Origin of the sequence: Symbiopectobacterium purcellii (assembly GCF_019797845.1) — a bacterium.
Lineage (GTDB): Bacteria > Pseudomonadota > Gammaproteobacteria > Enterobacterales > Enterobacteriaceae > Symbiopectobacterium > Symbiopectobacterium purcellii.
The window spans coordinates 978,740-1,094,082 of the sequence record NZ_CP081864.1 but is presented as its reverse complement, the minus strand read 5'-3'; the positions used below and the strand labels follow the sequence as shown (position 1 = coordinate 1,094,082).

The following is a 115,343-nucleotide window of genomic DNA, read 5'->3' as shown; positions in this document are numbered from 1 at the left end:
CTCACCCTTCGGCCAGTGTCGCGTCAACGCATTCGCCAACGTGGACGAGGCCAGTCCCGCCTCTCTGGAAACCGCCGACAATGTTGTTCCCCGCTTTCTTAAACTCGCAATGATATCAGCAGGATGCCAGTCATTTTTACTCATCTCTCTAACTCCCTCGTATAACAAACACAATCAATTATCCCGTTTTGGGATAATTCAATAAATGATTGATATTCGATTTTGGGATATCGATCAAGGTTAGCGAGATGACATAAATTTATTCAGAAGAATATAAGTTAGTTACCAGAACGCTTCGCGAGGCTAGAATCAGTAAAGGTATCAGCCAGCAAAAACTGGCCGATATGTTAGGTCGACCACAATCATTTATCGCTAAAGTCGAGAGTGGTGAGCGCAAGCTAGATGTCGTGGAGTTTGCTTTGCTGGCGCATTTATTGTCTGTCGATCCAGCTCCGGTTCTGGAAAAAATCATCACTCAAAAAATGGCCAAATAAACAGAATCATTTAAGCGACAAATGCCAATATCCTTTTTTGGGATAAAGCTAACTATCATTGATAGTCAACCCGGTATTTCTACCGGGATTAACGACAATGGCTTCTATTTACTCCGATGAATATCAACGCGTTATCAAGGCGCTGCGCGAGGCGCGTATAGCGAAAGGGATCACACAGGAAAATTTGGCACGGGCACTGGATCGCCCTCAATCGTTTATCGCAAAGGTCGAGAACGGAGAACGTCGGTTAGATATTGTCGAGTTCATCCATCTTTCCCGTTTACTCTCTCTCGACCCGATTAACATCATCAACAAAATCCCAACGAAACATAAGCCACTCAGCGCAAAATAACCTCGCGCAACAACGGCGCTCCCTCAGCAGGCCATATCCGACTGTTCGCCGCCATGCCAAACGCGTCGATGCCCCGCGTCGCAGCGCTTTTCGTCACCGCTTCCCCACCTTCCCACCGATCCAAGCGGTCGGCCCATTCCTGCATCATCATCCGCCGCTGTTCGACGTAAGACGCATGGTTATAAGCGGCGCGGATCTTGTTGGGATCGGCGTGCGATAGCTGCACCTCGATCCACTCTTTCGGATAGCCGAGTTCGTTTAACGCCGTCGAGATCGTCGCCCGAATACCGTGACCGGTTAGTCGATCCGCATAACCCATACGTTTCAGCGCGCTATTAAGCGTATTTTCGCTGATGCGCTTTTGCAGGTTGTTGCAATTGGGAAGCAGGTAGCGTTGCGCCGGTCGTCGCTTCTGCAACGTTAAAAGCGCTTTCACGATGTCGATGGCCTGTCGCGGCAGCGGCACCACATAAGCCGGCACGCTGTTACCTTCCCGGCGCATCCTGACCTGCAACTGCTTGACCGACGCGGGCGGAATAATCCACAACCCACGCTTAAGATCGAACTGGTCAGGTTCAGCAAGACGCAACTCTCCAGTACGCACGCCCGTCAACAGCAGCAGCCGTAACCCCTGTTTGGTCGTCTCCTGCCCGCCGTAGTCGCGCAGCGTGCACAGAAACGCAGGCAGTTCATCCATGCGTAAAAAGGGATTGTGCGTCACCGGCGGTCGAGGCGCGGCCACGATATCCAGATCGCTGGCCGGATTGTAATGCACGCCCTTTTCCACTTTAGCGTAGCGGAATAACTGATTCAGCCAGGTGCGCACCTTTTCAGCAGTGGTAAACGCCTTGTGGCGTTCTATCCGACGCAGAACCGCCAGAATATACGATGGCTCCACGTCGAAAATCGACAGACCGCCCAGCGACGGCAACACATCCTTAGCGAAAATGCGATCGATCTGCGACAGAGTGCTTTGCCGTCCGCTCTCCAGACTCAGCGCCTTGAAGTCGCGCCACTGGCGGAACACCGCGTCAAAGGTACTCTGCGCCGCAGTGTTGGACTGCTGGCGGTAATTGCGCGGATCGATGCCCCCGGCCAACTGCATGCGCAATTCATCACGCTGCTGGCGCGCCTGTTTAAGGGAAAATTCAGGATAAGAGCCTAAGGAAATTCGCTGCTGTTTGCCCTGCAACGAAAAACGGAAGTGCCATTTCTTCGCGCCGTTTGCGGTCACGAACAGCGACAGCCCGTCGCTATCGTTCAGGGTATAGGCTTTGCCGGTAGTGCGGGCCTGCCGGGCGACGGCATCGGTTAACGCCATAGGGGTTGCCTCCTTCAAGGTTGAAGAGAGGTGTACCGCGCACAGGAAAGCGACTCAGCAAACAATCCGCATCCGTAACGCACCCGATTTTCGTGTACTAATTTGTGTACTACTTCGGCGTGGTTGACGGTGGTTTTCAGTGGATTTAGCTGGATGCTCAACAGAGCGATTAGCTTGTTAAATCAGGGAGCTACAGATCGTAGTGAACGTCTATAGAACAAGAATTGGAGCGGGAAACGAGACTCGAACTCGCGACCCCGACCTTGGCAAGGTCGTGCTCTACCAACTGAGCTATTCCCGCTTAGGAAGTGTATTTCAACCAACGGTAACACATTGAATACATTAAAATTATTCAACACTTCGTGTTAGCGGTGAGCATTATGTACCAATCATTTCAGGCTGGCAAGCCCTTTTCAGTGAAAATGCGCGCAAGTGGTCATTCCCTGCGCGCTGGTGCTCAATACTTTGCGAACTCAGTACTCGCGCGAAAAATCAACCTCGCCGCGCAACGCCGCCCCCTGAGAGTAACGTTGCAAGTTATCCAAGAACAGATCAGCCATCAGCGCGGGCACCATTGGACCGGCAATATGCGGCGTCAAGGTCAGTTGAGGCGTGAGCCAAAAAGGGTGTTCCGGCGGCAGCGGCTCCTGACGAAAAACATCCAGCACCGCTCTCGCCAGTTTTCCTTCACGTAACGCCGCCACCAGATCGTCATCCACCACAGACGTGCCGCGCCCCACGTTGATAAATACCGTGGCGGGCTTCATGCAGGCAAACAAATCTGCGTTATACAGATTCGGCGTATCCGGCAGCAGGTTCACTACATAGTCGGCCTGCGCCACGTCGTGCGCCAGCGCGTCAATTCCCGACACGCGTGCAAAACCGGGCAACGCCCGCGGTGTATTAACGATCCCATGTAGCGTTACTCCAAATGACCGCAACATGGCGGCCACCTCGGCGCCAATATCGCCCGCACCAACGATCAATAAGGTTTTGCCCGTCAACAGCCCGGACAGTTGGCGATCCCATTCCTGACGTTGCTGCTGTGCCTGCAATGCGAATAAACGCTGCTCGTGCGCCAACAGATGCGCCAGGATATATTGTGCAATCGGTTGGCCAAACACCCCTACGGCGCGACTCAAACGGTAATCTTGCGGGAGACCCGCTGCAAGCAGCGGCTTGAAACCAGCCCAGGTAGATTGCAGCCATGCCGGGCGATGCCCAGCAGCCAGCAACGAAACCGCCCGGTCCGGCTCACCAAGCCAAATATCACAGCGCGCGACGGCGTCTTCTCCGTCATCAGGAAGGCAATAGGCCAACCCCGATGCTTTCGTGCTTAACAGCGCACGCAGTTCCTCTGCCCGAGATTCCAATAAAAGAATCGCCCCCATGTCTCCCCCTCGCGTTATCAACGGTAGCCGTAAAAAAACCACAACTACCCTACTCGTAGCGAGAAGCCTGTGGCAACCCCTTCAGCATGCAGGACCGTTTTCTAACAGGCGTCACTCTTCTTCTTCTTGTGACTCGCCAATGTGGTTCACCATGTCCAGCAACATGGTGGTGACGTGGTGATCCGCCACGGTATAAAAAATCTGCCGTGATCGGCGCTCCCGCTTCACCAAACGCGCGCCGCGTAGCAGACGTAAATGATGGCTCACCAGTGACGGTGAAAGCGCCAGGTTTTGCGCAATATCACCGACAGCATGTGGCCCCGTCAGGCAGAAATGCAAAATGCGCAAACGGGTAGGATCGCCCATCAGACGAAACGTTTCTGACAGGATGGTAGTTTCATGCAGAGAAAGCATGGCATGACGACTCAATGTGCGTGCCCTCGCGTAACAGATATGTCCGTATCATGATGAGAATGATCGTCATGATGTTGATGTATTTCCTTCAAAGGTGACAGGCTGCACCTACAGGCCGCCTCATCTTCATCACCCCAGTCAATGGCAACCGTTGCGTGTTCTACGTGAAAACGGTCATAAAGCTCACGCTCTACCTGCCGAACCACCTGACGCACGTCCGCCCCCTCGTTGGCGCGTACATGCAATGTGGCCAGGGTGCGCCCCGACGTGATCATCCACACATGCACATGGTGGATGTCTGCCACTCCCGCTACGCTGCCTTTAAGGTAGCGTTCAATCTCTTGCGGCATGGCATTGGCGGGTGCCCCTTCCAAGAGTATGTGCAGCGATTTTTTCAATAACGCCAACGCGCTGCGCAAAATCAGCACAGACACCACCAGCGACAGAGTAGGATCGATGGGAGTCCAGCCGGTAAAATAGACCACAATAGCCGCCGCGATAGCACCGATGGAACCGAGCAGATCGCCCATCACATGCAGTGCTGCGCCTTTGATATTGACATGCTCGCTGTCGCCGCGCGTCAATATCCAGAACACCACAATATTCACCAGCAGCCCGATCGCCGCCACAACCAGCATCGGCCCCGCCAACACCTCGTGCGGCTGGCGAAAACGCAACCACGCCTCGTAGGCTATCCAGATGACAATAGCAAACAGCGTCAGCGCATTGATAAACCCGGCAATGACTTCGAAACGCAAATAGCCAAAAGTGCGCTTGGTGTCAGCATGACGACGGCCAAAACGAAAGGCGGCATAGGACAACGCCAGCGCCGCGGCATCCGTCAGCATATGTCCCGCATCCGCCAGCAGCGCCAACGAACCGGAGAGCACACCGCCCACGACTTCTACCAACATAAAGGTAAAAGTAATCACAAAGGCGATCAGGACCTTACGCTCATTCGATCGCGTTACCGTCGGCGCATGGTCGTGAGCATGATCGTGGTGAGAATGGGACATCGTACCTCTCCTGCCTTTAGATAATTTAATATATTAATAGCTATTAATATATTAAAATTCAAGTAATGCAAACAGGTTACCGGCCGCAATGATCACCGTACTCAACCGCGCTGTTCTCATGCCGGGCAGGCATCAAGATCTCATTTCAAGGCGTGTAGCTGTTGATGGATCTCCGCCAACACGCCGTTGGCGCGCTGATACTCTGCCCGTTTTTTACTAGCAACGTCGTCGAGACTTTTGCGTGCAATACTCAGCGGCAACTGACACACGCCATCGGGTCGCAATTGCCCCCCGACGGAGAGCCAAAAGCTTTCATAATCGGCATGAAAACTGGTTTTCTTTTTACGCCAGTAGCGCCAATTCTGATAAACATGGGTATGATTTCCCACAGCTATCATGCGCTCAATCCCTAACAATTCGCCCAGTACACAGGCCGTTTCCAGCACCAGCCGTTTAGGGAACAATCCATGGCAGTCACGCGTCACCTGCGAGATGCGCGCCTTCTGCTGTTGCAAGTGCCGCGTCGGCCCTTGTAATCCGCCGATAAATAACGCGCTTTGTCCTTCGAACTGCACTACGGTCATGGTCATTCGCGCCAGCGGCATCCCCTCAGAACAGAACTGAAGCGTTATCTCTCCCTCTTTATCCAGTGAGGAGTGGGACCCCAATAGCAACGCATAAGCCGCACCACTTTTGCCCTGAAAATTGGCGATCGGTATACCGCCAGGTGTCAACATCAGGCGACGTAACCTTGGATTGGCACAAGCCACGGCATCATAGTGATAACAAAGTGCAGCCAAGGCGTCGCGCGCAGAAAAATGGCTGGAGAGGTACGGCCGTTGAAGTTTATCGGGCAGCGCCATTTGGGCATACAACATCTGCGCCCGCTGCGGGTGACTGGCAATATAGTGCAGCCAGTTCAGCGTCAAAACAGGGTGAAGGAGCGAGCGCGCCAGAAATTTAAGACGGTAGGCGGGCTTTAGCCAAACGCTCTTCTCATCAGGGTGAATATCCCCGCGCAGCAGATGGCTCAGTAACTGCCAGCGGCTCATCGGGGATGATATTTCATCAAAGGTTGCAAGTGCCATAAGAGATAACAATATTGATTCGGAAACAGACCCCTATCTCTATCAGCCGTTGACTAAACCGTTATGCAATCATCTTTCAGGAAGCAACCCAACCCCAGCTTTGTTTATTATTGGTTTATTAAAAAGCCAATCCCGAAACGGTTAACGTCGGGATCGGCCTTTTTACAGAATCTGATGCGATATACCAATGATAGCGTTTCTCGGTTAATCCAGATCCTGGCCGTTGCTGGCGATCACTTTCTGGTACCAGGCAAAGGATTTTTTCTTGCGCCGCTCCAACGTGCCGTTGCCAAGATCGTCACGATCGACATACACAAAACCGTAGCGTTTGCTCATTTCACCGGTCGATGCCGCGACCAGATCGATGCAACCCCAAGTGGTGTAACCGATGACCGGGATACCGTCATCGATCGCATCGCCCATGGCGCGGATGTGTTCACGTAAATAGCTGATGCGGTAATCATCGTCGATCTCACCGTTGGCATTGATCTCATCGCGTGCACCCAGACCGTTTTCCACCAAAAAGAGCGGCTTCTGGTAACGGTCGTACATCATGTTCATGGTGATACGCAGGCCGAGTGGATCGATGCCCCAGCCCCATTCACTACGGGTAATATGTGGGTTGGTAAGGGATTTAACGATATTGGCTGCGCTGCTGTTGTGTTCATTCATCTCCGCCGAGGCACAGCGTGAGGCGTAGTAACTGAAAGAGACAAAATCGACGGTATTTTTCAGGATTTCCGCATCGCCATCCTGCATCTCGATATGGACGCCTTTCTCACGGAACACCCGCGCAGAATAGGACGGGTAAGCCCCGCGCGCCTGCACATCGATAAAGAACAGGTTTTCCCGATCTTTTTCCAGTGCCGCCCACACATCTTCTGGCTTACAAGACCATGGATAAAAGTTTCCACCCGCCAGCATGCAGCCCACCTGATTGTCAGGATTCACCTCGTGCGCGATCCGGGTCGCCAGCGCACTGGCAATCAGCTCATGGTGCGTAGCCTGATACTTCACCTGATCCTGATTTTCACCCGGTTCAAACACCAGACCGGCACCGGAGAATGGGCTGTGCAGCAGGATATTGATCTCGTTGAACGTCAGCCAGTATTTCACCAGTCCGTCGAACGCTTCAAAGCAGGTGCGCGCATAGCGGGTGAAAAACTCCACCATCTTGCGGTTGCGCCATGAGCCATACTCAGTGACCAGATGCATCGGTACATCGAAATGGCACAGCGTCACCAGTGGTTCGATACCGTATTTGCGGCATTCACTGAACACCGCATGATAAAAGGCGATCCCTTCCGGATTCGGCGTCAGTTCATCGCCCTTCGGGTAGAGACGACTCCAGGCGATCGAGGTGCGGAACACGCTAAACCCCATCTCGGCCATCAACGCGATGTCTTCTTTGTAGCGATGATAGAAATCGATCGCCTGATGGCTGGGATAGAACTCGTCGTCACGCAGCGTAAAACGCTTCTCTTGCCCCAGCTTTACCGGCAAACGGGCGGGACCGTGCGGGATCATATCCACGGTGGTCAGCCCTTTGCCACCTTCCCGATAAGCGCCTTCTGACTGGTTTGCCGCCAGGGCGCCCCCCCATAAAAATCCGTCTGGAAATGTCGCTGCTGACATGCATCACCTTCTTCTTGTAACAAAATCAATTAACTGACGCTGGTAGCCTGCACGGGTTCGCTTGTTTTGGCTTTGGTTGGCTGCGATTCCTCTTCGGCTTCAGGAATATCCTCAAAGCCGAGGATAAGTGTCAGTACAAACGACAACACCACCGCCAAAATCATCACCGCCACTACCCACACAATGCTCATCGGGTTAGCCGGATCGAAAAACTGCACGCTGGTAAATAACCCCGGCGACGCCATGGAGTGGCTGGCAAGGCCGCCAATGCCGGCTACCGCGCCGCAAATAAAACCGCTGATCAGGCTGGCAATCAGCGGACGTTTCAACCGCACCGCCACGCCGTACAACGCCGGTTCAGAGATCCCAGCCACAATCGCGGATGCCGCTGCCGCCAACGCCGTCTGACGCAACTCGCGGTTTTTGGTACGGAACGCCACCGCCAGCGAGGAGCCACCGAGCGACAGGTTGGCACCGATTTCTGAGGGCATTACCATGCCCTCTTTACCGGTTTCCGCAATGGTTTGAATGATGGTCGGGGTAAATACGCGGTGCATACCGGTCATTACCAACAGCGGCCACAGCGCCCCCATGATCGCCACCGATAACCAGCCCAGATAGCCGTGGATGGTGTAAACGATGGAAGAGATGCCACTACCGATCCAGATGCCCAACGGGCCAATAATCACAATGGCAATCGGCGCAGAAACCAGCACGATCAGCATCGGTTTCAGGAAGTTTTTCGTCACTGCCGGCGTAATGCGATCGATGCCCTTTTCGATGTACGACAAGATCCAGGTCATGCACAGCGCCGGGATAACCGTGTAGGTATATTTCACCGCCGTGACAGGGATAAACGCCAGCTCGACCACCTGCCCTTGCGCCGCTTTTGCCATCAGATCGATAAAGTTGGGATGCACCAGCACGCCCGCAATGGCGATAGCCAGCGACATGTTGGTTTTGAATTTAAGTGCCGCCGAGGCCGCCACCATGATAGGCAGGAAGAAGAACGCACCGTCGCCGATCACATTCAGGATTACGAGCGTTGAGGAGCCCTTCTCGAACACGCCGAACATGTCGAGGATCATCGCCAGCAGTTTCACCATCGAGCCGCCGATAATCGCTGGGATCAGCGGCGACATGGTGCCAATCAGCGCGTCCAGAATGCCTGCACCAATGCTTTTTAAGGTGATTTTCCGTTTGGCATCGGGCAGCGTACCCGCAGCACCCGCCGGGCCGAGTTTCAACACTTCCTGATAGGCTTTCGCCACGTTGTTGCCAATAATGACCTGACACTGCGTTTCCGTGTTTACCACGCCCATCACGCCGCTGATGGCTTTGAGTGTCGGGTTGTCTACCTGCGTTTTATCTTTTACCACGAAGCGCAAACGCGTCATGCAATGCGTCACCGCTTCAATGTTTTCCAGTCCCCCCAGCGCATCCACAATAGCGCGAGAGACAGTTTCATAATTCTTGGACATAAGTGGGTTATCTCTTGGTGTCGGTGCGGAAAAAATCGCCATAGGGAACCGGTTCCACAAAATCATGAAACGTTTCACAGCGCCAAACAAGAGAGGAAAACCATTAATTTTCCTTTTCGTGATAACGATCACCTGTCGTTAGCATGACCACTTCAACGAAGCTACTGAAAAGCAACGGCAAAATGGGTAGACTGTCGCAAGATGACTATTTAGCGGATAACAGTACATGACAACCATTCTTGAGGTGGCAAAGAAGGCCGGGGTCGCCAAATCGACGGTATCGCGCGTGTTATCAGGTAATGGTTACGTCAGTCAGGAAACAAAAGATCGTGTATTCAAAGCGATAGAAGAGAGCGGCTATCGCCCGAATCTGTTGGCGCGTAACCTCGCCGCGCAAAAATCACAAACCATTGGGTTGGTGATCACCAATACCCTGTATCACGGCACTTACTTCAGCGAGTTGTTGTTTCAAGCGGCAAAAATGACCGAGGCGCACGGCCGCCAGCTGCTGCTGGTGGATGGTAAACACAGCGCTGAAGAAGAGCGCGCCGCGATTCAATTCCTGATCGATTTACGCTGCGATGCCATCATCATCTATCCGCGTTTTCTCACCATTGATGAGATGGATCAGATCATCAGCCAGCATAAACAGCCCATCATGGTGCTGAACCGTCGGTTACGGGTGAATGACAGTTACTGCATCTACTCCGATCAGCATGAATCCAGCCGCAATGCCGTCAACCACTTGATCGAGCAAGGGCATCGTGAAATTGCCTTCATCACCGGCGCGCTGGATTCGCCCACCGGCATGGAACGCCTCGCAGGCTACAAAGCCGCACTGGAACAGCACGCAATTCCCGTGGATGAACGCCGTATCGTTCTTGGTAAGTGGGCACTCACCAATGGTGTTGAGGCCGTCAACACCCTGCTCGACCATCAGGTCAGCTTCTCTGCGTTAGTCGCCAGCAATGACGACATGGCCATCGGCGCGCTCAAACAACTCTATACGCGCGGTATTGGTGTACCCGAGCAGGTGTCAGTAATTGGTTTTGATGACTTACCCACGGCAGCATTTACCATCCCTTCGCTCTCCAGCGTAAAAATGCCGTTGGGTGAGATGATTCAAGAGATTATCAACCGACTGCTGTCCATGCTGGATGGTGGCACGTTGCGCCAACGCAAGGCCTATCCGGCCTCACTGATCCTGCGCAATTCGGTGACGACGGGACCGTTTTATCGCTAGTTTTTTCACCGATGCGGTGTCAACGATGTCGTGATATCATACGGCTACGTAAGGATACGCGAAATCAAATCGATGTTTTTCAGCCGCCCCAAGACCCTCGGCGACCTGATCAAATCAGGCAGCCTCAGAAAGATTCAGCAGCGTATCGACGCTGCCAACTGCAATCAACCTGATGAGCACGGCTATGCGCCGCTGCACTATGCCGTCACCTACCGCGAAGCAACGATTGCACGCTACCTGCTGTCGCAGGGGAGCGAACCCGTGATCGGTGAACAGGGCAGACACCTCCCCGCGATAAATGAGGTCGTCAATTCCCTCTGTTTGCCGCTGATTGAAGCGTTTCTCGATTCCGGAATCTTCCTGCCGGACTATATCGATGGCTTACCGCTGCTGCACCATATGGTGCGACGTAAAGATCTGAAAGAGAAACACGTCGCGTTCTTTCTGCAACAGGGGTTGGATCTGAACACGATCGATACCCTGGCCAGCGGTAAAACGGTGCTGGCCTACTACCTGAGTCAGGAAGAAATCACCATGATACCCTGCGTCTGCGTTGGCTTATTCGCCTGGGCGCTGACGTCAACCGGGCAGAACAGCCGTGGGCAACACCGCTCTATTGCGCGCTGACCAACGGAACGCTGTACAACACTCAGGACAAACTCAGCATTACGACCTTCACCAGCGTGCTGGATGCGTTGGAAAAAGACGGGCTGCAACACGACCTGGACTTGGACAGTTGCCATTATGCCAGTATCGGGCTGGAAGCGCTCAAACGCGGGCATTTCGCCGGTTTTATCCGGCTGCTGCAAGCCGGGATCAGCATTCCTGCTGATGAGAAAGGGGAAATCATCAATTATCTCACCAGCAAAAACTTCCGGCCCAAGCAGGTAAAACTGATTTTCGAGTTGAACCAAAGCCAAGGGTATGAGCTTCCCCTCAGTATCCTAATCCATGATTCGCGAACCATCCGGCAGATCATTGACGAATTGCCGCATGATGCCCCCGATATCAACACCCTATTTATCGATATCGTTACCGCAACCGGTCTTCAGCGGGATGAAAAACTCGCCCTGTTGGGCACCCTGCTGGACAAAGGCGCTGACATTAATACGTCGGGTGCCTGGTCCCATTTCGAGATCAGCGCCCTGCACACCGTGGTCGGTTGGCCCGACGACGTGGAACACAGTCAGGCTCTGCTGCCCTGGTTGCTGGAGCGCGGTGCAGCCATTGAATGTCATGGTCTGTCAGCGTTTTATCTGGCGGTGTGGTTCGGTCACATGGAGACCGCCAATTTACTGGCAACACGCGGCGCTAACCTCACCTGGATCGATTGTAAACAGGGTACAGTGTTCTCGTACCTTTTTACCCAGAACCCCCACGGAGAACGGATGCGCCTAAGCAAAGTATCCGCCGTGCTGCGCCGTTTACAGGGTATCTACCGCAGCAAAGGGCAGTCCTTGCCCCTCGCAGAGCCGTTTAATTATAACTCGTATGACTACGCGCCACTGAGCACCACCCACACGCTTGCGGCATGTGTCGCGTTGTACGATGCAGAGTATTTTATTCCATTGGCTCGCACCTTGTTGGATATCGGTTGGCCGCTGAATGCGGAGATCAACGACGAACATTTCAACGGCAATATGATCGCCTATCACTTGAACTATGCCAAAGCCGGAGAGGATATCAGTCCGCTGCTCGATAGCCTGCCAGAACCCCTCGATCTCACCAGTGAGATCTCAGGCGATCCGCTACTGTGCGCCATCGGTTCCCGCGTGGCGCTGGAAACCGTCAAACGACTGATCGTCGGCAACGATCCGAATCGCATTATCGGTAGGAAGATCAAGAACAATAGCATCGTTTATGCTGAACAACCGCTACTGATCTACTCGATGGATCATGTGAGTGGTGACAGCGATAAGATTACACCGGAATACGCGTATGCCGTGTGCAACATGCTGCTGGCCGCGGGTGCCGACCCCAACTGTACCGCGACACGCCGCTTCACGCCTGAGTTCGATCACCGCAACGGGGTGACGCGGTTAGAAAACAGCGCGCCAGAGTGGGCCATTATGCAGGAGTACTTCGACATCTTTACCCTGCTGCTGGATCACGGTGCCGATCCGGCTCGCCGCACCTGTATCAAGCAGGAGCAGTTTGTCCATTTTGCCTGCACCCGTCTGAGCGGCAGACCGGAATCGACCGTGACCCCGTACTTTGATGAGCTGGAACGACGTGGGCTGCTGGACCTTGAAGCGAGAAGCGGCACCGAGGCGACGCCGCTGCTGATGGCAGTGTCCAAATGCCAAACGCCGTTGGTGCGTTACTTCCTCGATCGTGGCGCAAACCCCAATGCCGTCGGTGGGTTCGATAATTCCGCCGCCTTGCATCGCGCCCTGAGCAATTGGGGGTGGGTCGATAAAATCTCGCGCCGTGAAACCGTAGAACTACTGCTAGCGGCCGGAGCCGACTGCCACTGGATCGATCCCGATGGTGACTATCCGTTGATGTGCGCCGCCGGGTACGGGAGCCTCGCCGGACTAGAGGCACTGTTAGCACACGGCGTTGACACCCGTCAGGCGAATGCACAAGGGCGTACCGCGTTGCATGAGGCGATAATCCGCGCCTACAGTTATGACACCTACCCCGATGACGAAGAGACGGAAGCAGAGCACAGCTTCGATCCGCAACTCAAAGGCGAGATCGTCAAACGCCTGCTCGATCATGGTGCGGATATCCATGCCGCCGATGAGGATGGCGATACACCGTTGATCTTTGCACTACGCGCCAACCGGGAATCGATTGTCCACCTGTTGCTGGAGCGTGGCGCCGACGCGCAGCAGCCTGATAAACGTGGTCGAACGCCGTTGATGTTGGCGGCACAATATTGCGCCGCACCTTATTTCGACCTGCTGTGGGCACGCCAATCCACGTCACAAATCCGTCACCAGTGCGCCAATAACGGCGACAACCTGCTGCACGCCATCTGCCTGCGGCGTCATAGCGATACTGCGGAAGCCCAGTTCAGAACGGCGCTGCTACATGGAGAGGTTACCTATCAGGCTAACGATCGGCGTATCACGCCGCTGCACTATGCCTGCTATCTGGGGCATCAGGCCATCGTGACACTCTGCTGTGAGCAAGGGTTTGACGTCAATGCGCCAGATGACGGTGAGAATACGCCACTGCATACCGCGTTATTTTTCGATGAAGACGAGGTCGAAGAGGATGAGGTCATCCAGATGGTTACCAGCCTGCTCACCGCGGGGGCTGACCCTAATCGGGCCAATGCCGCCGGGGAAACCCCGCTGATGATCGCCTCACGCCGCACTCTAACCGATTGCGTCTCGCTGATGAGCATGATGACGGCAACCACTCACGGGTTCGGTGCGGCTGGGCAGCGGTTATCGTGACGTCAACGGTTAACAGATAATAAAATAACGGCAATATCAGCGCTTATGTGCGCTGATATTGCCGATGGGAACATTATTTATAATTATTATCGAAATATTATATATTCACAATTAAAGATACATTTAAAATAACGCACAGCCAATCAAAAAACAAAACAACACATCAATAAAGCCTAAAATAAAACCAATGGGAGTTGACGAAAACCAAATCAACTTTAAAGTGGTGATTGCACACTGTGGTGATATGCAATTTGTCATATCCACTTTAATCATGCCGTATGAAAAAACCGGAGTTTTTATGCATGCAATCGCTGATGAAAGAGCAATAACGCCATCCATACAGTTACATGAAAATTTAATGGCGTTAAGCAAAAGTGTAAAAGGAATAATCCCTGATATCTCGACGACACACGTCAATGATATATTACAATTAACTATTTCCCCCTTGGCACTTGCGTGGAATTGGTCGAAAGGATTCAACTACAAACCACAATAATACGCTGATGCTTTACGCTTTACGGTAAAATAGTTGAATACCCTCTTGGGGTTATAACGTGAACCTCACGGATGAGGTTCATTCATTTTTCTGGGCACACACGATTCAGTAATTGAAATAATAAACAGGCCGAATAACGCTTTAACGCTCACTTAGCGTGCATTATTTTCCATACACCAATACCTTAACACATCAATTTTACGCTGGAATCCGTTGCCGATGATCTTAAATGCATTCACCAACGATATAAAGCAAAAACCAGCAGCGGCACTGTTAGCCATTATTATTACGGCCATGAGTTTGGTGACGACATTTCTTATCGTTATGCTCTATATTACAGAACGTGATATTGAACGGTGATTGCCGGAACATCAGCGTCTATATCGCATTGAAAGCCAATTTAACCTCCCTAATGGCAATATTGTTCGCTCAGCGCAGGTCCCATTTCCGCTGGTGGAAGCATTGCAAAAACAACCCAACATCGAAAATGTTGGATACGCCTACCGATTATCGACGCGCCTGCGTCGTCAAGGCAGCATTATTCCTCGCGTGCCAATCTTTGCCGTCACTCCAACATTCATGGAACAACTGCACCCTTTTCGTGAAGATTTACCAGCCCCCGGCCCCCATGACATCTACATCACAGCCGATTTTAATCGCCACTATCTTGGATTGGATGACCCACTTGGCAAAATAGTGGATTTAGGGGAAAGCGGTCAGTTCACCATCAAGGCTATCGTGGAACCTCACCCTGACAGCAGTCTGCTCCTACCCGCCACGATCGCCTTCACGCCAGAGCGGATAGCCGGATACCCCGATAAACGGCTGGACTGGTATGATAGCCATGTCTATGCCTTCGCTCGCCTCCCCCCTGCGCACCCGCATTTTGATCAACAACTGCTGGCTAGCATCGTCGCCAATGATGCGCCACAGATACCCGGAGCACCTTTTACACCGTCCTCGTTTCTGACGTTCAGCGCCAAAAATATCCTTGATATGCACTATAGCGATGGCTATGCCGATGAATTCGTCAAGACGCGTGAAAAGTCATTGCTTCATACGCTGTACACCGCCGCACTGTTTGTTCTGTTCACCACCGCGGTCAATTTTTTCAACATCAACGGTATTCTCAATGCTGCCAGACGCCCCAGCCTGCATATCAAGCGCAGTCTCGGGGCTTCAACTGCGCAAATGCTGGCAGAATCACTGAGCGTATTCTTACCACAGTTCCTGACAACGGTAACGTTGGCGACCTTACTGCTTTGCGCCCTGATCCCTCTGTCGGCGGACGTGAGCGAATTGCTCCTCCGCCAGCCGATGACGCGCCTGCTGACGGTATTTTTGGGTGTCACTCTGTTCATTGGCTTGATGATGTTACTCTCGCACCTGCTGAGCCTCTCTTTTTTCTTGTTTGGCAACAGCGCTTCACAGACCCCACATCGCTACGAAAAGCAGCGGGTTTATTACTTCAACCGCATGGTAATGGTGGTGCAACTCCTGGTCGCCGGTACGACCGTTTATCTGTGGGCCGGTGTGATGACGCAACACCACAGGGCGATGCATGCAGAGGTGGGTTACCAGAAAGCGCACCGCCTGACATTCGCGCTTGATGAAGGGTTTTATACACTCAGTAGCGTGCGCGAATTACAACATCGGCTTCAGGAAACCGCAGGCACGTCGGCTTTCAGTTTGAGCAGTTGGCAACCGTTTGACATGTCGCGCCACATCCTCACTGTGCAGCACGCGCAACAACAGGTACAAGACCAATTTACCCTTATCAATACTCTCTCTGCCGACCACTACTTTGCGGAGGTCTGGGGATTAAAAACAGTGGCAGGCCAAGAGAATACGCTGAGGGCCAGCACGGATGATGGCGTATGCCACGCTATCGTCACCCGCGCCTTCATGGATGCCATGGGGCAGAAAACCGTCGATGAAGTGCTGAATACCCGCTATTACATTCCACTGCCGGAAGGACAAAAAACCCTTCGGGTGTTACGGGTAGTGGAGAATATCGATCTTGGAGAACACCTCTCGCCGCCCCAACCTTTGATCATCTTTATCAATGACCGCCTGGAAAAATTCGCGACCGTCGCGTATTCGAACGATCAACAGGAGGCCTCTATTGCCGCACAGATTAAACGTCATGGTCCGCCTGACTTAGCGCTGCAAACGGTACAGGAGCTTCATAACCGTCATTTTCATAACGATTCTCAGATGCTCAACGTCATTACCTTCACCGCGAGTTTGGCGTTGATATTAATGGTTATCAGCACCTTGGTGACCAGCCTGTCAGACGCTCAGCGGTTAGACAGCACACTGAAAATCATGGAAGCGGTGGGGGGGTCTCTTGCGACAAACACGGTGTTTTTCCTGCAACAACATGTGCTGCCCATGTTGTTCTCTTTACTGGCGTCACTGGCCCTGGGAGGTTTACTGTTAAGGCGCTGGCTACAGCAGTATGACACCGTTGCCGGACTGGTGTATGTGAATGCGTTTGCGGCACTGCTGTTGCTGGGACTGATGGCGGTAGCCATTATGGCACTGTCACTGGTGCTGCACGATGGCAGGGTAGCTCGCCCGTGGTTCAGGCGAGGGTAAGCCGCTATGGACATTCAATTAGATCCGAAATCCACTGAACATCGCGTTGCCAAACGGATAGCCGGCCTGGCACTGGTGATGTTCGGACTGCTGTGCCTGTGGCTTATTAAGCTGGCCACCGCAGAAAAAGTAACGCACATGCCGTTTACTCAGGTGACAGTGCACGTTGCCCAGCGTGGCACATTTACCGATACGCTGGTAACACGGGCGGTGGCGATCCCGAATGAAAGCGTGATAATCGCCTCTGAACGCGGCGGGACGGTCATTGAGGTACGCCAGAGTGCAGCCAACGATGTTAAAAAGGGAGATGTCATTGCCCGATTGTCGAACGACGACTTCGTTTTGCAGGTCACCTCGCGTATTGCCGATGTGACTGAACAGACCAACAACCTGCGCAATATGCGCAGATCACTCGAGAAGGATGATCTCGATACGCGTCTGGCACGGCAAGATTCACGTTTTCATCTGGAGAAAATCGATAAAGAAGCCGCGCGTAAAAAGACATTATACGAGCGCGGCATTCTGGAAAAAGCCACCTATGAACAACTGCTGGATGAATTGGCGCATTGGAAAACGCGCTACGCGATTTTAACGACGTATCAGGAACGACAAGACAGTATGCTACCGAGCGAGCTTGCTGACATCGCAGCCTCGGTAAAGCATCTGGACACCTTGACCCGTTTAATTGAGAGTGGTCTGGACAAGCTGGTTATTACCGCCCCGATTGACGGCATCCTGTCACCGCTGACAATCAAGATTGGCCAACAAATTAAACCCGGCGAAAAAGTTGCCAACGTAGACAATCCGCATTCCTACTATTTTGAAGCCTCATTTAGCAAATATTATCTGGATAAAATCCGGCCACACGATCGTGTCACGGCACACTATGCGGGCATGGATATCCCACTGATCATTGCCTCTGTCTCTTCCGTGGTGGAAAACGGTAAGTTCCTTGCCAAATTAACACTCGCTCGACCACAACAACTCTCGTTGAAACGCGGCCAATCCCTCGATCTGCGTGTTTTACTCGGAACCCAGTCAGATGCATTACTCATTCCCACGAAAGCAGTCTTTTTCGAAACCGATGAGGCGTGGGTGTACCGATATGATGAAAAACATCATCGCGCGGTTAAAACACCCGTGGTGATTAAACGTCAGGGGGAAACGCAATCGGAAGTCCTAAATGGGCTGTCTGTCGGGCAACAGGTTGTGGTGCTTACAGGCGGCAACGTTGAAAAATCCAACATTATCGAGTTTGAATAAGATGATCCAACTGGAAAGCGCAGAAAAATTTTACACCACTCGAACCGTGAAAACGCTGGCGCTGCGTGACATCAACCTTCAGATAGCAGCGGGGGAATTTGTCTCCATTATGGGGCCATCAGGTTCGGGAAAAACCACGCTGCTCAACGTACTCGGCATGTTCGAAACGCTTGATGCCGGTCGATTGCAACTGGCACAGCACGACATTACACCAATGCGCCATAGCCAAAAAATAGCGCTGCGTCGCCAACTGCTCGGCTACATATTTCAGTCATTCAATCTGATCGATTTTATGTCGGTCTATGAAAATATCGAGCTCCCGCTCAAGTACCGCAATGTCCCCCAATCTGAACGAAAAGCTCGCGTAAAACAACCCCTTGAACAGTTTGGATTATCCGGCAGAAGCGCTCACTACCCCGCCCAGCTTTCAGGCGGTCAGCAGCAGCGGGTTGCCATCGCTCGCGCCATGATTTCGCGGCCAACCTTGATTTTGGCCGATGAACCGACGGGCAATCTAGACAGTAGTAACAGCAAAACCGTATTGCAGCAGCTGGAAGACATTAATCAGGCCGGTACCACCGTTGTCATGGTTACGCATTCCCCCGAGGCATCAGAGTATGCCAAACGACACTTAATGATGAAGGACGGTTATCTCACATGACATAGAAAGGAGAGAAATCATGAATGAAATCATACCCATTGTTCAGATTGATACCGATATAACATCAGCACTGAGCACCAACGATCTCGAAAAAATCGCTACGCAAGACTACCGACAGATGAGCGCCTATCTGATTGGCAAAATTCCAGCACACGCCTTACTCAGCACCGAAGAGTTGCATATTTTCCACGCCGAGCAACAGCAAGCCGTCACCGCCCAACCCGTGGCAGCCAAAAAGTTGGTGGTGGTATTGAAAGCCACTCGACTGTGTAACTTGCGTTGCACGTATTGCCACTCCTGGGCAGAGGGGCCAAACCAAACGATGCGGTTTGATATCCTGGTTCGAACTATTCGTAAAATATTAGCGATCCCCAACATTAAACGCTTTGAATTCGTGTGGCACGGTGGCGAGGTGACGCTACTTAAACCTGTTTTTTTTCAAAAGCTACTCTGGCTACAGCAACAATTCAAACAGCCAGAACAGCATATTACCAACTCAATGCAATCAAACGCGGTAAATATCTCGGATGAATGGTTAACCTTTATTAAAGGGATCGGAATGCATGTTGGTATTAGTCTGGACGGCATTCCTGCCGTGCATGACTCACGTCGCGTCGATTACCGAGGTCGAGGAACAGCGCAACGCGTCGCTGAGGGACGCACAAGGCTTAAACAACATGCTATCCCCTACGGGGCACTCATCGTTGTTGACCGCCATGTCTATCAAACGGACCTCCGAGAAATGTTCGATTATTTCGATAAGATAGGTCTCAATGACATCGAATTTCTCAATATTGTTCCTGATAATCGCATCCCTGCCGGCGGAAAGGTCGACGGAAATTACATCACTTATGCCGAGTTTATCGCGTTTCTAAATCGGGCATTCATGCTTTGGTGGGATGAATATCAGGCTGTTTTACATATTCCACAATTCAGCGATTTTATTCGAGCCATCAACAACCCTGGCACTCGACTGGCCGCCTGCTATTGGTCAGAAAACTGTTCCCAGGAGGTCATTACCCTCGAACCCAATGGAGACGTTTCACCGTGCGACAAATATGTAGGCGATGCGGGTAGTCATTACGGCTCGTTGATGAAAACGGATTTGGCAGAACTATTGGCCTATTCGGCACATAACCAGGCGGCAAAGCGTGAGGAGCAGGAAGCCTTCAATAAAATGCGTCAGTGTCGTTGGTTTTCCCTCTGTCATGGGGGATGCCCACACGATCGTGTGATTAATCGCCGACACGTGGCGGGTTATCAGGATAATTGCTGCGGTACGGGTAAACTGTTGGAAACCATCGAAGGCTGCCTGAATAAAGAACGTCGTGCTACCCCCAGCAACGGGGGATAATCCGCTCTCACTTTAGGGTTTCACATAATCATAACGCCCTCAGCGAATAGCGGAAGGCAAACAGCCAAAACGGGTGCGAAAGCGTTCTGAAAAGCGCGCCCGCGATTGGTATCCACAGGCTTCAGCAATACGCGGAATGCTCCAGGCGGTGGTTTGCAACAGCATCATGCCGTGGTGCATACGAATATCACTTAGGATCGTTTCAAAGCGCTCTTGCTCTGCGGCAAGGCGTCGGCGTAGGGGGGCTTCGCTCATCGCCAACTCTCGACCTGCTTCGCGTGCGGTCCAGTGACGATGCGGTGCACGCCCCATCAGCGCGTGCAAACGCGCTACCGTGTCAGTGTGTCGTGGTGGGCAGAATACATGACCACGCTCAGCCAGGGCGCTCAGCAATTCCAGTAACCGGTAGGTGAGCCGCTCATCGCTCACGGGCCTAATCTCGACGCTTTCAATCAGATGCCATAACGTTGATGCCATATCGTCATCCAATGGCATCACCTGAACAGGCCCAGCAGCGGTACGTTCAACGCCTCCCACAAGAGAAGAGGTCGCCGAGTAATTTTCCAACAGCGCGCTCGCGATTGTCATGAAAACCGAACGGAAACAGCGCTCAGCCCCTCCCGGGGTTTTCACGATATCCACACAGGAGCCTGCGTCGACCAGCACCAACGCAGGCCGCGTGGCATCGACCACGATCTCATGCCCCGCGAACGCTAAACGCATCTGCCCTGAGACTACCAGTAACACGGTTGCCTCATGAAACTGGAAACGTGCAGTTTGCTGCGGTTGTCGCAGGCAAGGCTGAGCCAGTGCGCACAAGCCATGTCGCACCACGGGCGAGGACGAGGGCAACCGCCAGCGCGCCTCCCCCTCAACCGGAAACACCGGCACGGTCAACGCTTGCCCGACGTGGTTCACGCCACAGGCACCGCGGGATTCAAACTGTAAAGCCCGGTCAGGCTGGCTTTCGCCAATACCGGTGCCGTTGCCAGCGCCGCGCGCACGTTCGCCCCATCCAGCGGTCCGTTCACAGCCAACGCAGGAACCGCCAGCGCATAAACAGTGAAAATATAGTGATGCACTAGCGCATCATTCCACGGCGGGCACGGGCCGTCATAACCGTAATAGTCGCCGTTCATCTGCTCATCTCCGACAAACCAGGCCGTGTAATCATTAATACCGTGGCGGCTGTCACCGGGAGCGGCAGGGCCCGATTTTCCACGCGGCGTGACGCCGTTTGAATGAGCCCCCGCCGCAATCTCCGTCACGGTGGGCGGAACATCAAGCAGTAACCAGTGGAAAAAATCGACGCGCGGCAAGGACGCTGGCACTTCCCGACCTTCCTGATTCACATCATCGCCTTTGCTCGGCACATCAGGATCGTGACACACAATCACGAAAGATTGCGTGCCCGGAGGAACATCGCGCCAGGCGAGATGCGGGTTACGATTCGATGACAGCGCAACGTGTGCAGCACGGTCTGGCACAGCAAACGCGAATTCACCCGGTATCGCCTGACCATCCTGAAAGCTTTGACTGATGAGTTGCATGGAAAACCTCGTCCTGTGGAGTAATGAAATGTTGGCCCGGCCACTCTACCGGCGCGCAGTAAGTTCATAATAGTGGATTTGGTTGCCCCCGAGGTGCCCTATCCAATCAAAAGACTGCCGAAACCAATCAAGATGATTGGTTTCGGATTATTATTTAATGGATCTGCTTAATTCCTCCACGACTAACAGGGCGTAATGAGAAAAGGATCGCGCCAAAGATGAGCGTCATCGGTTAATGAGAGCCCATCTGAACGCGTTCCCGCTCCAATCGCTTCACCGCCCCAGCACGCAGTGCATCCAACTGTTCGAGAAGGCTTTCAGCATCCACAAGCGGGTTTACCTGACCAGGCTGACGCGTTTTGAGCCGCTCGCTCGCTTCAATCAGCCCATTACTGAAGGGATGCGCGGTCAGGTGCACACTGATGGGGTGTTGAGCATCATTCACCAGTCTCTTGATGCGATCGACGCTACGAAGGTAAGCCTCAACCTGTTCCGGACCATCGATGGCATTTAATCCCAAACCGCCAATGGTAATCGCGCGATAAGTGTTTTTATCTTCTTTCACGTCCATCACATAAGACGTGGTTCCCCATGTATGGCCCGGAGTGATGTAGGCGTAAAAAGTCGTGTCGCCCATGGAAATCGCTTCGCCATCGTTGACAATCAAGTCATTCGGCGCAGGAGCGGGCATTACCCATGCATTGGGTTTTCCCTGCGTTTTTTTTGCATCCTCCTGCTCTTCTTTCCACCCTTGCTCCGCCATCACAAAACGGGCATTGGTTAACACCTTTTTCAGTTTGGCGAAGCCCCCCACATGATCGAAATGTCCATGCGTCAACAACACCATTTTGATATCTGCCGGGTCTACGCCAACGTGCTTGATATTCTCAATGAGTCGATCGGTAAATTCGCCATATAACGAATCAATAAGCACTGCCCCATCGCTGGTTTTGATAAGCCATGCCGAGACCCAGCAAAGCCCCACATAGTAGACGTTATCAAACGCCTGATAGGGCTCAACCGTTTGAGCCTTGGCATCATTCAGCCAACGCCCGAGTTCGGTAGGCATCTTGCCACTATTCCCGAACTGGTCGAAATACGCGTTAATGGTTGATGAAGGACCGCATCCGGTTAATGGAACAGAAGGCGCACTATTCAATGGAGCAGCACCGGCAGTGCCGGCAAGCAACATACAGAGGGCGGAAGCCGTCAGGCGTTTAATGTGCATTTTTCGTCTCTTTATTTAACGTTGTTGGGCAAACTGTAATTGCTCAAACAGAACGAATAAATACGGTAGACTGCAAACCATTGTTGCACATTCCGTACATTAGGAGCGCCATGATGGATCGCTTTATTGCCATGCGCGTCTTTGTTGATGTGGTTGATCTGGGAAGCCTTACGGCCGCAGCGAACAAACTGGATATCTCTCGGGCCATGGCGACACGCTATATTGCCTCACTGGAAAAAGCGTTTGGTACTCGACTCCTGCAACGAACCAGTCGCAGTTTGGGGCTGACGGGCACAGGCAGCGAAATTCTGTCCTATTGCCGCCAGATTCTGGCGTTGAATGAGGATATTGGGGCCGTGATCGGCAGTAAACGTACTGAACCGCACGGCCTGATCCGCATAGCAAGTAGCCTCTCATTTGGTCAATCCTATCTGGCTGAGGCAATGAGACGCTATGCAGCATTGCATCCTGGCGTTTGCGTTGAAATGGTACTGAAAGACCAGTCAGTCAATCTGGTGGAACAACGGCTCGATCTTGCCATCCAGGTAGGCGATAAATTGGAGCCGGGAGTTATCTCACGGCAACTTTCTCGCTGTACGTCGGTGGTATGTGCCGCTCCCGATTACCTGGCACGCAGGGGGGTTCCCCAGCGGCCGGAAGCGCTGAGTGAACATAATTGCTTAAACCATACCCGCTTTGGCAAAAACTGGCATTTTCGCCCCACTTCGACCAATGGCACAAAAACGACGTTTGATGCGGTTGAGGTGAGCGGGAATTTTGCCGCCAATGACAGTATGGTGCTGCTGCATGCCGCATTGGCGGGCGATGGCATCGTCCATTTACCGGCGTTTACAACGCAAGCCTATCTTCGTTCCGGTGCATTGGTGCGTTTATTTGCCGACTACACGTTGCCCACATTGGGTGTTTATGCGTTATACAGTTCACGCAAATACTTACCGACGAACACACGGACCCTGTTGGACTTTTTAGTGGATGACATGTCGGAAAAGCAGTGAGGGGAGGATCCGTCATAGCGGCGGCACCTGATGCCCCCCTGACACGACAATCCGATACTAAAGGCCGGTTATCCTCAACGTGTTTAAGAGCGCATCAGCGCGCGTACTCACGCAGGCTTTGGGCAGCAGTGACACCCTATACCCCAATGTCGGGTAGACCTCTTGTAATCGCTCAAATTCAGCGACAGCGGCATCCATACTGTGGCGCCGCTCGCTGTTCTGCTGATAGATCTCAGGCCAAGGGGGAACAAGGAACACGCGTGAGTGATAACGATAGCGTGACGCGAGCGCAGTAAGCACCGGCTCACCCGTTACTGCTTCAAGTGCTGTCGCCGCATCGATGACTCCGCGATCAAAAAATACCCATGACTGACCATGACCTCTCGCCTGAGCATGGTCATTCACTGAAAGCGTTATCGCCCGACGTAAAAACGCTTCCATGTTCTTCCACGGCACAGCATCACCGCCCGAAGACATTGCTTCACGCACAAGGCGTTGACCAGGTTCCTCCACAACGGTATAGCCACGCTGGTGTAACTCTGCCAGCAGCGTGGTTTTGCCACCGCCTGAACACCCGGAAAGGATAACGAAACGATCCATAGCGTGCCTCATCGGCATGATGAAATATAAGAAAATAATGAAGAAAAACCGAAGATAAAAATAATGAGAGAAACAGAAGAAAAACTTGGAGCGGGAAACGAGACTCGAACTCGCGACCCCGACCTTGGCAAGGTCGTGCTCTACCAACTGAGCTATTCCCGCTTAGGAAGGCCACATCAGCCAGCGCTGCTGTGAAAACCGATCGTGAAGCTGGTTACCTAAACTTTTACGTTGGAAAGTTTGGAGCGGGAAACGAGACTCGAACTCGCGACCCCGACCTTGGCAAGGTCGTGCTCTACCAACTGAGCTATTCCCGCAGGAATAACCATCTTCACTCGTACCACAAATTCTGCTGCGGTACGGGGTGCGAATTATACGAGAAATCGTTGCCGCCGCAAGCCCCTTACCGCGAAAAAATGACTGACTGCCGATAAAAACAGCAATTTCGCCATCGGTCGGGCAAAAAAACGCCCATAACGACTACAGACGGATAAAATGCTCGCGGTAGTAGGCCAGTTCTGCCACAGAATCACGAATGTCGTCCATCGCCTGATGTGTACCCTGTTTTTTCAGCCCAGCCATAATCTCGGGTTTCCAACGGCGCGCCAGCTCTTTCAGCGTACTGACGTCCAGATAGCGGTAGTGAAAATAGGCTTCAAGCGCAGGCATATAACGGAACAGGAAACGGCGATCCTGACCTATGCTGTTACCGCAAATCGGAGATTTCCCGGCAGGTACCCACTGCTGCAAAAAAGCAATGGTCTCTGCTTCAGCCGCACGCTCATCATAAGCACTGGCTTTAACCCGCTCGGTCAGGCCACTGGCACCGTGGGTACGCACGTTCCAGTCATCCATCAACGCTAACTGGGCATCGGATTGGTGTACCGCGATTGTCGGCCCCTCGGCCAACACATTAAGCTGGGCATCGGTGACCAGCGTCGCGATTTCAATAATGCGATCCTGCTCTGGGTCCAGCCCCGTCATTTCCAGGTCGATCCAAATAAGATTTTTGTCACTTACCTGACTATTTTCAACGGACATACATTTACTTCCTTTTCCAACCATCCCCAGCGAAGCGGGAATAACAGGCATCAGTTAATTAAAATCAAATAGCGTGTATTATAGTCTCTTCAGCCATTGTGGGCGATAACCACAGTTCAAGCGAGGCTCAGTGAGCAAAAATAAACTGTCCAAAGGACAGCAACGTCGAGTTACAGCGAACCACCAACGTCGTCTCAAGCACAGAGAAAGCAAAATCGAGTGGGATGACAACCAGTTGGAAGAGCCGCAAGAAGGTATCATTATCAGCCGTTTTGGTATGCATGCGGATGTGGAAGCCCAGGATGGTATTATCCACCGGTGTAATATTCGTCGTACCATCAAATCACTGGTCACCGGCGATCGCGTGGTGTGGCGTGCCGGTAAAGAGACGCAGGCTGGGATCAGCGGTATCGTTGAGGCAGTGCACCCGCGCGAGTCGGTGCTGACTCGCCCGGATTTTTATGACGGCGTTAAACCTATCGCCGCCAATATTGATCAGGTGGTGATCGTTTCCGCAATTTTGCCCGAGCTGTCACTGAACATCATTGACCGCTATCTGGTGGCCTGCGAAACCCTGGAGGTCGCCCCCCTGATTGTGCTGAACAAAATCGACCTGCTGGATGATGAGCGCCGCGCGTTTGTCGATAAACTGATGGATATCTACCGGGCACTGCACTATCCCGTCATCATGTTATCAAGCCACACGCAGCAAGGAATGGAAACGTTGGAGCACGCCCTAACAGACAGGATCAGCATTTTTGCCGGTCAATCCGGGGTGGGGAAATCCAGCCTGCTGAACGCATTACTCTATCCTGACGCCGCCAAGATTCTGGTCAACGACGTGTCCGATGTGTCCGGGTTGGGTCAACACACCACCACCGCAGCCCGGTTGTATCACTTCCCGCACGGCGGCCATGTGATTGACTCCCCCGGCGTGCGCGAATTTGGTCTGTGGCATCTGGAGCCAGAGCAGGTCACACAGGGCTTTATCGATTTCCGTCCTTACCTTGGCAACTGTAAATTCCGCGATTGCCGCCACGATAACGATCCCGGTTGCGCGCTACGCGCTGCCGTGGAGCGTGGCGACATAGCCGAAGAGCGTTTCGATAACTATCACCGTATTCTGGAGAGCATGGCGCAGGTAAAAACGCGTAAAACCTTCTCTGATTCTGATACGGACCGCTGACTTTTACCGCATCCATCGCTACAATGCGCCCCTTTTTAGATGGGCGCATAAAAACCTAAGGGGCTCACTGTGCTGGATAAACTGAAAATCGCCTTACAATACTGGCTACCGAAAATCGCACTGACGCGGTTAGCAGGCTGGGGTGCAGACAAGCAGGCTGGCAGGCTGACCAAAGGGGTTATCGATCTTTTCGTTCGCTATTACAAGGTGAACATGCAGGAAGCACAACACCCGGATACCGCGGCCTACCGGACCTTCAATGACTTTTTCGTACGCCCGCTACGTCCGGACGTGCGTCCGATTGATCCCCATGCACACCGCGTGGTGCAACCGGCTGATGGGGTGTTATCGCAAATGGGCACCATTGTCGACGGCAAGTTGATTCAGGCCAAAGGCCACGACTACTCGCTGGAAGCGCTGCTGGCAGGCAACTACGTGATGGCCGATCGCTTTCGCGATGGCCTGTTCGCCACCACTTATCTCTCGCCGCGCGATTATCACCGAGTGCATATGCCCTGTGACGGCGTGCTGCGTGAAATGATCTATGTGCCGGGCGAGCTGTTTTCCGTCAATCTGTTTACCGCTGACAACGTGCCCAATCTTTTTGCCCGCAACGAGCGCGTTATCTGCCTGTTCGATACCGATTTTGGCCCGATGGTGCAAATTCTGGTGGGTGCGACCATTGTCGGCAGCATTGAGACTGTCTGGTCTGGCACCGTGACGCCACCGCGTGAAGGTATCATCAAACGTTGGACCTACCCGGCTGCGGATGAGCAAGGTGCTATCGCCTTGCAAAAAGGCGAGGAAATGGGCCGTTTCAAACTGGGCTCTACGGTTATCAACCTGTTTGCACCTGACTCGCTGCAATTTGCCACGCACCTTAATCCTATGAGCGTGACCCGTGTGGGCGAGCCCTTTGCCGAAGCAAAACGGGTGGACTCCGCAGAAGAAGCCCCCATTGCCGCAGAATCTGTGCCGGATGTGGCGGACCATGGCGATGACGCAATGCACCACACGCCTTAAGTAACCTGTATGCCAGCGAACCTGCGTGAGAGAGGGGGAACCATCGTGCGTCAACTCGTGATTTTCTTTGCTGCTGTTCTGCTCTCTGTCACCGCGCTGGCGGCGCCTGTGCCTAACGAGGCGCTGGTGCGCCAACAGTTAGAACAGGCAGAAGCCAATAAAAATACCCCCGATCAAGCGGATATTGTCGAGCAGTTTCGCCTGGCGTTAAACATCTTGCAGGAACGCAAAGAGTCGCTGGCACGCACAGAGCAATATCAACACGTTATTGACGATTTCCCCAAACTGACGCAGGAACTGCGCCGTCTGCTGGCGGCGGAAGAAAATAAAACCACCGCCGTTAACGACAAGCTTTCGGTTGTCGATCTGGAGCAAAAAGTGGTGCAAACCAGCAGCCAACTGCTGGATCAATCGCGCCAACTGCAACAGGAACGCGAGCGGCTGCGTGAAGTGATCGATTCTCTGGCCCAACTGCCGCAACAGCAAACCGAAGCCAGCCGGGTATTAAATGAAATCGATCGTCAAATCCAATCGTTAGGCAACCCGGTCACACCGCTGGTCCAGGCGCAGTTAGTGTTATTGCAAGCCCAGCAGGCGCTGCGCCAAAGCCGGGTTGATGAGCTGGAACTGGCCCAGCTTTCCGCCAGTAATCGCCAGGAGCTCTCGCGCTTGCGCGTGGAACTCTATCAATTGCGCCACGATAAGCTGGACCAGCAACTACAAACATTACGTTCCAGCATCAACAGTTTACGCCAGCGTGAAGCGGAGAAAGTGCTCGAACGCACTGAGCAGTTGGTGGAACGCGGTGATGATTTACCCGCAGTCATCAGCGAACAGCTACAGCTCAACCGCGAATTGTCGCAGGAACTGAATCAGCAGGCACAACATCTCGATTTGATCGCCTCACAGCAGCGTCAGGCAACCACCCAAACGCAGCAAGTGCGGCAAGCGCTCAGCACGTTGCGCGAGCAGGCTCAGTGGATTGGGGCATCCACCGTACTGGGTGAAGCACTGCGTGCGCAGGTGGCGCGCCTGCCGGACATGCCGCAACCGCAACGGCTGGACACCGACATGGCCCAGTTACGCGTACAACGGTTACGCTATGAAAACCTGCTCAGCGCCGCTCGCACCGCAGAACGTCCGAGACAAGAAAACTGCACGCCCAACAGCAACAGTCAGCAATGTGTACTTGGCGATCAAATTCGTACCCAGCGTGATTTACTCACATCACTGATTTCCGGCACCGATGCGCAGATCCTTGAACTGACCAAGCTAAAAGTAGCGACCAGCCAACTGGAAGAAGCGCTGCTGGAAATCCGCGAGGCGGTGCACCGCTATCTGTTCTGGGTTGCCGATGTGAACCCTATTTCCTTTGCCTTCCCGGTACAGGTGGTGCAGGCACTTTACCATCTGCTCTCGCTCGATACCTTCACGCAGCTCAGCAGAGCCGTTATCATGGTGGTGACCAGTCGGGAAACCGCGTTCCCACTGATGGGCGCGCTGATTTTGGTCGGCTTCGGTATCAGTTCACGTCGTCACTACAACGCCTTTTTAGAACGCGCCGGCAGCCGTATCGGCAAAGTCACCCTCGATCATTTTTCGCTAACGCTGCGTACGCTGTTCTACTCGCTACTGATTGCACTCCCGCTGCCCGTGCTGTGGGCGGCATTGGGGTACGGCTTGCAAAACGCCTGGCCCTACCCCATCGCCGTTGCGATTGGTGACAGCGTGACCGCCACCGTCCCGCTGATGTGGCTGGTGATGGTCAGCGCCTCCTTCGCCCATTCGAATGGGCTGTTCATTGCTCACTTACGCTGGTCACCCGAGCGCGTCGCGCGCGCCATGCGCTACTACCGATTGTCGATCGCTTTTATTGTTCCGCTGATCATGGCGATCATCACGTTTGAAAACCTCAACGAACGCGAGTTTTCCAGCACGCTGGGGAGATTGTGCTTTATTTTACTGTGTCTGGCGTTGAGCCTGGTGACCACCAGCCTGAAACGGGCCGGTATTCCGCTCTACCTGAACAAGGAAGGTTCAGGAGAAAACACCATCAACCGTGCGCTGTGGAACCTGATGATCAGTGCCCCCCTGATTGCGGCGCTGGCATCGGGTGTTGGCTATCTGGCCACGTCGAAAGCCTTGCTGGTGCGCTTGGAAACCTCGGTCGCTATCTGGTTTTTCCTGCTGGTGGTGTACCACGTAATACGGCGCTGGATGCTGATCCAACGCCGACGCATCGCGTTTGACAGAGCCAAACAGCGGCGTGCCGAAATATTGGCGCAGCGTGCCCGCGGTGAAGAAGAATCGGGGATCTTAGTGGAAACCACCTCAGACACCATCGAAGAGCCGGTGGTCGATCTGGATACCATCAGCGCCAAATCGCTGCAACTGGTGCGATCCATTCTGACACTGATCGCACTGGTGTCGGTGATTGTCCTGTGGTCAGAAATCCACTCCGCGTTCAGCTTTTTGGAAAACATCAATCTGTGGGAAGTCACCAGTACGGTGAAAGGGGTCGATAAGCTACAGCCGATTACCCTCGGGGCGGTGTTAATCTCGATTCTGATTTTCAGTATCACGACGCAGGTGGTGCGTAACCTGCCCGCGCTGCTTGAGCTGGCATTGCTTCAGCACCTCGATCTCTCCCCCGGTTCTGGCTATGCCATTATTACCGTTAGCAAATACATGCTAATGCTGATTGGCTGCCTGGTGGGGTTCTCATTTATCGGGATTGAATGGTCACAGCTCCAATGGCTGGTTGCCGCCCTGACCGTAGGTCTGGGCTTTGGTTTGCAGGAGATCTTCGCCAACTTTATCTCCGGCCTGATCATTCTGTTTGAAAAACCGATCCGCATTGGCGACACCGTGACCATTCGCGATCTCACTGGCAGCATTATGCGCATCAATACCCGAGCGACCACCATTACCGATTGGGACAGAAAAGAGATCATCGTGCCCAACAAGGCCTTTATCACCGAACAGTTTATCAACTGGTCACTGTCCGATTCGGTGACGCGCGTGGTGCTGACCATTCCAGCACCGGTCGATGCCGATAGCCAGAAAGTGACTGAACTGTTGCTCAATGCGGTGAAACGCTGTCCGTTGGTATTGGAAAACCCGCCGCCAGAAGCCTTTCTGGTGGATTTACGTCAGGGTATCCAGATTTTCGAATTGCGTATCTTTGCCGCAGAAATGGGGCATCGTATGCCGCTGCGTCATGAGATTCACCAACTGATTCTGGAAGCCTACCGCGAGAACAACATGGAGATGCCGTTCCCGCCGTTCCAGGTGCAGATGAGTTCTGTGCGGATTGATGGGCGCAGCCCGAGTTCAGCCAATCGGCCGGAAGGTGGGTTGTAACAGGCAGAGAGCCTCAGAGGGAACCACATCACCGTTCCTCCGCACGCGAAGGAACGGTGTGTTTGGTGATTACGAACGCCCGACGGTGAAGGCCATCACCTCACCAATGGTTTCTGCTTTTAACGCCAGCATAATCAAACGATCCACCCCTAACGCGACGCCAGAACAGGCAGGCATTCCCTGTTTCAACGCCGCCAACAGATATTCATCAATCGGCTGCTGAGAAAGCCCGTTTGCGGCTCGTTTGCGGTTATCCTGCTCAAAACGCTGACGCTGCTCATCGCTGTCCGTCAATTCGCGAAAACCGTTTGCCAGCTCGATACCTTTGAAATAAGCCTCAAAGCGCTCCGCCACCCGGTGATCCTCAGAGCTGATTTCCGCAAGCGAAGCCTGTGACGCAGGGAAGTGATACACAAAGGCCGGTTTGTCATGCCCGATGTGTGGTTCCACCCCAAAGGTGAACAACATTTGCAGCAACGTGTCGCGATCCTCTTCACGGCTGGCAAGATCGCCCATGCCGAGCTTATCCGCCGCGTCTCGCAGTTGCGCCTTATCCGCAGAAAGCGGGTCCACATCCAGATGACGCTGAAAAGCCTGCTGGTACGAGAGACGCTCTGCGCTTTCACACTCCAGTACTTGCTGTAATAAATCGTCCACTTCGTCCATCAAACGATACATATCGTAGTGGGGGCGATACCACTCGAGCATGGTGAACTCAGGGTTATGGTATCGACCAGACTCTTCATTACGGAAACTACGGCACAGTTGAAAGACAGGTCCGCTGCCTGCGGCGAGCAAGCGCTTCATATGGTATTCAGGGCTGGTCATCAGGTAGAGTGTCATCCCTTCCGATACGCCAGGTCCGACAAAACGCGTTTGGAACGGTACCATGTGTACATCGGTCACCGTTGCCTGACTCATGGCCGGTGTTTCCACTTCCAATACGCCGCGATCGGAGAAAAATCGCCGAATTTCAGAGACGATGGCTGCACGCTTCAACAAGTTTTCAATGGTGGCGGTGGGCTGCCAGAGTGCGCCTTCGCACATGTTTCTTTACTCCTAACGCAAACAGGGGATGCAGTCTACCCGCATATTCGCCTGCAAACAATTCAACGCCGCTACAATCACGCACGGTCTCTTCCGCCGCTTTTCGTCCCCGGGGTTGTCCCCTGCACTGGCCCTTTGATACCGAGATTCAGAACATTATGTGCAATTACCGTGAGCCAGTTCCTTATTAAAGAAATAAAAGTGTTATTTATCCGGCAATAGCGTTAACCATCATGCTGTTATTGCCAAAACCAAAACACAATAAAAAAAACAAAATGCTGGATCACATCAAATTTCACCTACTCATAATTCGGTATAATCATTTCCACACAAAAAATATAGGTTTAGCTATTCTTAATATGTGTCCGCGAATTGCTTTAAATATCGATGAATTACAGAAAGCGTTCGGTGGGAAATAGAGATTAACGAATCGAATATATTATTTTTAATTTAACTTAATTAACTTTAGTAACTGGAGGAGTGCAGTGCAAACCTTTAATGCCGATTTGGCCATTATCGGGGCCGGGGGCGCTGGTTTACGTGCGGCAATCGCTGCCGCTGAAGCTAATCCCCAACTGAAAATTGCGCTGATATCAAAAGTCTACCCAATGCGTAGCCACACCGTGGCCGCCGAGGGTGGTTCAGCCGCAGTCACTCAGGATCACGATAGTTTTGATTTTCACTTCCACGACACCGTTGCCGGTGGCGACTGGCTCTGCGAGCAAGATGTCGTTGAACATTTTGTTCATCAATGTCCACAGGAGATGATCCAGCTAGAACAATGGGGTTGCCCTTGGAGCCGTAAACCCGACGGTTCCGTCAACGTCCGTCGTTTTGGCGGTATGAAAATTGAGCGCACTTGGTTTGCCGCGGACAAAACCGGCTTCCACATGCTGCACACACTGTTCCAGACCTCACTGAAATACCCGCAAATCCAACGCTTTGATGAGCACTTTGTGTTGGATATTCTGGTCGATGACGGTCAGGCGCGTGGTCTTGTCGCCATCAACATGATGGAAGGTTCACTGGTGCAAATCCGCGCTAACGCGGTGGTGCTGGCAACCGGCGGCGCGGGTCGCGTTTACCGTTACAACACCAACGGCGGCATCGTCACCGGTGACGGCATGGGCATGGCGTTCCGCCACGGCGTGGCGCTGCGCGATATGGAATTCGTGCAATATCACCCGACCGGCCTGCCGGGCTCCGGCATTCTGATGACCGAAGGCTGCCGCGGTGAAGGCGGTATCATGGTCAACAAAGACGGCTACCGCTATCTGCAAGATTACGGCATGGGGCCCGAAACGCCGCTCGGCGAGCCGAAAAACAAATACATGGAACTGGGTCCGCGCGACAAGGTATCACAAGCCTTCTGGCACGAGTGGCGTGCAGGCCGCACGGTGTCCACCCCGTTGGGCGACGTGGTTTACCTCGACCTGCGCCATCTGGGCGAGAAAAAGCTGAAAGAGCGTCTGCCGTTTATCTGCGAACTGGCAAAAGCCTACGTCGGCGTCGATCCGGTGAAAGAGCCAATTCCGATTCGTCCAACGGCGCACTACACCATGGGCGGCATCGAAACCAATCAGGATTGCGAAACCACAATAAAAGGGCTGTTTGCGGCAGGCGAATGTTCTTCGGTGGGCCTGCACGGTGCTAACCGCCTTGGCTCTAACTCACTGGCAGAACTGGTGGTGTTTGGTCGTATGGCCGGGGAAAACGCGGTGCGCCGTGCGCAAGAAACGGCACCCGCCAACGGTAGCGCGCTGGATGCGCAAACGCGCGATATCGAGCAGCGTCTGCATGACCTGATGAACCAGGAAGGCACCGAAAGCTGGGCGAAAATCCGCGACGAAATGGGCATGTCGATGGAAGAAGGTTGCGGTATTTATCGCACCACCGACCTGATGCAGAAAACCGTGGATAAACTCGCTGAGCTGAAAGAGCGCTTCAAGCGCGTGAAAATTCACGACCATTCCAGCGTGTTCAACACCGACCTGCTCTACAACATCGAACTGGGCCACAGCCTGGATGTCGCTGAATGTATGGCGCACTCTGCTATCAACCGTAAAGAATCACGCGGCGCACACCAGCGTCTGGACGAAGGTTGCACTGAGCGCGATGACGTTAATTTCCTGAAGCATACGCTGGCGTATTACAACCCGAACGGCGCACCGCGTCTGGCTTATGGCGACGTGAAGATCACCACGCTGCCACCGGCAAAACGCGTGTACGGTGCCGAAGCGGAAGCCCAGGAAAAGAGCAAGAAGGAGCAAGCGAATGGCTGAGTTAGCTACCCTGAAAATGGAAGTCATGCGCTATAACCCAGAAACCGACAAGGCACCGCACGTCGAAACGTTCGACGTGCCTTACAGCCGGGAAACCTCCCTGCTGGATGCGCTGGGTTACATCAAAGATAACCTGGCGCCGGACCTCTCTTACCGTTGGTCCTGCCGTATGGCTATCTGTGGCTCCTGCGGCATGATGGTGAATAACGTGCCAAAGTTGGCGTGCAAAACCTTTTTTCGCGAGTACGCCACCAGCGGCATGAAGGTGGAAGCGCTGGGCAACTTCCCGATTGAGCGCGATCTGGTGGTCGATATGACCCACTTTATCGAGAGTCTGGAAGCCATTAAGCCTTACATCATCGGCAACAACAAAACGCCGGCGGACGGCGCCAACAAGCAGACCCCAGCGCAGATGGCGAAATACCATCAGTTCTCCGGCTGCATCAACTGTGGCCTCTGCTACGCCGCGTGTCCGCAGTTTGGGCTTAATCCTGAGTTTATCGGCCCGGCAGCCATCACGCTGGCACACCGTTACAACCTGGATAACCGCGACCACGGCAAGAAAGAGCGCATGCCGCAATTGAACGGTAAAAACGGTGTCTGGAGTTGTACCTTTGTCGGTTACTGCTCAGAAGTGTGTCCGAAGCATGTCGATCCTGCCGCTGCCATCCAGCAAGGTAAGGTCGAAAGCGCCAAGGACTTCATGATCGCTATGCTGAAACCGCAATGAGGGAGGCAACAATGACAACCAAGCGTAAAGCATACGTTCGCAGCATGCCTGCAAGCTGGTGGCAACGGCTCGGGTTCTATCGCTTTTACATGCTGCGCGAAATGACCGCCGCTCCCGCGGTATGGTTCAGCATTGTGTTGATCTATGGCGTGTTTTCATTGAAACACGGCGCAGAAGGCTGGGCCGGATTTGTTGGCTTCCTGCAAAACCCGCTGGTGCTGCTTTTCAACATCATCGCACTGATAGCGGCGGCTATTCACACCAAATCCTGGTTTGAACTGGCCCCTAAAGCCAGCATCATCATCGTTAAAGATGAAAAAATGGGGCCAGAGCCGGTTATCAAAGGGCTGTGGGCTGTAACCGTCATCGTCACGCTGGCTATTCTCGCCATCGCGTTACTATTCTGATTGGAGGGGAACAACGTGATTAATCCAACACCAAAACGTTCCGATGAGCCTCCCTTCTGGGGACTGTTCGGTGCCGGTGGGATGTGGACCGCCATTTTCTCACCCGTGATTATCCTGCTGGTCGGGGTGCTGCTGCCACTGGGGATGTTCCCCGACGCGCTGAGCTATGAGCGCATCGCCGCTTTCTCCCATAGCCTTATCGGGCGGCTGTTTTTGCTGCTGATGATCATCCTGCCTATCTGGTGTGGTTTGCACCGTCTGCATCACCTGATGCATGACCTGAAAATCCACGTTCCGGCAGGGAAATGGGTGTTCTACGGTCTGGCGGCTATCCTGAGTGTCGTCACCGTGATCGGTGTCGTCACTCTGTAACACACCATCCACTGTCATCTGCTACGGCCCGCATTCGCGGGCCGTTTTTTTATTTTGGCGTAGCAACCCGGCGCGTCACCCACCATAACAACAGCGCCAGCAGGCTGACAGCCGCGCCCAGCAAACACACACTCTGCCACCCCGCATGCGCATACGTCAGGGTGGTACTAAACGCCCCCATCCCACTGCCCAGCGCATAAAACAGCATATAAAGCGCAACCAAACGGCTATGTGCCTCAGGCCGGGCATGAAATATCAGGCTTTGATTGGTCACGTGTAGCGCCTGCCCGCCCAGATCGAGCAGAACAATTCCCACCACCAACGCCCACAGTGATGTGTCCATCAGCGACAGCGGCCACCATGCCAGCAGTAATGTCAGCAGCGCAAACGCGCTGGTGCGCTGGGCATAGCCCCGGTCCGCCCACTGACCGGCATGTGAGGCGGCCAGCGCGCCGGCCACGCCCACCAACCCAAATGCACCAATCACCGTATGCGAGAACCCATACGGCGGCGCGCTCAGGGGCAGCACTAGCGCACTCCAGAAGATGTTGAAGGCGGCAAACATCAGCAATGCCAACATGCCACGGACTTGCAGCAGCTTATCCTGCTGCAGTAGCGTCAACATCGACGCAATCAGTTGCGGATAGCGGATGCGCTGCGGTGAGGGAGGCAAAGCCGGTAACCGTAACCATAGCGGTAACGCTGTCGCTACCATCAACGCCGCCGCTCCGCAGTAAACACCTCGCCAACCAGCAAGATCGCTTACTCCTCCCGCAAACACCCGCGCCAGCAACAGACCAATAAACACGCCACCCTGTGTGGCGCCAACAACGCGCCCCCGTTCATGGGAGGCGGCGGCGCTGGCCGCATAAGCAATCAGCCCCTGTGTCATCGCGGTTCCCAGCAGTCCAATCGCCAGCATCCCCATCAGCAGCACCGGAGTGGACGATGCCATGCTAACGATCAGCAAGGCTGTCACCAGCGCCATAAGTTGCATGATCATCAAGCGACGACGCTCAACGCGATCGCCTAATGGCACCAACAGTAACAGTGCCAGGGCACAGCCTATCTGGGTCGCAGTGACCACACCGCCGACCGTGGCCTGGCTGATACCAAAATCCGCCGACAGCGCATCCAGAAGAGGCTGGGCGTAGTAGACATTTGCCACGCTTAAGCCACTGGCAATAGCGAACAGCACTATCAGGCTACGGGGCATGTCAGCAGGCTGGGCCCGCAAACTGTTTTGACTCAATGGTGATGTGAGAGAACGCTTCATCATGTAATGCCACACAATCAAGTTGCAAAATGAAACCGATTGAATGCTAGGTCATCCAGTTTTAAAATGCAACTTGATTACTGTTCCACACCAAACTGCCAGGAAATGCCATGCCAAACCGTGAAACCATAAACAACGAACCTTGTCCCGTTGCACGCTGCGTCGATGTGGTTGGCGATCGCTGGTCGCTGCTCATTGTGCGCGATGCCTTTGATGGCGTGCGCCGTTTCGGTGATTTTCAACGCAGCCTGGGCGTGGCGCGCAACATCCTGTCCGATCGTCTGCGCAAGCTGGTTAATGCAAGCATTCTCGAGATGCAGGACGCCTCAGACGGTACGGCTTATCAGGAGTACGTGCTGACGTCTGAGGGAGAAACGCTGTTTCCGGTGATAGTGGCGCTACGACAGTGGGGAGAACAGCATCGGTTCAAGCCCGGTGAGCGGCACTCAGATCTGATTGATACACGCACGGGCAACCCGATTCCCTACATGGTGCCGCATGCCGAGGACGGTTCTGTGTTAATGCCAGCAACGGCGGTAGTGAGGAAATTAGCCTAAGGTCAGGCATGGCTGGTTACACCAGCCAGCCATAGCGATAGGGGAAATACAGCAACAATTATCCCAAAATTTTATCTTTGAACATGAAAAACACCGCGCCCAACAAGCAGAGACCGGCCCAGATGAAATCGGTACGGAACGGCTCTTTCAGAATGATCATTGAAAACGGAATAAACACCGTCAGGCTGATCACCTCCTGCAAAATCTTCAGTTGCCCCGCAGAGGCTACCTGATAGCCGATGCGGTTGGCCGGCACCTGCAACAGGTATTCAAACAACGCGATTCCCCAACTGACCAGCGCGGCAATCAGCCAGGTACGTCCACTGAAATAACGCAAATGGCCATACCAGGCGAACGTCATAAACACATTGCTCAGGGTCAGCATGCCTACAGTAATAAACAACGGCGACATCGTACTTCTCCATCCATTCCGCTACGCAAAATACCCGCTTTCTGCCGCCCACCAGAGTGGCGTGCAGAAAGATCACGGATATATCACTGCGGCGCGCAGGTGTCTATAGGATGGCGCCGCTCAGCGTCCTTTCATCACCCTGTAGTGCAATGTTCGGACCGTTTACTACTGCGCACTGCGTTGAATGGCTTTCCCACCCGCTTCGACATCCTGACCAATACCACGGGTGGTATTGCACGCGGTCAACGCGGAGAGCATCAGCAATGAGGCAAGAATAAGCACGCTTTTCTTGAACATGGTTATTTTCCTTCTCAAGGGAGAGGTAAAAGGGAAAGTAATACTATCAAGGCGATCGCCATCGCCTTCAGTAAGCGTAGTCAATCCTGCCGCGATAAGCGTTTTTTGTTCCGGTGTTACCGAGAATAGGCGGCACACTGGCACTCACGCTTATCAGGAGCCACGCCATGACATTGTCAATCCCCCAACCTGCGGATACCCGCAATCTCGTCATTACCCGAGTGCTGGATGCCCCACGACATGCAATATGGCGTGCCTGGTCAGACCCTGAATGGCTCAAAGTCTGGTGGAACCCCAAACCGGGAACGACTGACGTTATCGCCCTCGACCTGCAACCCGGCGGGGCATTCCATACCCGAGTTCAGGGGCCGGACGACGATCGCAGTGAGCATATCGGGTGTTTTTTGGAGGTGATTCCCCACGCCCGTATCGTGTTCACGTCGATGCTAACCGCAGGCTGGCGGCCTGCCATCCCGCCATTGGCCTTTACCACGCTCATTTCGTTGTCGGACTACGCGCTGGGCAGTTGCTGTACCGTTCAGGTTATCCATCAGGACGAAACAACGCGTGAACAGCATGAAAAATCAGGTTTTTTTGAAGGATGGAACACAGCCATCAGCCAATTGGAGGAGGTCGCCTGTACACTACGCTAGACGGCGAGGGGGGTGGCTTATCGACGACATTCCCCCTATGATGGAACGCTGATCTCTTTTGTCTGAACCTGTAATGCAACGTGACGTCTCTGCCATCCCCCACCCCATACTGGGCATCAAACCCCAGGAGTGGGCGCTGATCCTGATCACACTGGTGTGGGGCACCACCTTTTTAGTGGTTCATCTGGCCATGCAGCACAGTGGTCCGCTATTTTTTGTTGGGCTGCGCTTTACCACGGCCGGAGTCATCAGCCTTCTGGTCTTTCGGCGCGCATTAGCGGGGCTGACGCGTCAAGAATGCTATGCGGGTTTTGCCATCGGGGCGAGTATCCTGCTGGGCTATGGTTTACAAACCTATGGCTTGCAAACGATCTCCAGCAGTCAATCGGCGTTTATTACCGCGCTGTATGTCCCTCTGGTACCACTGCTGCAATGGCTGGTGCTACGGCGACGCCCCGGCGTCATGAGCGTGGTGGGGATTATTTTCGCGTTTGTCGGCCTGATGCTGTTGGCAGGACCCGACGCGGGTCATCTCAGCATGAGTCGGGGCGAATGGGCCACGCTGCTCAGTGCGCTGGCGATTGCGGCCGAAATCATTCTTATCGGCCATTTCGCCGGGAAAGTCGATGTGCGCCGCGTGACCACCGTACAGTTGCTGACGGCGGGACTGCTATCACTGCTGCTGATGCCGGTGACCGGTGAAGCGCTGCCCGCCTTCTCTTGGGCTTGGCTGCTGGGCGGCATCGGCCTTGGTGCCGCCAGCATTGTGATTCAACTGACCATGAACTGGGCGCAAAAAGCGGTATCCCCCACGCGCGCCACCGTCATCTACGCCAGCGAACCGGTGTGGGCGGGCATTGTCGGTCGCCTTGCCGGTGACCGTTTGCCCGGCTTAGCGATGGTGGGTACCGCGCTGATTGTTATCGGGGTGCTGATCAGCGAACTGAAACCTGCACAGTGGCTACGCCGCAAGAAAGTGCCTCCCTGTAGCACAGAGCGCGAAGGGGTCTGACAGTGGCTGAGGGTGCCGGTCCAACTGACGTGTTAACACGGCATCGCGCGGAAACCCTGCTGCCGGGCAGCCCACGCCACGATCAGCGTAGCCGTTAGCAGCACCAAAAGCGCCGGAGAGAACGCCGCAACGCCCAGACGGTCCAGCAACAGTCCGCCAAGAATACCGCCGCCCGCGATCGCCAGGTTCCAAGCCGTCACCAGCATCGATTGCGCCACATCAGCCGCCTCTCCGGCAGTGTTGGCGATGGCGGTTTGAAACAGCGTTGCCGCACCGCCGAATGCCAGCCCCCACGCTGCCACGGCCATATACACCACGATAGGCCTATCACTGGCCACGCCAAGCGCCAGCGCAGACAGACCGAACAATAGCGTGCTGATCAACGTCAACGCCCGCAGGTGCCGGTCAATCAGCACGCCAACGATCCAGATACCCAGCAACGAAGCAACGCCAAACACCAGCAGTATCACGTCCGTGCGTTCGGCCATGCCTGCCGCCGCCAAAAACGGAGCAATATAGGTGTAAAGGATGTTGTGCGCCAACACAAAGGCCAACACCACAAACAGCACCGGACGCACCCCGGCCATGACAAACACCGCGCCTAACGACAACCGTTTGCCCACGGGCTGCCCGGCAAAATCGGGAACCTGAACACGCACCCACAGCATTAGCAGTAACGCCAATACGCTCATGAGGCCGAAACACATTCGCCAGCCCACCAGTTGGCCTAAAAACGTTCCTGCTGGCACGCCGAGCGACAGCGCCAAGGGCGTACCGACCATAGCGATCGCAATAGCGCGTCCCTTCTGGTGGTCCGGTACCATACGTGCGGCGTAACCGGCCAGCAATGCCCACAATAGCCCGGCGGAGACGCCCGCCAGAAAGCGGGCCACCATCGTCAGGAGGTAGCTGCCGGAGAATGTGGTGACGGTATTGGCAATCGCGAAGCCTGCAAGGGCCGACAACAGTAACGGACGCCGCCGCATACCTTGCGTGGTCGCCGTCAGCGGGATAGCGGCAACCAGTGAACCGATGGCATAGAAGGTAACGGTCTGGCCCACCCAGGCTTCAGACACCGCAAGGCCTTGTGCCATTTGCGGTAATAGCCCCGCCGGCAAGGCTTCGGTCAGAATAGTGATGAACGCTGCCGTGGCCAATGCCAACAGTGAGGCCAGCGGTAAGCGCTCCGGTTGACGGGATGTCATTGTGCTTCCTCCAGCGCCCCGTACACCGCATCACGCAGATCGGTCACGAAACGGCCCGACATGCCTTCGTACAGCGTATTGGTAAATGCCACAACGCTCAGACCCCGCGCATGATCCACAAACCAGGCATGGCCGTAAGCGCCCCCCCAACGCCAGGTTCCCGGTGATTCTGGCGAATCCGCCAACCGGGGATCGCGTAACACAGAGAATCCCAAGCCAAAACCGAACCCCGGCGCATTGATCAGTTCCAGTCCGTGGGTTTGGTCACGGCCCATCTCCTCAATCAGGGCATCAGGCAATAGCGCACCGCCGCCCTGACGCAGGGTTTCGAGCAGGTAAAGGAGATCTCTGGCGGTACCCGCCATGCCTGCGCCGCCTGAAGGAAAGGCTTCAACATCGAAGATACGCGCCGGGCTATACGTAATACCGACAGCGCCCTCAAAGGCAGAAACGGTTTCGCCTTCAGCTAACCGATGGGGTTGCGTTGTATCGTTCACATAGGCCGTCGCCACGCGTTGCGCATTGTCCACGACGAAGCCGGTATCCACCATGCCCAGCGGGCCGGTCACGAGTTCACATACCGCCTTGTCCAGTGATGTGCCGTGGACACGCGCAATCAAGGCGCCCAGTACATCCGTCGCCAGCGAGTACCCCCAGGCGCTGCCCGGCGCATACAGCAGCGGCACGCTGGCGAGGCGACGCACATTCTCATCCAGCGTGATGCCGGAAGCATCCATACCATCCGATACGCCAGCCTGCGCATAGGGACCGTAGGCATCGGCTTCGAAGAAGCGGTAGCTCAGTCCTGCGGTGTGGCTGAGCAACTGCCGCACTGTGATCGGCACGGTGGATCCATCCGCCAACCGAGGCTGAAATTCGGGCAGCCAACCAGAGATATCGTCATCCAGACCGAGTTTTCCCTGAGCCACCAGCACCAGCGCCGCCGTCGATACGATGGGTTTACTCACTGATGCCAGCCGAAAGATGGTGTCCAACGCCATCGGTTGTGCGTGTTCACGATCGGCCCATCCGGCCGCCTGCTGGTAAATCAACGCACCATGGTGCGCCACTAAGACAACGCTACCCACCAGTCGATGGCTATCTAGCGCTTGCTGGATAACAGCCTGAATGCGGGTGGAGAGAGGCGCAGAGGGAATGCCTGAGCGCTGGGGAAAGAGAGGAATCGTCACGGTAAAGTCCTTGAAATCATCGGTTGTTAAATCAGGCATGCCTTGACGATAGAGAACTTGTGACTCAAGAAAAAGATGGATACAGTTCCTTGCTATGCGGAATAAAATGTCCGCAATGGGAGAGCGATATGGACAGCCTTAACGGCTTTGTGGTGTTCGTACAGGTGGCGGAAACGCGCAGCTTTGTGGCTGCGGGACGGCTGCTGGGGGTGTCAGCCTCGGCCATCGGCAAGAGCGTGGCACGTCTGGAACAAAAACTGGGTGTGCGCCTGTTCCATCGCAGCACGCGTAACATCACCCTAACGGCTGAGGGCACCCTGTTTCTGGAACGCTGTCGGCGCATTCTGGCCGAGATCGAAGCCGCAGAGTTGGATCTACAGGCCAGCAGCGCACCGCGCGGGCGCTTGCGAGTGAGCCTACCACTGGTCAGCTCGCTGGTACTGCCAGTGCTCAGTGAATTTATGCATACTTATCCAGAGATCGTGTTAGATCTCGATTTCACCGATCAGATCGTCAATGTGATCGAAGAAGGCTTTGATGCGGTGGTGCGCACCGGTGAGCCACATGACTCGCGTCTCACCGCTCGTCGGCTTGGTGCCTTCCGCTCGTTACTGGTCGCCTCTCCCGACTATCTGGCGCGGCAGGGCACACCGCAGGTGCCTGCCGACCTGCTGCGACACAGTTGCCTGCACTATCGCTTTCCCCACAGCGGCAAGCTGGAACCGTGGGCGCTACGGCTTGCCCCCGGAGAACCGCCGTTGCAACTGCCTACGGCGATGATCTGCAACAACATAGAGACGCGCGTATGCTTCGCGCTGCAAGGGTTGGGCATCGCCTATCTGCCGGACTTCTCTATCCGCGACCTGCTGGCCAGTGGCCGGTTACAACCCATCCTGGTCGATTATGTGGAGCGCACCGGCGTTTTTCACGTGCTGTGGCCCGCGAGCAAGCATCCGTCGCCCAAGGTGCGCGTACTGGTAGACTTTCTGAGCGAACGGGTGTTTCCCGGTTCGTAAGCGTTCGCCTTACTGTCTGAAGGTGCGCTTCCGATGATAAAGCAGAGATCGGCACAGAACAGGCTGCAAACGTTCACGTAGGCAGGATGCGGGACAAAAAAAACCGCCAGCCAAAGCCGACGGTGTTTTTTGGCAGGGAAGTGCTTATTTCACGCGGGAGACGTATTCGCCAGAACGCGTATCCACTTTGATCACTTCGCCAATCTGAACAAACAACGGCACTTTTACCACGGCACCAGTGGTCAAGGTTGCCGGCTTACCGCCAGTCCCTGCTGTATCGCCCTTCAGACCCGGATCGGTTTCCACGATCTCCAGTTCCACGAAGTTTGGCGGCGTTACCGTAATCGGTTGGCCGTTCCACAACGTAACGATACATTCAGCCTGATCCAGCAGCCATTTGGCGTTGTCGCCAACAGCTTTGGAATCAGCGGCCAGTTGTTCAAACGTTTCATTGTTCATGAAATGCCAGAACTCACCGTCGTTATACAGGTAGGTCAGGTTCATATCGACCACATCAGCACCCTCGGCGCTGTCGGTGGATTTGAAGGTTTTTTCAATCAGTTTGCCGGTCAGCAAACGGCGCATTTTCACGCGCGCGAAAGCCTGCCCTTTACCTGGCTTAACGAATTCACTGGATTCGACAGCGTAAGGCTCGCCTTCAAACATGATTTTAAGACCGGAACGAAAATCGTTGCTAAAATAAGTCGCCATAAAGGCCCTCTACTATTTGATACTGGTACTCAGCCAAAAAATGGCACACATTGTAACCCTAAAACCCCATCCCAGAGAAGATTGGTTGCATCAACTTGCGGATGTCATTACCGATCCTCTCCAACTTTTGCACTTTTTGGCGCTGGATAACCACCCTGAGCTACGCAAAGGGGCAGAAGCCCGTGCGCTATTCCCGCTGCGCGTACCCTGGTCCTTTGCCGCGCGGATGCGCAAAGGGGACCCTCTCGATCCGCTATTGCTGCAAGTGCTGACCGCGCAGGACGAGTTCGAGGTAACCCCCGGATTCAGCGTCGATCCGCTCGATGAACAGCACAGCGTGGTGCCTGGATTACTGCATAAATACCACAATCGCGCGTTGTTGCTGGTCAAAGGCGGCTGCGCGGTCAACTGCCGCTATTGCTTCCGTCGCCACTTTCCCTATCAGGACAACCAGGGCAACAAGAGCAACTGGCGTCAGGCGCTGGACTACATTCGTCAGCATCCTGAACTGGATGAAATTATTTTCTCCGGTGGCGATCCGTTGATGGCGAAAGATCATGAACTGGACTGGCTTATCAGCGAGCTGGAAACCATTCCCCACGTGCAACGCCTTCGTATTCACAGCCGGTTGCCTGTAGTGATCCCGGCGCGAATTACCGAAGCGCTGTGTCAGCGCTTATCGCAAACGCGTCTTCGCGTGCTGCTGGTGACGCATATCAATCATGCCAACGAAATAGACAGCGAACTGCGTGAAAGTATGGCACGTTTGCGTCAGGCTGGCGTTACGCTGCTGAATCAAAGCGTATTGCTGCGCGGCGTGAATGATAACGCCTCGACGCTTGCCGCGCTGAGCAACGCGCTGTTTAACGCGGGCGTACTGCCCTACTACCTGCACGTGCTGGACAAAGTGCAAGGCGCGGCGCATTTTCTGGTGAGCGATGAGGAAGCACGCGACATCATGAAAAAACTGCTGTCGCAGGTCTCCGGTTATCTGGTGCCGCGTTTAACGCGCGAGATTGGCGGGGAGGCCAGCAAAACGCTGCTGGATTTGCAGTTGCTGAAGCACAGCTAACAGAAAGCCTTCACAGGCGGGCTCTGCAATCATCCGCCTGTGACAGCCTGTCGCTTAGGGGCAGTGATAAACCTGCCCGACCAGCTTGCTATCCAGCGGTGCGAAGCTCGACCAGAAGCTTTCGCTGGAACTGGTGGCACCATAGATAACGTTGCCGCCGAGCGCCGCCGCCTTGTTACGCAGATCGTTGGCTGCATCGCGCTGCGCGTTGCCTTCATCGTGACCCGTTAACCAGGTGGACTGTGCGCCTGTCACCTGACCCACCAGACGACATTCGCTGCCGGGTTGCTTATCGGTAAACTTGACCGACTGCCCGGCTGAACTCAATTCTGTGCTGGTGCTGCATCCTGCCAGTAAAACCGCCACGGCGATGCCCAGTAAAGCACGTTTCTGCATACGTCCCTCCATGTTGGTGACAAAAGGGGGGATATCCCCCCGATCGGCGTCCACGACTCAGGCGCGCCAGTTTTTAAAGCGGTTAATCAAACCGTTGGTCGAACTGTCGTGGCTGCTTATCGGCTGGTCATTTTCCAATTCCGGCAAAATGCGATTGGCCAGCTGTTTGCCCAACTCGACGCCCCACTGATCGAAAGTATAGATGTTCAGAATCGCACCCTGGGTGAAAATCTTGTGTTCATACAGCGCGATAAGCGCGCCCAGGCTGTAAGGCGTTATTTCACGCAACAGGATGGAGTTGGTTGGGCGATTACCTTCAAACACTTTGAACGGTGCCACATGCTCAACCTGCTGCGCCGTTTTTCCCTGCGCGGCAAACTCGGCGTCCACCACCTCACGGGATTTACCAAATGCCAACGCTTCGGTCTGGGCAAAGAAGTTGGAGAGCAGCTTACCGTGATGATCGCCGAGCGGGTTGTGGCTCACGGCCGGTGCGATGAAATCACACGGCACCAATTTGGTCCCTTGGTGAATCAACTGATAAAACGCATGCTGCCCGTTAGTGCCTGGTTCGCCCCAGATAATCGGCCCGGTTTGGTAAGTCACCGGATTGCCGTCGCGATCGACATACTTACCGTTGGACTCCATGTTGCCCTGCTGGAAGTAGGCCGCAAAACGGTGCATGTACTGATCGTAAGGTAGGATCGCTTCGGTTTCCGCGCCAAAGAAATTGTTGTACCAGATCCCGATCAGCGCCAACAGCACCGGCAGGTTTTTCTCGATAGGCGTAGTGGCAAAATGCTGATCCATGGCGTGCGCGCCACTCAGCAATTGCTCAAAGTTATCAAAACCGATGGAGAGGATAATCGACAAGCCGATAGCAGACCACAGCGAGTAGCGTCCGCCAACCCAATCCCAGAATTCAAACATATTGGCAGTATCAATACCGAACGCGCTGACCGCGCTGGCATTGGTGGAAAGGGCGGCGAAATGCTTGGCAATATGCTGCTCATCCTGCGCGGTTTTCAGGAACCAGTCGCGCGCCGAATGGGCGTTGGTCATGGTTTCCTGCGTGGTGAAGGTTTTTGAGGCCACCAGCACCAGCGTGGTTTCCGGGTTCAGCGTTTTCAGGGTTTCAGCGATATGCGTGCCGTCGACGTTGGACACAAAGTGCATGTTAAGGTGGTTCTTGAACGGCCGTAGCGCTTCCGTCACCATGAAGGGGCCGAGATCTGAACCGCCGATGCCGATATTCACCACATCGGTGATCGCTTTGCCGGTATAGCCTTTCCAGCTACCGCTGATGATACGCTCGCTAAAGCCTTTCATCTTCTGCAATACCGCATTGACCTCTGGCATCACATCTTTGCCGTCCACCACAATCGGTGTGTTGCTACGGTTACGCAGCGCAACGTGCAGAACGGCGCGATCTTCGGTGCGGTTAATTTTCTCACCAGAGAACATCGAGGCAATAGCCTCGCTCAACTGGGTTTCGCGCGCCAAGCTCAGCAACTTATCCAGCGTTTCCTGAGTAATACGGTTCTTGGAGTAGTCCACCAGCATCAGGTCATCAAACGTGGCGGAAAAGCGTGAGAAACGATCCGGGTCCTCTGCAAATAGTTCGCTGATTTTCACCTGTTCCATCGTGGAAAAATGCTGTTGCAGAGCGCGCCATGCGGCAGTTTGGCTGGGATTGATATTTTTCATAACAACACTCTTGTCTCCGATAATAAAATCGCTAAGGCTGAATCGATTGTATCCCTTAAATCACCCGTTGCGCTCCCTTTTCTTGCTATACCCGTCATTACTTCACGTTGCAGAGGCGTTGGCCGCGCTCGTTATTCGGCCCATCCCTGGGCCTCACCTCTGACGAGGCCGCCGCACGCGGCGTTCAAATCTGTTCCAGACAGATTTGTCCTTCACTTACCGCCTTCCTGCAACGCGAATTATTTAGGGTATATTACGCATCAACAACGCGTTTGCGGGTTGACAGCCGCAAGATAACCCGTTATTTGTAAGCGTGAACTTATGCAGCCACGCCGAAGGCGGTTGCATAAGCCAGAAGAGGAGCACCGCCCAGGTAATTTATCCGAGGATCCGTAAATCCAGTGACGATAAACCAGGGGGAGCGGTGCCGAGATGATGGGCAATACGAGAATGTCATCATCGACTACAGGGGCTGAATCCTCTGGGTTGTCACCAGCAACGTGCAAGCTATCAATGCAAACTGCACGTTCAGCAAGGTGGAGCGCTTCTGGGTGTACCGTAGTGACGCTTACTTATCTACGCCTGCTCCCTGCTTACCGCTCTCTCCTTGTGCCAAGGCTGATTTTATGGACGGCTGATGTGCGACAACTATCGCCACAGCGCCCCTGACACGAGGTTTTTTTAGTTATGTCTACCACCACTTCTCTGAGAATCGCTAAATTTGGCGGCACCAGCGTAGCCGATTTCGACGCCATGAACCGCAGTGCGGATATTGTGTTGGCCGATCCTGCGGTGCGCGTTGTCGTGCTTTCCGCCTCTGCCGGCATCACTAATCTGCTGGTTGCCTTAGCGGAAGGCGTGGCGCAAGAACAGCGCGATGCCCATCTGGCAAAAATTCGTCACATCCAATATGCCATTATCGATCGTCTGAGCCATCCGCACGTGATCCGTGAAGAGATCGATCGCATGCTGGAAAACGTGTCGCGCCTCTCTGAAGCCGCAGCGCTCGCCACTTCTAACGCCTTGACCGATGAGTTGGTCAGCCACGGCGAATTGATGTCAACGCTGCTGTTCGTTGAGATCCTGCGCGAACGCCACATCAGCGCCGAATGGTTCGATGTGCGTAAAATCATGCGTACCAACGATCGCTTTGGCCGCGCAGAGCCGGATTGCGACACGCTGGGTGCATTGACGCGCAGCCAGTTGCAGCCGCGTCTGGCAGAAAGCCTGATCATTACTCAAGGGTTTATCGGCAGTGAGGCCAAAGGGCGCACCACGACGCTGGGCCGCGGCGGCAGCGATTACACCGCCGCGCTGCTGGGCGAAGCCTTGAACGTTGACCGCATCGATATCTGGACTGACGTTCCCGGCATCTACACGACCGATCCTCGCGTGGTGCCTACGGCGCACCGTATCGACCAGATCACCTTTGAAGAAGCGGCGGAAATGGCGACGTTTGGCGCCAAGGTGCTACACCCCGCTACGCTGTTACCCGCCGTGCGCAGCGATATTCCGGTGTTCGTGGGCTCCAGCAAGGACCCGTCTGCTGGTGGCACCCTGGTGTGCAATAAGACAGAAAATCCGCCGCTGTTCCGCGCACTGGCACTGCGCCGTAAACAAACGCTGCTCACCTTGCATAGCCTGAACATGCTGCATGCACGCGGCTTTCTGGCAGAGGTGTTCAGCATTCTGGCACGCCACAATATTTCGGTGGATCTGATAACGACCTCGGAAGTGAACGTTGCGCTGACGCTGGACACCACCGGTTCCACCTCTGCGGGTGACGGCCTGCTCTCCAGCGCCATGCTGACCGAGCTCTCTTCCCTGTGCCGCGTCGAAGTGGAAGAAAACCTGTCGCTGGTCGCGCTGATCGGCAATCAGCTTTCTCAGGCATGCGGCGTCGGCAAAGAGGTGTTTGGCGTGCTGGATCCGTTTAACATTCGCCTGATTTGCTACGGCGCCAGCAGTCATAACCTGTGTTTCCTGGTGCCAGGCAACGACGCGGAGCGCGTGGTGCAGACGCTGCACCACAGCCTGTTTGAATAACGCCCTGCCATTGCACCCAAAAAACCGGCGCTTTAGCCGGTTTTTTTATCTGGCCCCTCATCGTGATAAGGATAGACATTTCATGCTCGCTATACTGACTCGGCTGTTTCCGTTATGGGCCGTTTTACTCTCCGTGGCGGCCTATGCCTCACCAGACACCTTTACCGGCATCAGCCCCCATATCAGCACGCTGCTAATGCTCATCATGTTCGCCATGGGCGTGACCCTGCATATCGGGGATTTTAAGCGGGTGCTGACGCGTCCTGCTCCGGTTGCCGCCGGGATATTCCTTCACTACCTGGTGATGCCGCTCGCCGCCTGGGTGTTGGCGCGTGCGTTTAACATGCCGCCTGACCTCTCGGCAGGTATGGTGCTGGTGGGCAGCGTTGCCAGCGGCACGGCATCAAACGTGATGATCTACCTGTCTAAAGGCGATGTCGCCCTGTCAGTCACCATTTCATCCATCTCGACGCTGGTTGGCGTGTTTGCCACACCGCTGCTGACCCGATTGTATGTGGATGCCGCCATCAGCGTGGACGTGATGGGCATGTTGCTCAGCATCCTAAAGATCGTGGTGATCCCGATCGGCGCAGGTTTGATTGTTCACCACCTGTTCAGCGGTGTGGTAAAGCGCATCGAGCCCTATCTGCCAATGCTGTCGATGGTGTTTATTCTGGCGATTATCAGCGCCGTGGTCGCAGGCAGCCAGAGCCATATCGCATCCGTCGGTTTTATGGTGATCATTGCCGTTATCCTGCACAACGGCATTGGCTTACTGGGCGGGTATTGGGGGGGCAGACTGTTCGGCTTTGACGAGTCTACCTGCCGCACGTTGGCTATCGAAGTCGGCATGCAAAACTCCGGCCTTGCCGCCACGCTGGGCAAGATGTACTTCTCGCCGCTCGCCGCCCTGCCCGGCGCGCTGTTCTCGGTTTGGCATAACCTTTCCGGCTCGCTGCTGGCGGGCTACTGGTCAGGAAAAGCGTTGGAAAAAGAGAAGCAGTAACCCGTCGCCCCACCGGCGCGCGAAAGCGCGTCGGTGGGGATGTTAAATAAATGAGGGAAATCATTTACGCACCGGTTAACGAGAGCCTGTTCAGGCATATTGCGCTTTTTTTACTCACCCCGCACGATACCTGGCTTTGTCATACTTTGTCACACTTAAATCGTGACGTACTTCACATAATTATTTAACTAACAATATTTATAAAAACCGCTTCAAATCAATAAGCGTGTCATTTTCATCCCGCGTTTTATCGCAGTGCGGCTATGATCGCTGATAACCCTGTAACCCATAGGGATTACGCTGACTACCGCTCCCCGCTTCAGACACCTATCAAGTTGTAAGGAAAACGGATGAAGACCAAAACGTCGTACGGCCTGAACTGGCTTGCTTTGGCGATTATTCTGCTTATCGCCGCTTTTTTCTGGCACCTGTCCCCCCCCACCGGCCTCAGCGCGCCCGCCTGGCACTCTGCCGTGATTTTTGTCGCCACCATCGTCTCCATTGTGGCTAACGTGCTGCCCATTGGTGCCATCGGCATCATCAGTATGACGCTGTTTGCACTGACGGCCGCCGCAGGCGATACCAGCGCCAGCGGCGCTATCCAAACCGCATTGAGCGATCTGAACAGCTCCCTGATTTGGCTGATCGTCGTGGCATTTATGATCGCGCGCGGTTTTATCAAAACCGGGCTGGGCCGACGCATCGCATTGCAGATGATTCGCCTGCAGGGGAAGAGAACGCTGGTGCTGGCCTACGGCCTGGCCTTTGCCGATCTGGTGTTATCCCCCGCCATGCCAAGCAATACGGCACGCTGCGGCGGCGTGATCTACCCGATTGCTGACTCACTGGCGCGCAGTTTCGACTCCAAGCCGGAAGATGCCTCGCGCAGTAAGATCGGGACATTTCTGGTGGTCTGCATCGGCAACGTCAACGACATTACCGCCGCGCTGTTTATGACCGCCTATACCGGCAACCTGCTGGCGGTAAAACTGGCTGCCAATGCCGGCGTGCACATTACCTGGGGCAGTTGGTTTCTGGCCGCCGTGGTGCCGTGCATGATCTCCCTGATGATTGTTCCACCGCTGGTGCTGTGGCTGACAAAACCGGAAATCCGCCACACGCCTGATGCGCCTAAACTGGCGATAAGCGAACTGGAAAAAATGGGACCGATGGCGCGTGGTGAATGGCTGATGGCCTTTACCGTGCTACTGCTGTTGGTACTGTGGATTTTTGGCGATACGCTGGGCGTAGACGCGACCACGGCGTCCTTTGTGGGCCTCTCTTTCCTGCTGTTAAGCGGTGTGCTGCGCTGGGAGGACATCAAAAGCGAAAAAGGGGCCTGGGATACGTTGATCTGGTTCGCAGCACTGTTGATGATGGCCAACCAGCTTAAAAAGTTGGGCTTCACCACCTGGTTTGGCGATCTGATTGGCGGCAGCGTCGGTCATTTGATGGCCGGAACCAGTTGGGTGCTGGTATTACTGCTGCTAAACGCCGCCTACTTTTATACCCACTATTTCTTTGCCAGCGGCAATGCGCAGATTGCTGCGCTCTATGCCGTATTTCTCAGCGTGGGGATTAATCTCGGTATTCCGCCTGTGCCGATGGCGTTGATGCTGGCATTCACCAGCAGCCTGTACTGCTCTCTGACACAATATACCCACGCGCGCGGCCCGATACTGTTCGGCGCAGGTTATGTGCCTACCGCCGTGTGGTGGCGCTCCGGGTTTATTATCAGTCTGGTGAATCAGGCGGTATTTATGACCGCGGGCTTACTGTGGTGGAAAGTCGTCGGGCTTTATTAGTTGCATGGTATCCCTGTCACATGGCGTGGCAGGGAACATCCCTGGCACGGTGCTATAGCTCACCGCGTAATATTGAATCGCATTCCTGTTGGTTGAGTTCACCCCGGCTACCCGCCACATCGAACACCACCTCGCCACTGGGATGAACCATTAAGCCCAGAGCCCCCGCTATCATCGTTTCGGTTCCCGGCAGAGTGAGCAGCTCTTGTAGCGGTTTGTGCTCCTCAGCATCTTCCTGGTGAATGCTCATGTAAAGCGAAATATTGGAGGCGCAATCGATGCCTCCAACGAAAATAACCTTCCCGCCGTCAACCAACTCTGACTTGAGTTTCGGTAACCATCGGCTGACGAGATCAGGTTGGCGATCGCTCTCTGAGGTTATCCCGCAAAACATATTTCCACCGGTGATGTGCAGCAGTGTGCGCTGTTGATACCACCTTCCATTCCATTTCGAAAGCACTGCCAACGCGCAACAATGGGTCAGTCTGTGAGTGTGTAATACGGACGTTCTGTCCGTGGCACATCTCACATTGCCCATTTCAACATTGATGCAGTTTTCAGTGTGCCGATAATAATGGGGCGTATCGTTAATTGAGGTTACATTCATGGAATTCCGTTTTATTTTCAGTCACTTTGAAAAAGCGGAATAAAATATCACGATATAGGGACTATAGGCGTTATCACCCCAAAAAAGCGCGGAATTAGCAACTCCCCCGACGGACGTCGGGGGAGGAAAGCGGTCAGAAAGCGTAGGACAGGCTGCCGACTACGCTGCGCTCTGCGCCAAAGTAGCAGTAATCCAGTGAGTTACAGTCACCAACATAGCGTTTGTCCGTCAGGTTATTAACGTTCAACTGCGCGCTCAGCCCCTTCAAGCCAACCTTGGAGAGGTCATAGCCCACCGCCATATCCACCAGCGTGTAAGACGGCAAGGTATGGGTGTTAGCACGATCGCTCACCACGCCGTTCACATAGCGCACGCCACTTCCCAGCGTTAAGCCATCCAATAGGCCGCTTGTGACGTCATAGCTCACCCAGGCACTGAGCTGGTTGCGCGGCGCATACACGGCGCGCTGACCTTGCTCGCTGGCGATGCCGCTCTTCTTGTAGCGAATGTCGTTATAGCTGTAGGCCGCCTGAACGCTCAGGTTATCAGTGATATGGGTTAAGGCTTCCAGTTCTACCCCTTCCGATTCAATCTCACCAATGGCCCGGTAGGGATCGCTCGGCTGGGTTTTCGTCGCCACGTTGGTCTGGTTGATACGATACAGGGAGACGCTGTATTGATCCTGCGTGCCGACGGGTTGATATTTCAGCCCGGTTTCCCACTGTTTACCTTCCATCGGTTTGAGCAGGTCACCGCTGGCATCGGTAAAGTTGGTGGGCGTAAATGCCGTAGAGTAGCTGACGTAAGGTGCAACACCGTTATCAAACAGGTAAAGCAGCGCCGCGCGTTTGCTGAAGTGGCCTTGGTCCAGTTCGCTACGCGCCGCGGTACTTTGGTTGGTGCTTGAGATTTTAACCGTGTCATAACGGCCACCCAGCGTCAGACGCCAGCGCTCCAACGAAACCTGATCCTGCATGTAAAAGCCGGTTTGTTGCAGCTTGTGCCTTTCACGGGTAGGTGCATACCAGGCCAGCGCGCCCGCACCGTACACCGGATTGAAGGCATTGAGGTTAGGGAAAAGTCCTGTCGGCCAGTTGACGTCATTTTGACGCTGCTGATAATCCATCCCCACTAACACCCGGTGATTCAGCACGCCAGTATCAATGCTGCCATCCAACTGGTTATCCAGGGTCCAGGCCTTGAGTTTTTCACGCGCGCCCTGGTAGTAGCGGATCAGCTCATCGCTATTTCCCGACCAACCGTAACCGTAGACCTGATCCAGATGCACCCTGCTTTGCAGATAACGCACTTTTTGGCGCACCGACCAGCCGCTGTCAAAATTGTGCTCAATGTTGTAGCCGACCATATTCTGGCGACGATCGTATTTCTCGACGTTCTTCTCGCCATCGTAGAAGCCGTTTGAGATATAGCGACCGTTGTGCGGTACCACCGAACCTTCATACGGTACACCCGAGTGGCTGCCCCCTTCTGGATCGCGGTGCAGATACGCCATCAGATCCAGGCGGGTTTTATCGCTGATGCGCCAGGTCAAACTGGGCATCAAGGCGTAGCGCTCTTCTTTGGTGGTGAACTGCGTATCTGCTTTGCGTACGATCCCGCCGAGGCGGAATGCCACGCGGTCGTCATCGTCCAGCGGGCCGGTCAGATCAAAGGCAGCACCGCGCTGTGCATTGTTCCCCGCGAACAGTTTGATTTGTCCGCTTTGCTCAAAGGCCGGGCGGCGAGAACTCAGCTCCACAATGCCCCCCGGAGAGGCGCGCCCGTACAGCACTGAGGCCGGGCCACGCACCACTTCCATACTTTCAAGGAACCAGGGGTCCACCACCAGCGAGCTGTGTGAGTTGGTGTCTCCCATGATTTTCAGCCCGTCGAGGAACACGTTATCCAGGCTACCGTCCGAAAAACCGCGCATCACGATGTAGTCAAAGCGGTTGGTGCCGCCCACCTGATTATTGTAGACACCCGGGGTATAGCCCAGCGCCTGACGCACATTGGTGGCCCCCTGCTGTAGCATCTGTTCGCGCGTAATAATTGATACAGACTGCGGCGTTTCAATATCGGGCGTTGCCAGCTTGGTGGCACCGCTCTGCACCTGAGAGCTGACAATCAGCGTATCCGGTTTGTTCGTTGCTGAATTGTCCGTTGCTGAATTACCGTTATCCTGCGCGAGAGCGCTTCCGGCAAACCCGCTTGCCAGATAGCCGACCATCAGCGCTAACTGTGTTTTTCTCAACATGCCCTTCTCCGCCTCACCTGTACTTGTAAATGCGAATTATTACCGTTTTCATGCGTGAGCTAGCTATGCGCGCTAACGGGTTACGTATGCGCAATGACAAAGGTGCACGCGACGGGGAACCTCGAGTGGAATAAACCAGACTTAGCCGCTATGCGCGTCGCTGGGAGAACTGGGAGAAAGGAACATCGCTGGGCGCGATGCCATAGTGGCGTCGAAACGCGGTAGCCAGATTGGTGGCGTGCTGGTATCCCGACATCCAGGCAGCCTGCTGGACCGGATGGCCCTGTTCCAGCAAACGGTAAGCCAGCGCCAATCGGCTGTTACGCAGGAAATCAAATACCGAGATACCGTAGGCGTGCCGGAACTTATTGCGCAGGCTGGTCGGACTCATGGCGACCTGTTGTGCTAACGCCGTCAGGGTGTAGGGCTTTTCCGGGTGCAGTTGAAGCTGATCGCGCAACGCATCCAGCCGCCGCCGCTCACTGGGTGGTGCGGTCATACGCCCTTGCTGACCCACGGGATCAAGCGCCAGGCCATGACCCAGCAGTTGCAGCATCGCGCCTTCCAGCATCAACTGGCGCGCCAGGCTCTCACTCGACGGGGATAACGCCTGCTGCAAGCCGGCCAGCAGGTAATCGGGCACCGGCCATACAAAGGCTGCGTTCTCACGGCATTCCCACTGACGCAGTAGCGCGGCAAGCAGCGGGGGGAGTTGCAACTGGCCGGGATGGATGCCCAACGCCAAGGTGCGCAACGGATGATCGACCGCGTGACGCACATGCATCACCTCCTGCTCCCCAAGACGGGTACTGAAGGCCATGCCCGCTCGCACCACAAATTCCCGCTGGTTCACCCGCAGATTGATACACCCGCCCAGCACCACCAGCGTGTAGAGCGGTGAACCTTGCAACGACGTAGACTCATAGGGTTGCATCACGCGCACATCGGAACTTGTCAGGCTGATGCCAGAAGAGAGAACCATCTCTTCCACATGGCCTTGAACCACCACGCGCTGCGCTTTGCGCCGATCGCGGCTGGAGACCAGCTCAGGGAAGCGGTAGTCGATCCCGTAGCGTTCGCCAAAGGCAAAGAAGTCATCAACGGAAAACTGGCGTTCGGACAGCGAGGGGGAGTAGGCGTTCATTATCGTCAGTGGTCCACCGTCAGGCCAGCGCGGCTGGGGAAATGGTCGAGGGGGAATACCACAGGCTTTACCTTAACACTTGCAGAAAACCGCTTCAACAAAGATGATAACAATTCTCATTAAATAATATATACCCTACATAATTCGAGTTGCAGGACAAAACGTTCGCGTTTTGAACAGCGCTTGCGCTGGCCCTTTAGGGCGAGACTCATTTATGAGTCTCGTAACGCGGCGACGCAGTGAACCCCCAGGAGCATAATCAAGAATGTGACTGGGGTGAGCGAGGAAAGTCAACGCACCTGCAACGTGAAGTATGACGGGTTTAACACGTGGATCGCTGTGGGCGTCAAGGTATTAGATAGGCTTTGTTGAATAAATCAGAACTTGTGACTACAGCTCCCCTAGCAGATCGATTGTTATGCGATCCGGATGCTGTTCGGCATGCCTAACAGCGTCATTTTGTTAAGCGCTTTGACCATCGCCATTGCCTCACCTACCTGCGCATCATAGTCACGTAGACTTAGATGATCGCCCAGAAGCGTTTTGAACCGGAATATCGCTGTTTCAGCCACTGAGCGTCTATGATAGCCCACTTTCTTTTTCCAGACATCGTTACTGCCGCTTAGACGCTGATCCGCAACCGCGTGATTACGCTCATGGTATCGGTCTGGCCAATATTGCGAACCACGTCGTGGAGGAATAAGAGGCCTTATCCTCTTCCTCAGCAGCACATCATGACAGTAGCGGGTATCGTAAGCGCCGTCAGCCGACGCTTCCCTGATTTTCCGGTGGGTCTGGTTTATCAGGCCCGGTAGAGCCTGAGCATCAGTCGTGCCGCTGAGTGACAAATCAGCACAGATAATTTCATGCGTCACACTGTCTGTGGCCAGATGCAGCTTACGCCACACCCGCCGTCTTTCTGCACCATGCTGCCGGACTTTCCATTCGCCTTCGCCAAAGACCTTCAGGCCGGTTGCGTCAATGACCAGATGGGAGATTTCACCACGGGTCGGCGTTTTTATGCTGATTTTAACGGTCTTTGCTCGCTTGCTGAGCAGCGAGTAGTCTGGGCATCTTAGCGGCAGCCCCATCAGTTTAAAAATGGAGTCAACGAAGCCCTGTAAAGCCCTTAGCGAAAGGCCAAACACGCGTTTCATCATCAGAACAGTGGTGATAGCCATATCTGAGTAGTGACGCGGCCGGCCACGCCGTTCAGGCGTTGTTTTCTCCGTCCATGCAGAAACGGACGACTCATCCAGCCATATTGTCAGAGACCCGCGCAGCTTGAGAGCTTTGTTGTACGTAGACCAGTTGGTGATTTTAAATTTTTGCTTTGCCATGGGGTGCAGATGTTGAAATGACGGTAGTGATCTGAGCAGATGCTCACCTAAAAGTTCTATTTATTCAACAAAGCCTATTAGATACGCAAAACCGGAACGTAGTGCATACCCTATTTAGCACTGGTGAAAAAAAAACCATCATTGTACAATGATGGGGTGCAAAGAGGAGAACATGATGAGAACGATCAGTTACAGTGAAGCCCGCCAGAATTTATCAGCAACGATGATGAAAACGGTGGAAGATCACGCCCCCATATTGATTACCCGGCAAAACGGTGAGGCGTGTGTTCTCATGTCCCTGGAAGAGTACAACTCTCTGGAAGAAACCGCCTATCTGTTACGCTCGCCGGCAAATGCCAAAAGGCTTATGAACGCCATAGAAAGTTTGAAAGCCGGTGAAGGGACAGAAAAGGGCATCATCGAATGAAGTCAACGTGGTCTGAAGAAGCATGGGAGGATTATCTGTACTGGCAGGATACAGATAATCGCATGGTTAAGAAGATCAACGCACTCATTAAAGATGTTTTGAGAACGCCTTTTGAGGGTAAGGGTAAACCTGAGCCCTTGAAACACAATTTGTCCGGTTTTTGGTCCCGGCGCATCACCGAAGAGCATCGTCTGGTTTATGCCATTGCAGAGGGTGCCATTCTTATAGCCGCCTGCCGCTACCACTATTGAAGTCATCGCTTGGGACGTCGTCCCACGGTCAGCAAACCGTCAGTTTGCTGACCGTGAAGCACCTATCCCATCGTATTAATCCGCATCATACCCCAGATTGGGGGCTAGCCAGCGTTCGACATCGGCCACCGACATGCCTTTACGCGCGGCGTAATCTTCGACCTGATCGCGCTGAATCTGCGCTACGGCGTAATATTTGCTTTCCGGGTGACTGAAATACCAGCCCGAGACCGAGGCCCCCGGCCACATGGCGTAAGATTCTGTCAGTTTCATACCCGTGTGCTTTTCTACATCAAGCAGTTGCCAGATTTGCGCTTTTTCCGTGTGATCCGGACAGGCGGGATAGCCCGGTGCCGGACGAATACCCTGATAATTCTCACGAATTAGCTCTTCGTTGCTGAGATTTTCATTAGCGGCATAGCCCCAATACACCTTACGTACCCGCTCATGCAGGTATTCCGCAAACGCCTCCGCCAGACGATCTGACAGCGCTTTCACCATGATCTTGTTGTAATCATCGTGCTGCGCTTCCCAGGCCTCTGCCAGTGCGTCTTCCTCCAAGCCCCCGGTGACGGCAAACGCGCCAAGATAGTCCGGCTTACCGCAGGTTTTTGGCGCCACAAAATCCGCCAGACAGTAGTTAGGGAAATCGGTTTTTTCCGTTTGCTGACGTAAGTGGTGCGTCACCAACAGCACCTCATCGCGGCGCTCATCAGTATACACCTCAACATCATCCCCGACCCGATTCGCGGGGAACAATCCCACCACGCCGCGCGGGATCAGCGTTCCCTGTTCACTCAGGGTATCAAGCATGGCGTTCGCATCGGCAAACAGGCGCTTGGCCTCTTCACCCACCACATCATCTTCCAGAATGCGCGGATACTTACCCGCCAGCGACCAGGTCATAAAGAACGGCGTCCAGTCGATATAGTTGCGCAAGGTTTCAATGCTGGCGGTGACGGCCTGCACACCAACGCGGTGCGCGACCGGCGGCGTGTAGTCATCCCAATCAAGCTGATGGTGGTTAGCGCGTGCTGCCGCCAGCGTCACCGGTGGCGTACGCGGTTTCTTGCGTCCGTGCTGAATGCGCACGGTTTCATACTCTTTGCGGGTACGCGCGACAAACTCATCGCGCTGGCTCTCCGACAGTAGCGCCGACACCACCCCGACGGAGCGCGAGGCGTTCTGCACATACACCGTCGCACCGCTGTAATTCTGTTCGATCTTCACCGCCGTGTGCGCTTTGGAGGTGGTCGCACCGCCAATCAGCAGCGGCAGCGTGAAGCCCTGCCGCTCCATCTCTTTCGCCACGTTGACCATTTCATCCAGCGACGGGGTGATCAGCCCAGACAGGCCGATAATATCGACGCGCTCTTCGCGGGAGGTCTTCAGGATTTTCTCGGTCGGCACCATCACGCCCAGATCGATAATTTCGTAGTTGTTGCACTGCAACACCACGCCAACGATGTTTTTGCCGATGTCGTGTACATCGCCTTTCACCGTTGCCAGCAAAATTTTGCCTGCGCTGCTGCCTTTGGCCTTACTCGCCTCAATATAGGGTTGCAGGTAGGCCACCGCTTGCTTCATCACGCGCGCGGACTTCACCACCTGCGGCAGGAACATTTTCCCGGCACCAAACAGATCGCCTACCACGTTCATGCCGTCCATCAGCGGCCCCTCAATCACTTCGATGGGGCGAGAGGCCTCCTGACGCGCTTCCTCGGTATCCAGTTCAATAAATTCGGTAATGCCTTTAACCAGCGCGTATTCCAACCGTTTTTTCACCGGCCAGCCGCGCCATTCCGCCTGGGTTTTATTGCTCTCATCGTCGGTTTTGCTGCCGCGATAGCGCTCTGCCATCTCCAGCAGTCGCTCGGTGCCATCGACACGGCGGTTGAGCACCACATCCTCTACGGCATCGCGCAGTTCGGCGGGCAAATCGTCATAGATCGCCAACTGGCCGGCGTTGACGATCCCCATGTCCATCCCGTTGCGAATGGCATGATAGAGGAACACCGCGTGAATCGCTTCGCGCACCGGTTCGTTACCGCGAAAGGAGAACGATACGTTCGAGACGCCGCCGGAGATCATCGCGTGCGGCAACTGTTCCTTGATATCCGCGCAGGCTTCGATGAAGTCCACGGCATAGTTGTTGTGCTCTTCGATACCGGTGGCAACGGCAAAGATATTCGGGTCAAAGATGATGTCTTCCGGCGGGAAGCCAATCTCTTGCGTCAGGATCTGGTAGGCACGGCGACAGATCTCGATTTTGCGCGCGCGGGTATCCGCCTGCCCCACCTCATCGAACGCCATCACCACCATGGCAGCACCATAACGCCGCACCTGACGCGCGTGATCGATAAAGACGTCGAGCCCCTCTTTCATCGAGATGGAGTTCACGATGCCCTTGCCCTGAATGCACTTCAGCCCTTTTTCAATCACCTCCCACTTGGAGGAGTCGATCATGATCGGTACGCGGGCGATATCCGGCTCACCGGCAATCAGATTAAGAAAGCGCACCATGGCTGCTTCGGCATCCAACATGCCTTCATCCATGTTGATGTCGATAATCTGTGCGCCGCTCTCCACCTGCTGGCGAGCCACATCCAGCGCTTCACCGTATTTTTCTTCTTTGATCAGGCGTTTGAAACGTGCCGAACCGGTTACGTTGGTCCGTTCGCCTACGTTAACAAACAGCGTTGCCGCATCAATGGTCAGCGGCTCCAGCCCGGCAAGGCGGCACGCCACCGGGATATCCGGCAGCGGGCGCGGCGCAACCCCGTCAACCACCTGGGCAAGGGCGGCAATGTGTTGCGGCGTGGTGCCGCAGCAGCCGCCAACGATATTGAGGAATCCGGCACGCGCCCATTCCCCAATGTGCACCGCAATGTCGGCGGCATCGAGATCGTATTCGCCGAACGCATTCGGCAAACCCGCGTTAGGGTGAGCGGAAACATAGCACTCGGCAACGCGAGACAGTTCCGCCACGTATTGACGCAGCTCATCCGGCCCGAGCGCACAGTTCAAGCCAAAAGAGAGCGGACGCGCATGGCGCAGCGAGTTGTAAAACGCTTCCGTGGTTTGCCCTGACAGGGTACGGCCCGAAGCATCGGTAATGGTGCCTGAGATCATCACCGGCAATTCAATGCCGAGCGCTTCGAATTCGGTTTCTACTGCATACACCGCAGCTTTGGCGTTCAGGGTATCAAAGATGGTTTCGATCATGATGATATCGACACCGCCCTCAACCAACGCCCGGGTTGATTCTCGGTAGGCATCGACCAATTGATCGAAACTGATATTACGGTAAGCGGGGTCGTTTACATCCGGTGAGATGGAGGCCGTGCGGTTGGTTGGACCCAATACCCCTGCCACGTAGCGCGGTTTGGCCGGGTTTTGCGCCGTCCATTTGTCCGCACTGGCGCGGGCCAGACGCGCCGCCACCAGGTTGATCTCCGCCGACAGCGAAGCCATGTCGTAATCGGCCATCGCGATCGGCGTGGCGTTAAAGGTGTTGGTTTCGATGATATCCGCGCCAGCCTCAAAATAGGCATCGTGGATCGCCGCAATAATTGCAGGTTGAGTGATCACCAGCAGGTCATTGTTGCCTTTCAGGTCGCTGTGCCAATCGGCAAAGCGTTCACCGCGATAGTCAGCTTCCTGCAACCGGTAGCCTTGGATCATGGTGCCCATACCGCCGTCCAGCACCAAAATGCGTTGCGCCAGTTGTTCGCGCAATGCCGTCACCCGATTCACCGCCGTTACCTGTTTTTGCTCTGACACCCTAACCCCACCGAACTTGTTAGTCTTATTCACATTATGATTGCCTATCGTAACAATCTGCCCGTTCCGCGTCACATGAGAGTTTTTCAGTCTTTCCCCCCTTTTTTGCGCCTTTCGCTACTAACCTGCCTGAAACCTAAAGAATAGTTGCAATCCTTGAGGAAAAAATGAAAACTAATTCCACCATACAGAAAGGAGCCGAAATATGACGCCACCGGAGCCCACCAAACGCGGCAAAAAACCACGGGGTGCAGTCAGCACCAACGTACAGGCGACAGGCCAGGTACAGTCGCTGACGCGCGGGTTAACGCTGCTGGAACTGATCGCCCACGCCAACGGCAGCGTGGCGCTTACCGATCTGGCGCAGCAGGCGGGTTTGCCCAACTCCACTACCCACCGTTTATTGACCACCATGCAGCAGCAGGGCTTTGTGCGTCAGGTGGGTGATTTAGGGTTCTGGACCATCGGCTCCCATGCTTTTATCGTCGGCAGCAGTTTTCTGCAAAGCCGTAACCTGCTGGCCATGGTGCACCCCATGCTGCGCAAGCTGATGGAAGCGTCGGGCGAAACCGTCAATCTGGCGGTGTTGGACAACAGCGATCACCAGGCGATTATTATCGACCAGGTGCAGTGCACTGCGCTGATGCGCATGTCTGCGCCGATTGGTGGAAAGCTGCCGATGCACGCCTCCGGCGCGGGGAAAGCCTTTCTGGCAAACCTGAGCGACGATCAGGTCGGCAGCCTGCTGCATCGCAAAGGGTTACATGCTTATACCCACGCCACGCTGGTTTCACCGGTGCACCTGAAAGAAGATTTGGCGCAAATCCGCCGACGCGGCTACTCCTTTGACGATGAAGAACACGCGCTCGGGCTACGCTGCATCGCGGCTTGTCTGTTCGACGAGCACCGTGAACCGTTTGCCGCCATCTCCATCTCCGGCCCGATCTCCCGCATCACGGACGATCGCGTGACCGAGCTCGGGGCGTTAGTGATTAGCGCCGCCAAAGAGGTGACGCTGGCGTATGGTGGAACTCGTTAATATTTCTGCAAACTTGGCTATAATGTGCGCTCTCGACCTCACTTCACGAGCACTCAATTATGGAAAAGGACATCCAGGATCGCCGTCCGATTCGGGCGCGCGAGACACGCTGGGCAACGGCGGCGGCACGCTATTTACGTCGTAAAGGCTATACGCCCAATACAATCTCACTCTTTAGTATTCTGTTCGCCGCCCTTGGCGCGCTCTGTTTTCTCATCGTGTGGCGCTGTGACAACGAATTCCTGCAACGGGGCCTGTTGATCGCCGGCGCGCTGGGTATTCAGGGCCGTTTACTGTGTAACCTGCTTGACGGCATGGTCGCCGTTGAAGGGGGCATGCGCAGTCCGGCGGGGGCGGTGTATAACGAGCTGCCCGACCGCGTATCCGATACCTTGCTGCTGCTGGGCGTTGGCTACGGCATACTGCAACTCCCTTACGCACCACTGCTGGGCTGGGGCGCGGCACTGCTGGCGCTGGCAACCGCGTATATTCGCCTGCTGGGCGGCACCTGTGGATTGGCACAGCGCTTCAGCGGCCCCATGGCGAAACAGCACCGTATGGCGCTGCTCACCGTCGGTGCCGTGGTGGCCGCGATAGTGCCACAGTGGGGCCAGTTGATTTTTACCCTGATCCTTGCCGCGATACTGCTGGGTGCCGGGGCAACCTGCATCCATCGTACTCGCCAGATTATCCGCGACCTGTCCTCAGGAGAACCGTCATGACATTCAGCCCCGACAAAACGCTGGTACGTGCGCTGCTGGTTACCGTCTGTCGCTTACTGACGGGTATCAAGGCACGCTGGCGCGCCACCCCGCAGGTAGACCAGCCGACCATTTATTACGCGAATCACAGCAGCCATCTTGATGGTTTGGTGATCTGGGCCAGCCTGCCCGCCACGATGCGCGAGCGGGTCCACCCTGTCGCCGCCGCCGATTACTGGCAAAAATCGGCACTGCGCCGCTATCTCTCTGCGCGCATCTTCGGTGCCGTGCTGATTGAGCGTAAACGCAAATCCGGGGCGCCGTTCTCCAGTGACGATCTGTTGGCCCCGCTGGTAACGGTGCTGGAAAAGCAGGAATCACTGATATTCTTCCCCGAAGGCACTCGCGGTGGCGGGGACGAATTAGGCGAATTCAAAAGCGGACTGTTCCACCTGCTGCAACGTTACCCCGATGCGCGTCTGGTGCCGGTATGGTTGGAAAACCTGAATCGCGTGCTGCCAAAAGGTTCAAGGTTGGTCGTTCCCATTATTTGTAGCGCCACCTTCGGCGAGGCGATTACTGGTCCTGAGCCGGATGAAACCAAAATCGAGTTTCTGAACCGGGCGAAACAGGCGCTGGAGGCGCTGTCACATGCGTAAAGTCGACAATGAATTACTCCTGCTGTTAGGCGGTTTGTTTATTCTGCTGATGATTGCCAGCCTGATTGGGTTCGTGCTCTCGCGCCGCAAGCAAAACGACACCATTGCCAACCTCAACGCCAGAATCCGCGCCTGGTGGGTGATGTGTACCATCTCGGTCATCGCCATGCTGGTAGGCCCGATAGGCTCCGTGGTGCTGTTTGCGCTGATGTCGTTTTACGCACTGCGCGAATGCGTGACGTTGACACCCACACGTCGGGGCGATCATGAAGCCTTGTTCTGGTGTTTCTTTATCATCCTGCCGCTGCAATATCTGCTGGTAGGGATCGAATGGTACAATCTGTTTGTCATTTTCATTCCGGTGTATGCCTTTCTGTTTATTCCCGCCCGCGTGGCGCTGGCGAGCGATACCACGCACTTCCTTGAACGCTGTGCCAAGATCCAGTGGAGCCTGATGATCGCCGTCTACTGCGTCAGCCATGCCCCGGCACTCTTGATGATCACCATTCCCGGCTTTGAGGGTGAGAACATCAAGCTGGTACTGTTCATGATGATTGTGGTGCAGATTTCGGATGTATTGCAGTACGTGTTCGGCAAGCTGTGGGGCAAGCGCGCTATTGTGCCCAAGCTGAGCCCGAATAAAACGGTGGAAGGGTTTGTCGGCGGTATTCTCAGCGCCAGCCTGATCGGTGCCGCGCTGTTCTGGGTTACCCCCTTTAGCCCGGTTGCCGCCTTCTTTATCTCGCTGTTGATCACGCTGTTGGGCTTTGCAGGCGGCTTATGCATGTCAGCCATCAAACGCGATCGCGGTGTGAAAGATTTTGGCGCCATGCTGGAAGGCCACGGCGGCATGATGGATCGTATCGATTCGCTGTGCTTCGCCGCCCCGGTGTTCTTCCACGTGGTGCGTTATTTCTATAGCTAAGCGCTATAGCCAGAGCGGCGTTAGCTGGCCTGTTGACGCTTACCGTAGCGCACGCAAAAGCGTTGCCGCCTGCGGTAAGCGTAGACATCCTCCACATAGCCGTCGCGAATGCGCGCCTGTAGATGGCCAGTAATCAGCGGAAAACAGCTCGCTGTGCATCTCCTCAAACATTGCCAACTGCGCCTTGTCGGCAAACAGGAATTGGCGAAACTCTTCGGGAAAGACATCGTTAGGCGCTACGCTGTACCAGGGCTCGCTTGCCAGCTCATCCTCCGGGTAGCGCGGCGCGGGAATATCACGGAAATTCACCTCGGTCATGTAGCAAATCTCATCGTAATCATAAAACACCACCCGCCCGTGGCGCGTCACGCCGAAATTTTTGAACAGCATATCGCCGGGAAAAATATTGGCAGCAGCCAACTGCTTGATAGCATTACCATACTCCTCAATCGCATCATGCTGCTGCTGCACCGATGCACTATCGAGATACAGGTTAAGCGGCGTCATACGACGCTCCATGTAGAGATGGTTGATCAAGATCTGATCGCCCACATCCTCCAGCTTTTCAGGCACTTCACGGTAGAGTTCCGCCAGCAGCTCCGCACTGATCCGGCGTTTATCAATCACGAAGTTTTCATACTCCTGAGTGTCTGCCATACGCCCCACCCGGTCATGTTCTTTCACCAACTGATAGCAAGATCGTACCCGTGCGGCGCTGACCTCTTTCTGCGGTGCAAAGCGATCTTTGATCACCTTAAACACCCGATCGAAGGACGGCAGAGTAAAGACCAGCATCACCATTCCCTTAACGCCGGGGGCAATAATGAACTGTTCGTGAGAGGCGGCGACATGGTTGAGGTATTCGCGGTAATACTCGGTTTTGCCGTGTTTCTGGCAGCCAATGGCGCAGTAAAGCTCCGCCGTGGTTTTCCCCGGCAAGATCTCCCGCAACCACGCCACCAGTGCCCCCGGTTGCGGGGCATACACCATAAAGTAGGAACGCGCGAAGCCAAACACGATGCTGGCTTCCGCTTTACTGATAAGGCAGGTATCGATAAACAGCGCGCCCTGCTCGGTTTGATGCAGGGGCAGCAAAAACGGCAGCGTCTCATCAGGCAATATCAGCTTGCCCACCAGCCACGCCGCCTTGTTACGGTAAAACAGCTCGTTAGCCACCTGTAAGCGCGCCTCGGCTAACTGCTGCGCGCTAAACGCCTGCGTCAGGCTGGTAACGATATTGCCGATATCCCGCGCCAGATCGTCCCAGGTCAGGCGCAGCGGCAATTCCGACAGCAGTTTGTCCAGCGTATCATGCCAGCCTTCGCGCAGAACAATATCGCGGCACAGCGGGCGCGATATCTCGCCCATCCTGCGTTCAGGCTGCGAGCTGAACACAAACAGCTTATCCGTTGTGAGTTCACGATGATTGAACAATCGACAGTAGACGGAGTTAAAGAAACTTTCAGCAATCTCGAAGCGGGGATAGTCCGGTAACAAGGTGGTGTACACGGTTTTCACGCTGGCGAGAAAGGTCGCGTCGTAACAGCGTGGCCCGGTGATACAGCGCAACTGCTCCACCACCAGACCCACGTGGTGGTCGTAAAGGTGGATACGCTGCTTCATCGCCTGCTGCACCGCCTGCCAGTCAACCTGTTCGAAACGCTGCTGCGCGCCTGCGGTCACCTCTAAAAAGCGGCCATACTGCGCATCAAACCCTTGCAGAATGGTCTGCGCCACCAGTTGCTCCAGATTACGCCTCATGATGTGCTCCGCAACAACGACCAGCCCACTGGCTGGCCGTCAGACTGATGACGAAGCCCGTTGTTAGGTGAAGTGCGGCGATGGGGTCGTAACGGCCTTGGCCGTCGGAGCGCCCCTCGGCGCGATTCGCCGGGAAACTCGGGCATACAGAAAAAGCGAATCCGGTGTCTCAACGCCAGCAGACTGGCCGATGAGGATCAGAATTGCTGCTCTTCCGTCGACCCCGTCAGCGCGGTCACTGACGACGCCCCACCCTGAATGATGGTGGTCACTTTGTCGAAATAGCCGGTCCCCACTTCTTGCTGATGAGAGGAGAAGGTGTAACCCCGGTTAATCGCGGCAAATTCCGGCTGCTGCACTTTTTCCACGTAGTGTTTCATCCCCTCGCCTTGCGCATACGCATGGGCCAGATCGAACATGTTGAACCACATGCTGTGAATGCCCGCCAGCGTAATAAATTGGTACTTGTAGCCCATTTCTGACAGCGCATCCTGAAAGCGTGCGATGGTGGCATCGTCCAGGTTCTTCTTCCAGTTGAAAGAGGGGGAGCAGTTATAAGCCAGCAACTTGCCGGGATATTGGCGATGAATGGCATCGGCAAAGCGCTGCGCCAGCGCTAAATCCGGCGTTGAGGTCTCACACCACACCAGATCGGCATAGGGCGCATAGGCCAAACCGCGGCTGATGGCCTGCTCAATACCGGCATGGGTGCGATAGAATCCCTCCACGGTGCGCTCTCCGGTCACGAATTCACGATCGTAAGGGTCACAGTCTGACGTCAGCAGATCGGCGGCATCGGCATCAGTGCGTGCAACCACTAAGGTCGGGACCCCCATAACGTCCGCCGCAAGACGAGCGGCCACCAGTTTCTGAATCGCCTCTTGCGTCGGCACCAGTACTTTGCCGCCCATATGCCCACACTTCTTCACCGAGGCCAGTTGATCCTCAAAATGGACCGACGCCGCCCCGGCTTCAATCATCGATTTCATCAGTTCAAAGGCATTCAGCACCCCGCCGAAACCGGCTTCCGCATCTGCAACGATCGGCAGGAAATAATCCACATGGCGATCGTCATTGGGTTCAATACGGTTGGCCCACTGAATCTGATCGGCCCGACGAAAGGTGTTGTTGATGCGCGCCACCACCGCCGGCACCGAGTTTGCCGGATAGAGCGACTGATCCGGATACATGCTGGAGGCTAAATTCGCATCCGCCGCCACCTGCCAGCCGGAAAGATAGATCGCTTCAATGCCCGCTTTCGCCTGCTGTAGCGCCTGTCCGCCGGTCAGTGCACCGAGACAATTCACATAGCCTTTGCGCGCGCTGCCGTGCAACAGCGCCCACAGTTTGGCGGCACCGTGCTGGGCCAGCGTCGATTCCGGATTCAACGAACCGCGTAGCGTAATCACATCTTCGGCACTGTAAGGACGTTGAATACCCGCCCAACGTTCGCTTTTCCATTCTTGTTGCAGTTGTTCAATTTGTTGAGTACGAGAGGTTGTCATTATGAGGTGTCCTATTTATCAAGCACGGTTAGTCGAGCAGGGTGTAGCCTGGCAACGTCAGGAAATCGATCAGTTTGTCTTGTGTGGTTATCTGATCCATCAGACGCGCCGCTTCGTCAAAGCGTCCACCGCTAAAACGCGCCTCGCCTAATTCCTCCTGGATCACCAGCATTTCTTCTGCCAGCATGCGCTGGAACAGGGCTTTGGTGACCACTTGCCCATCACTCAGCGTTTTGCCGTGATGGATCCACTGCCAAATGGAGGTACGGGAAATTTCTGCCGTGGCGGCATCCTCCATCAGCCCGTAAATCGGTACGCAGCCATTACCAGAGATCCAGGCTTCGATGTATTGCACCGCCACGCGAATATTGGCGCGCATCCCCGCTTCGGTGCGCTCACCGGGACAAGGTGCCAGCAATTCTGCGGCGCCGATCGGCGCATCCCCCTCCCGGCTCACCTCAAGCTGATTGACGCGTTCACCTAACGCAGCATCAAAAACCGCCATTACGGAATCCGCCAGGCCAGGGTGGGCAATCCAGGTGCCGTCATGGCCATTCTTGGCCTCTAATGCCTTGTCCTGACGAACTTTTTCCAACACCCACTGATGACGCGCTGGCTCTTTACTGGGAATAAACGCGGCCATTCCGCCCATCGCAAAAGCGCCACGACGGTGACAGGTTTTGATGAGCAAACGGGAATAGGCATTGAGGAACGGCTTATCCATGGTGACGGATTGCCGGTCAGGCAATACGCGATCGGCATGGTTTTTCAATGTCTTGATATAGCTGAAAATATAATCCCAACGGCCGCAATTCAGCCCAACAATGTGGTCACGCAGCGCATGCAGAATCTCATCCATCTGGAACACCGCTGGCAGTGTTTCAATCAGTACCGTGGCCTTGATGGTGCCGCGTGGCAAATCAAAGCGATCTTCGGTATAGCTGAACACCTCACTCCACCAGGCCGCTTCACGCCAGGATTGCAGTTTGGGCAGATAAAAGTAGGGACCGCTGCCCTTTGCCAGCAAGGCTTGATAGTTATGGTAAAAGTAGAGCGCGAAATCGAACAACCCACCGGGAATCGCTTCTCCTTGCCAGGTGACATGTTTTTCCGGCAGGTGCAAACCGCGCACCCGACAAATCAGCACGGCAGGATTCGGTTTAAGCTGGTAGATCTTGCCTTCATCATTGACGTAGGAGATGGTGCCCCGCACCGCATCGCGCAAATTGAGCTGACCATCGATCACCTTTTCCCATGAAGGAGACAGCGAATCTTCAAAATCCGCCATAAACACTTTCACGTTCGCGTTCAGGGCGTTGATGATCATCTTCCGTTCAACAGGCCCGGTGATCTCCACTCGGCGATCTTGTAAATCCGCCGGGATACCACGAATGGTCCAGTCAGCATTTCGAATGGAAGTCGTTTCCGAAATAAAATCTGGCAACTCACCTGCATCAATCTTCTGCTGTTGTAGCTGTCTTTCCAGCAACAACCCATTTCTTGGTAACAAGAAACGGTTGACCAACGCTGCCAGAAAATCGGTGGCCTCTTCTGGCAGAACACTCTGCTCTGCCATGCCAAAACGTTCACTGAATACCAACTCTCGGCTTATTGTCTGCTGTGTCATCTCTCGGGTTCCTTTTCTCAGTGCCACGCTCCCTGTTAACAGAGAGGGGTTATCAAGGGGCGAAATTTTCAACCAACAGAATTAAGCGTAATCCAATTACATTAAAAATAAAAAACGATTTCCATTTTTAACTAATAAAGAATTTATCTTAATGATTTATATTAAAAAAAATATTAAAAAATCAGGGAAGCTATTTTCAATGCAAGTCAGCGGGCATAAAAAAGGGTGCCATTAGGCACCCTGAGTCAAACGGCAGGAGGTTCTAGTCCAGCGTTGGATTCATACGACGCAGATCGAACGGTGTGATCTGATAAACACAGTAGTTGAGCCAGTTAGCAAACAACAAATGCCCGTGGCTGCGCCAACTCGCTTTTGGCGCATTCTCTGGATTGTCATCAGGGAAGTAGTTCAACGGCACGATCGGATTCAAGCCCGCATCGCGGTCACGAAAGAATTCGCTGGCAAGGGTATACGCATCATATTCAGGGTGCCCGGTGACAAACACTTGACGCTTATCTTTGCTGGCAAACAGATAGGCACCGGCTTCATCAAACTCAACCAGAATATCCAGATCGGCATACTCACGAATAATATCCGTGGGGAAATCAGCGTAGCGCGAATGGGGAGCCAGGAAGGTTTCATCAAAACCACGGGTAAGCAACGCATGCTGCTGCACCGTGTGATGCGTATATACGCCAGAAAGCTTCTTACTGCGCGTCATCTTAGGGATGCCATACAGCAGATTTAATCCAGCCTGTACTGCCCAACAGACAAACAGCGTGGACGTGACATGATCTTTTGCCCAATCGATCACTTTTGCGATCTGTGGCCAGTAAACTACATCGCAGAAATCGACCAGCCCCAACGGTGCGCCGGTGACAATCAGACCATCGAAGTTCTCGTTCTCAATATCCTCGAAGTTACAGTAGAAGTTATTGAGATGTTCTGTAGGGGTGTTCTTGGATTCACGGCTATCGATGCGCAACAGTTGGATATCTACCTGCAACGGCGAGTTGGAGAGCAGACGCAGGAACTGATTTTCCGTCTCAATCTTCTTTGGCATAAGGTTCAATACCAATACCTTTAACGGGCGAATTTCCTGAGTACTGGCACGGGAAGTGGTCATGACGAACACATTCTCATTGCGCAAAAAACTTACCGCGGGTAACTCATCAGGGATCCGAATTGGCATGGCACTACACCTCACTGCAACCGTTTATACGTTTATACGTTTATACGTTTAGACATCCAGATGCATGAAGATAACCAGTTTTCCCCTACTTGTACAGCGCACAGGCCGAAGTTGAATAATCTTCATCCTGTGCACTGTGCAGTGCGGTTTACATCTGCACTTCTTTCCCTTTTCGGTGCAACAGCAGAGAAACAAACATTGCCATCAGGCACATAGCAGAGACATACCAGAAGAACGTGGTTTCAACACCGGCTGATTTCAACGACAGTGCGACGTACTCAGCCGAACCGCCAAACAGCGCATTGCCTATCGCATAGGAAAGCCCTACGCCCAGCGCCCGTACCTCAGGAGGGAACATCTCTGCTTTCAGCACACCGCTGATCGAGGTGTAAAAACTGATGATCATTAACGCCATCACGATAATGCCAAAGGCGGCGTATGGGCTTGACACATTCTGCAAGGCGCTGAGGATTGGAACGGTAAACAACGCCGCCATCGATCCAAAAATGATCATCATGGTGCGCCGCCCGATTTTATCTGACAACGCACCAAACACCGGTTGCAGCAGCATGAATATCACCAGAGCCGCGGTCATCACACCGCTTGCGGTTTTTGCATCCATACCCGCCGTATTCACCAGGTACTTCTGCATGTAGGTGGTGTAGGTATAAAAGCTCAACGAACCTGCGGCGGTAAAGCCCAGCACAATCATAAAAGCACGCCGGTTATGCCACAAACCAGAAAGCGTTCCCGCATCTTTACGCTGGCGCGTGCTGGTGCTCGAGGTTTCATGCAGTGAACGCCGCAGGTATAAGGCCACAATCGCCAGCAGTCCACCCAATGCAAAGGGAATACGCCATCCCCAGGCTTTCAGTTCTTCAGTGCTGAGCCACTGTTGCAGGATAACCAACACCAACAGCGCCAATAACTGCCCACCGATCAAGGTAACATATTGAAAGGAGGCATAGAAACCGCGCTTGCCCTCAACGGCAACTTCACTCATGTAGGTTGCGCTGGTGCCATACTAGCCGCCAACAGAAACCCCCTGAAACAAACGGGCCAGCAGCAGCAAAGCCGGTGCCCAATGGCCAATCACGCTATAAGTCGGCAAACAGGCGATAACGAATGAGCCACAGCACATCATACAAACAGAGATAAGCATCGAGGTGCGGCGACCATGCTTATCAGCAATATAGCCAAACAGCCAACCACCGATCGGACGCATCAGAAACCCGACGGCAAATACGCCAGCGGTTTGCAGGAGTTGCGTCGTGGTATCACCACTGGGGAAAAACGCAGAGGCAAAATAGAGTGCGCAGAACGAATAGACATAAAAATCGAACCATTCCACCAGGTTACCGGATGAGGCTCCCACAATGGCGAAAATCCGCTTGCGTGTATCATGGAGGTCTAGGTGTTGCTGCGCAAGCGGTGGTGTTACATCTGCCATAGTAAAAATCCCTATAAGAGTTATAAATGCGTGCAGCGGCATGCTCATGCATACGGCACAAGTAAATTGTTATAATTTGGTAAAACGTAGTGAAAACAACGTGCAAAAGCGTGTGGTGGAAACGAGTTATTCTCGATGTTGTCACAAACAGAGAGTAAGAGAAAGGTTATTACATTAATAAAACGGGATATAAGGCGTGTCTGAATGCTCCTTTTTTCCACAAAATAACGGGGAAAATGAATATTACGCACAGCAAAAAGGGCTGTCCTTTCGGACAGCCCCTTCGCTACTCTTTAGCATCAGACGTCGTCTGATAATCAATATAAAAGCCTGGCAGTTCCCTACTCTCACATGGGGAAGCCCCACACTACCATCGGCGCTACGGCGTTTCACTTCTGAGTTCGGCATGGGGTCAGGTGGGACCACCGCGCTATCGCCGCCAGGCATATTCTGTTTCATCTCACCCGTCCTTTCGAGCCAGCAAGACCAATCTGTCAACAAGCTGAATTACGAGTAACGATTCTCTTCATCACCACTCACAACCACCAAAACATCTTCGGCGTTGTAAGGTTAAGCCTCACAGGTCATTAGTACTGGTTAGCTCAATGCATCGCTGCACTTACACACCCAGCCTATCTACGTCGTCGTCTTCAACGGCCTTTTAGCGTCCTCTAGGGACAAGGGAGAACTCATCTCGGGGCAAGTTTCGTGCTTAGATGCTTTCAGCACTTATCTCTTCCGCACGTAGCTACCGGGCAATGCCATTGGCATGACAACCCGAACACCAGTGGTGCGTTCACTCCGGTCCTCTCGTACTAGGAGCAACCCCCCTCAATTCTCCAACGCCCACGGCAGATAGGGACCGAACTGTCTCACGACGTTCTAAACCCAGCTCGCGTACCACTTTAAATGGCGAACAGCCATACCCTTGGGACCTACTTCAGCCCCAGGATGTGATGAGCCGACATCGAGGTGCCAAACACCGCCGTCGATATGAACTCTTGGGCGGTATCAGCCTGTTATCCCCGGAGTACCTTTTATCCGTTGAGCGATGGCCCTTCCATTCAGAACCACCGGATCACTAAGACCTACTTTCGTACCTGCTCGAGCCGTCACTCTCGCAGTCAAGCTAGCTTATGCCTTTGCACTAACCTCCTGATGTCCGACCAGGATTAGCTAACCTTCGTGCTCCTCCGTTACTCTTTGGGAGGAGACCGCCCCAGTCAAACTACCCACCAGACACTGTCCCCAGCCCAGATCATGGGCCCAGGTTAGAACATCAAACATTAAAGGGTGGTATTTCAAGGTTGGCTCCATGCAGACTGGCGTCCACACTTCAAAGCCTCCCACCTATCCTACACATCAAGGCTCAAGGTTCAGTGTCAAGCTATAGTAAAGGTTCACGGGGTCTTTCCGTCTTGCCGCGGGTACACTGCATCTTCACAGCGAGTTCAATTTCACTGAGTCTCGGGTGGAGACAGCCTGGCCATCATTACGCCATTCGTGCAGGTCGGAACTTACCCGACAAGGAATTTCGCTACCTTAGGACCGTTATAGTTACGGCCGCCGTTTACTGGGGCTTCGATCAAGAGCTTCTCCTTGCGGATAACCCCATCAATTAACCTTCCAGCACCGGGCAGGCGTCACACCGTATACGTCCACTTTCGTGTTTGCACAGTGCTGTGTTTTTATTAAACAGTTGCAGCCAGCTGGTATCTGCGACTGCGCAAAGCTTCAGGAGTAAATCCCTACACCTCGCACAGCGTGCCTTCTCCCGAAGTTACGGCACCATTTTGCCTAGTTCCTTCACCCGAGTTCTCTCAAGCGCCTTGGTATTCTCTACCTGACCACCTGTGTCGGTTTGGGGTACGATTCAATGTTACCTGATGCTTAGAGGCTTTTCCTGGAAGCTGGGCATCTGTCACTTCAGTACCGTAGTACCTCGTCATCACGCCTCAGTGTTAACAGTGACCCGGATTTATCAAAGTCACCCACCTACACGCTTAAACCGGGACAACCGTCGCCCGGATGACATAGCCTTCTCCGTCCCCCCTTCGCAGTAACACCAAGTACAGGAATATTAACCTGTTTCCCATCGACTACGCCTTTCGGCCTCGCCTTAGGGGTCGACTCACCCTGCCCCGATTAACGTTGGACAGGAACCCTTGGTCTTCCGGCGAGCGGGCTTTTCACCCGCTTTATCGTTACTTATGTCAGCATTCGCACTTCTGATACCTCCAGCAAACCTCACAGTTCACCTTCAACGGCTTACAGAACGCTCCCCTACCCAACAACGCCTAAGTGTCGCTGCCGCAGCTTCGGTGCATGGTTTAGCCCCGTTACATCTTCCGCGCAGGCCGACTCGACCAGTGAGCTATTACGCTTTCTTTAAATGATGGCTGCTTCTAAGCCAACATCCTGGCTGTCTATGCCTTCCCACATCGTTTCCCACTTAACCATGACTTTGGGACCTTAGCTGGCGGTCTGGGTTGTTTCCCTCTTCACGACGAACGTTAGCACCCGCCGTGTGTCTCCCGTGATAACATTCTTCGGTATTCGTAGTTTGCATCGGGTTGGTAAGTCGGGATGACCCCCTAGCCGAAACAGTGCTCTACCCCCGAAGATGAATTCACGAGGCGCTACCTAAATAGCTTTCGGGGAGAACCAGCTATCTCCCGGTTTGATTGGCCTTTCACCCCCAGCCACAAGTCATCCGCTAATTTTTCAACATTAGTCGGTTCGGTCCTCCAGTTAGTGTTACCCAACCTTCAACCTGCCCATGGCTAGATCACCGGGTTTCGGGTCTATACCCTGCAACTTAACGCCCAGTTAAGACTCGGTTTCCCTGCGGCTCCCCTATACGGTTAACCTTGCTACAGAATATAAGTCGCTGACCCATTATACAAAAGGTACGCAGTCACACCCATAAAGAGTGCTCCCACTGCTTGTACGTACACGGTTTCAGGTTCTATTTCACTCCCCTCGCCGGGGTTCTTTTCGCCTTTCCCTCACGGTACTGGTTCACTATCGGTCAGTCAGGAGTATTTAGCCTTGGAGGATGGTCCCCCCATATTCAGACAGGATGTCACGTGTCCCGCCCTACTCATCGAGCTCACAACCTGTGCATCTTCGTGTACGGGACTATCACCCTTTACTGTGCGACTTTCCAGACGCTTCCACTGACACACAAGCTGATTCAGACTCTGGGCTTTTCCCCGTTCGCTCGCCGCTACTGGGGGAATCTCGGTTGATTTCTTTTCCTCGGGGTACTGAGATGTTTCAGTTCCCCCGGTTCGCCTCATGCCACTATGTATTCATGACATGATAGTGCAACGAATTGCACTGGGTTTCCCCATTCGGGTATCGTCGGTTGTAACGCTTCATATCAGCTTACCGACGCTTTTCGCAGATTAGCACGCCCTTCATCGCCTCTGACTGCCTAGGCATCCACCGTGTACGCTTATTCACTTAACCTCACAACCCGAAAATGTTTCAGGTGTGAAAGCTTGAGAGAATCACAATAGTAGTAGTGAGCCACTATTGCTCGTTTCAATTTTCAGCTTGTTCCAGATTGTTAAAGAGCAAAATACTTCGCAGCATACTGTCAAACAGTACACTCTGAAGTATTGGGTATCGATACGGTAAATGGTGGAGCTATGCGGGATCGAACCGCAGACCTCCTGCGTGCAAAGCAGGCGCTCTCCCAGCTGAGCTATAGCCCCATCGAATGTTAGACCTTTGCCAAATCGTTTTTGAGCAAGGCGTGAAATGACGACGCATACACCAGTATGCGAGTTGTTTCACAACGCAGCACAAGAACGATTTTGGTAGGCCTGAGTGGACTTGAACCACCGACCTCACCCTTATCAGGGGTGCGCTCTAACCACCTGAGCTACAAGCCTATAAGGTCTTCTAACCGCTCGATTTCTTTCATCAGACAATCTGTGTGAACACTTCACAAGATCAGTATCATTAGGTAAGGAGGTGATCCAACCGCAGGTTCCCCTACGGTTACCTTGTTACGACTTCACCCCAGTCATGAATCACAAAGTGGTAAGCGCCCTCCCGAAGGTTAAGCTACCTACTTCTTTTGCAACCCACTCCCATGGTGTGACGGGCGGTGTGTACAAGGCCCGGGAACGTATTCACCGTAGCATTCTGATCTACGATTACTAGCGATTCCGACTTCATGGAGTCGAGTTGCAGACTCCAATCCGGACTACGACGTACTTTATGAGGTCCGCTTGCTCTCGCGAGGTCGCTTCTCTTTGTATACGCCATTGTAGCACGTGTGTAGCCCTACTCGTAAGGGCCATGATGACTTGACGTCATCCCCACCTTCCTCCAGTTTATCACTGGCAGTCTCCTTTGAGTTCCCGGCCGAACCGCTGGCAACAAAGGATAAGGGTTGCGCTCGTTGCGGGACTTAACCCAACATTTCACAACACGAGCTGACGACAGCCATGCAGCACCTGTCTCAGAGTTCCCGAAGGCACTAAAGCATCTCTGCTAAATTCTCTGGATGTCAAGAGTAGGTAAGGTTCTTCGCGTTGCATCGAATTAAACCACATGCTCCACCGCTTGTGCGGGCCCCCGTCAATTCATTTGAGTTTTAACCTTGCGGCCGTACTCCCCAGGCGGTCGATTTAACGCGTTAGCTCCGGAAGCCACGCCTCAAGGGCACAACCTCCAAATCGACATCGTTTACAGCGTGGACTACCAGGGTATCTAATCCTGTTTGCTCCCCACGCTTTCGCACCTGAGCGTCAGTCTTCGTCCAGGGGGCCGCCTTCGCCACCGGTATTCCTCCAGATCTCTACGCATTTCACCGCTACACCTGGAATTCTACCCCCCTCTACGAGACTCTAGCTTGCCAGTTTTGAATGCAGTTCCCAGGTTAAGCCCGGGGATTTCACATCCAACTTAACAAACCGCCTGCGTGCGCTTTACGCCCAGTCATTCCGATTAACGCTTGCACCCTCCGTATTACCGCGGCTGCTGGCACGGAGTTAGCCGGTGCTTCTTCTGCGAGTAACGTCAATAAGCAAGGTTATTAACCTTACTGCCTTCCTCCTCGCTGAAAGTGCTTTACAACCCGAAGGCCTTCTTCACACACGCGGCATGGCTGCATCAGGCTTGCGCCCATTGTGCAATATTCCCCACTGCTGCCTCCCGTAGGAGTCTGGACCGTGTCTCAGTTCCAGTGTGGCTGGTCATCCTCTCAGACCAGCTAGGGATCGTCGCCTAGGTGAGCCATTACCCCACCTACTAGCTAATCCCATCTGGGCACATCTGATGGCACGAGGCCCGAAGGTCCCCCGCTTTGGTCTTGCGACGTTATGCGGTATTAGCTACCGTTTCCAGTAGTTATCCCCCTCCATCAGGCAGTTTCCCAGACATTACTCACCCGTCCGCCGCTCGTCACCCAAAGAGCAAGCTCTCCTGTGCTACCGCTCGACTTGCATGTGTTAGGCCTGCCGCCAGCGTTCAATCTGAGCCATGATCAAACTCTTCAATTTAAAGTTTGATTTGCTTCTGCAAGAGAAGCGATGCTCAAAGAATTATTACTGTTAGTTCGTAATGAATTAACTGTTGTTCACTCTTCAAGACTTTTATTTTTTAAGCCCGTAGGCTTTACGATAAAGTCCTGTGAGTGCCCACACAGATTGTCTGATTAATTGTTAAAGAGCGTTGCCACATCAACCGTGGCGCGGGAGGCGTATATTACGCTGCACCGCTGAAAAGTCAACGTTAATTTTTCAATTTCGCGTTCGGCTTTCCTGTTTTACTTCTTACTGTTACCACAACCGCGTGTCGCTGTTGCCGTGTCAGTGGAGGCGCAGTATAGACACTTCTCGCGCCCTGACAAGGGCTAATTTCAATTTTATTTCTGAATGCGTGTTTTTTCGGCGGAGCGTACTAAACATCAGCATTAAACGCGTTTTTTTGCACCAAGCTGAGCAAATTCATAGGCGAAATGCTCAACCTGTTGCCAATCGGTGTATTCAATCTCTTTACTGCTGTCCGTCTCACCACCGGTCATTCGCATAATAAGCTGAATCATCACCCGGTCGAGCCAGCCATAGCGTGGATAGCGCAGTGCACCGGCAAACACACCGCACAAGGCTGGCTGCCACGGGGAGCGCAGCAAAAACTTCCTGGTATAGGGATTGGTTTGTGCCGTGCGCTTTTCTGGCTTACGTGCAGTCAGATTCACAGAGAAGAACGCATTTGGCAGACGCTGCAATTCCCCCAGGTGCTGCTTAATAAAAGCATAAACCTCCGGCTGGAAATGACCGTAACGTACCGAAGCACCGATCAGAATGCGATCGTAGTGCGCAGGCTCAATGTTGTCAGCGGCTGTGATGTTCACCACATCGCACTCGACCTTCCCCTTTAGCACTGTCGCGATATAAGAGGCGATAGCCTTGGTTTGACCATCCTTACTGGAAAAAAGTATCAACGCTTTCATAGGACATGGCTCTTTGGCTTTTTGTTTGAAGTTATGCGCGCCAGAACGTAGGCGTAAACAACACCAGCAAGGTAAACACCTCAAGACGCCCGAACAGCATGGTTGAAATCAGAATCCATTTCGCTGCGTCATTCATGGTGGTGAAGTTATCGGCCACAACACCCAATCCCGACCCCAGATTGTTTAACGTCGCCGTGACAGCGGCAAATGCAGAAAAATCATCCACACCGGTGGCTATCACCGCCAGCATGCTGACAATAAACACCAATGCATAGGCGGAGAAAAAGCCCCATACCGCCTCGAGGATCCGCTCCGGTAACGCACGACGTCCAAGTTTGATGGTATAGACCGCATTAGGGTGCACCAATCGTTTGAGCTCGCGGTGTCCTTGCAAGAACAACAGCAGGATGCGAATCACTTTTAACCCGCCGCCCGTCGAGCCCGCGCATCCACCGATAAAGGCAGAGCACAGCAGTAAGACAGGCAGAAATAGCGGCCAGGCGGCAAAGCTGCTGGTGGTAAACCCCGCAGTAGTCGCCATCGATACCACCTGGAAAAACGCCTGATTCAGCGTCTGGATACCGCTGTCGTAAACATTATGGAACCACAGCACCAGCGTGCACACCGCCACCAGCGACATCTGAACGAAGATGAACATGCGAAATTCCGGATCGCGCCCGTATACTTTAAGGCTTCTGCCGCTCAACATGGCAAAGTGCAAGCCGTAATTACAGCCGGAAATCAGCAGAAACACCGCGATGATGGTATTAATAGTGGGGTTGTTGAAATAACCGATGCTGGCATCATGGGTCGAAAAGCCGCCGATGGCAATGGTGGAAAAGCTGTGTCCGATAGCATCAAACAGTGACATTCCCGCCAACCACAGCGCTAGCGCACAGGCCACGGTAAGCAGCACATAGATCATCCATAACGTTTTCGCAGTCTCCGCGATGCGCGGCCGCATTTTATTATCTTTCAACGGCCCCGGCATCTCAGCGCGATAGAGTTGCATGCCCCCAACGCCGAGGATAGGCAGAATCGCTACCGCCAATACGATGATCCCCATCCCGCCGAACCACTGCAACATCTGCCGATAGAACAGAATGGCTTTTGGCAATGAATCCAACCCGACCAGCGTGGTCGCGCCCGTGGTGGTTAAGCCGGAGAACGATTCGAAAAACGCATCGGTGACGCTAAGGTTTGGATGTTCAGAGAAGATAAATGGCAATGCCCCTACGCTACCCAGTACGGTCCAAAACAGCACCACAATCAAGAAACCTTCGCGCGAGGCCAACTCATGCTTGTGTTTACGATTGGGGAACCAGAGCGCGCTGCCGATAAACAGGGCCACCAGAAAGGTTTGCGTGAATGCCCGCCCTGCGCCGTCACGATAAATCAGAGCAACCAGGCCAGGGATAAACATGGTCCCGGAAAACAGAATAACCAGTAACCCTACAATGCGGGTAATGGCGCGCAGGTGCATGGAGAAACATCCTTAACGAGTCATCAAACAGCGCTGAATTATTATCATATAATGGATATTTGCAACGTTCCCCTGCTTATATCGCGCAAACGGCGCACCGTCTCGTGATAAGCACTGTCTGGGATCGCCACCTGCAACGTCACTTCTGCACCATAATCGCAGTGATTCACTTCACCGCCCATTTGCCGAATCAACGCGCTGACGGGCGCATGTAAGGTATAGTCGCATTGTAGTCGATACGCGGTGCGCAGCACTTTTTCCAGCGTTTCCACCTGCTTCAATGCGTGCTGGACACCACCGCCATACGCCTTGACCAATCCCCCGGTACCTAACGGAATGCCGCCATAGTAACGCACCGAGACAGCGGTTATCTCACCGATTCCGCTCCCCATCAACTGCGCCAGCATGGGTTTTCCCGCCGTGCCAGAGGGCTCACCGTCATCGGAAAAGCCAAGCTGTTGCGAATCATCCGGTGCCCCGGCGACAAAGGCCCAGCAGTGGTGCCCGGCATCGGAATACCGTTCGCGCACCTGCTGCACATAGGCCTTGGCCGCCGCTACGCCGTCAGTCGGTGCCAACAGCGTGATAAAGCGGCTCTTTTTTATCTCTTCGCTGACGCTGACTTCGCTCGCAGGGATCTTATAACGTTGCATCAGGCGAGATTCAGATCCCGCGTCATGTTTTCAACGCGTTTCTCATGGAACACGATATTGTCTTCGATGCGAATCCCACCAAACGGTTTCAACATGTCGATCTTTTTCCAATCAATATGCTGGCTGTATTGCCCACCGCGCCACGGCGCCAGCAACGATTCGATAAAATAGATACCCGGCTCAATGGTCAGCACCATGCGAGGTTGCATAACACGGGTGCAGCGCAGGTAGGGATGGGCGTCTGGCGCGGCCAGATGCGTGCCGTGCTCGTCCTGCATAAAACCGCCCACATCGTGCACCTGCAAGCCTAGCGGGTGGCCCAATCCGTGTGGCAAAAAGACCCCGGTCAACCCGCTCGCCACCATCGCCTCTTCGCTCATCCCTTGCACCAGGTGATGACGGTGCAGCAGTTTTGCCACGCGCTGATGCATCTGAATATGGTAGTCGGTATAGCGCACGCCAACCTGCATTGACTCAATCAGCGCCTGCTGTTCCTGATTCAAATCCTTGATGAGCTGCGCAAACAGGTGATCGCTTTGCGCGGCATAAGTACGGGTCAAATCGGCAGCATAGCCATGATATTCCGCACCTGCGTCAATCAGGAAGCTGCGGACCTCTGACGGCACCCGCTGTTCCAACTGGGTATAGTGCAGCACCGCGGAGTGCTCATTGAGCGCGACGATATTGTCATACGGCACATCGGTATCCCGATGACCTGTCGCGGTCAGATAGGCCTGATTGATATCGAACTCGCTCATGCCAGACAGAAAAGCTTCATGCGCGGCACGGTGCCCGACCACCGCCGTTTTCTGCGCTTCACGCATACAGAACAGTTCGTAATCGGTTTTATAGGCCCGATGGTAGTGCAGGTAATCGAGTACGGCCTTCGGGTTGATATGTTGCGGGGCAATGCCCAGAGACAGCGCACGTTCAGGCACATAGCCCAGATAAGCCACACGCTCGCGCGCCGCTGGCAGCAGCGCACCAATCTCGTCTGCGTTACGCAGCACATTCACGTCGATGTCTTTGGTCCAGAAACTCTCCGGCAAGGGCGCAACGTTATTCCAGTAATCGACCGGAGAATAGAACCACAGACGGGGTTTGTTAACCCCATCCACCCACAGCCAGCAATGGGGCACGTGGGTCACCGGAACCCAGGCTTTGAACTGGGGGTTAACCTTGAAGGGATATTCCTGATCGTCCAGAAAACGCGTCAGGGGCTCCCCGGAATGAATTAACACCGCATCGAGCTGATGCTGCGTCAGTACGTGTTGCGCGTGCTGTTGCATCGTCGCCAGATGCTGGTGGAACAAAGATGCCAGCTTTTCCATGAAGATCCTCATTAACCACAGCAAGATACGCTCAGTGTATCACAGTGATCGCAGGAGGGTAGCGGCGAGCGCTTTGTGATCGAAATGGCAAATAATTAATCTTTTATTTGCATTTATTTAACATTCGACCACAATCCACTCATCTGGTCGTACCAGATCATTATACGGTTTCTGGAGATCGCTATGCTTTATCAAAGTGAAACGCTCTACGTGCGCTGGCTGGAGGAAGGGATCGCGGAGCTGGTCTTTGCCTCTCCCGGCTCGGTGAATACCCTGGATACCAAAACCGTTGCCAGCCTGGGCAATGCGTTGACCGTGCTTGAGCAGTTGGAAGGCTTGCAAGGCCTGCTGCTGCGCTCGGACAAACCGGCATTTATCGTCGGCGCTGATATTACCGAATTCTTGTCACTGTTCGCTGCACCGCGCGAGCATCTCCAGACCTGGTTAGAACAGGCCAACCGTATCTTCAACCGTCTTGAAGATCTGCCGGTGCCGACGGTTGCCGCCATCAACGGCTATGCCCTTGGCGGCGGCTGTGAATGTGCCCTGGCGGTGGATATCCGTATCGTCACACCGTCCACGCGCATCGGTCTGCCAGAAGTCAAACTCGGTATCATGCCCGGCTTTGGCGGCTCGGTTCGCCTGCCGCGCCTGTTGGGCGCCGACAGCGCGCTGGAAATCATTGCCGCAGGAAAAGACATCAATGCGTCAGAGGCGTTGAAAATCGGTCTGGTTCAAGCAGTGGTGCCTGATGAAAAACTGGCGGCGGCGGGAGCAGACGTTCTCCGTCAGGCCATTTCTGGTCAAATTGACTGGTTGTCCTACCGTAAACCCAAACGGGAACCGCTCAAGCTCAATGCGATAGAAGCAGCAATGAGCTTTACCATGGCCAAAGCGATGGTAGCGCAAACCGCCGGTAAACATTATCCCGCTCCCCTGACCGCAGTCAAAACCGTTGAAGCCGCAGCGGGGATGACGCGCAATGATGCATTGCGCATCGAGACACAGAATTTTGTGACGCTTACTGCAACGTCAGCAGCACGTGCTCTGGTCGGTATTTTTCTAAACGATCAGTATGTTAAAGGCAAAGCGAAGAAACTGTCAGGTGCGGTATCCGTACCGCAGCAGGCCGCCGTGCTGGGTGCGGGCATTATGGGTGGCGGCATTGCCTACCAGTCTGCCTACAAGGGCGTGCCGATTGTGATGAAAGACATCAACGATAAAGCGCTGGCACTGGGCATGGCAGAGGCCGCGAAATTGCTCAACGGCCAGTTGACGCGCGGCAAGCTGGACGGTTTGAAAATGGCGAATATTCTGAGCCACATTCAACCAACGCTTGATTATGGCCGCTTTGCAGATATCGATATCGTGGTGGAAGCGGTGGTGGAAAACCCCAAGGTGAAGGGAGAAGTACTGGCGCAAACGGAAACGCACCTTGGCGAAAACGCCATTCTGGCCTCCAATACGTCGACGATCCCCATCGCATTGCTGGCAAAAGCCCTGCAACATCCTGAGCGTTTCTGCGGCATGCACTTCTTTAATCCGGTGCACCGTATGCCACTGGTGGAAATCATCCGTGGTCCGCAAACCAGCGACGACACTATCGCACGCGTGGTGGCCTACGCCAGCAGGATGGGCAAGACCCCTGTCGTGGTGAACGATTGCCCCGGCTTTTTCGTCAACCGCGTGCTGTTCCCCTACTTTGCCGCCTTCAGCTTGCTGCTGCGCGATGGCGCTGACTTCCGCCAGATAGACAGCGTGATGGAGAAGCAGTTCGGCTGGCCGATGGGACCGGCGTACTTGCTGGACGTGGTCGGTATCGATACCGCTCACCATGCCCAGGCGGTTATGGCGCAGGGTTTCCCACAGCGTATGCAGAAAACCGCACGCGACGCTATTGATGTGCTGTTCGAACAGCAGCGCTACGGTCAGAAAAACGGACAAGGGTTCTACCGTTATACGCCCGATAAGAAGGGCAAGCCGGTAAAAGAACAGGATAAAAGCGTCGATGCGCTGCTGTCAGAGGTCGCCAATGACAGTCGCCCCTTTACCGCACAAGAGATTATCGCCCGCATGATGATCCCGATGGTCAACGAAGTCGCCCGCTGTCTGGAAGAAGGCATTGTCGCCAGCCCCGCAGAAGCCGATATGGCGTTGGTGTATGGGCTGGGGTTCCCGCCGTTCCACGGCGGTGCCTGCCGCTATCTCGATACGCTGGGCAGCCGCGACTATGCGCTACAGGCCAACGCCCTGGGATCCCTCGGCGCGATATATCAGATCCCAGATGGCCTGCGCCAGTTGGCAGAACGTAACGACAGCTATTATCCCCCAGCGGCACCGCACGCGGGTATCTCTCTCGGTTAATCGGCATGAGGTCACAGAATATGGAAAACGTTGTTATTGTCGACACCATCCGCACCCCGATGGGACGCTCAAAAGGGGGGGGCATTTCGTCAGGTGCGCGCCGAAGACCTTTCCGCCCACATGATGCGCAGCTTACTGAGCCGTAACCCGGCGCTGGACGCCCATGAGATAGACGATATCTATTGGGGCTGCGTACAACAAACGCTGGAGCAAGGTTTTAATATCGGCCGCAATGCAGCACTGCTGGCGGAGATTCCGCCGACCGTGCCCGCCGTCACAGTTAACCGCCTGTGCGGCTCCTCCATGCAGGCACTGCACGATGCCGCCCGCGCCATCATGGTCGGGGATGCCAGCACGTGTCTGATCGGCGGTGTGGAGCACATGGGGCATGTGCCGATGAACCACGGCGTCGATTTTCACCCGGGCCTGAGCCGCACCGTGGCAAAAGCAGCGGCGATGATGGGGCTGACGGCAGAGATGCTGGCACGTATTCATCACATCAGCCGTGACATGCAGGATCAGTTCGCCGCTCGCTCTCATCAGCGCGCCTGGCAGGCAACCCAACGCGGTGCCTTCCGCCATGAAATCGTCCCCAAGGTCGGCCACGATGCCGATGGCATACTGCATGCGTTTCGCGATGATGAAGTGATTCGTGCCGACACCACGGTAGAAAGCCTAAGCAGCCTGAAACCCGCCTTCGATCCGGCGCAGGGCACAGTGACCGCAGGCAATGCCTCCGCCCTCTCTGACGGCGCAGCCGCCATGCTCGTCATGAGCGAATCACGCGCACGGGAACGGGGTCTGACCGCGCGCGCGCATCAAAGCAATGGCGGTGGTCGGCTGCGATGCATCCATTATGGGCTACGGCCCAGTGCCCGCCGTACAGTTGGCGTTAAAGCGCGCAGGGTTAGCACTGACGGATATCGGGGTGTTTGAACTTAACGAAGCCTTTGCCGCACAAACGCTGCCCTGTCTCAAAGATTTAGGGCTGTTGGAAATCATCGATGACAAGGTGAACCTGAATGGTGGGGCTATCGCGCTCGGTCACCCCCTCGGCTGCTCCGGCGCGCGTATTTCCGGCACGCTGATCAACCTGATGGAACAGCGCGACGTGCAGTTTGGCGTAGCGACCATGTGCATCGGTCTCGGTCAGGGCATTGCCACGGTATTTGAACGGGTATAATGTGCCAACGCGCCCGTCGGAGCGGTTATCTCTCCGGCGTGGCGCGTAGCACATTCACTAGGCGGAATCGCGCTCAATCAAGGTAAAACCGATATCGATAATCGGGCTTTCCGTGCTTTTTCCTTCAATCTTGTCAGCAAGCAGCGTGGCAGCCTCTTTGCCCATCTTCCAGCTGTCGACGCCCAGCGTCGAAATCGATGGTACGTTGTGCGCCGCAAACGCCAGATCACCAAATCCCATAACGGCCAGTTGCTGCGGCACCGCTACGCCTTGCGCCGTCGCTTCCATGATCGCGCCCTGCGCCAGGGTATCAGAGCTACAGACTATCGCATCCAACGGCTCACCTTGCGCGAATAGCTGGCGTAGCCCAGTGCGCCCCGCCGCCATCGAGGCGGGTAACGGCACGATGACTTCACTCAGCGTGCAGTCGGTTTGGCGCGCTAAGGCATCATATAAACCGTTTTTTCGCTGCGCCGCACGCCGATCCGCAGCCCAAATTAAACCAAAACGCCGATGGCCTTTACCCAGCAGATAGTCTCCTGCGGCAAAGCCAATCTTCTCATGGGAAAAGCCAATCAACATATCCAGCGGCGTTGGCGTCAAATCCCAAATTTCGACCACTGGAACCTGGGCATTGAGGATGATTTTGCGCAATTCTGGCGTGTGATGAATACCCGTCAACACCACCCCGTCAGGGCGACGTGACAATAACGTGGCCACAATGTCCGCCTCCGTTTCATCGGAATATCCCGCTACACAGAGCAACATATGATAGCCACGTGCATCCAGCTCATCGCTGATGGCCTGAATGGTATCGACAAACATGGCGTTGTTGATCTGAGGCACTACCACGGCAATAAGCTTGCTGCGACGAGAGGCTAGCCCACCAGCCAGCAGGTTGGGGATATAGCCGGTAATGCGCACCGCTTCCATCACCTTGTCGATGGTCGCGGCCTTCACCAGCCTGGGGGTGTTCAACGCACGGCTTACCGTCATTGGCGACAGCCCAGATGCTCTGGCGACATCCTCAAGTGTGGGTGTACGCGGTTGGCTACCCTTGGCGCGCTTATCGCTTTTCAATGACGTGTTTCCTTATCAACGGTCAGACTTCCGGCGTTGGCATTATCCTGAATAGTGGCACGGTTTTCCACCCACCCGCCCGACTGGCACGATCTTTATTATGAAATGATTGCGCCAACATTTTAGTCATATCATTGACACCAATACCAACGGTCACCTCACACTCCACAGGAGATTACAAAGCAATGCTGCTTAATTTGTGATCCATTATACAAAAACAACGCGTGATAATAGCGCTAACAAGAGGTTCGATCTAAAAATGTTAGCGCAATCATTTTATTTCAGGATGCCATCATGACCCTACACGCCAATTCAGATGCCGTAAGCTACGCCAAAACTGCACACACCCCGACCGCAGCAGAGACCGGGGATCGTATTGAACAGGTGAAGATCTCCTTAGCCTTTTTACCACTGGCAACGCCCGTAAGTGATGCCAAGGTGTTAACGGGACGCCAAAAGCCATTGACGGAAGTCGCGATAATATTCGCTGAAATCCGCACGCAGGATGGCTTCGAGGGCGTAGGGTTCAGCTACTCCAAACGCGCGGGGGGTCAGGGTATTTATGCACACGCCAAAGAGATTGCCGATAATCTGCTCGGCGAAGACCCTAACGATATCGACAAGATTTATACCAAACTGCTGTGGGCCGGTGCTTCCGTCGGGCGCAGCGGTATGGCAGTACAAGCCATTTCCCCGATTGATATCGCGCTGTGGGACATGAAGGCCAAGCGCGCCAGATTACCGCTGGCCAAGCTACTGGGTGCACACCGCGATTCGGTGCAATGCTATAACACCTCGGGCGGTTTCCTGCATACGCCGCTTGAGCAGGTGCTGAAAAACGTGGTGATTTCCCGCGAAAATGGCATTGGCGGCATTAAAATCAAAGTCGGCCAGCCGAATACCGCAGAGGATATTCGTCGCCTCACCGCCGTGCGTCAGGCGCTGGGCGATGACTTCCCGTTAATGGTCGATGCCAACCAGCAATGGGATCGTGAAACGGCCATCCGTATGGGCAGAAAAATGGAGGCGTTTAACCTGGTGTGGATTGAAGAACCGCTGGATGCCTATGACGTTGAGGGCCATGCGGCGCTGGCAACGGCGCTGGACACCCCGATTGCTACCGGCGAAATGCTAACCAGTTTCCGGGAACACGAGCAACTGATCCTCGGCAATGCCTGCGATTTCGTTCAGCCAGACGCTCCACGCGTTGGTGGCGTGACGCCGTTTTTGAAAATCATGGATCTGGCGGCCAAACACGGTAAGAAACTGGCACCGCACTTCGCAATGGAAGTGCACCTGCACCTCGCCGCGGCCTACCCCATCGAACCTTGGCTGGAACACTTTGAATGGCTGAACCCACTGTTTAACGAGCAGCTTGAACTGCGCGATGGTCGGATGTGGGTCTCTGACCGCCCGGGGTTGGGCTTCACCATCAGCGAGCAGGCGCGGCGCTGGACGGTACAAACCTGTGAATTTAAGTAATCGGTAGCGCATCCCGTTGCGGCTCGTGCGGGTCTGCCGGGTCACAACGTAAGATGCTTTGGTGCACCTTTAGCACACGTGCTGTTCCCCCCCGTTGATGAACTCCGCCGGGAACAGCACGTTTTTTAAGGCACTCAAATGAAGGAGAAGGCGTCGCTATACAGGTGGTCAACCAATGCACCACGCTCGTTACAGAAGCGCTCGCGGGCAATTTTTGCCATTTCAAAGCGGCCGGCAATGTAGATATCATGGCCTGATAATGTGCCGTAATCCTGCAATACCGCGCTGAGCACCGTACCTGTTCTGCCATTCCACTCTTGTTCCGGTTGCTCAACCACAGGGATAACCTGCAAATTCGTGTATTGGCTCGCCAGAGCCTGTAGCTCGGTCAAATCATACAGGTGCTTGATCTCCCGCCCACCCCAGTAGATCGCTACCTCGCGCTCAGGTTGATGCGCTAGCGCCGTCAGCAAGATAGAACGCGCATAAGAGAACCCCGTGCCGCCGGCAATCAGGATCAGCGGACGATCGCTTTCTTCGCGCAGCCAGGCCTCACCGTGGGGGATATCCACCGTCAGAGCGCGCTCTTTCAGAATACGATCCATCACCGCCATCGCATACAAGTTCAGCTCTGAGGCCCCTACGTGCAGTTCGATAAACTGCTGTTCCATCGGCGTTGAGGCCATCGAGAACGGGCGCTTATCACGCTCATCCATTACCACCATCAAATACTGACCGGCACGGAAAGAGAAAGGGGCTTCCGGCAACAAACGTACCCGATAAACCGTATCCGTTATCGCCTCTACGGATGTCACTTTACAGCTCAATGTTGTCATGCATTCCCTCTAAGGGTGATAAAAGCAAAACGAATAACAGCGGCACACCCTACATCAAGCACGCGGCGGGCTGTCGTTAAAAATGGCAAGCTCATCCCATATGGCATCGATACGGGCACACACCGCGGGATCTTTCTTGATGGGATGCCCCCAGTCGCGCTGGGTTTCACCGGGCCACTTATTGGTGGCATCCAGTCCCATTTTGGAGCCCAGCCCCGACACCGGCGATGCGAAATCCAGATAGTCAATTGGGGTATTTTCCATCAATACCGTATCTCGTGCCGGATCCATACGTGTGGTTATCGCCCAGATAACGTCTTTCCAGTCACGCGCATTGATGTCGTCATCACAGACAATCACAAACTTGGTATACATAAACTGGCGCAGGAAAGACCATACGCCCATCATCACCCGTTTGGCATGACCCGCGTACTGTTTTTTCATGGTGACTACCGCCAGACGATAGGAACACCCTTCCGGCGGCAGGTAAAAATCGACAATTTCGGGGAATTGCTTTTGCAAAATCGGCACGAACACTTCATTCAGCGCCACCCCTAATACTGCAGGTTCATCGGGTGGGCGTCCGGTGTAGGTGGAGTGGTAAATGGCGTCCTGACGCTGCGTCACATGCGTAACGGTAAACACCGGGAAGTTATCCACCTCATTGTAATAGCCGGTGTGATCGCCATACGGCCCTTCCGCCGCCATTTCTCCCGGTTCAATGTACCCTTCCAGCACAATTTCCGCGCTGGCGGGCACTTCCAAATCATTGGAGAGGCATTTCACCACTTCGGTTTTATAACCGCGCAGCAGCCCGGCAAAGGCGTATTCGGAAAGCGTATCTGGCACCGGCGTTACCGCACCAAGGATAGTCGCCGGATCGGCACCGAGCGCGACAGAAACCGGGAAGCGTTGACCGGGATTTTCCTGACACCACTCCTGAAAATCCAACGCGCCGCCACGATGAGATAACCACCGCATGATCAGCTTGTTTTTACCGAGCACCTGCTGGCGATAAATACCGATATTCTGACGTGCCTTGTGCGGCCCGCGCGTAACCGTTAAGCCCCAGGTGATCAAGGGCGCAGCATCTTCCGGCCAGCACTGCATCACGGGAATACGGGTCAGATCGACGTCGTCTCCTGACCAGACCTGCTCCTGACAAGGCGCCGATGAGAGCCGTTTGGTTGGCATATTGAGCACCTGACGGAATTTGGGCATGTTTTCCATCAAGTCTCGGAATCCTTTGGGCGGCTCAGGCTCTTTCAAAAAGGCCAGCAGCTTGCCCACATCACGCAACGCCGTCACGCTATCCTGCCCCATGCCCATTGCCACCCGCTCCGGGGTGCCGAACAGGTTGCACAACACAGGCATGGTATAACCGGTGGGATTTTCAAACAGCAACGCCGGACCGCCCGCACGTAGCGTTCTGTCGGCAATCTCCGTCATTTCCAAATGGGGGCTGACAGGGTGGCGAATGCGTTTCAATTCTCCCTTCTGTTCAAGAAGCGCGAGAAATTCACGTAAATCACGATATTTCATGCTGATTGTCAATGCAGTCTGTGAAAACGACATTATAAGGTTTCTTGCCAATTCTGTCGCTTCTTCATGCTGCTATTTATCCGCACAGGGTTTTGTTATGCTTTCCGGCAATGCTCATCGACTGACAGACCCTCGACACAACACATTATGGAAGCCTGGTATTTATTGTATTGCAAACGTGGGCAGCTGCTGCGCGCCAAGGAACACCTTGAACGCCAGGCCGTTAACTGCCTAAGCCCGATGATTAAAATGGAAAAGATCGTGCGGGGAAAACGCGCGGAAGTCAGCGAGCCTCTGTTTCCCAACTACCTGTTTATTGAGTTCGATCCCGAACGCATCCATACCACCACGATTGCCGCTACACGGGGCGTCAGCCATTTTATCCGTTTCGGCGCGCTGCCTGCCATCATCCCCGTGAACGTCATTATCGAACTGGCTCAACACCCGGTGCAGATGATTCACGATCCACAAACCCCGTATCCCGGCGACACCGTGCTGATCACCGAAGGGGTGTTTACCGGACTACAGGCGATTTACAGTGAACCTGATGGTGAAGCCCGATCCATGCTGCTGCTCAATTTTCTTAACAAGCAGGTGCCGCAAAGCCTCGATAATCGTCAGTTCAAAAAGCTATAGTCAGCCATACCTGATAAAAAAAACGCCGCCGGTGAGAACACTCACAGGCGGCGAACGGACAGGGTTGAGCGGATAGGACGATTAGCGGGAAAGCTGTTCGTCACGCAGCCATTGTGCTACCTGCTTGGCAAAATAGGTCAGCACGCCGTCTGCCCCTGCGCGCTTGAAGCACAGCAGTGATTCCATCACCAACGGCTGTTCCTGAAGCCAGCCATTGCGAATGGCCGCCATGTGCATGGCATACTCGCCGGAGACCTGATAGGCAAAGGTCGGCACGCCAAACGTTTCTTTAACACGATGCAGCACATCCAGATAAGGCATACCGGGTTTCACCATCACCATGTCCGCGCCTTCCTGCAAATCCTGAGCGACTTCCTGCAAGGCTTCATCCCCGTTGGCCGGGTCCATCTGATAGGTTTTTTTGTTACCGCCTTTCAGATTGCTTGCCGAGCCGACCGCGTCGCGGAAAGGCCCATAGTAGCAAGAGGCATATTTTGCCGAGTACGCCATGATCTGGGTGTTCACCAAATTCTGGGCTTCCAGTTCGGCGCGAATGGCACCAATGCGCCCATCCATCATGTCACTTGGAGCAATGATTTCCGCGCCCGCTTGCGCATGACACAGTGCCTGACGTACCAGAACGGATTTGGTGATGTCATTTATCACATAGCCATCTTGGTCAATAATGCCGTCTTGCCCATGAGTGGTATAAGGATCCAGGGCAACGTCTGTCAGCAGCCCCAACTCCGGCACCGCATCTTTGAGCGCGCGGATCACACGCGGCACCAGCCCCTCAGGGTTGTAGGCCTCTTCGGCATTCAGCGACTTCTTATCGGTATCGATCACCGGGAACAGTGAGAGCACTGGGATACCCAGCTTGGCCAGTTCTTCCGCCTCTTTCACCAGCAGATCCAGCGTCATGCGGTATACACCCGGCATCGAAGGCACTTCCTGACGCTGATTTTTGCCTTCCATCACAAACACGGGATAAATCAGGTCATTGACCGTCAACTGATTTTCAGCAACGAGGCGACGGCTGAAATCATGACGGCGTAAACGGCACAGGCGACGGCCGGGAAAAGCGCCGGGAAAAACATTGCTCATAATTATTCTCCAGAATCATGGCAGCCGGAAAATCCGGCGTGCGTTTTCATCCACTTTTTGCCCCAACATGCTGGCGTCTTCATCGCGCCAGACAGCAACCTGCTGAACGATATGCGGCAAAAAGCAGGGTTCATTACGCCGGGATGCAGGTTTTGGTGATAAATCCCGGGGTAATAAATAGGGCGCGTCTGTTTCCAATAACAGACGGTCGATGGGAATTTGTTTTAGCAGATGGCGCAGTGTAATTCCGCGTCGCTCATCGCACACCCAGCCGGTAATGCCTATCGAAAGACCAAGACGTAAGCACTCATCCAGTTCTTGTTCGCTCCCCGTGAAACAGTGCAGCACCGCTCCCGGTAGCTTATCCAACCAAGGGGAAAGTAGCGCGATAAAGCGTTCATGGGCATCACGGCAATGCAAGAAGACGGGTAACGCCAGCTCTGCGGCCAACGCTAACTGCGCGGAAAAGGCGTGTTCCTGCTCATCAGGCGTAGAAAAATTGCGATTAAAGTCCAATCCACACTCGCCCAGTGCCACAACGGCAGGCTGTTGCGCCAACTGAGAAATCCGCTCCGCCACCGCCGTCGACCAACTGCTGGCATCATGGGGGTGCACGCCCGCCGTCGACCAGCAATAGTCTGGGTATTCCTGTGCCAGCGCCAGCGCCTGCTCACTTTCATGCACGTTGGTGCCGGTGATGATCATTCCGCTCACCGCAAGCGCCTGAGCACGCTCAATCACCAGAGCACGATCGTGAGAAAATTGGCTATTGGTCAGATTGACGCCGATATCAAACATGGACATTCCTGAAGGGTAATGACATTCCCGCTGCGACGCGCGTGCCTTGAGGGGAAGCAAATGCAGACTGGAGGAAATCCCCGCCTAAGCGGGGATAGTAACAAGATTCAGGACGATGGACCTTCTTTGCTTTCTTCTGCTTCGCGCTCTTCCGCCTCATACTGACGGCGTCCTTTCCCCACGTAAAAACGTGAGCAGAACAGGCCAACTTCAAACAACAGGTACATCGGAATCGCTAGCAGCGTCTGTGAAAACACGTCCGGCGGCGTCAACAACATACCGACAACGAACGCGCCGACCAGCACATAAGGCCGCTTTTTCTTCAAATCTTCTGTGTTGGTCACACCGCTCCAGCACAGCAGCACAATAGCAATAGGTACCTGGAAAGAGACACCAAAGGCCATAAACAGCGCCATCACGAAATCGAGGTAGTTATTGATATCGGTGGCGATTTGCACACCCTGCGGTGCCGTCTTGGCAAAAAAGCCAAACGCCAGTGGGAACACCACAAAGTAGGCAAATGCCATACCCGCATAGAACAGCAGACTGCTGGAAAACAGCAATGGCATCATCAGTCGGCGTTCATGCTTGTACAGCGCCGGAGCGATAAACGCCCAGACTTGATACAACACCAACGGTGCAGCGACAAACACCGACACGATCATCGTGAGTTTAATCGGCGTGAAGAACGGGGAGGCCACATCAGTGGCAATCATACTGGCCCCGGCAGGCAGCTGTTCAATCAGCGGTGCCGAGACAATCTGATAGATGTCGTTAGCAAAAAAAACCAGCACGACAAATACGCCCAGCACACAAAGAATGCTGTTTAACAGGCGCTTGCGAAGCTCAATCAGGTGACTGATTAACGGTTGTGTATCTTCAACGGCCATAGACTAGCGTTCATCAGCAGAGGGTTGGGAAGGCGCGACAGCCGTGGCAGGCGCTGCGCGCTTATTAGGTACATCATCGGTCGGAGCCACGACAGCGACGGTGGGTGTATTTTCAGGCACCACCGTTGCAGAAGGCGCTTCTGGTAAGCTATTCACTGCCACAGGCGGTGCCAGATCGACAAGGGATGAGGATGGCACAGCGGCAGGTTGGTCGACAGAGGGTAACGCTGCTGGCGAAGAGGCCTGCTCAGCGCTGATAACCCCATCATGCGCAGCCTCAGCATCCGCCAGCGGTTTATGTGGCACCTCACCCAACTGCGCCGTGGCGCTGTCACCGGGTTTCACATAACCGCGTCGCATCGCATCCGCCGCATCTTTGAGCTCGTCCATAGAGGCTTTCAGCTCTGGAGAAAGGTTTTTCAGGCTAGCCTGCTCCACCTTCTTCAAACTGTCCTGCAACTCTTGCAACTTCAACTCTTGGGTCAGCTCATTTTGCACCGTAGACGCCAGCGAGCGCAGCGTTCTGACCCAGCCAGCAATCGTTTTAACCGCAACGGGCAGGCGTTCAGGCCCGAGTACCACCAGGCCGATCACCATTACGAGCATCAGCTCACCAAATCCGATATCAAACACCGATTATACCTGCTCTTTGTGCTGGCTCTTCGTTTCTTCTGATTTTACGTCAGCCTGTTGTTCCGTGATGGACTTCGTCGCGAAATCGGCATCCTGCTGTGTTTTTTCATTCTGGTTTGCAGATGCGCTGTCAGCGGACGAAGGTTGGTCATCGCTGATGGCTTTTTTGAAGCCTTTAATCGATGCGCCCAAATCGGAGCCTAGCGTTCTCAGCTTGTTAGTACCAAACAGCAGCACCACGATCACCGCAATGATCAACAAGTTCCAAATACTAATACCACCCATACTAATTACCTCTTTTCTACAAAGGGGAGTTATCCATCATCTTTCACACCGCAAACAGTCGTGTGTGCATTTTTGTCCGAAAACGAGCCACCGCGCGTTATTCTTGCCTAGAGCATGCATGCCCAGAGGATGCGCTCGGTTTGCGTTTCCTGCAACGCCTTTTTCCTGCGGCGGAAAGGCATATAAGGTCAAAGCCGTGACTATTATATACGGCTATTAATAGCGCCTGTCATGATCTGCTTCAACGTGTACGACGCCAACCAATGACCCAGCTCACAACACCAGCGGCCATTAACCCCGCCGAAATCACTTCCGGGAGGTCCTGGCGCCCCACCAACATGAGTAACCCAGCCAGCAGCAACGTCGCGCCAACGCCAAATAAATAACGCGACTGGCTTTGACGTACACGCTGCATACGCAGTTCATCTGTCAGTTGCGTCACGCTATGGCGCAACAGCCGATGCTGTCGCAAACCATCGTAAATCAACTCGGGAATTTCCGGCAATTTTTCCGCCCAGAACGGGGCCTTTTCTTTAAATCCGCGAATCAGGGCAGCAACCCCCATCTGATCTTTCAGCCATGACTCTAGAAAGGGCTTGGCCGTTTTCCATAAATCCAACTGCGGGTACAGTTGGCGGCCGACACCTTCAACGTAGAGCAGCGTCTTTTGCAGCAAGACCAGCTGTGGCTGCACTTCCATGTTGAAACGGCGCGCGGTATTGAACAAGTTTAATAACACATGTCCAAAGGAAATCTCTGCCAGTGGCTTTTCAAAAATGGGTTCGCACACAGTACGAATCGCAAATTCAAACTCTTCAACATTGGTATCGGCAGGCACCCAGCCGGAATCCACATGCAGCTCAGCCACGCGGCGATAATCGCGATTGAAAAAGGCAATGAAGTTTTCGGCCAAATAGCGCTTATCTTCCTTATTCAGCGATCCAACGATGCCGCAATCAATACCGATGTACTGCGGATCTTCCGGGTGTTCTTCGCTGATAAAGATATTGCCCGGATGCATATCGGCATGAAAGAAGCTGTCGCGGAACACCTGAGTAAAGAACACCTGCACGCCGCGCTCTGCCAGCAGTGGCATATTGGTGCCGTTGGCTTTCAACGCCTCAACGTCTGAGACCGGAATGCCGTAGATACGCTCCATGACCAACATGTTTTCACTGCAATAATCCGAGTAAATTTCAGGAATATACAGCATCGGGCTGCCGTCAAAGTTACGGCGCAATTGAATGGCATTTGCGGCTTCACGCAGCAGGTTTAATTCATCAAGCAGGGTTTTCTCGTACTCGCGCACCACTTCACGTGGGCGCAAACGCCGTCCATCCGGCAACAGCATCGGCAGCCAGCCCGCCAAACGGTTCATCAGCCGCATATCCGCCTTGATAACGGGGAGGATATCAGGACGAATGACCTTGATAACCACTTCCTGGCCGTTTGCTTTGAGCCGCGCGGTATGCACCTGTGCGATAGACGCAGAGGCCAGTGGCACTATCTCAAAATCATCAAACCAGCTTTCGAGAGGAATCCCCCCCATCGAGAGTTCGATCTGTTCACGGGCCAGTTTGCCGTCAAAAGGATCGACACGATCCTGAAGGATAGCGAGTTGATCGGCAATCTCCGGTGGAAAAAGATCGCGCCGGGTAGACATCATCTGGCCGAACTTGATCCACACTGGGCCCAATTCCTGCAACGCCAAACGCAAACGTTCGCCAAGCGGTTTGTCCTTATGGCGGTTTGGCATCCAGAATAGGAATTTGCGCCAGACACGCAGCGGTAAGGTGATGCGCAAATGCGGGATCAGCTCATCGAGCCCGTAACTCAACATGACGCGAATAATGTGGTAAAGGCGCAGCAATTCACTTGGCGTCATGCGGCAGACTCCAGCTTCGCCAGGCGTGCCGCCAGCGTATCAACGTCATCGCTCAACGCAGCCACTTCATCATACCACCAGGCGGCTTCTAAGCGCCCCGGCGCAAGCCGCCACTCTTCCGTTACGGTTTCCGTTAAATAGCGCCGCTGGCGATCGAACAAACGGGTGGCACCGCGAAATGCACCTTGTACCGTCTGGCCAATGCCTTGCGCGACAACGTCGCCCGTGTAAGGCGCAAGCCATTCTGCGGGATCGCATTCCGCCAAATCCAACAGATTGACAAAGTGTTGGACAACTTGCATATCCCCTTCAATCACCAGTTCACCGCGACGCATCAGCGATGAAAGCTGCTGGCGATCGCGCAACGTGAGCAGTGCGGGTATCCGGGTTTCTAACTGACAATCCGCCGTATCAGCCCACTGGCTTACCACATCAACGCGGTGCTCACCAAAGACCAATACCAGCGGCACCGGCAGTTCCGCTAACACAATTTTGAGCGTTTTGCCCTGTAGTCGCTGGCGCGCCGCTTTCAAGCTACGTTCACGAAAAAGCAGGCTATTTAACGCCGTTTCCAGCGCGGCAGTCAGCACAGACGTTATCAGCATCAGCGTTTCCCACTATAAAACAACTTAAAATTTGAACCCACGGTGTAACGCGACAATGCCTCCCGTGAGGTTGAAGTAGTTTACACTGTCAAAGCCCGCATCCACCATCATGCCCTTCAGCGTTTCCTGGTCCGGATGCATGCGTATCGATTCCGCCAAATAACGGTAGCTGCCTGGATCTTTAGTCACCATATCGCCAATGCGCGGCAAAACATGGAATGAGTAGAAATCGTAGACTTTGCTGAGCGGTTTCAACATCGGTTTGGAAAACTCCAGCACCAACAAGCGTCCACCAGGCTTCAAAACGCGGAACATGGAGCGTAGCGCTTTGTCTTTATCCGTCACATTGCGTAAACCGAAAGAAATGGTGATGCAGTCAAAATAGTTATCCGGGAAGGGCAGCGCTTCCGCATTGGCCTGCACATAGCTGACGTTATCAATAATCCCCAGATTGCGGAGCTTTTCGCGCCCCACTTTCAGCATGGAAGCATTGATATCAGCCAGCACCACTTCGCCTGATTCGCCGACCAGGCGGGAGAATTTAGCGGTTAAATCCCCCGTCCCGCCCGCCAGATCCAGCACGCGCTGGTCGCGCCGGACGCCGCTGCACTCAATCGTAAACCGTTTCCAGGCACGATGAATCCCGAAGGACATCAAATCGTTCATCAGGTCATATTTTCCCGCTACCGAGTGAAATACCCCTGCTACCATGGCCTCTTTATCGTTTTTATCGACAGTACGAAAACCAAAATGCGTGGTTTTCTCCGGATCGTTCGTCATGTTCTTCGCCCTACTTTTCCAAATCAGAATTGTGGTCAATCCCCTTTGCGCACTATCGGCTCAACTCACCGCTCACATTGCGCTGTCGAGCGTTATGCGCAACACGAGCTTGGCGTGTCTGTGCGCGTTTCGCATCAACAATTGAAGAGGAACATCGAATTTTGAAACTACCCCTTAATGGGGAGAGTGTAACAGACCAGGCTTAAAAACCCACCGCTCTGATGCACTGAATAAAGTTGTATATCCTAAATAACTCGCGTGGCAGGAAGGCGGCAAGTGAGTGAATCCCGATGAGCTTACTCAAGTAAGTGATTCGGGTGAACGAGCGCAGCCAACGCACCTGCAACTTGAAGTTGCACGGATAAAACGCGAACATACGTGATGCATCACAGACGATCTGACATTTCTGTATCCGTGCCTTGCACGTGTTCCCCCCTAGGCGGGGTCTCTGTTTGAATCGTTTCAGACAGCGTTTCCAGACCGTCAGCCTCAGCAGAAAGCACCGCTTGCTCTGCCACGTTGGGGTTTATGGTACGCTTAACCTCAACGCCAAGGGAACGGAAACCTTCTACTTGGGCTATCAGATTACCGCGCCCGGAAGCCAGTTTGTTCATAGCCTGCCGATAGCTGGCCTGTGATTTATCCAGGCTTTGCCCTAACGCCGCCATGTCTTCCACAAAGAGACGCAGTTTGTCGTACAGGCGAGAGGCACGATCGGCGATCTGCTGCGCATTGCGGCTTTGCTGTTCATAACGCCACAGATTGGTGATGGTACGTAACGCGACGAGCAGCGTGGTAGGGCTTACCAACATGATGTTGTGTTGCAGGGCTTCACTGATCAATTCAGGATGGCGGTCGATAGCAACCAGAAAGGCAGGCTCGACGGGGATAAACATTAACACATAGTCCAACGAGCGCAGCCCCGGCAATTGCTGATAGTCCTTATGACTCAGCAGACGGATATGCCCGCGCACGGAGGCGATATGCTCGTTGAGTGCACTGGCACGTTCACCGTCGTCTTCACTGTTAAAGTAGCGCTCATAGGCCACCAGCGACATCTTGGCATCAATCACTACATCTTTGCCCTGCGGGAGGCGCACGATCACATCGGGCTGCATGCGCCCGTTTGCGCCCGTCTGAATACTGACCTGCGTTTGGTATTCATGGCCTTCACGCAACCCCGAGGCCTCAAGCACGCGTCCCAGCACCACTTCGCCCCAGTTCCCCTGGGTTTTATTATCGCCTTTCAGAGCCTTAGTCAGATTGACCGCTTCTCGCGCCATTTGCACGTTGAGTTGCTGCAACTGACGAATTTCATGCGCCAGCGTGTGGCGCTCACGCGCTTCACTGCCGAACCCCTCCTGAACCTGACGACGAAAGCCGTCCAACTGTTCCCGCAGTGGCGTCAGTAGTTTATCGAGGCTCTGTTGATTTTGCTCATCCACACGACGGCCGCTGTGCTCAAAAATCCGGTTAGCCAGATTTTCAAACTGCGTCGTCAGGCGTTGCTCGCTGTTGATTAACAGACGCTGTTTTTCCTCAGCGGCGAGGCGCGTCTCTTCCAGACGGATGGTCACTTCACGCAGTTCAGCTTCCTGCGCACCGTTGGCTTCGCGCAGCGCACGCAGTTCCTGGTTGAGTTGGTTGCACTCCTCTTGCAGACGGACCATAACCAGCAGTTTTTCCTGATGAGCGGTGAGTTTACCGTGCATCAGACGCAGCTCCATATCATCCTGACGTCGACGTTGCTCGTCCTTATCACGCCCGAGTTGAAGCTCGCGTACCGCGCTTTGCGCCTGCTGTAACGCTTGTTCTTGTATACGTTGTTCCGTTTCTTGCCGGGCGCGACGCTGCTGATAACGCAGGCTGGCAATGAGCCATCCCGCCAGCACCCCGACCGCCCCGCCGCTTACGCCGTAAAAGAGGGTGATATCCACGTCGTATTCCTTTCGTTATCGCCACTGTCCGTCAAGGTAAAGTGATACTGTATGTATGTCCAGAAAGAATAGCGCAGGCCAACGTAAAGCGGCATCGTTGTCGGCAGTGAAATGGTTAAAATGCGAGGCGTCTTGCGTTATGGCTTTCGGTGAGTGGCTGAATAAAAAAGGGCCGGCAATCCGGCCCTGATACAGGTGACAGAACGCTATCGCGATTACAGACGCCCTTTGGCATCGGTAATCGCCTGCGCCACCTGCCGTGGTGACACACCGCCTTTGGCCGCGCGTTTTTCCAGACAGGATTGCAGAGACAGGATGGGATAAACATCATCACCAATGGTGGCGCTGAATTTCTGCAAATCTGCCAGCGACAGTGCTTCCAGCGGCTTACCCTGCCGAATGGCTTCCACCACAGCTTCACCGACAATGTGGTGCGCTTCACGGAACGGAACGCCTTTTGCCACCAGATAGTCGGCCAGTTCAGTCGCATTCGCGTAGCCCTGCTGTGCCGCTTCCTGGCAGCGCGGACGGCGAACCTGAATGCCTTCCAACACCAGTGCCGCCATCATCAGACAGTCATGCCAGGTATCGAGCGCGTCGAACAGCCCTTCTTTGTCTTCCTGCATATCCTTGTTGTACGCCAACGGCAAGCCTTTGAGCGTCATCATCATGCCAGTCAGCGCGCCTTGCACCCGACCCGATTTACCGCGAATCAACTCCAGCGCATCCGGGTTTTTCTTCTGCGGCATCAGGGAGGAACCGGAAGTCACTCGATCGGACAGCTCAACGAACCCGGATTCACCGCTGTTGAAGAAAATCAGATCTTCAGCAAAGCGTGACAGGTGCACCATGCCAATCGAGGCATTAGAGAGCAGTTCCAGTACGTGGTCACGATCTGACACCGTATCCAGACTGTTACGCGTGGCAGACGCAAAACCTAACCAGCCCGCCAACTGCTCACGATCGATAGGATAGGCAGTGCCAGCCAACGCGCCGCAGCCCAATGGGCTGACATCAAGGCGTTTTAACGTATCTTCCAGGCGGCTTTCATCGCGTACCAACATTTCGTGGTAGGCCAGACACCAATGGGCAAAGGTCACCGGTTGAGCGCGCTGCAAATGGGTGTAGCCCGGCATCACCGCATCCTGATTCACTTCTGCGGTAGCCACTAACGCGGCGCGCAGTTGGCGTACCGCCAGTTGCAGTTCGCTGATTTGCGCTTTGCACCACAGTTTAAGATCGGTGGCGACCTGATCGTTACGGCTGCGGCCGGTGTGGAGCTTTTTGCCCAAATCGCCCACTTTGTCGATCAGCTTCTGCTCTACCCAGCTATGAATATCTTCAGCATCGCTTTGCAGAATCTGTTCTGGGTTGGCTTGCACCTCGGCCAGCAGCGCATTCAGCGCCTGCTCTAGCTGCTGCTGTTCCTGTTCGCTGAGTACATTGACCGTCACCAGCGCTTTTGACCAGCCGATAGAGCCGACGATATCTTGCTCCGCCAGACGGTAATCAAACCGCAGCGAGTCATTAAATTGTTTGAACCGCTGATCTGCCGCCTGACTGAAACGACCGCCCCACAACGCCATAACCGATACTCCCAAAATGTGCTTCAATGTCTTGTAACCATGCGGGCGGGCCCGCATGCTCGCTTCCGTTACCTTTCGACTAACGGAAATGCCTTACAGATTAACAGATTTACGCCAGAATCCGCGTGCCAATCGGCGTGCCGTTAAACAGCGCGGGCAGTTGATCGGCATGACGCCAACTGGCGATATCTACCGGGCGACCCAGCGCGCGAGCGGCATCCAGCGCCGCGTTGACTTTAACGATCATGCCGTCGGTAATAATCCCCTGCGCAATCAACTGTTCTGCTTTCTGCGCGGTCATTTCCGCAATACGTTGTCCCTTACCATCAAGGATACCACTCACGTCCGACAGCAGGATCAAATCGGCACCCAGCGTCTCTGCAAGCGCGGTTGCCGCCTGATCGGCGTTAACGTTCATCAAATCGCCTTGTTCGGTGATGCCGATGGAACTGACGATTGGCAGATACCCGGCGCTTAGCAGCGCATTGGGCAGGTCGGCGGAACCCGCCTGTGCTTTGCCGACGTAGCCGAGGGATTCATCCAACTGCGTTACCGTCGTCATGCCGCCATCCGCCAGACACAGACCCACCGCGTTGATAGCGTGTTTCTTCGCCCAGGCCAACAGCGTTTTATTGGCCGAACCCGCCAACGCACCGGTGATAATGTCGATCTGGTCCGCCGGTGTAACGCGCAGCCCGTTTTTCTTCACTACGGGTAGCGCCAGTTTTTTCATCAGGTCATCCACCAGGCAGCCGCCGCCGTGCACAATGACCAGCGGACGCTGGTATTGCTCACGATAGGCAACCAGCGCCGTAAACAGACGCTCCAGCGCTTCTTCGCTGTCCAGTAACACACCGCCCAGTTTGATAATTAACGGATTCATCGCTTTCGTGCCTCAGGATTATGTCAGAGCAAAGATTGGGTTTCAGGGAAACCAAAACGAATATTCAGGCACTGTACAGCTTGCGCCGCCGCACCTTTAAGCAGGTTGTCTTCCGTAGCGACCACAATCAGGTGCTCATCCTGTACGGAGAAACCGATATCGCAAAACGGCAAGCCAACAACCGATTTTAACGCCGGAACCCCTTTATCGTAGAGGCGCACCAGCGGTTTGTCGTGATAGGCGTTGTGGTAAGCTTCCGCCACATCCTGTGCGCTGACGCCCGGTTTCAGGCGGCAAGTAATGGTTGCCAGAATCCCACGCGCGAAATTCCCCAGATGCGGCGTGAAGATAACCGGGATGCCCAGGTGGGTCGCAATTTCGGGTTGGTGACGGTGATTGAACACACCATAGGGCTGCAAGCTCACTTCGCAGAAGCTGCTGGTGAGCGACGCTTTACGTCCGGCTCCACTCACACCGCTGACTGCATTGATAACCGGCCACTGGTCAGTGTTGAGCAATTGCGCATCCACCAGCGGTTTCAGTGCCAGCTGTGACGCCGTCGGGTAACAACCGGGGACAGCAATCAGCTGCGCTTGCTTAACGCGCTCTGCCTGAAACTCGGCCAGGCCATACACTGCCTGCGCCAGCCAGTCAGCGTGTTGATGCTCGAAACCGTAGTAACGGCGATAAAATTCAGCATCCTGCACGCGAAACGCGCCGGAGAGATCGAACACCACGCAGCCTGCGGCCAGGAACACCGGCGCAAGATCGTGGCTCACTTTGTGGTCGGTCGCCAGAAACACCACATCGATGCCTTTGGCGGCTTCAGCGGCATCCGTCAACGCCTGTACCGGCAAATCGATAATGCCTTTCAGTTGAGGGTGCAGGTCAGAAATGCGTTTGCCCGCATCAACGCTCTGCGCGGATACCGCAAGTGCGGTAAGGTTCATCTGAGGATGACGATTCAGATAGAGTGCAAGTTCAGCGCCAGTATAACCGCTTGCACCAACAATCAACGTATTCAGCATGGGATCTGCATACCTTCCACTAAAATGATGTAAACAATGCATCGTTAAAAACAGTGTCGTTAAAAACAATATCGTTCAAAGCAATGTCGTTAAAACAGGGTATCTACAAAACGCCAAACCCGCTAACGGTATTCGACCATTGCAGGTGTAGACTATCAGGTAATGTCTCATCCACGGGTTAGAAACAGTTTCCTTTCGCCACGCGTTATTGTATTTTTATTCAAAATAAATGCATGAATATTGATACTATCCTAACATAAGGCTGTCAACAGTGAAGATGAATTTACCCCCATTTATTGAGCTGTATCGGGCGTTGATCGCGACGCCTTCCATCAGCGCGACCGATCAGGCGCTCGATCAGAGCAATGAAGCATTAATCAATCTGCTCGCCGGATGGTTTGCTGATTTGGGCTTTCACGTTGAAGTGCAACCGGTGCCCGGTACGCGGCATAAATTCAATCTGCTGGCGCGCATTGGCCAAGGTCAAGGTGGCTTGCTGTTGGCCGGGCATACCGATACCGTACCGTTCGATGATGGCCGCTGGACGCGCGATCCCTTTACCCTGACGGAACACGATAACAAGCTCTACGGGCTGGGCACTGCGGATATGAAAGGCTTCTTCGCCTTTATTCTGGATGCCCTGCGCGATATCGACCCGGCAACGCTTGCCAAACCGATTTACGTGCTGGCGACGGCCGATGAAGAGACCACCATGGCAGGTGCCAAGTATTTCTCTGAATCTACGCAGATACGCCCGGACTGCGCCATCATCGGCGAACCAACCTCATTGCAACCGATTCGCGCCCACAAAGGTCATATGTCAAACGCGGTGCGGATTCAGGGACAATCCGGCCATTCCAGCGATCCTTCGCGCGGGGTAAATGCTATCGAACTGATGCACGATGCCATCTCCCACTTGATGGTGTTGCGCAATACGCTGCAAACCCGTTATCACAACGCAGCGTTCCATATCCCTTATCCGACCATGAATTTCGGCCATGTCCACGGTGGCGATGCGGCCAATCGCATCTGTGCCTGCTGTGAACTGCATATGGATATCCGCCCGCTCCCGGGATTAACGCTGAACGATTTAAACGGTCTGGTGACAGAAGCGCTGGCGCCGGTGAGCGAGCGTTGGCCAGGACGTGTGAGCGTCAGCGAACTGCACCCACCGATCCCCGGCTATGAGTGCCCGGTGGATCACGCCTTGGTGGGTGTGATTGAGAAATTGCTGGGTGTGCCCACGGATGTAGTGAACTATTGCACCGAAGCACCGTTTATCCAGACGCTGTGCCCGACGCTGGTGCTCGGCCCCGGTTCGATTGAACAGGCCCACCAGCCGGATGAATATCTCGACACCGCATTCATCGCCCCAACGCATAAATTGATCACCCAGATGGTGCAACATTTCTGCCGGTAAACGCAAAAAGAGGGGCGTGATAAGCGCCCCTAATCTGCGCACGGATGTAATTAAATTTCACCGATTGCCAATCCCACACGAAAGCAGGTACAACAACAGGGGGGTAAACTGGCAGGGTGATAAAACAACCAATCGTCAATTGACGAATCCCGCCGGGCGTGGCTAGATGAAGGTAGCGTTTTGCGTCTTTCTATGAAACAAACTTACAAAAAATAGAGATGGGTCAGGGTAAATATGAACGAACAATATTCCGCGATGCGAAGTAATGTGAGCATGCTGGGTAAACTTCTTGGTGACACCATCAAGGATGCATTAGGAGAGAGTATTCTTGATAAGGTCGAGACGATCCGTAAGCTGTCAAAATCGTCCCGCGCAGGCAATGAAAAGCACCGTCAGGAGCTGTTGAACACGCTGCAAAATCTTTCCAATGAGGAGTTGCTCCCGGTCGCTCGCGCCTTCAGCCAGTTTCTTAATCTGACCAACACCGCAGAGCAATATCACTCAATTTCTCCACACGGCGAAGCGGCCAGCAACCCGGAAATTTTATCTCAGGCGTTCGATCGTTTGAAGGCGCAGGCACACTTAAGCGAACGCGATATTCGTGACGCCGTGGAAACGCTCTCCATTGAATTGGTGCTGACCGCGCACCCGACAGAAATTACCCGTCGCACGCTGATTCATAAGCTGGTTGAAGTAAACACCTGCCTGAAACAGCTCGATCACAACGATCTGGCAGACTATGAGCGCAACCAGATCATGCGCCGCCTGCGTCAGTTGATCGCCCAGTCGTGGCATACGGATGAGATCCGTAAGATCCGCCCAACGCCCGTAGACGAAGCCAAATGGGGTTTCGCCGTGGTGGAAAACAGCCTGTGGGAAGGGGTTCCAGCCTTCTTGCGCGAGCTGGATGAGCAGTTGGAAAAATCGTTTGGTTTCCGCCTGCCAGTGGATTCTGTCCCCGTGCGCTTCACCTCCTGGATGGGCGGCGACCGCGATGGCAACCCGAACGTGACCGCCAAAATCACCCGTCACGTCCTGCTGCTAAGCCGTTGGAAAGCCGCAGACCTGTTTTTACGTGATATTCAGGTGCTGGTCTCCGAGCTTTCCATGTCGGAATGCACACCGGAGCTGCGTGAGCGCGCCGGTATCGCAGAAGGGGAAGAGGTTCAGGAACCCTACCGTGTTATTATGAAATCCCTGCGTGCGCAGCTTAACGCGACCCTGACTTACCTTGAGGGCAGCCTGAAAGGCGAGCGCACGCTGCGTCCACACGACCTGCTGGAACACAACGAACAGCTGTGGGAACCGCTGCACGCGTGCTACCAATCGCTGCATGCCTGTGGCATGGGCATTATCGCTGACGGCCAACTGCTCGATACCCTGCGCCGCGTGCGCTGTTTCGGCGTGCCGTTGGTGCGCATTGATGCGCGTCAGGAAAGCACACGTCACACCGAAGCGCTGGCGGAAATCACCCGCTACCTTGGTCTGGGCGACTACGAAAGCTGGTCTGAATCCGACAAGCAGGCGTTCCTGATTCGAGAATTAAGTTCCAAACGTCCGCTGTTGCCCCGTCAGTGGGAACCGAGCGCAGAAACCAAGGAAGTGCTGGATACTTGCCAGGTGATCGCCGAAGCGCCGCAGGGCTCTATCGCCGCGTACGTTATCTCCATGGCGCGCACGCCGTCCGACGTGCTGGCCGTGCATCTGCTGTTAAAAGAAGCGGGCTGCCCCTTCGCCTTGCCGGTTGCTCCGCTGTTTGAAACGCTGGATGACCTGAACAACGCCGACGATGTGATGAAGCAACTGCTGGGTATCGACTGGTATCGTGGCTTCATCCAGGGCAAGCAGATGGTGATGATCGGCTATTCCGACTCCGCCAAAGATGCGGGCGTGATGGCGGCATCCTGGGCGCAATACCGCGCACAGGATGCCCTGATCAAAACCTGCGAGAAAGCCGGCATTGCGCTTACGTTGTTCCACGGACGCGGTGGCTCCATCGGCCGCGGTGGCGCACCGGCTCACGCCGCCCTGCTGTCACAACCGCCGGGTAGCCTGAAAGGCGGCCTGCGCGTCACCGAACAGGGCGAAATGATCCGCTTCAAGTTCGGCTTACCGGAAGTGACCATCAGCAGTTTGTCGCTCTATACCGGTGCTATCCTTGAGGCCAACCTGCTGCCGCCGCCAGAACCGAAACCGGAATGGCACGACATCATGGATGAACTTTCTCGCGTGTCTTGCGATATGTATCGCGGTTATGTGCGTGAAAATCAGGACTTTGTGCCCTACTTCCACGCCGCAACGCCGGAGCTGGAACTGGGTAAACTGCCGCTCGGCTCACGTCCGGCCAAACGCCGTCCTAACGGTGGTGTAGAAAGCCTGCGCGCCATTCCGTGGATTTTTGCCTGGACGCAAAACCGCCTGATGCTGCCAGCCTGGTTGGGTGCGGGCGCTGCGTTGCAAAAGATCGTCGAAAACGGTCAGCAGAAAGCGCTGGAAACCATGTGCCGCGACTGGCCGTTCTTCTCCACGCGTATCGGGATGCTGGAAATGGTGTTCGCCAAAGCGGACCTGTGGCTGGCGGAATACTACGATCAGCGTCTGGTTGACGAAAAGCTGTGGCCGTTGGGCAAAGAGCTGCGCGACCAGTTGGCGGCAGATATCAACGTGGTGCTGCGGATTTCCAACGATGATCATCTGATGGCAGATTTGCCGTGGATTGCTGAATCTATCGCGCTGCGTAACGTTTATACCGACCCGTTAAACGTGCTGCAAGCCGAACTGTTACACCGTTCGCGTGAACAGGAGAACCCCAGCCCAGAAGTGGAACTGGCGCTGATGGTCACCATTGCCGGCGTAGCCGCCGGTATGCGTAACACAGGCTAACCGCAACGCGCATTATCTTCCCGCCTCGCACTGAGGCGGGATATCATCTTGCTTTACCTACCTAGTCAACCAGATACTTACGCTGCAACTGGTAGCGCGCGTCATCATCCAGCCCATAGTCCGTCGCCAGCCAACGGTTTATAGAACCATAGCGCGCTTTGATAGTTCGCAGGGCGGTCGCCAGAAAGGCTTCCTGAACCGAGAGCACAAAGGAGAATTGCGACAGCGCTTTCTCATTCAGCGTATCAGCCAGCGATGTCAGCAGTTGCTCGCGAAAAGGCGCAAGGGTGATGTCCGTAACCAGATAATCTTCCATCACCGTCTTTTCATCCACACCGAGCGCAAACAACACCAGAGCGGAGCCGATACCGGTACGATCTTTGCCGACAGCGCAATGCTGCACCAGTGCCCCTTCTTCTGGTCTCTGCAACAGAGCAACCAGTTGACGATAGGCAGGATTGTTGAAAGGCAAACGCCGATAGAGCTCCAGCATAAAGGCTTGTGAGTCAAACGCAGAAAGCTGATCTGATCCCAACGACTCCAGATTGGCCGTGACCTCGTGGCGAATCGGGTTGGCGGGGCACGTGTGATAATGCGCGCCTTCCCACAGAATATCGGGCTTGGCCGTCACTTCATCCGGGTCACGATAGTCAACCACGTGCGATACGGGAACACCGGCCAGGTGCTCACAGTCAGCCACACTGAGTTGATCCAACGAGCCTGCACGGAACAGTTTGCGTGGGCGAATACGTTGCCCATCTGCGGTATACAATCCCCCTAAATCACGGAAATTGATGCCGCATTCTAACGCAACCAAAGAAGGATGGCGTGGTGCTGATATTGTCATACAACTCCTTGCAATACGTGGCGGAAAACTCAGGCACTCAATAACCGGCGTGCTGCATCCAGCACCACCGTAACGGCAGCGGTTTCCGCCAGCTTCATCGTCGCGACATCCGGCGTTTCCTGCTGGGTACGGTTGACGATCACGCCTGCGACCATACCCGCCCGCAATCCCTGACTGGAACACATGGTAAGCAGCGTGGCCGATTCCATTTCATAATTCAGCACGCCCATGCTTTGCCACTCTTGCATCGAGCCTTGAAAACGCCGCACAACGCGCCCAGAGTAGGTATCGTAGCGCTCTTGGCCCGGGTAAAACGTATCCGAAGAGGCGGTCACGCCAATATGCAGTGGGAAACCGGAGGCCTTCGCGGCATCCACCAGCGCGGCGGTGCAGGCAAAATCCGCCACTGCCGGGTACTCCAGTGGCGCAAAGTGCAGGCTGGCACCGTCCAAACGCACAGCCGCCGTCGTCACCAGCACGTCCCCCACATTCATATCAGGCTGGATAGCCCCGGTGGTGCCCACGCGCAGAAAGGTTCTGACGCCTAATTGTGCCAGCTCTTCCACCGCGATGGAGGTCGAAGGGCCGCCAATGCCCGTGGAACAGATAACCACCGGTTGCCCTGCAAGCGTAGCACGCCAGGTGGTAAATTCACGGTGTGCGGCCAGAAACACAGGGTTATCCAGCTCACGCGCAATTTTTTCGACCCGCGCCGGATCGCCGGGCACAATGGCTAACGTCGCCCCTTGCAGCGCCTGTTTGGTTAACCCCAGGTGGAACACATCAGATTCAGACATACTCGTCTCCTCATCATGGGCAAGATAGTACCGTTTATTATCCTAGCGCATCAGTACCCTAACAGCAGTGATATATCTCACTACCAAAAGAAACCAATACAGTGGTATACACTTATAAATTGCGCGTTGTCACACCAATAATCCCTTTTAGGCTCAAGAGGAGAAAAACCATCATGAAAGTGGCCGAACCGCTGGAACTCCGACATACCGATCGGGCGATGACCCGTGCCGTTACGCCCCATGCCGAGTCGACGATCCTCACAGACAGCCAAGGGATTATCGCGGGTGAGACCACCATTCCGTCTCAAGGCGAACAGCTTCCCGCCTACCTCGCCAAGCCGGTATCCGGTGACGGACCTTACCTCATTATTCTGGTGGTTCAGGAAATTTTTGGGGTGCATCAGCATATTCAGGATGTCTGCCGTCGGCTGGCTAAACAGGGTTATCTGGCCATCGCGCCAGAACTGTATTTCCGTCAGGGCGATCCGCATCAGTATGATGATATCCCAACGTTGCTGAGCGAATTGGTCAGCAAGGTGCCGGATGCACAGGTGCTGTTGGATCTCGATCGCGCAACCAACTGGGCCGTGCGACAGGGTGGCGATGCCAACAAAATTGGCATTACCGGTTTCTGTTGGGGCGGACGCATCAGTTGGCTGTATGCGGCGCACAATCCGCAGTTGAAAGCCGCAGTTGCCTGGTACGGCAAATTTTCCGGTAACAAAACCCTGACCACACCGAAACACCCCATGGATATCGCCGCCGACCTCAGTGCGCCGGTGCTCGGTTTGTACGGCGCAGAAGATGGCAGTATCCCGCTCGATCAGGTCGAGCTGATGCGACAGGCGCTACGCGCTGCCAACGCCACGGCCGAGATTGTGGTGTATCCCGAGGCGGGACACGCTTTCCATGCAGATTATCGCCCCAGCTATCATCAAGCGTCCGCTCAGGATGGCTGGCAGCGTATGCTGGCGTGGTTTGCGCAGTATGGTGTGAAATAGGCAAAAAAAACGCAGGGAGAAACGCCCTGCGTTTGGTACCAATCTGGTGCGGTTAAGCGTTGGTTGTGCGTAAGCGCTGTGCCGCTTCGACCATGTTAGCCAGTGATTGACGCGTTTCCGGCCAGCCGCGCGTTTTCAGGCCGCAGTCCGGGTTGACCCACAGGCGCTCGGCGGGAATACGCTGTGATGCTTTACGCAACAGCGCTTCGATCCATTCCACGCTTGGAACGTTCGGTGAGTGGATATCGTACACGCCCGGCCCGATTTCATTCGGGTACTCGAACTCTTCGAACGATTCCAGCAACTCCATGTCGGAACGCGAGGTTTCAATGGTGATCACATCCGCATCCAGTGCCGCAATGGAGTCCATGATGTCGTTAAACTCGCAGTAACACATGTGAGTGTGAATCTGGGTATCATCTCGTACCACCGCCGCATTCAGACGGAATGCCTCAACGCCCCATGCCAGATAAGCCTGCCAGTCAGAACGGCGCAGCGGCAACCCTTCGCGCAGTGCCGGTTCATCAATCTGGATAATACCGATGCCTGCACTTTCCAAATCCGCCACTTCATCACGCAGTGCCAGTGCGATCTGCTTGGCGATAGTTTCGCGGCTGACATCTTCGCGTGGGAACGACCAGCACAGGATGGTCACCGGCCCGGTCAACATGCCTTTTACCGGCTTGTCGGTCAGGGATTGAGCATACTTGGCCCACTCGACCGTGATCGGTTCTGGGCGGCTGATATCACCGATGATCACCGGCGGCTTCACGCAGCGTGAACCGTAGCTCTGTACCCACCCGTTTTGAGTGAAGATAAAGCCGTCCAGGTGTTCACCAAAGTACTCGACCATGTCGTTACGTTCTGCTTCACCGTGCACCAGCACATCCAGCCCCAGACGCTCCTGCTCGACAATCGCCTGTTTGATATGCTCAGCGATGCCCGTGCGGTAGTTGTTGCCATCAAGGCGGCCTTGCTTGAAGTCCAGACGCAGGCCACGAATTTCCGTGGTTTGCGGGAATGAACCAATGGTGGTCGTCGGCCAGTCGGGCAGGTTGAAACGTGCACGCTGTGCCTCGGCGCGTACCGGATAGGCGTGTTGACGCTGGCTGTCCTGCGCGGTGATCGCCGCCAGACGCTGAGTCACTGCCGCATTGTTAACGCGCGTTGAGGTGCTACGCGCCCGAATCGGTGCGCTGTATTCCACCAGAGCAGCACTCTCGCCGCTGTTCAGCGCCGCCGTCAGCAGTGACAGTTCAGCACACTTCTGCAAGGCGAAGGCGAACCAGCTTTTCACTTCGTCATCCAGACGCGTTTCCACGCTCAGATCGATCGGGCTGTGCAGCAGAGAACAGGAAGAACCGATCCACAGCTGACGCTGCCCCACCAGCGGTTGCAGGCGTTCAAACCAGGTGCTGAGATCCGCACGCCACACGTTACGGCCGTTAATCACACCCAGTGACACCAGCCAATCAGCCGGCAGTTGCGCCAGCAGCGCAGCGGCATCATCTTTGCCGTGCACCAGATCCACATGCAGCCCTTGTACCGGCAGCGCACGGAGGGTATCCAGGTTATGGCCGATGCTGTCAAAATAAGTGGTCAGCAGCAGTTTGACTGAGCCCTGCAACGCATCGTAAGCCGGTTTAAAGGCATCCAGCCACGCTTGCGGCAGTTCCAGCACCAGTGCAGGTTCATCGATCTGTACCCACTCGATACCCCGTTTTGCCAGCTCTGCCAGCACCTGTTGATACACGGGCAGAATGTCTTTCAGCAGGGAGAGACGATCGAACGCATCACCCTTCACTTTACCCAGCCACAGGTAGGTCACCGGCCCCAGCAGCACAGGTTTGACCTTGTGGCCCAGCGCCAGCGCTTCGTCCACTTCGTCGAGCAGTTGGGTCCAGGTCAGGGAAAAACGCTGTCCCTGAGTGAATTCAGGCACCATGTAGTGGTAGTTGGTGTTAAACCATTTGGTCATCTCTGCGGCGGCCGCCGGTTCGCCCGTCGGCGCACGGCCACGACCAATGCGGAACAGCGTATCGATATCAACCTTGCCATCGGCATTTTGGTGACGCGCAGGCACGTTCCCCAGCAGCAGGCTGGTGGTCAGCACGTGATCGTACCAGGCAAAATCACCCACCGGCAGCAGGTCAACGCCCGCCTCTTTCTGCTGTTGCCAGTGACGTGCCCGCAGCGATTTGCCCACTTCCAGCAGTTCAGCCTGAGTAAGGTTGCCTGCCCAATAGCCTTCTTGCGCTTTTTTCAGTTCACGGCGCAGTCCGACGCGCGGAAAACCCAGTGTGTGATTTAAAATTGCCATCGTTGATCCTCATTTAGCCGTCCAGATGTTTACACATCCATAATCAACAGGTACTGTATAATGCACAAGCGCAAATTATTCACTGTCATTGTGAAGGACTCTCATGATCGAACTGAAACACTTACGGACACTGCAAGCATTACGCGGCACAGGCTCGCTGGCCGCCGCCGCCGCGCAGCTTCACCAGACGCAATCGGCGCTTTCCCACCAGTTCAGTGAGCTGGAGCAGCGTCTGGGTTTTCGGCTGTTTGTCCGTAAGAGCCAACCGCTGCGCTTTACCCCTCAGGGGGAAATCCTGCTGCAATTGGCCGATCAGGTGTTGCCCCAGATTCAACAGGCATTGCAGGCATGCAACGAACCGCATCAGACCACGCTGCGTCTGGCGATTGAGTGCCATAGCTGTATTCAGTGGCTGACGCCCGCGCTGGAGCATTTCCACAGCCAATGGCCACAGGTGAACATGGATTTCAAATCCGGTGTCACCTTTGATCCCCAACCGGCACTGCAACAGGGAGAGCTGGACCTGGTGATGACATCGGACATTTTGCCGCGCAGTGGATTGCACTATTCACCGATGTTTGATTTTGAAGTGAGATTGGTGCTGGCGCCGGACCATGCATTAGCGAATAAAGAGACTGTCTCACCGGAGGATCTCGCCAGTGAGATCCTGATGATCTATCCGGTTCAGCGCCAGCGCCTGGACATCTGGCGTCATTTCCTGCAACCGGCAGGCGTCAGCCCAACGCTAAAGAGCGTGGATAACACCCTGTTGCTGATTCAGATGGTGGCGGCACGCATGGGAATTGCCGCGCTGCCACACTGGGTAGTGGAAAGTTTTGAACGTCAGGGATTGGTGGTGACCAAAACGCTGGGCGAGGGGCTGTGGAGCCGACTGTACGCTGCGGTACGCGATGGAGAGCAGCGCCAGCCGGTGCTTGAAGCCTTTATTCGTTCTGCCCGCCAGCACGCGTGTTCGCATCTGCCGTTCGTGCGGGATGCTGCACGACCCTGCGCTGGTGTACCCACAAAGCCGCAAGGATAATCAGCGAACCCAGAGCGAAGCGCCCCCAGTCGGGCGTCTTTTGCCAGAAGAGGAAGTTAACCAGCAGTCCGGCAGGGACGTGAAAGTTGTTCATGATGCTCAGCGTACCCGCATCCACCTTGGTAGCACCGTAGTTCCACATGAAATAGCCCAGGCCGGAGACAATCGCGCCCAGGAAAACCAACACGCCCCACTGTATCGGGGCAGTGGGTAGCTTGGTGAGGTTGCCAAACAGTCCCCACGCCACCAGCGTCACCAATCCCGCTCCCAGATAAAACCAGGAAAACGCACTGTGCTGCGGCATTGGGTGCAGTTCCATCAGGCGTTTATAGCCCACTTGCCCTGCGGCGAAGCAAATATTGGCAGCCTGAATCAGCAGAAAACCATGCCAAAAATGCGCGCTGACGCCATGATAGTGGATGACTACGGCCCCCAATACCGCCAGCAACGCGCTAAAGGCATA

92 protein-coding genes, 5 tRNA genes, 3 rRNA genes, 3 pseudogenes and 1 riboswitch (2 of these 104 running past the window's edge) are annotated in these 115,343 nt (G+C 54.5%); of the genes and pseudogenes, 40 read left to right on the top strand and 63 right to left on the bottom strand.

All coding sequences use genetic code 11. The features are described from left to right. Nucleotides 1-144, bottom strand: the 5' portion of a protein-coding gene (locus K6K13_RS05175; protein WP_130640756.1) for a helix-turn-helix domain-containing protein. Its footprint begins 102 nt before the window's first position; 144 of the gene's 246 nt are visible here — the first part of the coding sequence; the start codon lies at nt 142-144; the stop codon falls past the left edge of the window. A gap of 113 nt (nt 145-257) precedes the next feature. Here K6K13_RS05175 and K6K13_RS05170 point away from each other — a divergent pair, with 113 nt between their 5' ends. Together K6K13_RS05170 and K6K13_RS05165 are read left to right on the top strand one after the other, a co-directional pair. After that, nucleotides 258-494 (top strand): helix-turn-helix domain-containing protein, encoded by a 237-nt coding sequence (locus K6K13_RS05170; RefSeq protein ID WP_252120493.1) that lies wholly within the window; start codon nt 258-260, stop codon nt 492-494. 97 nt (nt 495-591) lie between these two features. Further along, nucleotides 592-846: a helix-turn-helix domain-containing protein gene (locus tag K6K13_RS05165; RefSeq protein ID WP_222159823.1), complete on the top strand. Its 255-nt coding sequence runs from the start codon at nt 592-594 to the stop codon at nt 844-846. On the opposite strand, the gene K6K13_RS05160 is transcribed toward K6K13_RS05165, so the two are convergent. From K6K13_RS05160 to ascF, 8 genes are all read right to left on the bottom strand, one after another. Then, nucleotides 833-2,167, bottom strand: coding sequence for a tyrosine-type recombinase/integrase (locus K6K13_RS05160; RefSeq protein ID WP_222159822.1), 1,335 nt, complete (start codon nt 2,165-2,167; stop codon nt 833-835). The two genes, K6K13_RS05165 and K6K13_RS05160, sit on opposite strands and share 14 nt — an antisense overlap. A 225-nt stretch (nt 2,168-2,392) precedes the next feature. Then, a tRNA-Gly gene (locus tag K6K13_RS05155) sits at nt 2,393-2,468 on the bottom strand. Nucleotides 2,469-2,640: 172 nt separating this feature from the next. Next, nucleotides 2,641-3,558: a D-2-hydroxyacid dehydrogenase gene (locus tag K6K13_RS05150; RefSeq protein ID WP_222159821.1), complete on the bottom strand. Its 918-nt coding sequence runs from the start codon at nt 3,556-3,558 to the stop codon at nt 2,641-2,643. A 111-nt stretch (nt 3,559-3,669) separates the two neighbouring features. Further along, complete coding sequence (locus K6K13_RS05145; protein WP_434064593.1) at nt 3,670-3,987, bottom strand: ArsR/SmtB family transcription factor; 318 nt, start codon at nt 3,985-3,987, stop codon at nt 3,670-3,672. Next, nucleotides 3,984-4,988 (bottom strand): cation diffusion facilitator family transporter, encoded by a 1,005-nt coding sequence (locus K6K13_RS05140; RefSeq protein WP_222159820.1) that lies wholly within the window; start codon nt 4,986-4,988, stop codon nt 3,984-3,986. Before K6K13_RS05140 ends, K6K13_RS05145 begins: the two co-directional genes overlap by 4 nt. Before the next feature lie 140 nt (nt 4,989-5,128). Continuing rightward, a complete protein-coding gene (locus K6K13_RS05135; protein WP_222159819.1) occupies nt 5,129-6,076 on the bottom strand; it encodes a VirK/YbjX family protein in 948 nt (315 codons plus the stop codon). 204 nt (nt 6,077-6,280) lie between these two features. Continuing rightward, on the bottom strand, nt 6,281-7,711 hold the full coding sequence (locus K6K13_RS05130; protein ID WP_222159818.1) for a 6-phospho-beta-glucosidase: 1,431 nt from the start codon (nt 7,709-7,711) through the stop codon (nt 6,281-6,283). Nucleotides 7,712-7,740: 29 nt separating this feature from the next. Next, nucleotides 7,741-9,192, bottom strand: coding sequence for a PTS cellobiose/arbutin/salicin transporter subunit IIBC (gene ascF, locus K6K13_RS05125; protein WP_222159817.1), 1,452 nt, complete (start codon nt 9,190-9,192; stop codon nt 7,741-7,743). 226 nt (nt 9,193-9,418) lie between these two features. Here ascF and K6K13_RS05120 point away from each other — a divergent pair, with 226 nt between their 5' ends. The 8 genes from K6K13_RS05120 to darE all read left to right on the top strand — a co-directional run bounded on the left by K6K13_RS05120 (nt 9,419) and on the right by darE (nt 20,220). Continuing rightward, entirely contained in the window at nt 9,419-10,435 is a 1,017-nt protein-coding gene (locus K6K13_RS05120; RefSeq protein WP_222159816.1) for a LacI family DNA-binding transcriptional regulator, read from the top strand. A 72-nt stretch (nt 10,436-10,507) separates the two neighbouring features. Beyond that, nucleotides 10,508-11,062 carry an ankyrin repeat domain-containing protein gene (locus K6K13_RS05115; protein ID WP_222159815.1) on the top strand — a complete coding sequence of 185 codons (555 nt, stop codon included), beginning with the start codon at nt 10,508-10,510 and terminating at the stop codon, nt 11,060-11,062. Nucleotides 11,063-11,118: 56 nt separating this feature from the next. Further along, entirely contained in the window at nt 11,119-13,845 is a 2,727-nt protein-coding gene (locus K6K13_RS05110) for an ankyrin repeat domain-containing protein (RefSeq protein WP_222159814.1), read from the top strand. A gap of 187 nt (nt 13,846-14,032) precedes the next feature. After that, a complete protein-coding gene (locus K6K13_RS05105) occupies nt 14,033-14,341 on the top strand; it encodes a hypothetical protein (RefSeq protein WP_222159813.1) in 309 nt (102 codons plus the stop codon). A gap of 360 nt (nt 14,342-14,701) precedes the next feature. Beyond that, entirely contained in the window at nt 14,702-16,942 is a 2,241-nt protein-coding gene (gene darB / locus K6K13_RS05100) for a darobactin export ABC transporter permease subunit (protein WP_222159812.1), read from the top strand. Nucleotides 16,943-16,948: 6 nt separating this feature from the next. After that, entirely contained in the window at nt 16,949-18,205 is a 1,257-nt protein-coding gene (darC, locus tag K6K13_RS05095) for a darobactin export ABC transporter periplasmic adaptor subunit (RefSeq protein WP_222159811.1), read from the top strand. A gap of 1 nt (nt 18,206) precedes the next feature. Next, complete coding sequence (locus K6K13_RS05090) at nt 18,207-18,866, top strand: ATP-binding cassette domain-containing protein (protein WP_222160970.1); 660 nt, start codon at nt 18,207-18,209, stop codon at nt 18,864-18,866. A 19-nt stretch (nt 18,867-18,885) separates the two neighbouring features. After that, nucleotides 18,886-20,220: a darobactin maturation radical SAM/SPASM protein DarE gene (gene darE / locus K6K13_RS05085; RefSeq protein ID WP_222159810.1), complete on the top strand. Its 1,335-nt coding sequence runs from the start codon at nt 18,886-18,888 to the stop codon at nt 20,218-20,220. A gap of 39 nt (nt 20,221-20,259) precedes the next feature. On the opposite strand, the gene K6K13_RS05080 is transcribed toward darE, so the two are convergent. From K6K13_RS05080 to blaCAR, 3 genes are all read right to left on the bottom strand, one after another. Continuing rightward, nucleotides 20,260-21,138: a helix-turn-helix transcriptional regulator gene (locus K6K13_RS05080; RefSeq protein ID WP_252120427.1), complete on the bottom strand. Its 879-nt coding sequence runs from the start codon at nt 21,136-21,138 to the stop codon at nt 20,260-20,262. Beyond that, nucleotides 21,135-21,770: a YbhB/YbcL family Raf kinase inhibitor-like protein gene (locus tag K6K13_RS05075; RefSeq protein WP_222159809.1), complete on the bottom strand. Its 636-nt coding sequence runs from the start codon at nt 21,768-21,770 to the stop codon at nt 21,135-21,137. Before K6K13_RS05075 ends, K6K13_RS05080 begins: the two co-directional genes overlap by 4 nt. Nucleotides 21,771-22,002: 232 nt before the next feature. Further along, nucleotides 22,003-22,998 carry a CAR family subclass B3 metallo-beta-lactamase gene (gene blaCAR / locus K6K13_RS05070; RefSeq protein ID WP_222159808.1) on the bottom strand — a complete coding sequence of 332 codons (996 nt, stop codon included), beginning with the start codon at nt 22,996-22,998 and terminating at the stop codon, nt 22,003-22,005. 110 nt (nt 22,999-23,108) lie between these two features. On the opposite strand from blaCAR, the gene K6K13_RS05065 reads away from it, so the two are divergent. Continuing rightward, nucleotides 23,109-24,014 (top strand): LysR family transcriptional regulator, encoded by a 906-nt coding sequence (locus tag K6K13_RS05065; protein WP_252120426.1) that lies wholly within the window; start codon nt 23,109-23,111, stop codon nt 24,012-24,014. A gap of 57 nt (nt 24,015-24,071) precedes the next feature. Here K6K13_RS05065 and K6K13_RS05060 read toward each other — a convergent pair whose 3' ends face one another. The 4 genes from K6K13_RS05060 to orn all read right to left on the bottom strand — a co-directional run bounded on the left by K6K13_RS05060 (nt 24,072) and on the right by orn (nt 25,655). Next, on the bottom strand, nt 24,072-24,614 hold the full coding sequence (locus K6K13_RS05060; RefSeq protein WP_222159807.1) for an AAA family ATPase: 543 nt from the start codon (nt 24,612-24,614) through the stop codon (nt 24,072-24,074). An 86-nt stretch (nt 24,615-24,700) separates the two neighbouring features. After that, nucleotides 24,701-24,776, bottom strand: a tRNA-Gly gene (locus K6K13_RS05055). A 79-nt stretch (nt 24,777-24,855) separates the two neighbouring features. Further along, nucleotides 24,856-24,931 (bottom strand) — tRNA-Gly (locus K6K13_RS05050). Between the two features lie 163 nt (nt 24,932-25,094). Then, nucleotides 25,095-25,655: an oligoribonuclease gene (gene orn, locus K6K13_RS05045; RefSeq protein ID WP_222159806.1), complete on the bottom strand. Its 561-nt coding sequence runs from the start codon at nt 25,653-25,655 to the stop codon at nt 25,095-25,097. A 130-nt stretch (nt 25,656-25,785) separates the two neighbouring features. Here orn and rsgA point away from each other — a divergent pair, with 130 nt between their 5' ends. The 3 genes from rsgA (at nt 25,786) to mscM (ending at nt 31,227) form a co-directional block, all read left to right on the top strand. Further along, on the top strand, nt 25,786-26,841 hold the full coding sequence (gene rsgA, locus K6K13_RS05040; RefSeq protein ID WP_222159805.1) for a small ribosomal subunit biogenesis GTPase RsgA: 1,056 nt from the start codon (nt 25,786-25,788) through the stop codon (nt 26,839-26,841). Between the two features lie 69 nt (nt 26,842-26,910). Further along, nucleotides 26,911-27,864, top strand: a complete 954-nt coding sequence (gene asd, locus K6K13_RS05035; protein ID WP_222159804.1) for an archaetidylserine decarboxylase — start codon at nt 26,911-26,913, stop codon at nt 27,862-27,864. A gap of 45 nt (nt 27,865-27,909) precedes the next feature. Continuing rightward, complete coding sequence (gene mscM / locus K6K13_RS05030; protein ID WP_252120425.1) at nt 27,910-31,227, top strand: miniconductance mechanosensitive channel MscM; 3,318 nt, start codon at nt 27,910-27,912, stop codon at nt 31,225-31,227. A 69-nt stretch (nt 31,228-31,296) separates the two neighbouring features. Here mscM and epmA read toward each other — a convergent pair whose 3' ends face one another. Next, nucleotides 31,297-32,274: an elongation factor P--(R)-beta-lysine ligase gene (epmA, locus tag K6K13_RS05025; RefSeq protein ID WP_222159802.1), complete on the bottom strand. Its 978-nt coding sequence runs from the start codon at nt 32,272-32,274 to the stop codon at nt 31,297-31,299. Between the two features lie 485 nt (nt 32,275-32,759). Here epmA and frdA point away from each other — a divergent pair, with 485 nt between their 5' ends. Genes frdA through frdD form a run of 4 tightly spaced genes read left to right on the top strand, consistent with a single transcriptional unit; the run spans nt 32,760 to nt 36,065 of the window. Beyond that, nucleotides 32,760-34,556, top strand: coding sequence for a fumarate reductase (quinol) flavoprotein subunit (gene frdA / locus K6K13_RS05020; RefSeq protein ID WP_222159801.1), 1,797 nt, complete (start codon nt 32,760-32,762; stop codon nt 34,554-34,556). After that, the gene (locus K6K13_RS05015) at nt 34,549-35,286 is read left to right on the top strand and encodes a succinate dehydrogenase/fumarate reductase iron-sulfur subunit (RefSeq protein ID WP_222159800.1); all 738 of its coding nucleotides are present in this window, start codon (nt 34,549-34,551) and stop codon (nt 35,284-35,286) included. Before frdA ends, K6K13_RS05015 begins: the two co-directional genes overlap by 8 nt. Before the next feature lie 11 nt (nt 35,287-35,297). Continuing rightward, nucleotides 35,298-35,693: a fumarate reductase subunit FrdC gene (gene frdC / locus K6K13_RS05010; RefSeq protein ID WP_222159799.1), complete on the top strand. Its 396-nt coding sequence runs from the start codon at nt 35,298-35,300 to the stop codon at nt 35,691-35,693. A gap of 15 nt (nt 35,694-35,708) precedes the next feature. Continuing rightward, nucleotides 35,709-36,065: a fumarate reductase subunit FrdD gene (frdD, locus tag K6K13_RS05005; protein WP_222159798.1), complete on the top strand. Its 357-nt coding sequence runs from the start codon at nt 35,709-35,711 to the stop codon at nt 36,063-36,065. Nucleotides 36,066-36,114: 49 nt separating this feature from the next. On the opposite strand, the gene K6K13_RS05000 is transcribed toward frdD, so the two are convergent. Beyond that, a complete protein-coding gene (locus K6K13_RS05000; RefSeq protein ID WP_252120492.1) occupies nt 36,115-37,341 on the bottom strand; it encodes an MFS transporter in 1,227 nt (408 codons plus the stop codon). Nucleotides 37,342-37,451: 110 nt separating this feature from the next. On the opposite strand from K6K13_RS05000, the gene K6K13_RS04995 reads away from it, so the two are divergent. After that, nucleotides 37,452-37,898 (top strand): winged helix-turn-helix transcriptional regulator, encoded by a 447-nt coding sequence (locus K6K13_RS04995; protein ID WP_222159797.1) that lies wholly within the window; start codon nt 37,452-37,454, stop codon nt 37,896-37,898. A gap of 58 nt (nt 37,899-37,956) precedes the next feature. Here the strand turns inward: K6K13_RS04995 and K6K13_RS04990 are convergent, their stop codons facing one another. Further along, entirely contained in the window at nt 37,957-38,310 is a 354-nt protein-coding gene (locus tag K6K13_RS04990) for a DMT family protein (protein WP_222159796.1), read from the bottom strand. 165 nt (nt 38,311-38,475) lie between these two features. Continuing rightward, a complete protein-coding gene (locus tag K6K13_RS04985) occupies nt 38,476-38,607 on the bottom strand; it encodes an entericidin A/B family lipoprotein (RefSeq protein ID WP_195316105.1) in 132 nt (43 codons plus the stop codon). 167 nt (nt 38,608-38,774) lie between these two features. Between K6K13_RS04985 and K6K13_RS04980 the strand changes: the two genes are divergently transcribed. After that, nucleotides 38,775-39,260 carry an SRPBCC domain-containing protein gene (locus tag K6K13_RS04980; protein WP_222159795.1) on the top strand — a complete coding sequence of 162 codons (486 nt, stop codon included), beginning with the start codon at nt 38,775-38,777 and terminating at the stop codon, nt 39,258-39,260. Between the two features lie 73 nt (nt 39,261-39,333). Then, a complete protein-coding gene (locus K6K13_RS04975; protein ID WP_222159794.1) occupies nt 39,334-40,272 on the top strand; it encodes a DMT family transporter in 939 nt (312 codons plus the stop codon). Between the two features lie 32 nt (nt 40,273-40,304). Here K6K13_RS04975 and K6K13_RS04970 read toward each other — a convergent pair whose 3' ends face one another. Both K6K13_RS04970 and K6K13_RS04965 read right to left on the bottom strand, forming a co-directional pair. Further along, nucleotides 40,305-41,477, bottom strand: a complete 1,173-nt coding sequence (locus K6K13_RS04970; protein WP_222159793.1) for an MFS transporter — start codon at nt 41,475-41,477, stop codon at nt 40,305-40,307. After that, nucleotides 41,474-42,667, bottom strand: a complete 1,194-nt coding sequence (locus K6K13_RS04965; protein ID WP_252120424.1) for a serine hydrolase domain-containing protein — start codon at nt 42,665-42,667, stop codon at nt 41,474-41,476. Before K6K13_RS04965 ends, K6K13_RS04970 begins: the two co-directional genes overlap by 4 nt. Before the next feature lie 128 nt (nt 42,668-42,795). Between K6K13_RS04965 and K6K13_RS04960 the strand changes: the two genes are divergently transcribed. Further along, nucleotides 42,796-43,683, top strand: a complete 888-nt coding sequence (locus tag K6K13_RS04960) for a LysR family transcriptional regulator (protein ID WP_222159791.1) — start codon at nt 42,796-42,798, stop codon at nt 43,681-43,683. Nucleotides 43,684-43,827: 144 nt separating this feature from the next. Here the strand turns inward: K6K13_RS04960 and efp are convergent, their stop codons facing one another. After that, the gene (efp, locus tag K6K13_RS04955) at nt 43,828-44,394 is read right to left on the bottom strand and encodes an elongation factor P (RefSeq protein WP_222159790.1); all 567 of its coding nucleotides are present in this window, start codon (nt 44,392-44,394) and stop codon (nt 43,828-43,830) included. Nucleotides 44,395-44,434: 40 nt separating this feature from the next. Between efp and epmB the strand changes: the two genes are divergently transcribed. Beyond that, nucleotides 44,435-45,466 (top strand): EF-P beta-lysylation protein EpmB, encoded by a 1,032-nt coding sequence (gene epmB, locus K6K13_RS04950; RefSeq protein ID WP_222159789.1) that lies wholly within the window; start codon nt 44,435-44,437, stop codon nt 45,464-45,466. Nucleotides 45,467-45,520: 54 nt separating this feature from the next. On the opposite strand, the gene K6K13_RS04945 is transcribed toward epmB, so the two are convergent. Both K6K13_RS04945 and pgi read right to left on the bottom strand, forming a co-directional pair. Beyond that, nucleotides 45,521-45,862, bottom strand: coding sequence for a DUF4156 domain-containing protein (locus K6K13_RS04945; RefSeq protein ID WP_222159788.1), 342 nt, complete (start codon nt 45,860-45,862; stop codon nt 45,521-45,523). 57 nt (nt 45,863-45,919) lie between these two features. Then, the gene (pgi, locus tag K6K13_RS04940) at nt 45,920-47,569 is read right to left on the bottom strand and encodes a glucose-6-phosphate isomerase (protein WP_222159787.1); all 1,650 of its coding nucleotides are present in this window, start codon (nt 47,567-47,569) and stop codon (nt 45,920-45,922) included. Between the two features lie 347 nt (nt 47,570-47,916). Next, a riboswitch (Lysine riboswitch) is annotated at nt 47,917-48,124 on the top strand. Nucleotides 48,125-48,256: 132 nt separating this feature from the next. Here pgi and lysC point away from each other — a divergent pair. From lysC to K6K13_RS04925, 3 genes are all read left to right on the top strand, one after another. Continuing rightward, the gene (lysC, locus tag K6K13_RS04935) at nt 48,257-49,615 is read left to right on the top strand and encodes a lysine-sensitive aspartokinase 3 (RefSeq protein ID WP_222159786.1); all 1,359 of its coding nucleotides are present in this window, start codon (nt 48,257-48,259) and stop codon (nt 49,613-49,615) included. An 82-nt stretch (nt 49,616-49,697) separates the two neighbouring features. Next, nucleotides 49,698-50,621 (top strand): ketopantoate/pantoate/pantothenate transporter PanS, encoded by a 924-nt coding sequence (gene panS / locus K6K13_RS04930; RefSeq protein WP_222159785.1) that lies wholly within the window; start codon nt 49,698-49,700, stop codon nt 50,619-50,621. A gap of 350 nt (nt 50,622-50,971) precedes the next feature. Beyond that, complete coding sequence (locus K6K13_RS04925; protein WP_222159784.1) at nt 50,972-52,426, top strand: DASS family sodium-coupled anion symporter; 1,455 nt, start codon at nt 50,972-50,974, stop codon at nt 52,424-52,426. Between the two features lie 52 nt (nt 52,427-52,478). Here K6K13_RS04925 and K6K13_RS04920 read toward each other — a convergent pair whose 3' ends face one another. The 4 genes from K6K13_RS04920 to K6K13_RS04905 all read right to left on the bottom strand — a co-directional run bounded on the left by K6K13_RS04920 (nt 52,479) and on the right by K6K13_RS04905 (nt 57,774). After that, nucleotides 52,479-53,033, bottom strand: coding sequence for a hypothetical protein (locus tag K6K13_RS04920; RefSeq protein ID WP_222159783.1), 555 nt, complete (start codon nt 53,031-53,033; stop codon nt 52,479-52,481). Between the two features lie 133 nt (nt 53,034-53,166). Then, on the bottom strand, nt 53,167-55,290 hold the full coding sequence (locus tag K6K13_RS04915; RefSeq protein ID WP_222159782.1) for a TonB-dependent siderophore receptor: 2,124 nt from the start codon (nt 55,288-55,290) through the stop codon (nt 53,167-53,169). Nucleotides 55,291-55,438: 148 nt separating this feature from the next. Next, nucleotides 55,439-56,434: a helix-turn-helix transcriptional regulator gene (locus tag K6K13_RS04910; RefSeq protein WP_252120423.1), complete on the bottom strand. Its 996-nt coding sequence runs from the start codon at nt 56,432-56,434 to the stop codon at nt 55,439-55,441. 416 nt (nt 56,435-56,850) lie between these two features. Beyond that, nucleotides 56,851-57,774 carry an IS5 family transposase gene (locus tag K6K13_RS04905; RefSeq protein WP_222157526.1) on the bottom strand — a complete coding sequence of 308 codons (924 nt, stop codon included), beginning with the start codon at nt 57,772-57,774 and terminating at the stop codon, nt 56,851-56,853. Between the two features lie 175 nt (nt 57,775-57,949). Here K6K13_RS04905 and yefM point away from each other — a divergent pair, with 175 nt between their 5' ends. Both yefM and K6K13_RS04895 read left to right on the top strand, forming a co-directional pair. Further along, the gene (yefM, locus tag K6K13_RS04900) at nt 57,950-58,201 is read left to right on the top strand and encodes a YoeB-YefM toxin-antitoxin system antitoxin YefM (protein WP_195316128.1); all 252 of its coding nucleotides are present in this window, start codon (nt 57,950-57,952) and stop codon (nt 58,199-58,201) included. After that, nucleotides 58,198-58,452, top strand: a complete 255-nt coding sequence (locus K6K13_RS04895; protein WP_222159781.1) for a Txe/YoeB family addiction module toxin — start codon at nt 58,198-58,200, stop codon at nt 58,450-58,452. Before yefM ends, K6K13_RS04895 begins: the two co-directional genes overlap by 4 nt. 75 nt (nt 58,453-58,527) lie before the next feature. Here K6K13_RS04895 and metH read toward each other — a convergent pair whose 3' ends face one another. Then, a complete protein-coding gene (metH, locus tag K6K13_RS04890) occupies nt 58,528-62,208 on the bottom strand; it encodes a methionine synthase (RefSeq protein WP_222160965.1) in 3,681 nt (1,226 codons plus the stop codon). A gap of 232 nt (nt 62,209-62,440) precedes the next feature. Here metH and iclR point away from each other — a divergent pair, with 232 nt between their 5' ends. The 4 genes from iclR to K6K13_RS04870 are packed head-to-tail and all read left to right on the top strand — an operon-like array spanning nt 62,441 to nt 65,559. Next, a complete protein-coding gene (gene iclR, locus K6K13_RS04885; RefSeq protein ID WP_222159780.1) occupies nt 62,441-63,274 on the top strand; it encodes a glyoxylate bypass operon transcriptional repressor IclR in 834 nt (277 codons plus the stop codon). A gap of 59 nt (nt 63,275-63,333) precedes the next feature. Further along, nucleotides 63,334-63,996: a CDP-alcohol phosphatidyltransferase family protein gene (locus K6K13_RS04880; protein WP_222159779.1), complete on the top strand. Its 663-nt coding sequence runs from the start codon at nt 63,334-63,336 to the stop codon at nt 63,994-63,996. After that, the gene (locus K6K13_RS04875) at nt 63,993-64,634 is read left to right on the top strand and encodes a lysophospholipid acyltransferase family protein (protein WP_222159778.1); all 642 of its coding nucleotides are present in this window, start codon (nt 63,993-63,995) and stop codon (nt 64,632-64,634) included. The genes K6K13_RS04880 and K6K13_RS04875 overlap by 4 nt, the downstream gene beginning before the upstream one ends. Continuing rightward, nucleotides 64,627-65,559, top strand: a complete 933-nt coding sequence (locus K6K13_RS04870) for a phosphatidate cytidylyltransferase (RefSeq protein WP_222159777.1) — start codon at nt 64,627-64,629, stop codon at nt 65,557-65,559. Before K6K13_RS04875 ends, K6K13_RS04870 begins: the two co-directional genes overlap by 8 nt. A gap of 20 nt (nt 65,560-65,579) precedes the next feature. Here the strand turns inward: K6K13_RS04870 and aceK are convergent. The 14 genes and pseudogenes from aceK to pepQ all read right to left on the bottom strand — a co-directional run bounded on the left by aceK (nt 65,580) and on the right by pepQ (nt 83,033). Further along, nucleotides 65,580-67,320, bottom strand: a pseudogene (gene aceK / locus K6K13_RS04865) (bifunctional isocitrate dehydrogenase kinase/phosphatase). 197 nt (nt 67,321-67,517) lie between these two features. Beyond that, nucleotides 67,518-68,825 carry an isocitrate lyase gene (gene aceA / locus K6K13_RS04860; protein WP_222159776.1) on the bottom strand — a complete coding sequence of 436 codons (1,308 nt, stop codon included), beginning with the start codon at nt 68,823-68,825 and terminating at the stop codon, nt 67,518-67,520. Between the two features lie 28 nt (nt 68,826-68,853). Beyond that, nucleotides 68,854-70,452 (bottom strand): malate synthase A, encoded by a 1,599-nt coding sequence (gene aceB / locus K6K13_RS04855; RefSeq protein WP_222159775.1) that lies wholly within the window; start codon nt 70,450-70,452, stop codon nt 68,854-68,856. A 262-nt stretch (nt 70,453-70,714) separates the two neighbouring features. Further along, nucleotides 70,715-71,644 (bottom strand): homoserine O-acetyltransferase MetA, encoded by a 930-nt coding sequence (gene metA, locus K6K13_RS04850; RefSeq protein WP_222159774.1) that lies wholly within the window; start codon nt 71,642-71,644, stop codon nt 70,715-70,717. A 148-nt stretch (nt 71,645-71,792) separates the two neighbouring features. Then, a pseudogene (locus tag K6K13_RS04845) lies at nt 71,793-73,094 on the bottom strand (MFS family transporter). A 328-nt stretch (nt 73,095-73,422) separates the two neighbouring features. Continuing rightward, a 5S ribosomal RNA gene (rrf, locus tag K6K13_RS04840) occupies nt 73,423-73,538 on the bottom strand. Nucleotides 73,539-73,660: 122 nt separating this feature from the next. Further along, nucleotides 73,661-76,568 (bottom strand): 23S ribosomal RNA (locus tag K6K13_RS04835). Nucleotides 76,569-76,740: 172 nt separating this feature from the next. Beyond that, nucleotides 76,741-76,816 (bottom strand) — tRNA-Ala (locus tag K6K13_RS04830). A 103-nt stretch (nt 76,817-76,919) separates the two neighbouring features. Then, nucleotides 76,920-76,996 (bottom strand) — tRNA-Ile (locus K6K13_RS04825). 75 nt (nt 76,997-77,071) lie between these two features. Continuing rightward, nucleotides 77,072-78,613, bottom strand: a 16S ribosomal RNA gene (locus tag K6K13_RS04820). The 16S, 23S and 5S rRNA genes sit together here with 2 tRNA genes alongside, the layout of an rRNA operon. Before the next feature lie 413 nt (nt 78,614-79,026). Continuing rightward, entirely contained in the window at nt 79,027-79,566 is a 540-nt protein-coding gene (gene hemG / locus K6K13_RS04815; protein ID WP_222159773.1) for a menaquinone-dependent protoporphyrinogen IX dehydrogenase, read from the bottom strand. A 31-nt stretch (nt 79,567-79,597) separates the two neighbouring features. Further along, a complete protein-coding gene (trkH, locus tag K6K13_RS04810) occupies nt 79,598-81,049 on the bottom strand; it encodes a Trk system potassium transporter TrkH (RefSeq protein ID WP_222159772.1) in 1,452 nt (483 codons plus the stop codon). Between the two features lie 44 nt (nt 81,050-81,093). After that, on the bottom strand, nt 81,094-81,702 hold the full coding sequence (locus K6K13_RS04805; protein WP_222159771.1) for an IMPACT family protein: 609 nt from the start codon (nt 81,700-81,702) through the stop codon (nt 81,094-81,096). Next, complete coding sequence (gene pepQ / locus K6K13_RS04800) at nt 81,702-83,033, bottom strand: Xaa-Pro dipeptidase (protein WP_222159770.1); 1,332 nt, start codon at nt 83,031-83,033, stop codon at nt 81,702-81,704. The genes K6K13_RS04805 and pepQ overlap by 1 nt, the downstream gene beginning before the upstream one ends. Before the next feature lie 183 nt (nt 83,034-83,216). Between pepQ and fadB the strand changes: the two genes are divergently transcribed. Together fadB and fadA are read left to right on the top strand one after the other, a co-directional pair. Beyond that, nucleotides 83,217-85,397 carry a fatty acid oxidation complex subunit alpha FadB gene (gene fadB / locus K6K13_RS04795; RefSeq protein WP_222159769.1) on the top strand — a complete coding sequence of 727 codons (2,181 nt, stop codon included), beginning with the start codon at nt 83,217-83,219 and terminating at the stop codon, nt 85,395-85,397. 20 nt (nt 85,398-85,417) lie between these two features. Next, nucleotides 85,418-86,580 (top strand): annotated as a pseudogene (gene fadA / locus K6K13_RS04790) (acetyl-CoA C-acyltransferase FadA). 57 nt (nt 86,581-86,637) lie between these two features. Here fadA and K6K13_RS04785 read toward each other — a convergent pair. Continuing rightward, entirely contained in the window at nt 86,638-87,660 is a 1,023-nt protein-coding gene (locus K6K13_RS04785; RefSeq protein WP_222159768.1) for a LacI family DNA-binding transcriptional regulator, read from the bottom strand. A gap of 294 nt (nt 87,661-87,954) precedes the next feature. Between K6K13_RS04785 and K6K13_RS04780 the strand changes: the two genes are divergently transcribed. Further along, a complete protein-coding gene (locus tag K6K13_RS04780) occupies nt 87,955-89,142 on the top strand; it encodes an L-talarate/galactarate dehydratase (protein WP_222159767.1) in 1,188 nt (395 codons plus the stop codon). 134 nt (nt 89,143-89,276) lie between these two features. Here K6K13_RS04780 and fre read toward each other — a convergent pair whose 3' ends face one another. Then, complete coding sequence (fre, locus tag K6K13_RS04775) at nt 89,277-89,978, bottom strand: NAD(P)H-flavin reductase (protein WP_222159766.1); 702 nt, start codon at nt 89,976-89,978, stop codon at nt 89,277-89,279. Between the two features lie 54 nt (nt 89,979-90,032). Then, the gene (gene ubiD, locus K6K13_RS04770) at nt 90,033-91,520 is read right to left on the bottom strand and encodes a 4-hydroxy-3-polyprenylbenzoate decarboxylase (RefSeq protein ID WP_222159765.1); all 1,488 of its coding nucleotides are present in this window, start codon (nt 91,518-91,520) and stop codon (nt 90,033-90,035) included. A 147-nt stretch (nt 91,521-91,667) separates the two neighbouring features. On the opposite strand from ubiD, the gene rfaH reads away from it, so the two are divergent. After that, nucleotides 91,668-92,156: a transcription/translation regulatory transformer protein RfaH gene (gene rfaH, locus K6K13_RS04765; RefSeq protein WP_222159764.1), complete on the top strand. Its 489-nt coding sequence runs from the start codon at nt 91,668-91,670 to the stop codon at nt 92,154-92,156. Between the two features lie 81 nt (nt 92,157-92,237). Here rfaH and hemB read toward each other — a convergent pair whose 3' ends face one another. The 12 genes from hemB to argC all read right to left on the bottom strand — a co-directional run bounded on the left by hemB (nt 92,238) and on the right by argC (nt 104,570). Further along, a complete protein-coding gene (gene hemB, locus K6K13_RS04760) occupies nt 92,238-93,260 on the bottom strand; it encodes a porphobilinogen synthase (protein WP_222159763.1) in 1,023 nt (340 codons plus the stop codon). A gap of 15 nt (nt 93,261-93,275) precedes the next feature. Next, a complete protein-coding gene (tatD, locus tag K6K13_RS04755; protein ID WP_222159762.1) occupies nt 93,276-94,058 on the bottom strand; it encodes a 3'-5' ssDNA/RNA exonuclease TatD in 783 nt (260 codons plus the stop codon). A gap of 107 nt (nt 94,059-94,165) precedes the next feature. Next, entirely contained in the window at nt 94,166-94,948 is a 783-nt protein-coding gene (gene tatC / locus K6K13_RS04750; RefSeq protein ID WP_222159761.1) for a Sec-independent protein translocase subunit TatC, read from the bottom strand. Nucleotides 94,949-94,951: 3 nt separating this feature from the next. Next, nucleotides 94,952-95,581 (bottom strand): Sec-independent protein translocase protein TatB, encoded by a 630-nt coding sequence (gene tatB / locus K6K13_RS04745; protein ID WP_222159760.1) that lies wholly within the window; start codon nt 95,579-95,581, stop codon nt 94,952-94,954. Nucleotides 95,582-95,584: 3 nt separating this feature from the next. Further along, a complete protein-coding gene (gene tatA / locus K6K13_RS04740) occupies nt 95,585-95,866 on the bottom strand; it encodes a Sec-independent protein translocase subunit TatA (protein ID WP_222159759.1) in 282 nt (93 codons plus the stop codon). Between the two features lie 241 nt (nt 95,867-96,107). Then, the gene (gene ubiB / locus K6K13_RS04735; protein ID WP_222159758.1) at nt 96,108-97,751 is read right to left on the bottom strand and encodes a ubiquinone biosynthesis regulatory protein kinase UbiB; all 1,644 of its coding nucleotides are present in this window, start codon (nt 97,749-97,751) and stop codon (nt 96,108-96,110) included. Continuing rightward, nucleotides 97,748-98,356 carry a ubiquinone biosynthesis protein UbiJ gene (gene ubiJ / locus K6K13_RS04730; RefSeq protein ID WP_222159757.1) on the bottom strand — a complete coding sequence of 203 codons (609 nt, stop codon included), beginning with the start codon at nt 98,354-98,356 and terminating at the stop codon, nt 97,748-97,750. Before ubiJ ends, ubiB begins: the two co-directional genes overlap by 4 nt. A gap of 24 nt (nt 98,357-98,380) precedes the next feature. Further along, nucleotides 98,381-99,136, bottom strand: coding sequence for a bifunctional demethylmenaquinone methyltransferase/2-methoxy-6-polyprenyl-1,4-benzoquinol methylase UbiE (gene ubiE, locus K6K13_RS04725; protein ID WP_222159756.1), 756 nt, complete (start codon nt 99,134-99,136; stop codon nt 98,381-98,383). Nucleotides 99,137-99,522: 386 nt separating this feature from the next. Further along, nucleotides 99,523-101,073, bottom strand: coding sequence for a DNA recombination protein RmuC (gene rmuC, locus K6K13_RS04720; RefSeq protein ID WP_222159755.1), 1,551 nt, complete (start codon nt 101,071-101,073; stop codon nt 99,523-99,525). Nucleotides 101,074-101,288: 215 nt separating this feature from the next. Further along, complete coding sequence (argH, locus tag K6K13_RS04715; protein WP_222159754.1) at nt 101,289-102,659, bottom strand: argininosuccinate lyase; 1,371 nt, start codon at nt 102,657-102,659, stop codon at nt 101,289-101,291. A gap of 109 nt (nt 102,660-102,768) precedes the next feature. Further along, entirely contained in the window at nt 102,769-103,542 is a 774-nt protein-coding gene (gene argB, locus K6K13_RS04710) for an acetylglutamate kinase (RefSeq protein ID WP_222159753.1), read from the bottom strand. Nucleotides 103,543-103,565: 23 nt separating this feature from the next. Continuing rightward, on the bottom strand, nt 103,566-104,570 hold the full coding sequence (argC, locus tag K6K13_RS04705) for an N-acetyl-gamma-glutamyl-phosphate reductase (protein ID WP_222159752.1): 1,005 nt from the start codon (nt 104,568-104,570) through the stop codon (nt 103,566-103,568). Nucleotides 104,571-104,841: 271 nt separating this feature from the next. On the opposite strand from argC, the gene argE reads away from it, so the two are divergent. Further along, nucleotides 104,842-105,990 (top strand): acetylornithine deacetylase, encoded by a 1,149-nt coding sequence (argE, locus tag K6K13_RS04700; protein WP_222159751.1) that lies wholly within the window; start codon nt 104,842-104,844, stop codon nt 105,988-105,990. 234 nt (nt 105,991-106,224) lie between these two features. Continuing rightward, entirely contained in the window at nt 106,225-108,873 is a 2,649-nt protein-coding gene (gene ppc / locus K6K13_RS04695; RefSeq protein WP_222159750.1) for a phosphoenolpyruvate carboxylase, read from the top strand. 61 nt (nt 108,874-108,934) lie between these two features. On the opposite strand, the gene K6K13_RS04690 is transcribed toward ppc, so the two are convergent. Together K6K13_RS04690 and udp are read right to left on the bottom strand one after the other, a co-directional pair. Next, entirely contained in the window at nt 108,935-109,720 is a 786-nt protein-coding gene (locus tag K6K13_RS04690) for a tyrosine-protein phosphatase (protein WP_222159749.1), read from the bottom strand. Nucleotides 109,721-109,749: 29 nt separating this feature from the next. Beyond that, a complete protein-coding gene (udp, locus tag K6K13_RS04685) occupies nt 109,750-110,517 on the bottom strand; it encodes a uridine phosphorylase (RefSeq protein WP_222159748.1) in 768 nt (255 codons plus the stop codon). A 218-nt stretch (nt 110,518-110,735) separates the two neighbouring features. Here udp and K6K13_RS04680 point away from each other — a divergent pair, with 218 nt between their 5' ends. Then, complete coding sequence (locus K6K13_RS04680) at nt 110,736-111,518, top strand: dienelactone hydrolase family protein (protein ID WP_434064604.1); 783 nt, start codon at nt 110,736-110,738, stop codon at nt 111,516-111,518. Nucleotides 111,519-111,570: 52 nt separating this feature from the next. Here the strand turns inward: K6K13_RS04680 and metE are convergent, their stop codons facing one another. Further along, complete coding sequence (gene metE / locus K6K13_RS04675; RefSeq protein ID WP_222159746.1) at nt 111,571-113,838, bottom strand: 5-methyltetrahydropteroyltriglutamate--homocysteine S-methyltransferase; 2,268 nt, start codon at nt 113,836-113,838, stop codon at nt 111,571-111,573. A gap of 103 nt (nt 113,839-113,941) precedes the next feature. On the opposite strand from metE, the gene metR reads away from it, so the two are divergent. Next, on the top strand, nt 113,942-114,880 hold the full coding sequence (gene metR, locus K6K13_RS04670) for an HTH-type transcriptional regulator MetR (protein WP_222159745.1): 939 nt from the start codon (nt 113,942-113,944) through the stop codon (nt 114,878-114,880). Here the strand turns inward: metR and K6K13_RS04665 are convergent. After that, nucleotides 114,783-115,343, bottom strand: partial view of a carboxylate/amino acid/amine transporter gene (locus K6K13_RS04665; RefSeq protein WP_222159744.1) — the 3' portion only. Its footprint extends 339 nt past the window's final position; only the last 561 of its 900 coding nucleotides appear in the window; its start codon lies off the right edge, out of view — the gene reads right to left on this strand; its stop codon occupies nt 114,783-114,785. The two genes, metR and K6K13_RS04665, sit on opposite strands and share 98 nt — an antisense overlap.

Coding starts and splice junctions, on each gene's coding strand:
- K6K13_RS04780 (WP_222159767.1), top strand. CDS start 87,955: ATGACCCTACACGCCAATTCAGATGCCGTAAGCTACGCCAAAACTGCA.
- K6K13_RS04690 (WP_222159749.1), bottom strand. CDS start 109,720: ATGACAATATCAGCACCACGCCATCCTTCTTTGGTTGCGTTAGAATGC.
- ascF (WP_222159817.1), bottom strand. CDS start 9,192: ATGTCCAAGAATTATGAAACTGTCTCTCGCGCTATTGTGGATGCGCTG.
- K6K13_RS05115 (WP_222159815.1), top strand. CDS start 10,508: ATGTTTTTCAGCCGCCCCAAGACCCTCGGCGACCTGATCAAATCAGGC.
- K6K13_RS05105 (WP_222159813.1), top strand. CDS start 14,033: ATGGGAGTTGACGAAAACCAAATCAACTTTAAAGTGGTGATTGCACAC.
- tatD (WP_222159762.1), bottom strand. CDS start 94,058: ATGTTTGATATCGGCGTCAATCTGACCAATAGCCAATTTTCTCACGAT.
- fre (WP_222159766.1), bottom strand. CDS start 89,978: ATGACAACATTGAGCTGTAAAGTGACATCCGTAGAGGCGATAACGGAT.
- K6K13_RS05120 (WP_222159816.1), top strand. CDS start 9,419: ATGACAACCATTCTTGAGGTGGCAAAGAAGGCCGGGGTCGCCAAATCG.
- pepQ (WP_222159770.1), bottom strand. CDS start 83,033: ATGGAAAAGCTGGCATCTTTGTTCCACCAGCATCTGGCGACGATGCAA.
- yefM (WP_195316128.1), top strand. CDS start 57,950: ATGAGAACGATCAGTTACAGTGAAGCCCGCCAGAATTTATCAGCAACG.
- K6K13_RS04895 (WP_222159781.1), top strand. CDS start 58,198: ATGAAGTCAACGTGGTCTGAAGAAGCATGGGAGGATTATCTGTACTGG.
- tatA (WP_222159759.1), bottom strand. CDS start 95,866: ATGGGTGGTATTAGTATTTGGAACTTGTTGATCATTGCGGTGATCGTG.
- K6K13_RS04680 (WP_434064604.1), top strand. CDS start 110,736: ATGACCCGTGCCGTTACGCCCCATGCCGAGTCGACGATCCTCACAGAC.
- ubiJ (WP_222159757.1), bottom strand. CDS start 98,356: ATGCTGATAACGTCTGTGCTGACTGCCGCGCTGGAAACGGCGTTAAAT.
- K6K13_RS05150 (WP_222159821.1), bottom strand. CDS start 3,558: ATGGGGGCGATTCTTTTATTGGAATCTCGGGCAGAGGAACTGCGTGCG.
- K6K13_RS05130 (WP_222159818.1), bottom strand. CDS start 7,711: ATGTCAGCAGCGACATTTCCAGACGGATTTTTATGGGGGGGCGCCCTG.
- K6K13_RS04920 (WP_222159783.1), bottom strand. CDS start 53,033: ATGAATGTAACCTCAATTAACGATACGCCCCATTATTATCGGCACACT.
- aceA (WP_222159776.1), bottom strand. CDS start 68,825: ATGACAACCTCTCGTACTCAACAAATTGAACAACTGCAACAAGAATGG.
- epmA (WP_222159802.1), bottom strand. CDS start 32,274: ATGTGCGAAGGCGCACTCTGGCAGCCCACCGCCACCATTGAAAACTTG.
- K6K13_RS05135 (WP_222159819.1), bottom strand. CDS start 6,076: ATGGCACTTGCAACCTTTGATGAAATATCATCCCCGATGAGCCGCTGG.
- blaCAR (WP_222159808.1), bottom strand. CDS start 22,998: ATGCACATTAAACGCCTGACGGCTTCCGCCCTCTGTATGTTGCTTGCC.
- tatC (WP_222159761.1), bottom strand. CDS start 94,948: ATGGCCGTTGAAGATACACAACCGTTAATCAGTCACCTGATTGAGCTT.
- hemG (WP_222159773.1), bottom strand. CDS start 79,566: ATGAAAGCGTTGATACTTTTTTCCAGTAAGGATGGTCAAACCAAGGCT.
- K6K13_RS05140 (WP_222159820.1), bottom strand. CDS start 4,988: ATGTCCCATTCTCACCACGATCATGCTCACGACCATGCGCCGACGGTA.
- epmB (WP_222159789.1), top strand. CDS start 44,435: ATGGCACACATTGTAACCCTAAAACCCCATCCCAGAGAAGATTGGTTG.
- K6K13_RS04970 (WP_222159793.1), bottom strand. CDS start 41,477: ATGACATCCCGTCAACCGGAGCGCTTACCGCTGGCCTCACTGTTGGCA.
- ubiE (WP_222159756.1), bottom strand. CDS start 99,136: ATGACGAACGATCCGGAGAAAACCACGCATTTTGGTTTTCGTACTGTC.
- K6K13_RS05060 (WP_222159807.1), bottom strand. CDS start 24,614: ATGGATCGTTTCGTTATCCTTTCCGGGTGTTCAGGCGGTGGCAAAACC.
- panS (WP_222159785.1), top strand. CDS start 49,698: ATGCTCGCTATACTGACTCGGCTGTTTCCGTTATGGGCCGTTTTACTC.
- K6K13_RS05015 (WP_222159800.1), top strand. CDS start 34,549: ATGGCTGAGTTAGCTACCCTGAAAATGGAAGTCATGCGCTATAACCCA.
- rfaH (WP_222159764.1), top strand. CDS start 91,668: ATGGAAGCCTGGTATTTATTGTATTGCAAACGTGGGCAGCTGCTGCGC.
- K6K13_RS04945 (WP_222159788.1), bottom strand. CDS start 45,862: ATGCAGAAACGTGCTTTACTGGGCATCGCCGTGGCGGTTTTACTGGCA.
- K6K13_RS04960 (WP_222159791.1), top strand. CDS start 42,796: ATGGACAGCCTTAACGGCTTTGTGGTGTTCGTACAGGTGGCGGAAACG.
- lysC (WP_222159786.1), top strand. CDS start 48,257: ATGTCTACCACCACTTCTCTGAGAATCGCTAAATTTGGCGGCACCAGC.
- K6K13_RS05000 (WP_252120492.1), bottom strand. CDS start 37,341: ATGAAGCGTTCTCTCACATCACCATTGAGTCAAAACAGTTTGCGGGCC.
- K6K13_RS05090 (WP_222160970.1), top strand. CDS start 18,207: ATGATCCAACTGGAAAGCGCAGAAAAATTTTACACCACTCGAACCGTG.
- pgi (WP_222159787.1), bottom strand. CDS start 47,569: ATGAAAAATATCAATCCCAGCCAAACTGCCGCATGGCGCGCTCTGCAA.
- metR (WP_222159745.1), top strand. CDS start 113,942: ATGATCGAACTGAAACACTTACGGACACTGCAAGCATTACGCGGCACA.
- metA (WP_222159774.1), bottom strand. CDS start 71,644: ATGCCAATTCGGATCCCTGATGAGTTACCCGCGGTAAGTTTTTTGCGC.
- K6K13_RS05075 (WP_222159809.1), bottom strand. CDS start 21,770: ATGCAACTCATCAGTCAAAGCTTTCAGGATGGTCAGGCGATACCGGGT.
- fadB (WP_222159769.1), top strand. CDS start 83,217: ATGCTTTATCAAAGTGAAACGCTCTACGTGCGCTGGCTGGAGGAAGGG.
- K6K13_RS05065 (WP_252120426.1), top strand. CDS start 23,109: ATGATGGATCGCTTTATTGCCATGCGCGTCTTTGTTGATGTGGTTGAT.
- argC (WP_222159752.1), bottom strand. CDS start 104,570: ATGCTGAATACGTTGATTGTTGGTGCAAGCGGTTATACTGGCGCTGAA.
- K6K13_RS04925 (WP_222159784.1), top strand. CDS start 50,972: ATGAAGACCAAAACGTCGTACGGCCTGAACTGGCTTGCTTTGGCGATT.
- K6K13_RS04990 (WP_222159796.1), bottom strand. CDS start 38,310: ATGTCGCCGTTGTTTATTACTGTAGGCATGCTGACCCTGAGCAATGTG.
- frdC (WP_222159799.1), top strand. CDS start 35,298: ATGACAACCAAGCGTAAAGCATACGTTCGCAGCATGCCTGCAAGCTGG.
- ubiB (WP_222159758.1), bottom strand. CDS start 97,751: ATGACGCCAAGTGAATTGCTGCGCCTTTACCACATTATTCGCGTCATG.
- aceB (WP_222159775.1), bottom strand. CDS start 70,452: ATGACACAGCAGACAATAAGCCGAGAGTTGGTATTCAGTGAACGTTTT.
- K6K13_RS04915 (WP_222159782.1), bottom strand. CDS start 55,290: ATGTTGAGAAAAACACAGTTAGCGCTGATGGTCGGCTATCTGGCAAGC.
- ppc (WP_222159750.1), top strand. CDS start 106,225: ATGAACGAACAATATTCCGCGATGCGAAGTAATGTGAGCATGCTGGGT.
- K6K13_RS04905 (WP_222157526.1), bottom strand. CDS start 57,774: ATGGCAAAGCAAAAATTTAAAATCACCAACTGGTCTACGTACAACAAA.
- hemB (WP_222159763.1), bottom strand. CDS start 93,260: ATGAGCAATGTTTTTCCCGGCGCTTTTCCCGGCCGTCGCCTGTGCCGT.
- K6K13_RS04980 (WP_222159795.1), top strand. CDS start 38,775: ATGACATTGTCAATCCCCCAACCTGCGGATACCCGCAATCTCGTCATT.
- argH (WP_222159754.1), bottom strand. CDS start 102,659: ATGGCGTTGTGGGGCGGTCGTTTCAGTCAGGCGGCAGATCAGCGGTTC.
- ubiD (WP_222159765.1), bottom strand. CDS start 91,520: ATGAAATATCGTGATTTACGTGAATTTCTCGCGCTTCTTGAACAGAAG.
- argB (WP_222159753.1), bottom strand. CDS start 103,542: ATGAATCCGTTAATTATCAAACTGGGCGGTGTGTTACTGGACAGCGAA.
- K6K13_RS04910 (WP_252120423.1), bottom strand. CDS start 56,434: ATGAACGCCTACTCCCCCTCGCTGTCCGAACGCCAGTTTTCCGTTGAT.
- orn (WP_222159806.1), bottom strand. CDS start 25,655: ATGTCCGTTGAAAATAGTCAGGTAAGTGACAAAAATCTTATTTGGATC.
- K6K13_RS04995 (WP_222159797.1), top strand. CDS start 37,452: ATGCCAAACCGTGAAACCATAAACAACGAACCTTGTCCCGTTGCACGC.
- darE (WP_222159810.1), top strand. CDS start 18,886: ATGAATGAAATCATACCCATTGTTCAGATTGATACCGATATAACATCA.
- K6K13_RS05165 (WP_222159823.1), top strand. CDS start 592: ATGGCTTCTATTTACTCCGATGAATATCAACGCGTTATCAAGGCGCTG.
- K6K13_RS04985 (WP_195316105.1), bottom strand. CDS start 38,607: ATGTTCAAGAAAAGCGTGCTTATTCTTGCCTCATTGCTGATGCTCTCC.
- K6K13_RS04805 (WP_222159771.1), bottom strand. CDS start 81,702: ATGCAACGTTATAAGATCCCTGCGAGCGAAGTCAGCGTCAGCGAAGAG.
- K6K13_RS04870 (WP_222159777.1), top strand. CDS start 64,627: ATGCGTAAAGTCGACAATGAATTACTCCTGCTGTTAGGCGGTTTGTTT.
- efp (WP_222159790.1), bottom strand. CDS start 44,394: ATGGCGACTTATTTTAGCAACGATTTTCGTTCCGGTCTTAAAATCATG.
- iclR (WP_222159780.1), top strand. CDS start 62,441: ATGACGCCACCGGAGCCCACCAAACGCGGCAAAAAACCACGGGGTGCA.
- metE (WP_222159746.1), bottom strand. CDS start 113,838: ATGGCAATTTTAAATCACACACTGGGTTTTCCGCGCGTCGGACTGCGC.
- K6K13_RS04880 (WP_222159779.1), top strand. CDS start 63,334: ATGGAAAAGGACATCCAGGATCGCCGTCCGATTCGGGCGCGCGAGACA.
- K6K13_RS04875 (WP_222159778.1), top strand. CDS start 63,993: ATGACATTCAGCCCCGACAAAACGCTGGTACGTGCGCTGCTGGTTACC.
- darC (WP_222159811.1), top strand. CDS start 16,949: ATGGACATTCAATTAGATCCGAAATCCACTGAACATCGCGTTGCCAAA.
- trkH (WP_222159772.1), bottom strand. CDS start 81,049: ATGCACCTGCGCGCCATTACCCGCATTGTAGGGTTACTGGTTATTCTG.
- udp (WP_222159748.1), bottom strand. CDS start 110,517: ATGTCTGAATCTGATGTGTTCCACCTGGGGTTAACCAAACAGGCGCTG.
- K6K13_RS05160 (WP_222159822.1), bottom strand. CDS start 2,167: ATGGCGTTAACCGATGCCGTCGCCCGGCAGGCCCGCACTACCGGCAAA.
- K6K13_RS04975 (WP_222159794.1), top strand. CDS start 39,334: ATGCAACGTGACGTCTCTGCCATCCCCCACCCCATACTGGGCATCAAA.